110 protein-coding genes, 4 tRNA genes, 1 pseudogene and 2 riboswitches (1 of these 117 cut by a window edge) are annotated in these 112,711 nt (G+C 65.2%); of the genes and pseudogenes, 54 read left to right on the forward strand and 61 right to left on the reverse strand.

Going from position 1 to position 112,711, the window contains the following annotated elements:
- Positions 1 to 246: 246 nt before the first annotated feature.
- Positions 247 to 1,011, reverse strand: a complete 765-nt coding sequence (locus QM590_RS10105; RefSeq protein WP_269594778.1) for a nucleoside phosphorylase — start codon at positions 1,009 to 1,011, stop codon at positions 247 to 249.
- A gap of 113 nt (positions 1,012 to 1,124) precedes the next feature.
- Here QM590_RS10105 and purL point away from each other — a divergent pair, with 113 nt between their 5' ends.
- The 10 genes from purL to purM all read left to right on the forward strand — a co-directional run bounded on the left by purL (position 1,125) and on the right by purM (position 14,618).
- Positions 1,125 to 3,416: a phosphoribosylformylglycinamidine synthase subunit PurL gene (purL, locus tag QM590_RS10110; protein ID WP_269594779.1), complete on the forward strand. Its 2,292-nt coding sequence runs from the start codon at positions 1,125 to 1,127 to the stop codon at positions 3,414 to 3,416.
- A gap of 83 nt (positions 3,417 to 3,499) precedes the next feature.
- A complete protein-coding gene (locus tag QM590_RS10115; protein WP_269594860.1) occupies positions 3,500 to 5,227 on the forward strand; it encodes an alpha/beta hydrolase in 1,728 nt (575 codons plus the stop codon).
- Positions 5,224 to 5,844, forward strand: a complete 621-nt coding sequence (locus QM590_RS10120; RefSeq protein ID WP_411567274.1) for a CPBP family intramembrane glutamic endopeptidase — start codon at positions 5,224 to 5,226, stop codon at positions 5,842 to 5,844. The genes QM590_RS10115 and QM590_RS10120 overlap by 4 nt, the downstream gene beginning before the upstream one ends.
- Before the next feature lie 5 nt (positions 5,845 to 5,849).
- On the forward strand, positions 5,850 to 6,236 hold the full coding sequence (locus tag QM590_RS10125) for a sterol carrier family protein (protein ID WP_269594780.1): 387 nt from the start codon (positions 5,850 to 5,852) through the stop codon (positions 6,234 to 6,236).
- Between the two features lie 125 nt (positions 6,237 to 6,361).
- Entirely contained in the window at positions 6,362 to 7,924 is a 1,563-nt protein-coding gene (purF, locus tag QM590_RS10130) for an amidophosphoribosyltransferase (protein ID WP_269594781.1), read from the forward strand.
- A gap of 116 nt (positions 7,925 to 8,040) precedes the next feature.
- On the forward strand, positions 8,041 to 9,726 hold the full coding sequence (locus tag QM590_RS10135; RefSeq protein ID WP_269594782.1) for an ABC transporter substrate-binding protein: 1,686 nt from the start codon (positions 8,041 to 8,043) through the stop codon (positions 9,724 to 9,726).
- A gap of 56 nt (positions 9,727 to 9,782) precedes the next feature.
- A complete protein-coding gene (locus QM590_RS10140) occupies positions 9,783 to 10,823 on the forward strand; it encodes an ABC transporter permease (RefSeq protein WP_269594862.1) in 1,041 nt (346 codons plus the stop codon).
- Positions 10,823 to 11,791, forward strand: coding sequence for an ABC transporter permease (locus tag QM590_RS10145; RefSeq protein ID WP_037194582.1), 969 nt, complete (start codon positions 10,823 to 10,825; stop codon positions 11,789 to 11,791). Before QM590_RS10140 ends, QM590_RS10145 begins: the two co-directional genes overlap by 1 nt.
- Entirely contained in the window at positions 11,788 to 13,425 is a 1,638-nt protein-coding gene (locus QM590_RS10150; RefSeq protein WP_269594783.1) for an ABC transporter ATP-binding protein, read from the forward strand. Before QM590_RS10145 ends, QM590_RS10150 begins: the two co-directional genes overlap by 4 nt.
- 92 nt (positions 13,426 to 13,517) lie before the next feature.
- Positions 13,518 to 14,618 (forward strand): phosphoribosylformylglycinamidine cyclo-ligase, encoded by a 1,101-nt coding sequence (gene purM / locus QM590_RS10155; protein WP_032376541.1) that lies wholly within the window; start codon positions 13,518 to 13,520, stop codon positions 14,616 to 14,618.
- A 71-nt stretch (positions 14,619 to 14,689) separates the two neighbouring features.
- Here the strand turns inward: purM and QM590_RS10160 are convergent, their stop codons facing one another.
- From QM590_RS10160 to ygfZ, 3 genes are all read right to left on the reverse strand, one after another.
- Positions 14,690 to 14,881: a DUF3073 domain-containing protein gene (locus QM590_RS10160; protein WP_082898823.1), complete on the reverse strand. Its 192-nt coding sequence runs from the start codon at positions 14,879 to 14,881 to the stop codon at positions 14,690 to 14,692.
- Positions 14,882 to 15,164: 283 nt separating this feature from the next.
- Entirely contained in the window at positions 15,165 to 15,800 is a 636-nt protein-coding gene (locus tag QM590_RS10165) for an MOSC domain-containing protein (RefSeq protein ID WP_269594784.1), read from the reverse strand.
- Complete coding sequence (gene ygfZ / locus QM590_RS10170; RefSeq protein ID WP_411741326.1) at positions 15,797 to 16,927, reverse strand: CAF17-like 4Fe-4S cluster assembly/insertion protein YgfZ; 1,131 nt, start codon at positions 16,925 to 16,927, stop codon at positions 15,797 to 15,799. Before ygfZ ends, QM590_RS10165 begins: the two co-directional genes overlap by 4 nt.
- A 102-nt stretch (positions 16,928 to 17,029) precedes the next feature.
- Between ygfZ and QM590_RS10175 the strand changes: the two genes are divergently transcribed.
- The 6 genes from QM590_RS10175 to QM590_RS10200 all read left to right on the forward strand — a co-directional run bounded on the left by QM590_RS10175 (position 17,030) and on the right by QM590_RS10200 (position 25,189).
- Complete coding sequence (locus tag QM590_RS10175; protein WP_269594786.1) at positions 17,030 to 18,328, forward strand: dicarboxylate/amino acid:cation symporter; 1,299 nt, start codon at positions 17,030 to 17,032, stop codon at positions 18,326 to 18,328.
- Positions 18,329 to 18,362: 34 nt separating this feature from the next.
- Positions 18,363 to 19,229 carry an aminodeoxychorismate lyase gene (locus QM590_RS10180; RefSeq protein ID WP_269594787.1) on the forward strand — a complete coding sequence of 289 codons (867 nt, stop codon included), beginning with the start codon at positions 18,363 to 18,365 and terminating at the stop codon, positions 19,227 to 19,229.
- A gap of 131 nt (positions 19,230 to 19,360) precedes the next feature.
- Positions 19,361 to 20,905, forward strand: coding sequence for a cytochrome ubiquinol oxidase subunit I (locus tag QM590_RS10185; RefSeq protein ID WP_269594788.1), 1,545 nt, complete (start codon positions 19,361 to 19,363; stop codon positions 20,903 to 20,905).
- Between the two features lie 9 nt (positions 20,906 to 20,914).
- On the forward strand, positions 20,915 to 21,952 hold the full coding sequence (cydB, locus tag QM590_RS10190) for a cytochrome d ubiquinol oxidase subunit II (protein ID WP_269594789.1): 1,038 nt from the start codon (positions 20,915 to 20,917) through the stop codon (positions 21,950 to 21,952).
- Complete coding sequence (gene cydD / locus QM590_RS10195; protein ID WP_269594790.1) at positions 21,949 to 23,637, forward strand: thiol reductant ABC exporter subunit CydD; 1,689 nt, start codon at positions 21,949 to 21,951, stop codon at positions 23,635 to 23,637. Before cydB ends, cydD begins: the two co-directional genes overlap by 4 nt.
- Positions 23,630 to 25,189, forward strand: a complete 1,560-nt coding sequence (locus QM590_RS10200; protein ID WP_269594791.1) for an amino acid ABC transporter ATP-binding/permease protein — start codon at positions 23,630 to 23,632, stop codon at positions 25,187 to 25,189. Before cydD ends, QM590_RS10200 begins: the two co-directional genes overlap by 8 nt.
- Positions 25,190 to 25,411: 222 nt before the next feature.
- Here the strand turns inward: QM590_RS10200 and QM590_RS10205 are convergent, their stop codons facing one another.
- Positions 25,412 to 26,032 (reverse strand): heme-binding beta-barrel domain-containing protein, encoded by a 621-nt coding sequence (locus QM590_RS10205; RefSeq protein ID WP_149405585.1) that lies wholly within the window; start codon positions 26,030 to 26,032, stop codon positions 25,412 to 25,414.
- Between the two features lie 405 nt (positions 26,033 to 26,437).
- On the opposite strand from QM590_RS10205, the gene QM590_RS10210 reads away from it, so the two are divergent.
- Positions 26,438 to 27,973, forward strand: coding sequence for a cutinase family protein (locus QM590_RS10210; RefSeq protein ID WP_269594792.1), 1,536 nt, complete (start codon positions 26,438 to 26,440; stop codon positions 27,971 to 27,973).
- A 79-nt stretch (positions 27,974 to 28,052) separates the two neighbouring features.
- Here the strand turns inward: QM590_RS10210 and QM590_RS10215 are convergent, their stop codons facing one another.
- From QM590_RS10215 to QM590_RS10235, 5 genes are all read right to left on the reverse strand, one after another.
- On the reverse strand, positions 28,053 to 28,358 hold the full coding sequence (locus QM590_RS10215) for a DUF1416 domain-containing protein (protein ID WP_037194601.1): 306 nt from the start codon (positions 28,356 to 28,358) through the stop codon (positions 28,053 to 28,055).
- Between the two features lies 1 nt (position 28,359).
- A complete protein-coding gene (locus tag QM590_RS10220; RefSeq protein WP_068049880.1) occupies positions 28,360 to 29,196 on the reverse strand; it encodes a sulfurtransferase in 837 nt (278 codons plus the stop codon).
- A 74-nt stretch (positions 29,197 to 29,270) separates the two neighbouring features.
- Positions 29,271 to 29,759 (reverse strand): DUF4395 domain-containing protein, encoded by a 489-nt coding sequence (locus tag QM590_RS10225; protein WP_269594793.1) that lies wholly within the window; start codon positions 29,757 to 29,759, stop codon positions 29,271 to 29,273.
- 252 nt (positions 29,760 to 30,011) lie between these two features.
- Complete coding sequence (locus tag QM590_RS10230; protein WP_269594794.1) at positions 30,012 to 30,431, reverse strand: thioredoxin family protein; 420 nt, start codon at positions 30,429 to 30,431, stop codon at positions 30,012 to 30,014.
- Positions 30,428 to 31,207 carry an LmeA family phospholipid-binding protein gene (locus QM590_RS10235; RefSeq protein ID WP_269594795.1) on the reverse strand — a complete coding sequence of 260 codons (780 nt, stop codon included), beginning with the start codon at positions 31,205 to 31,207 and terminating at the stop codon, positions 30,428 to 30,430. Before QM590_RS10235 ends, QM590_RS10230 begins: the two co-directional genes overlap by 4 nt.
- 130 nt (positions 31,208 to 31,337) lie before the next feature.
- Between QM590_RS10235 and QM590_RS10240 the strand changes: the two genes are divergently transcribed.
- The 6 genes from QM590_RS10240 to pstB all read left to right on the forward strand — a co-directional run bounded on the left by QM590_RS10240 (position 31,338) and on the right by pstB (position 37,157).
- Positions 31,338 to 32,099: a winged helix-turn-helix transcriptional regulator gene (locus QM590_RS10240; protein ID WP_068049874.1), complete on the forward strand. Its 762-nt coding sequence runs from the start codon at positions 31,338 to 31,340 to the stop codon at positions 32,097 to 32,099.
- Complete coding sequence (gene mshD / locus QM590_RS10245; RefSeq protein WP_269594796.1) at positions 32,100 to 33,005, forward strand: mycothiol synthase; 906 nt, start codon at positions 32,100 to 32,102, stop codon at positions 33,003 to 33,005.
- Positions 33,006 to 33,208: 203 nt separating this feature from the next.
- Positions 33,209 to 34,306 (forward strand): phosphate ABC transporter substrate-binding protein PstS, encoded by a 1,098-nt coding sequence (gene pstS, locus QM590_RS10250; protein ID WP_149405012.1) that lies wholly within the window; start codon positions 33,209 to 33,211, stop codon positions 34,304 to 34,306.
- 87 nt (positions 34,307 to 34,393) lie between these two features.
- Positions 34,394 to 35,431: a phosphate ABC transporter permease subunit PstC gene (gene pstC, locus QM590_RS10255; RefSeq protein WP_149405013.1), complete on the forward strand. Its 1,038-nt coding sequence runs from the start codon at positions 34,394 to 34,396 to the stop codon at positions 35,429 to 35,431.
- Between the two features lie 3 nt (positions 35,432 to 35,434).
- Positions 35,435 to 36,343, forward strand: coding sequence for a phosphate ABC transporter permease PstA (gene pstA, locus QM590_RS10260; protein WP_149405014.1), 909 nt, complete (start codon positions 35,435 to 35,437; stop codon positions 36,341 to 36,343).
- A gap of 37 nt (positions 36,344 to 36,380) precedes the next feature.
- The gene (pstB, locus tag QM590_RS10265; protein WP_269594797.1) at positions 36,381 to 37,157 is read left to right on the forward strand and encodes a phosphate ABC transporter ATP-binding protein PstB; all 777 of its coding nucleotides are present in this window, start codon (positions 36,381 to 36,383) and stop codon (positions 37,155 to 37,157) included.
- A gap of 154 nt (positions 37,158 to 37,311) precedes the next feature.
- Here the strand turns inward: pstB and phoU are convergent, their stop codons facing one another.
- The 6 genes from phoU to QM590_RS10295 form a co-directional block, all read right to left on the reverse strand.
- Positions 37,312 to 37,986, reverse strand: coding sequence for a phosphate signaling complex protein PhoU (phoU, locus tag QM590_RS10270; protein WP_094639310.1), 675 nt, complete (start codon positions 37,984 to 37,986; stop codon positions 37,312 to 37,314).
- A 66-nt stretch (positions 37,987 to 38,052) separates the two neighbouring features.
- Positions 38,053 to 39,993 (reverse strand): LCP family protein, encoded by a 1,941-nt coding sequence (locus tag QM590_RS10275; RefSeq protein ID WP_269594798.1) that lies wholly within the window; start codon positions 39,991 to 39,993, stop codon positions 38,053 to 38,055.
- A 118-nt stretch (positions 39,994 to 40,111) separates the two neighbouring features.
- A complete protein-coding gene (gene dusB / locus QM590_RS10280; protein WP_269594799.1) occupies positions 40,112 to 41,251 on the reverse strand; it encodes a tRNA dihydrouridine synthase DusB in 1,140 nt (379 codons plus the stop codon).
- A gap of 136 nt (positions 41,252 to 41,387) precedes the next feature.
- A complete protein-coding gene (locus QM590_RS10285) occupies positions 41,388 to 42,344 on the reverse strand; it encodes an acyl-ACP desaturase (RefSeq protein WP_068283329.1) in 957 nt (318 codons plus the stop codon).
- A gap of 519 nt (positions 42,345 to 42,863) precedes the next feature.
- A complete protein-coding gene (locus QM590_RS10290; RefSeq protein WP_269594800.1) occupies positions 42,864 to 43,205 on the reverse strand; it encodes a helix-turn-helix domain-containing protein in 342 nt (113 codons plus the stop codon).
- Between the two features lie 17 nt (positions 43,206 to 43,222).
- The gene (locus QM590_RS10295) at positions 43,223 to 43,558 is read right to left on the reverse strand and encodes a type II toxin-antitoxin system RelE/ParE family toxin (RefSeq protein WP_269594801.1); all 336 of its coding nucleotides are present in this window, start codon (positions 43,556 to 43,558) and stop codon (positions 43,223 to 43,225) included.
- Between the two features lie 107 nt (positions 43,559 to 43,665).
- On the opposite strand from QM590_RS10295, the gene QM590_RS10300 reads away from it, so the two are divergent.
- Positions 43,666 to 43,851, forward strand: coding sequence for a helix-turn-helix transcriptional regulator (locus QM590_RS10300; RefSeq protein ID WP_269594802.1), 186 nt, complete (start codon positions 43,666 to 43,668; stop codon positions 43,849 to 43,851).
- A 185-nt stretch (positions 43,852 to 44,036) separates the two neighbouring features.
- Here QM590_RS10300 and QM590_RS10305 read toward each other — a convergent pair.
- Positions 44,037 to 44,112, reverse strand: a tRNA-Lys gene (locus QM590_RS10305).
- A gap of 69 nt (positions 44,113 to 44,181) precedes the next feature.
- Positions 44,182 to 45,435 carry a lipase family protein gene (locus tag QM590_RS10310; RefSeq protein ID WP_269594803.1) on the reverse strand — a complete coding sequence of 418 codons (1,254 nt, stop codon included), beginning with the start codon at positions 45,433 to 45,435 and terminating at the stop codon, positions 44,182 to 44,184.
- Between the two features lie 619 nt (positions 45,436 to 46,054).
- Between QM590_RS10310 and QM590_RS10315 the strand changes: the two genes are divergently transcribed.
- The 6 genes from QM590_RS10315 (at position 46,055) to QM590_RS10340 (ending at position 48,267) form a co-directional block, all read left to right on the forward strand.
- A complete protein-coding gene (locus QM590_RS10315; protein ID WP_068047934.1) occupies positions 46,055 to 46,723 on the forward strand; it encodes a TetR family transcriptional regulator in 669 nt (222 codons plus the stop codon).
- A gap of 79 nt (positions 46,724 to 46,802) precedes the next feature.
- Positions 46,803 to 46,875: transfer RNA gene (locus tag QM590_RS10320), tRNA-Glu, on the forward strand.
- A 124-nt stretch (positions 46,876 to 46,999) separates the two neighbouring features.
- Positions 47,000 to 47,073, forward strand: a tRNA-Asp gene (locus tag QM590_RS10325).
- 56 nt (positions 47,074 to 47,129) lie between these two features.
- A tRNA-Phe gene (locus QM590_RS10330) sits at positions 47,130 to 47,206 on the forward strand.
- 99 nt (positions 47,207 to 47,305) lie between these two features.
- On the forward strand, positions 47,306 to 47,881 hold the full coding sequence (locus QM590_RS10335) for a DUF6584 family protein (protein WP_094671531.1): 576 nt from the start codon (positions 47,306 to 47,308) through the stop codon (positions 47,879 to 47,881).
- Positions 47,882 to 47,964: 83 nt separating this feature from the next.
- Positions 47,965 to 48,267 (forward strand): hypothetical protein, encoded by a 303-nt coding sequence (locus QM590_RS10340; protein ID WP_149405017.1) that lies wholly within the window; start codon positions 47,965 to 47,967, stop codon positions 48,265 to 48,267.
- A 13-nt stretch (positions 48,268 to 48,280) separates the two neighbouring features.
- Here the strand turns inward: QM590_RS10340 and QM590_RS10345 are convergent, their stop codons facing one another.
- Positions 48,281 to 48,580, reverse strand: coding sequence for an ANTAR domain-containing protein (locus tag QM590_RS10345; RefSeq protein WP_143536687.1), 300 nt, complete (start codon positions 48,578 to 48,580; stop codon positions 48,281 to 48,283).
- Between the two features lie 90 nt (positions 48,581 to 48,670).
- Positions 48,671 to 49,255, reverse strand: coding sequence for a helix-turn-helix domain-containing protein (locus tag QM590_RS10350; protein WP_149405019.1), 585 nt, complete (start codon positions 49,253 to 49,255; stop codon positions 48,671 to 48,673).
- Positions 49,256 to 49,388: 133 nt separating this feature from the next.
- On the opposite strand from QM590_RS10350, the gene QM590_RS10355 reads away from it, so the two are divergent.
- A complete protein-coding gene (locus tag QM590_RS10355) occupies positions 49,389 to 50,480 on the forward strand; it encodes a hypothetical protein (RefSeq protein WP_269594804.1) in 1,092 nt (363 codons plus the stop codon).
- Here the strand turns inward: QM590_RS10355 and QM590_RS10360 are convergent.
- From QM590_RS10360 to metE, 6 genes are all read right to left on the reverse strand, one after another.
- Positions 50,407 to 51,324 carry a pseudouridine synthase gene (locus tag QM590_RS10360; RefSeq protein ID WP_269594805.1) on the reverse strand — a complete coding sequence of 306 codons (918 nt, stop codon included), beginning with the start codon at positions 51,322 to 51,324 and terminating at the stop codon, positions 50,407 to 50,409. The two genes, QM590_RS10355 and QM590_RS10360, sit on opposite strands and share 74 nt — an antisense overlap.
- Before the next feature lie 89 nt (positions 51,325 to 51,413).
- Positions 51,414 to 52,409 carry an NADP-dependent oxidoreductase gene (locus tag QM590_RS10365; RefSeq protein ID WP_269594806.1) on the reverse strand — a complete coding sequence of 332 codons (996 nt, stop codon included), beginning with the start codon at positions 52,407 to 52,409 and terminating at the stop codon, positions 51,414 to 51,416.
- 9 nt (positions 52,410 to 52,418) lie between these two features.
- The gene (locus QM590_RS10370; RefSeq protein ID WP_027495882.1) at positions 52,419 to 52,844 is read right to left on the reverse strand and encodes an organic hydroperoxide resistance protein; all 426 of its coding nucleotides are present in this window, start codon (positions 52,842 to 52,844) and stop codon (positions 52,419 to 52,421) included.
- The gene (locus QM590_RS10375; RefSeq protein WP_269594807.1) at positions 52,841 to 53,299 is read right to left on the reverse strand and encodes a MarR family winged helix-turn-helix transcriptional regulator; all 459 of its coding nucleotides are present in this window, start codon (positions 53,297 to 53,299) and stop codon (positions 52,841 to 52,843) included. Before QM590_RS10375 ends, QM590_RS10370 begins: the two co-directional genes overlap by 4 nt.
- A 97-nt stretch (positions 53,300 to 53,396) precedes the next feature.
- A complete protein-coding gene (locus QM590_RS10380; RefSeq protein ID WP_269594808.1) occupies positions 53,397 to 54,440 on the reverse strand; it encodes an ABC transporter substrate-binding protein in 1,044 nt (347 codons plus the stop codon).
- Positions 54,441 to 54,546: 106 nt separating this feature from the next.
- Positions 54,547 to 56,802, reverse strand: coding sequence for a 5-methyltetrahydropteroyltriglutamate--homocysteine S-methyltransferase (gene metE / locus QM590_RS10385; protein ID WP_269594809.1), 2,256 nt, complete (start codon positions 56,800 to 56,802; stop codon positions 54,547 to 54,549).
- A 130-nt stretch (positions 56,803 to 56,932) separates the two neighbouring features.
- Positions 56,933 to 57,146: riboswitch (cobalamin riboswitch) on the reverse strand.
- Positions 57,147 to 57,385: 239 nt separating this feature from the next.
- Here metE and QM590_RS10390 point away from each other — a divergent pair.
- Positions 57,386 to 58,468, forward strand: coding sequence for a 3-deoxy-7-phosphoheptulonate synthase (locus QM590_RS10390; RefSeq protein WP_149405023.1), 1,083 nt, complete (start codon positions 57,386 to 57,388; stop codon positions 58,466 to 58,468).
- On the opposite strand, the gene QM590_RS10395 is transcribed toward QM590_RS10390, so the two are convergent.
- Positions 58,465 to 59,085, reverse strand: coding sequence for an alpha-ketoglutarate-dependent dioxygenase AlkB (locus QM590_RS10395; protein WP_269594810.1), 621 nt, complete (start codon positions 59,083 to 59,085; stop codon positions 58,465 to 58,467). The genes QM590_RS10390 and QM590_RS10395 overlap by 4 nt on opposite strands.
- Before the next feature lie 40 nt (positions 59,086 to 59,125).
- On the opposite strand from QM590_RS10395, the pseudogene QM590_RS10400 reads away from it, so the two are divergent.
- A pseudogene (locus QM590_RS10400) lies at positions 59,126 to 59,212 on the forward strand (VOC family protein); the annotation flags it as partial.
- On the opposite strand, the gene QM590_RS10405 reads toward QM590_RS10400, so the two are convergent.
- The gene (locus tag QM590_RS10405; protein WP_094639371.1) at positions 59,205 to 60,230 is read right to left on the reverse strand and encodes an AraC family transcriptional regulator; all 1,026 of its coding nucleotides are present in this window, start codon (positions 60,228 to 60,230) and stop codon (positions 59,205 to 59,207) included. The pseudogene QM590_RS10400 and the gene QM590_RS10405 sit on opposite strands and share 8 nt — an antisense overlap.
- The gene (locus QM590_RS10410; RefSeq protein WP_269594811.1) at positions 60,227 to 61,399 is read right to left on the reverse strand and encodes a pyridoxal phosphate-dependent aminotransferase; all 1,173 of its coding nucleotides are present in this window, start codon (positions 61,397 to 61,399) and stop codon (positions 60,227 to 60,229) included. Before QM590_RS10410 ends, QM590_RS10405 begins: the two co-directional genes overlap by 4 nt.
- 62 nt (positions 61,400 to 61,461) lie before the next feature.
- Between QM590_RS10410 and QM590_RS10415 the strand changes: the two genes are divergently transcribed.
- Positions 61,462 to 62,448, forward strand: coding sequence for an LLM class F420-dependent oxidoreductase (locus QM590_RS10415; RefSeq protein WP_269594812.1), 987 nt, complete (start codon positions 61,462 to 61,464; stop codon positions 62,446 to 62,448).
- A gap of 16 nt (positions 62,449 to 62,464) precedes the next feature.
- Here the strand turns inward: QM590_RS10415 and QM590_RS10420 are convergent, their stop codons facing one another.
- From QM590_RS10420 to QM590_RS10430, 3 genes are all read right to left on the reverse strand, one after another.
- Entirely contained in the window at positions 62,465 to 63,133 is a 669-nt protein-coding gene (locus tag QM590_RS10420; RefSeq protein WP_269594813.1) for a DUF3239 domain-containing protein, read from the reverse strand.
- A 39-nt stretch (positions 63,134 to 63,172) separates the two neighbouring features.
- On the reverse strand, positions 63,173 to 64,828 hold the full coding sequence (locus QM590_RS10425) for a DNA repair helicase XPB (protein WP_094639782.1): 1,656 nt from the start codon (positions 64,826 to 64,828) through the stop codon (positions 63,173 to 63,175).
- A gap of 88 nt (positions 64,829 to 64,916) precedes the next feature.
- Positions 64,917 to 67,208, reverse strand: a complete 2,292-nt coding sequence (locus QM590_RS10430) for a helicase-associated domain-containing protein (protein WP_269594814.1) — start codon at positions 67,206 to 67,208, stop codon at positions 64,917 to 64,919.
- Positions 67,209 to 67,269: 61 nt separating this feature from the next.
- On the opposite strand from QM590_RS10430, the gene QM590_RS10435 reads away from it, so the two are divergent.
- Positions 67,270 to 67,458: a hypothetical protein gene (locus QM590_RS10435; protein ID WP_008719333.1), complete on the forward strand. Its 189-nt coding sequence runs from the start codon at positions 67,270 to 67,272 to the stop codon at positions 67,456 to 67,458.
- Positions 67,459 to 67,537: 79 nt separating this feature from the next.
- Here the strand turns inward: QM590_RS10435 and QM590_RS10440 are convergent, their stop codons facing one another.
- From QM590_RS10440 to QM590_RS10450, 3 genes are all read right to left on the reverse strand, one after another.
- Positions 67,538 to 68,149 carry a resuscitation-promoting factor Rpf1 domain-containing protein gene (locus QM590_RS10440; protein WP_149405030.1) on the reverse strand — a complete coding sequence of 204 codons (612 nt, stop codon included), beginning with the start codon at positions 68,147 to 68,149 and terminating at the stop codon, positions 67,538 to 67,540.
- Positions 68,150 to 68,157: 8 nt separating this feature from the next.
- A riboswitch (cyclic di-AMP (ydaO/yuaA leader) is annotated at positions 68,158 to 68,358 on the reverse strand.
- A gap of 276 nt (positions 68,359 to 68,634) precedes the next feature.
- Positions 68,635 to 69,009 (reverse strand): YccF domain-containing protein, encoded by a 375-nt coding sequence (locus QM590_RS10445; RefSeq protein ID WP_037187421.1) that lies wholly within the window; start codon positions 69,007 to 69,009, stop codon positions 68,635 to 68,637.
- Positions 69,010 to 69,011: 2 nt separating this feature from the next.
- Positions 69,012 to 69,230, reverse strand: a complete 219-nt coding sequence (locus QM590_RS10450) for a hypothetical protein (protein ID WP_082898830.1) — start codon at positions 69,228 to 69,230, stop codon at positions 69,012 to 69,014.
- A gap of 197 nt (positions 69,231 to 69,427) precedes the next feature.
- Here QM590_RS10450 and QM590_RS10455 point away from each other — a divergent pair, with 197 nt between their 5' ends.
- On the forward strand, positions 69,428 to 69,844 hold the full coding sequence (locus QM590_RS10455; RefSeq protein WP_269594863.1) for a cold-shock protein: 417 nt from the start codon (positions 69,428 to 69,430) through the stop codon (positions 69,842 to 69,844).
- Positions 69,845 to 69,857: 13 nt separating this feature from the next.
- On the opposite strand, the gene QM590_RS10460 is transcribed toward QM590_RS10455, so the two are convergent.
- The 3 genes from QM590_RS10460 to QM590_RS10470 are packed head-to-tail and all read right to left on the reverse strand — an operon-like array spanning position 69,858 to position 72,992.
- Entirely contained in the window at positions 69,858 to 70,370 is a 513-nt protein-coding gene (locus QM590_RS10460) for a DUF2771 domain-containing protein (RefSeq protein WP_269594815.1), read from the reverse strand.
- A complete protein-coding gene (locus tag QM590_RS10465; protein ID WP_269594816.1) occupies positions 70,367 to 72,157 on the reverse strand; it encodes an MFS transporter in 1,791 nt (596 codons plus the stop codon). The genes QM590_RS10460 and QM590_RS10465 overlap by 4 nt, the downstream gene beginning before the upstream one ends.
- 4 nt (positions 72,158 to 72,161) lie before the next feature.
- The gene (locus tag QM590_RS10470; RefSeq protein WP_411567276.1) at positions 72,162 to 72,992 is read right to left on the reverse strand and encodes a glutaminyl-peptide cyclotransferase; all 831 of its coding nucleotides are present in this window, start codon (positions 72,990 to 72,992) and stop codon (positions 72,162 to 72,164) included.
- Positions 72,993 to 73,033: 41 nt separating this feature from the next.
- On the opposite strand from QM590_RS10470, the gene QM590_RS10475 reads away from it, so the two are divergent.
- The 3 genes from QM590_RS10475 to QM590_RS10485 are packed head-to-tail and all read left to right on the forward strand — an operon-like array spanning position 73,034 to position 77,293.
- On the forward strand, positions 73,034 to 74,026 hold the full coding sequence (locus QM590_RS10475) for a DUF3027 domain-containing protein (protein WP_269594818.1): 993 nt from the start codon (positions 73,034 to 73,036) through the stop codon (positions 74,024 to 74,026).
- Positions 74,023 to 76,752, forward strand: a complete 2,730-nt coding sequence (locus QM590_RS10480) for a sacsin N-terminal ATP-binding-like domain-containing protein (RefSeq protein ID WP_269594864.1) — start codon at positions 74,023 to 74,025, stop codon at positions 76,750 to 76,752. Before QM590_RS10475 ends, QM590_RS10480 begins: the two co-directional genes overlap by 4 nt.
- Complete coding sequence (locus tag QM590_RS10485) at positions 76,742 to 77,293, forward strand: phosphatase PAP2 family protein (RefSeq protein WP_269594819.1); 552 nt, start codon at positions 76,742 to 76,744, stop codon at positions 77,291 to 77,293. Before QM590_RS10480 ends, QM590_RS10485 begins: the two co-directional genes overlap by 11 nt.
- On the opposite strand, the gene QM590_RS10490 is transcribed toward QM590_RS10485, so the two are convergent.
- Positions 77,262 to 77,405: a hypothetical protein gene (locus QM590_RS10490; RefSeq protein WP_156516107.1), complete on the reverse strand. Its 144-nt coding sequence runs from the start codon at positions 77,403 to 77,405 to the stop codon at positions 77,262 to 77,264. The two genes, QM590_RS10485 and QM590_RS10490, sit on opposite strands and share 32 nt — an antisense overlap.
- A gap of 140 nt (positions 77,406 to 77,545) precedes the next feature.
- Positions 77,546 to 77,785 carry a DUF2530 domain-containing protein gene (locus tag QM590_RS10495; protein WP_317783866.1) on the reverse strand — a complete coding sequence of 80 codons (240 nt, stop codon included), beginning with the start codon at positions 77,783 to 77,785 and terminating at the stop codon, positions 77,546 to 77,548.
- An 84-nt stretch (positions 77,786 to 77,869) separates the two neighbouring features.
- Here QM590_RS10495 and QM590_RS10500 point away from each other — a divergent pair, with 84 nt between their 5' ends.
- The 3 genes from QM590_RS10500 to QM590_RS10510 are packed head-to-tail and all read left to right on the forward strand — an operon-like array spanning position 77,870 to position 81,131.
- Positions 77,870 to 79,321 (forward strand): NCS2 family permease, encoded by a 1,452-nt coding sequence (locus tag QM590_RS10500; protein WP_269594821.1) that lies wholly within the window; start codon positions 77,870 to 77,872, stop codon positions 79,319 to 79,321.
- A gap of 52 nt (positions 79,322 to 79,373) precedes the next feature.
- A complete protein-coding gene (locus QM590_RS10505) occupies positions 79,374 to 79,802 on the forward strand; it encodes an Rv0880 family HTH-type transcriptional regulator (protein WP_037188786.1) in 429 nt (142 codons plus the stop codon).
- Between the two features lie 57 nt (positions 79,803 to 79,859).
- Complete coding sequence (locus tag QM590_RS10510) at positions 79,860 to 81,131, forward strand: MFS transporter (RefSeq protein ID WP_149405587.1); 1,272 nt, start codon at positions 79,860 to 79,862, stop codon at positions 81,129 to 81,131.
- 7 nt (positions 81,132 to 81,138) lie between these two features.
- Here the strand turns inward: QM590_RS10510 and QM590_RS10515 are convergent, their stop codons facing one another.
- Genes QM590_RS10515 through QM590_RS10535 form a run of 5 tightly spaced genes read right to left on the reverse strand, consistent with a single transcriptional unit; the run spans position 81,139 to position 84,839 of the window.
- Positions 81,139 to 81,744: a response regulator transcription factor gene (locus QM590_RS10515; protein ID WP_269594822.1), complete on the reverse strand. Its 606-nt coding sequence runs from the start codon at positions 81,742 to 81,744 to the stop codon at positions 81,139 to 81,141.
- Positions 81,741 to 82,871, reverse strand: coding sequence for a sensor histidine kinase (locus tag QM590_RS10520; RefSeq protein WP_269594823.1), 1,131 nt, complete (start codon positions 82,869 to 82,871; stop codon positions 81,741 to 81,743). The genes QM590_RS10515 and QM590_RS10520 overlap by 4 nt, the downstream gene beginning before the upstream one ends.
- Positions 82,872 to 82,909: 38 nt before the next feature.
- Positions 82,910 to 83,683, reverse strand: coding sequence for an ABC transporter permease (locus QM590_RS10525; protein WP_269594824.1), 774 nt, complete (start codon positions 83,681 to 83,683; stop codon positions 82,910 to 82,912).
- Positions 83,680 to 84,615, reverse strand: coding sequence for an ABC transporter ATP-binding protein (locus QM590_RS10530; protein ID WP_269594825.1), 936 nt, complete (start codon positions 84,613 to 84,615; stop codon positions 83,680 to 83,682). The genes QM590_RS10525 and QM590_RS10530 overlap by 4 nt, the downstream gene beginning before the upstream one ends.
- Positions 84,612 to 84,839, reverse strand: coding sequence for a hypothetical protein (locus QM590_RS10535; RefSeq protein ID WP_176460371.1), 228 nt, complete (start codon positions 84,837 to 84,839; stop codon positions 84,612 to 84,614). The genes QM590_RS10530 and QM590_RS10535 overlap by 4 nt, the downstream gene beginning before the upstream one ends.
- Before the next feature lie 144 nt (positions 84,840 to 84,983).
- Between QM590_RS10535 and QM590_RS10540 the strand changes: the two genes are divergently transcribed.
- Positions 84,984 to 86,291, forward strand: coding sequence for an MFS transporter (locus QM590_RS10540; protein ID WP_269594826.1), 1,308 nt, complete (start codon positions 84,984 to 84,986; stop codon positions 86,289 to 86,291).
- A 2-nt stretch (positions 86,292 to 86,293) separates the two neighbouring features.
- On the opposite strand, the gene QM590_RS10545 is transcribed toward QM590_RS10540, so the two are convergent.
- Complete coding sequence (locus QM590_RS10545) at positions 86,294 to 87,493, reverse strand: GNAT family N-acetyltransferase (RefSeq protein WP_269594827.1); 1,200 nt, start codon at positions 87,491 to 87,493, stop codon at positions 86,294 to 86,296.
- 116 nt (positions 87,494 to 87,609) lie between these two features.
- Here QM590_RS10545 and QM590_RS10550 point away from each other — a divergent pair, with 116 nt between their 5' ends.
- A complete protein-coding gene (locus QM590_RS10550) occupies positions 87,610 to 88,413 on the forward strand; it encodes a TrmH family RNA methyltransferase (RefSeq protein ID WP_269594828.1) in 804 nt (267 codons plus the stop codon).
- Positions 88,410 to 88,679 (forward strand): DUF2537 domain-containing protein, encoded by a 270-nt coding sequence (locus tag QM590_RS10555; RefSeq protein WP_068047820.1) that lies wholly within the window; start codon positions 88,410 to 88,412, stop codon positions 88,677 to 88,679. Before QM590_RS10550 ends, QM590_RS10555 begins: the two co-directional genes overlap by 4 nt.
- Before the next feature lie 115 nt (positions 88,680 to 88,794).
- Here QM590_RS10555 and QM590_RS10560 read toward each other — a convergent pair whose 3' ends face one another.
- From QM590_RS10560 to QM590_RS10580, 5 genes are all read right to left on the reverse strand, one after another.
- The gene (locus QM590_RS10560) at positions 88,795 to 89,556 is read right to left on the reverse strand and encodes a DUF6928 family protein (RefSeq protein ID WP_269594865.1); all 762 of its coding nucleotides are present in this window, start codon (positions 89,554 to 89,556) and stop codon (positions 88,795 to 88,797) included.
- A gap of 92 nt (positions 89,557 to 89,648) precedes the next feature.
- Positions 89,649 to 90,548, reverse strand: coding sequence for a septation protein SepH (sepH, locus tag QM590_RS10565; protein ID WP_269594829.1), 900 nt, complete (start codon positions 90,546 to 90,548; stop codon positions 89,649 to 89,651).
- Positions 90,549 to 90,660: 112 nt separating this feature from the next.
- The gene (locus QM590_RS10570; protein WP_269594830.1) at positions 90,661 to 91,332 is read right to left on the reverse strand and encodes a rhomboid-like protein; all 672 of its coding nucleotides are present in this window, start codon (positions 91,330 to 91,332) and stop codon (positions 90,661 to 90,663) included.
- A gap of 126 nt (positions 91,333 to 91,458) precedes the next feature.
- Complete coding sequence (gene serC, locus QM590_RS10575) at positions 91,459 to 92,580, reverse strand: phosphoserine transaminase (RefSeq protein WP_269594831.1); 1,122 nt, start codon at positions 92,578 to 92,580, stop codon at positions 91,459 to 91,461.
- Positions 92,581 to 92,649: 69 nt separating this feature from the next.
- Entirely contained in the window at positions 92,650 to 93,768 is a 1,119-nt protein-coding gene (locus tag QM590_RS10580; protein ID WP_269594832.1) for a citrate synthase 2, read from the reverse strand.
- Positions 93,769 to 93,903: 135 nt separating this feature from the next.
- On the opposite strand from QM590_RS10580, the gene pdxH reads away from it, so the two are divergent.
- From pdxH to QM590_RS10605, 5 genes are all read left to right on the forward strand, one after another.
- Positions 93,904 to 94,521 carry a pyridoxamine 5'-phosphate oxidase gene (pdxH, locus tag QM590_RS10585; RefSeq protein ID WP_269594866.1) on the forward strand — a complete coding sequence of 206 codons (618 nt, stop codon included), beginning with the start codon at positions 93,904 to 93,906 and terminating at the stop codon, positions 94,519 to 94,521.
- Positions 94,518 to 95,810 (forward strand): MFS transporter, encoded by a 1,293-nt coding sequence (locus QM590_RS10590; RefSeq protein ID WP_269594833.1) that lies wholly within the window; start codon positions 94,518 to 94,520, stop codon positions 95,808 to 95,810. Before pdxH ends, QM590_RS10590 begins: the two co-directional genes overlap by 4 nt.
- The gene (locus QM590_RS10595; RefSeq protein WP_269594834.1) at positions 95,794 to 96,723 is read left to right on the forward strand and encodes an aldose 1-epimerase family protein; all 930 of its coding nucleotides are present in this window, start codon (positions 95,794 to 95,796) and stop codon (positions 96,721 to 96,723) included. The genes QM590_RS10590 and QM590_RS10595 overlap by 17 nt, the downstream gene beginning before the upstream one ends.
- The gene (locus tag QM590_RS10600; RefSeq protein WP_068047796.1) at positions 96,720 to 97,658 is read left to right on the forward strand and encodes a carbohydrate kinase family protein; all 939 of its coding nucleotides are present in this window, start codon (positions 96,720 to 96,722) and stop codon (positions 97,656 to 97,658) included. Before QM590_RS10595 ends, QM590_RS10600 begins: the two co-directional genes overlap by 4 nt.
- A gap of 70 nt (positions 97,659 to 97,728) precedes the next feature.
- On the forward strand, positions 97,729 to 99,027 hold the full coding sequence (locus QM590_RS10605; RefSeq protein ID WP_269594835.1) for a citrate synthase: 1,299 nt from the start codon (positions 97,729 to 97,731) through the stop codon (positions 99,025 to 99,027).
- A 180-nt stretch (positions 99,028 to 99,207) separates the two neighbouring features.
- Here the strand turns inward: QM590_RS10605 and QM590_RS10610 are convergent, their stop codons facing one another.
- Positions 99,208 to 100,008 carry a carbon-nitrogen hydrolase family protein gene (locus tag QM590_RS10610; RefSeq protein WP_269594836.1) on the reverse strand — a complete coding sequence of 267 codons (801 nt, stop codon included), beginning with the start codon at positions 100,006 to 100,008 and terminating at the stop codon, positions 99,208 to 99,210.
- Positions 100,009 to 100,054: 46 nt separating this feature from the next.
- Here QM590_RS10610 and QM590_RS10615 point away from each other — a divergent pair, with 46 nt between their 5' ends.
- Positions 100,055 to 100,696 carry a GntR family transcriptional regulator gene (locus QM590_RS10615; RefSeq protein WP_068047784.1) on the forward strand — a complete coding sequence of 214 codons (642 nt, stop codon included), beginning with the start codon at positions 100,055 to 100,057 and terminating at the stop codon, positions 100,694 to 100,696.
- Here the strand turns inward: QM590_RS10615 and QM590_RS10620 are convergent.
- Positions 100,668 to 102,017, reverse strand: a complete 1,350-nt coding sequence (locus tag QM590_RS10620; RefSeq protein ID WP_269594837.1) for an MFS transporter — start codon at positions 102,015 to 102,017, stop codon at positions 100,668 to 100,670. The genes QM590_RS10615 and QM590_RS10620 overlap by 29 nt on opposite strands.
- 130 nt (positions 102,018 to 102,147) lie before the next feature.
- On the opposite strand from QM590_RS10620, the gene QM590_RS10625 reads away from it, so the two are divergent.
- Both QM590_RS10625 and QM590_RS10630 read left to right on the forward strand, forming a co-directional pair.
- Positions 102,148 to 102,822: a DUF2848 domain-containing protein gene (locus QM590_RS10625; RefSeq protein WP_269594838.1), complete on the forward strand. Its 675-nt coding sequence runs from the start codon at positions 102,148 to 102,150 to the stop codon at positions 102,820 to 102,822.
- An 85-nt stretch (positions 102,823 to 102,907) separates the two neighbouring features.
- Entirely contained in the window at positions 102,908 to 103,267 is a 360-nt protein-coding gene (locus tag QM590_RS10630; protein ID WP_032377394.1) for an FKBP-type peptidyl-prolyl cis-trans isomerase, read from the forward strand.
- On the opposite strand, the gene QM590_RS10635 is transcribed toward QM590_RS10630, so the two are convergent.
- The 4 genes from QM590_RS10635 to QM590_RS10650 all read right to left on the reverse strand — a co-directional run bounded on the left by QM590_RS10635 (position 103,260) and on the right by QM590_RS10650 (position 106,603).
- Positions 103,260 to 104,297, reverse strand: a complete 1,038-nt coding sequence (locus QM590_RS10635; protein ID WP_269594839.1) for an isopenicillin N synthase family dioxygenase — start codon at positions 104,295 to 104,297, stop codon at positions 103,260 to 103,262. The two genes, QM590_RS10630 and QM590_RS10635, sit on opposite strands and share 8 nt — an antisense overlap.
- Before the next feature lie 62 nt (positions 104,298 to 104,359).
- Complete coding sequence (locus QM590_RS10640; protein ID WP_269594840.1) at positions 104,360 to 105,661, reverse strand: sensor histidine kinase; 1,302 nt, start codon at positions 105,659 to 105,661, stop codon at positions 104,360 to 104,362.
- Positions 105,658 to 106,386: a response regulator transcription factor gene (locus tag QM590_RS10645; protein WP_188078535.1), complete on the reverse strand. Its 729-nt coding sequence runs from the start codon at positions 106,384 to 106,386 to the stop codon at positions 105,658 to 105,660. The genes QM590_RS10640 and QM590_RS10645 overlap by 4 nt, the downstream gene beginning before the upstream one ends.
- Positions 106,387 to 106,396: 10 nt before the next feature.
- Positions 106,397 to 106,603, reverse strand: a complete 207-nt coding sequence (locus QM590_RS10650) for a hypothetical protein (RefSeq protein ID WP_068047758.1) — start codon at positions 106,601 to 106,603, stop codon at positions 106,397 to 106,399.
- A gap of 141 nt (positions 106,604 to 106,744) precedes the next feature.
- On the opposite strand from QM590_RS10650, the gene QM590_RS10655 reads away from it, so the two are divergent.
- The gene (locus QM590_RS10655) at positions 106,745 to 108,073 is read left to right on the forward strand and encodes a cryptochrome/photolyase family protein (protein WP_269594841.1); all 1,329 of its coding nucleotides are present in this window, start codon (positions 106,745 to 106,747) and stop codon (positions 108,071 to 108,073) included.
- 36 nt (positions 108,074 to 108,109) lie between these two features.
- On the opposite strand, the gene QM590_RS10660 is transcribed toward QM590_RS10655, so the two are convergent.
- From QM590_RS10660 to QM590_RS10675, 4 genes are all read right to left on the reverse strand, one after another.
- Complete coding sequence (locus QM590_RS10660; RefSeq protein WP_269594842.1) at positions 108,110 to 109,012, reverse strand: DMT family transporter; 903 nt, start codon at positions 109,010 to 109,012, stop codon at positions 108,110 to 108,112.
- A gap of 73 nt (positions 109,013 to 109,085) precedes the next feature.
- Entirely contained in the window at positions 109,086 to 110,942 is a 1,857-nt protein-coding gene (locus QM590_RS10665) for a propionyl-CoA synthetase (RefSeq protein ID WP_269594843.1), read from the reverse strand.
- 47 nt (positions 110,943 to 110,989) lie between these two features.
- Positions 110,990 to 111,520 carry a hypothetical protein gene (locus tag QM590_RS10670; protein WP_269594844.1) on the reverse strand — a complete coding sequence of 177 codons (531 nt, stop codon included), beginning with the start codon at positions 111,518 to 111,520 and terminating at the stop codon, positions 110,990 to 110,992.
- Positions 111,517 to 112,711 carry the 3' portion of a molybdopterin-dependent oxidoreductase gene (locus tag QM590_RS10675; RefSeq protein ID WP_269594845.1) on the reverse strand. Its footprint extends 53 nt past the window's final position, so only the last 1,195 of its 1,248 coding nucleotides appear in the window; its start codon lies off the right edge, out of view; its stop codon occupies positions 111,517 to 111,519. The genes QM590_RS10670 and QM590_RS10675 overlap by 4 nt, the downstream gene beginning before the upstream one ends.

The following is a 112,711-nucleotide window of genomic DNA, read 5'->3' on the forward strand; positions in this document are numbered from 1 at the left end:
TTACGACCGACACCCCGAACGGTTCCGCCGCCGCCCCTGCACACCACAACCGCCCACAACAGTCGGAATCAACAACAACCGACTCCAGACAGCTTGACATTGAGCGTGCTCGCGGATTCGTGACCTGAGCTGGGGCGAATTTGCGTGCGTGTGGCAAACGCGCGCGCATTCGCGGGGGTCGGGGGGCGGAGGCGAGTCAGAGACCCGGTGAACCCGAACCAGCAACCCAGTGAACCAGCGTGTCGGCTAGATCGGGCTCAGTTGCAGGCATGCATCTGCTGCGAGCCAGAACAATTGTTCGCGCACTGTCGTGGCCTTGGTCCAGCCGCGGTGGTCCCAGTCGGCGGCGAGGGAGTCACCCGCGTACAGCAGTTGCGCGAATCGCACTCCGCGGAATCGGGCAACGGCGCAGAAGGCCGAGGCTTCCATGTCGACCGTTCGGCAGCCCTCCTCGACGCGGCGGGAAACGCGCGCACGGGTCTCGCGGTAGAGCGCATCGGTGGTCCACGAGCGGCCGGTGACGAAGTCGACTCCGGCGTCGGTCAGCACGGATTGCAGCACAGCCACGCCTGCGGGATCGGCGTCGACGATCCGTCCGGGCGGTAGGTAGTGGAACGAGGTGCCCTCGTCGCGGACGGCGCTGTCGACCACCATCACGTGTCCCATGCCCAGGTCGTCGGACAGTGCCCCCGCGCCGCCGACGGCCACGAACTGGGTGCATCCCATCGCGATGGCCTCTTCGAGGAACAGTGCGGCCAGTGGCGCTCCGACGCCGGGGTGGAAGACGGCAAGCTTCTCCCCGTTCCGTTCGATCTCGTAGACGGGATGTTCGCCGTGCTCGGAGCGCATGATCGAGACGACTCTGGCGTCGCCTTTCGCACAGATGCTCTCGATCACCTCGGAGAAGAAACAGACGACGGCTTTCGGCGGTACGTCGACTCCCTTGGCCACCATCGACGGGTCGATGACGCCCGTTTCGTCCAGATCGTTCTCGGTCAGCGCGATGTCCATCAGGTGATGTTCGCACGACCGATTGCAGACCCTGCACGACCGATGCCGTACATGTCGCACGGTCCCGATAGACTCTCCCTGGCATTTCGCTCCATCGAAGGGACCTATTCCTCGTGTCCGCTAGCTCTGTACCCACAGACACTGTCTCCAACGCCGTCGCAACCCCCGACGTAGCGCAGCCGTACAAGGAACTCGGACTCAAGGACGACGAATACGTCCGCATCAAGGAAATCCTCGGCCGCCGGCCGACCGACGCCGAGTTGGCGATGTATTCCGTCATGTGGAGCGAGCACTGCTCGTACAAGTCCTCGAAGGTGCACCTGAAGTACTTCGGTGAGACCACCACCGACGAGATGCGCAAGCCCATGCTCGCCGGTATCGGTGAGAACGCGGGCGTCGTCGACGTCGGCGACGGCTGGGCCGTCACGTTCAAGGTCGAGAGCCACAATCACCCGTCGTACGTCGAGCCCTACCAGGGTGCGGCGACGGGCGTCGGCGGCATCGTCCGCGACATCATGGCCATGGGCGCTCGCCCGATCGCCGTCATGGACCAGCTGCGATTCGGTGCCGCCGATGCACCCGATACGCGCCGCGTCCTGAGCGGCATCGTCGCAGGCGTCGGTGGCTACGGAAACTCCCTCGGCCTGCCGAACATCGGCGGCGAGACGGTGTTCGACGCCTCCTACGCCGGTAACCCTCTGCTGAACGCTCTGTGTGCCGGTGTCATGCGCGTCGAGGACATGCATCTCGCGTTCGCGTCGGGGCTGGGCAACAAGATCATTCTGTTCGGTGCACGCACCGGTCTCGACGGCATCGGCGGCGTGTCCGTGCTCGCGTCGGAGACCTTCGACGGCGACGAAACCGGCGGTGGCCGCAAGAAGCTTCCGGCAGTACAGGTCGGCGATCCGTTCACCGAGAAGGTGCTCATCGAAGCCTGCCTGGAGCTGTACTCCAACAAGCTCGTCGTCGGTATCCAGGACCTCGGTGGTGCCGGGTTGTCCTGTGCTACTTCGGAACTCGCGTCAGCGGGAAGTGGCGGTATGCACATCGAGCTGGAGAAGGTGCCGATGCGCGCCACCGGCATGACGCCCGCCGAGGTGCTCTCGAGCGAATCCCAGGAGCGCATGTGCGCCGTGGTGACTCCCGACAACGTCGACGCGTTCATGGCCGTCTGCAAGAAGTGGGACGTTCTGGCCACGGTGATCGGTGAGGTCACCGACGGTGAGCATCTGCAGATCACCTGGCACGGCGAGACGGTCGTCGACGTACCGCCGAAGACCGTCGCGCACGAGGGACCGGTGTACAACCGTCCCGTGCAGCGTCCCGCCACCCAGGACGATCTGGTCGCGAACACCACGGCGTCGCTGCAGCGTCCGGAAACCGGGGACGAGCTGAAGGCGACGTTGCTGAAGATGATCGGCTCTCCGCAGCTGTGCAGCCGACGCTTCATCACCGAGCAGTACGACCGCTACGTGCGCGGCAACACCGTCCTCGCCGAGCACGCCGACGCAGGCGTCATCCGCATCGACGAGAAGACCGGTCGCGGAATCGCTTTGGCCACCGACGCGTCGGGTCGCTACACCGCACTCGATCCGTATCAGGGTGCGCAGCTGGCGTTGGCCGAGGCGTTCCGCAACGTCGCCGTCACCGGCGCGACGCCCAAGGCCGTCACCAACTGCCTGAACTTCGGCTCACCCGAGGACCCGGGCGTCATGTGGCAGTTCCAGCAGGCCGTGCGCGGATTGGCGGACGGCTGCGTCACCCTTGGCATTCCCGTGACCGGCGGCAACGTCAGTTTCTACAACCAGACCGGTGCCGAGCCGATCCTGCCGACGCCCGTCGTCGGTGTACTCGGCGTCATCGACGACGTGCATCGCCGCATCCCCACCGGCCTCGGTCTCGAGCCCGGCGAGACGCTGATCCTGCTCGGCGAGACCCACGACGAGTTCGACGGGTCCATCTGGGCTCAGGTCGAGCACGATCACCTCGGCGGCGTGCCACCCAAGGTCGATCTCGCCCGCGAGCAACTGCTGGCAGACATTCTGCTCTCGTCCTCGCGCGACGGATTGGTCTCGGCGGCACACGATCTGTCCGAGGGCGGCCTCGCTCAGGCCGTCGTCGAAGCCGCTCTGGCCGGTGAAACCGGTTGCCGCATCATCCTTCCCGAGGGTGCCGATCCGTTCGTGACGCTGTTCTCCGAGTCCTCGGGCCGCGTACTGGTCGCGGTACCGCGCACGGAAGAAACTCGCTTCACCGGCATGTGCACCGCCCGCGGTCTGCCGTGGGCGCGCATCGGCGTCGTCGACGAGGGTTCGGATTCGATCGAGGTGCAAGGGCAGTTCTCCGTCCCGATGACGGAGCTGCGCGAGACGTTCGAGCGCACTCTCCCCAGACTCTTCGGCTGACCGAGGTGGGGGGACGCACATCGGAGCAGCGCCACGACGAGGTCGACGCGACACTCGAGAAGGACCAGCATCATCGGTACCACCTGCCCTCGGTCGAGTTCGCCGTCCCCTCACCCGCCAAGCATCCGTTCGTCATGTGGGCCTGGGGCCTGCTGCGCCTGGACTTCACCGGAATTGCGTTCAGCGCGTTGTTCTTCTGCTGGTCGTTGACTCCGTCTCTGCTCCCTCGTGGATGGCTGTTCCAGGGCATCATCGGCGGTATCAACGCGGCCATCGGCTACGCCTTCGGCGTCGCGGTGGGTTGGGCCGTGACCCGTTGGTGGCTCTCGTCGCGATCGTGGTGGCCGTTGCCGCGCAAGGTCGAGCTGGCCGTCAAGGTCGCCGTTCCCGTCCTCGCGATCGCGGCATCGATGGTCATGCTGGCGATCTCGGCGGAATGGCAGCGTGAGCTGGCCGCTCTGATGGACGCGGAGGGAACCACCACGACGGGGTATTTCCGCACCGGCGCGCTCAGTATCGCCATGGCAGCGCTGCTGATCTCGGTGTGGCGGGTGTTGCGTGACTTCGTTCGTCTGCTCGCCCGTCAGATCAACCGCATCGTGAAGATGCCGCGCGAAGTGGCCAATGCGCTCGGGGTCGTCGTCCTCGTCGTGCTGTCCGTCGCCCTGGTTCAGGGTGTCCTGCTGCGCGCGGTCTCCGAGGTCACCAATTCCGTGTTCAGTCTGCAGAACGACGAAACCCGGGACGGCGCAGAACAACCCGTCGCCGACGAACGCTCCGGCAGCCCGAACTCGTTGGCGCCGTGGGACACCCTCGGCTTCGAGGGTCGCGACTTCGTCTCCAGCGGACTTCGCGCCGACGAGATGGAGCGAGCCACGGGCCGCCCCAGCCTCGAACCGATCCGGGCATATGCAGGGCTGGAAACCGCAGAGACCCAGGACGAGCGACTGAACATCGTGGTCGCCGAACTCGAACGCACCGGGGCATTCCAGCGCGCGGCTCTCGTCGTCGTCCCGACCACCGGAACCGGATGGGTCAATCCCACCGCCATCGAAGCCGAAGAGCTCATGTTCGACGGCGATGTCGCCACCGTCGCATCCCAGTACTCGTACCTGCCGAGTTGGATCTCCTTCGTCGCGGAGGGAGACAAGGCCGCGCAGGCAGGCAGAGCTCTGATCGACAAGGTGCACGACCGCTGGCTGCAGGAACCGGAGGCCACGCGCCCCAAGTTCTACGTCTACGGCGAGAGCCTCGGTACCCAGGCGGGTGAAGGCGCGTTCGACGGTCTGGCCGACATCCGGGCCACCACCGACGGCGTCCTGTGGGTGGGACCGCCGAACAACAACCGCATCTGGAGTCAGTTCGTCAGCCGACGCGACCCGGGAAGCCCGGAGGTGCGGCCGGTCTACTCCGAGGGCCTGACGGTCCGGTTCGCCGACAACTCGTCGGGCATCCCGCCGGAGGATCAGCCCTGGTACGAGCCGCGGATCCTCTACGTTCAGCACGCGTCGGATCCGGTGGTCTGGTGGTCACCCGACCTGTTGTTCGAGCGTCCCGACTGGCTGTCCGAGCCACCGGGGCCGGACCGGCTGCCGAGCATGCGATGGTTCCCGGTCGTGACCTTCTGGCAGGTGGCCGCCGATCTGACGAACGCCGCAGGCGTTCCCGACGGACACGGCCACAATTACGGAACCCTCGTGCTCGACGGCTGGGTGGCCGTTGCCGCGCCCGAGGGGTGGACCGACCGCGACACCGAACGAGTCCGCGGGGTCATGGAGCAGTTCGCCGGCCGGGACGGTCCGGAGAAGTGAGAACCGCAGTGACGGCCGGAGTGGAGCCTGCGGAACGACCCATTCTCACCGGACTCGCGACGACGGCGTGGAGTACCTACCTCCTTCCCGCTCTCGGTCTCGATGCCCGTGGACGGGCAGTGGCCAACGCGTCGTTCGCCGTCGGTGTGGCTGCACTGTCTCGAACGAGCGCAGCAGAGCTCGGCCTGCGCAATTTCGCCGCCGGGCTGAAGTGGGGCGCTGCGGCGTCGGCCATTCCCGTTCTCGGATCTGCCGTCGTCGCTGCGATTCCTGCGTTGCGTCGCCGCGTCCGGCCGTCCGAGGACGAACTGGCCGAGTGGGTTCTGTTTCGCATCCCGGTGGGAACGGTACTGACCGAGGAACTGCTCTTCCGCGGTGTGCTCGACGCCGCGTCGCCTGCTCTGTCGCCGATCTTCTTCGGGCTCTGGCACATTCACCCGGCCCGCGCGGCGGGTGACACCGTGGTCGGAACGGTGGTGGCAACGGCAGCGGCCGGTGTGGTGTTCTCGTGGCTTCGAGCCCGCAGCGGCAGTGTGCTCGCCCCGGCGCTGCTGCACTACTTTCTCAACGCCAGTGGCGCTGTGCTGGCGCATCTCGCAGCGGACGACAGGAGTTAGGCGCAGTGCCACCGCACAAGGAAGTCGGCCCCGCCGAGGTACGCGAGGCCGTGCTGGCCGTCGAGCAATGGATCAAGGGTGAGGCGGACAAGCCTGCGCGGGCGCAGATAGCCGCAGCGGTACGCACCACTGCCAGAACTCTCGGCCAGAATGCGCCGGGATCCTCGGTGGAGGTGCGGGTACCGCCGTTCGTCGCGGTGCAGTGCATCGAGGGGCCGCGTCACACCCGGGGGACACCGCCGAACGTCGTCGAAACCGACGCGCTGACGTGGCTGCAGGTGGTCACCGGAATCCGCGATTTCGCCGAGGCTCTCGCCGACGGTTCGATCGATGCGTCGGGCAGTAGAGCGGCGGAAGTGGGTCGCTGGCTGCCGCTGTTGTCCATCAGGTGATCGGTGTGAATCGGACACACGTTCACCTACTGGGAATCTCCCGTCCACACGATGCGTTGACTCCGGCCGTGTGCCCGTAGACTCAGGCACGGCCCCCCGCCCCGTCCCCCAAGGGAGCAATGCCCGTGACCAACGCCGATTTGTCGGTCGACAGTCCGAATCTTCTGGTAAGCAAACCCCTCGACGAACCGGAGAACGAGCCGCGCGAGGAGTGCGGAGTGTTCGGAGTGTGGGCACCGGGCGAGGATGTGGCCAAGCTCTCGTATTACGGCCTCTATGCACTGCAGCACCGTGGCCAGGAGGCTGCCGGCATCGCAGTGTCCGACGGTTCCCAGGTGTTGGTGTTCAAGGATCTCGGTCTCGTCAGCCAGGTGTTCGACGAGCAGACGCTCGGCGCTATGCCCGGGCACGTCGCCATCGGTCACTGCCGCTACTCCACCAGTGGTTCGGTCACGTGGGAGAACGCGCAGCCGATCTTCCGTACCACCACCGCCGGGACGGGGATTGCGCTCGGCCACAACGGGAATCTGGTGAACTTCGCCGAGCTCGCCACCAAGGCGCGCGACGCAGGCCTGATCAACGACCGGCTGCAGGGCAACGGCACGTCGGATTCCGACGTGGTGACCGCGCTGCTGGCGCACAAGGCGGCCGACTGCACCATCGAGCAGGCGGCGATGGAATTGCTGCCATTGCTCAAGGGTGCCTTCTGTCTGACGTTCATGGACGAGCACACCCTCTACGCCGCGCGTGACCCGCACGGCGTTCGACCGTTGTGCCTCGGGCGCCTCGATCGCGGCTGGGTGGTTGCCAGCGAGACGGCGGCTCTCGACATCGTCGGTGCCGCATTCGTCCGCGACATCGAGCCCGGTGAACTGCTCGCGATCGACGCCGACGGTGTTCGGTCCTCGCGCTTCGCAGCTCCCGAGCCCAAGGGTTGCGTGTTCGAGTACGTGTATCTCGCTCGTCCCGACAGCGTCATCGGTGGTCGTTCGGTGCACTCGACGCGAGTCGAGATCGGACGTCGTCTCGCGAAGGAACATCCGGCCGAGGGGGACCTGGTGATTCCCGTGCCCGAGAGCGGAACTCCTGCTGCGGTCGGTTTCGCGCAGGGCTCCGGCATCCCGTACGGCCAGGGTTTGATGAAGAACGCCTACGTGGGCCGCACGTTCATTCAGCCGTCGCAGACCATTCGTCAACTCGGTATCCGGCTCAAGCTGAATCCTCTCAAAGAGGTCATACGGGGCAAAAGGCTGGTGGTGGTGGACGATTCGATCGTTCGCGGCAACACCCAGCGCGCCCTGATCAGGATGCTCCGCGAGGCCGGTGCGCTGGAGATTCACGTGCGTATCGCGTCGCCGCCGGTGCGCTGGCCCTGCTTCTACGGCATCGACTTCGCTTCTCCCGCAGAGCTGATCGCCAACGGTGTCGATTCCGAGGACGGAATTCTCGAGGGTGTGCGGCAGGCGATCGGTGCCGATTCGTTGGGGTACATCTCCATCGACGGCATGATCGCGGCCTCCGAGCAGCCTGAATCCCGGTTGTGTGCAGCATGTTTCACCGGCAAGTATCCGATCGATCTGCCGGCCGACAACGCACTCGGCAAGCACGTTCTCGAGGGTCTGCTGGCCTCGGCCGCCGGGCAGCCGGTGGACAACGACGCGAACGTGAGTGCTCTGAGTCGTCCCTGAGCAGGGCGTTCCTGCGAGGGAACAGCAGGGTTTTCTCAATGCCACATATTGGAAACAGTCCGTCGGTACTGTCCTTTCAGTTACATAGGACACACCGATTGGATAGAGGCTTTCAGATGACCCTGTCGCCCGACGACGGACGCATGCAGCGCTACAGCGCGGCATCGAAGACCGCTGCACCCAGCTCAGCGGGACGCAAGCACGGCAAGAAAGTTGCTGCAGTGGCAGCACTGTCGGTACTCGCATTGACTGCGGCAGCCTGCGGCTCGGGCCGCACCGACGAAGCCGGTGGCTCCGGCGAGGGCAGTGGTGACACCATCACCGTCGGCACCACCGACCAGGTGACGTCACTCGACCCGGCCGGCTCGTACGACAACGGCTCGTTCATGGTCATGAACCAGACGTATCCCTTCCTGATGAATTTTGCGCCCGGTAGCTCCGAGCTCGAGCCCGATGTCGCCGAGAGCTGCGATTTCACCGAGCCGACCGTGTACACGTGCACGCTGAAGGACGATCTGACGTTCGCGAACGGCAACCCGCTGACGAGCGAGAGCGTGAAGTTCTCCTTCGATCGCATCGTCGCCATCAACGATCCCAACGGACCCGCGTCGCTGCTGACGAACCTCGACAGCGTCGCGACTCCGGACGAGAAGACCGTCGAGTTCACGCTGAAGGCCGCGAACGATCAGACGTTCCCGCAGATTCTGGCGACACCGGCGGGCCCGATCGTCGACCAGACCGTGTTCCCGGCAGATTCGATTCTCGACGACGACGCCATCGTGGCGGGCACCCCGTTCGCAGGCCCGTACTCCATCTCGAGCTACGCCAAGAACTCCCTCGTCAGCTTCACCGCGAACGGCGACTACAAGGGCATCCTCGGAACTCCGAAGACTTCGTCGATCAACGCGAAGTACTACACCAGCTCCGACAACCTCAAGCTCGACGTGCAGAACAAGGCCATCGACGTCGCGTGGCGATCGCTGACCCCGACGGACGTCGAATCGCTCGGCAGCGTCGACGGTCTGACGGTGCACGAGGGACCCGGCGGCGAATCGCGCTACATGGTCTTCAACATGAACACGATGCCCGGTGACAACCCTGATCAGAAGCTGGCCGTGCGCAAGGCAATTGCGGCCTCGGTGGATCGCCAGGCGCTGTCCGACGGCGTCTACAAGGGCACCTACACCCCGCTGTACTCGGTGGTCCCCACCGGTCTGGCCGGTGCGAACACCGCGTACGGCGACGTCTACGGCACCACCCCGAACCGCGACGAAGCAGCCGGATTCCTCTCTGCCGCAGGCGTTGCCACCCCGGTGCAGCTGAACCTGCAGTACAACCCGGACCACTACGGTTCGAGCTCGAGCGAGGAATACGCCGCGATCAAGAGCCAGCTCGACGCGACGGGCCTGTTCAACGTGAACCTGCAGTCCACCGAGTGGAGCACGTACACCAAGGAACGCGTCGCCGACGCCTACCCCGTGTACCAGCTGGGCTGGTTCCCGGACTACCCCGATGCGGACAACTACCTGACGCCGTTCTTCGGGCCGGACAACTTCCTGCAGTCGCACTTCGAGAGCCCGGCCATCACGTCACTGCTCGATCTCGAGCGCACGACCGCCGACGAGAATGCGCGGATGCAGATCATCGGTCAGATTCAGACCGAGCTCGCGACGAACTACCTGCCGACGCTTCCGTTGTTGGAGGGCAAGCAGATCGCCGTCGCCACCGACGAGATCAGCGGCGTGGACGAGACTCTCGACGCCTCGTTCAAGTTCCGATTCGTCACTCTCGCCAGGGGCTGACCGGCGTGCCCACTACCGACAGCACGACGGTAGAGGGCGAGAAGCAAGCACAGCAGGTGAGCGCGCCGTCACGGTACGGCGCGCTCGCCCGTTATCTCGGGGTCAGATTTCTGCTGATCATTCCGACTGCCTGGATTCTCGTCACCGTCGTGTTCTTTCTGATGCGGGTGATCGGTGATCCGATCACCGCGGCCCTCGGTGGTCGCCTACCTGCCGAACAGATCGCCCAGCGCAAGGCCGAGGCCGGCTACGACCGACCCATTCTGACGCAGTACTGGGAGTACCTGACCGGACTGTTGCGCGGCGATTTCGGCCGCTCCGCCACCGACAACCGCGCGATCAGCGACGTCCTGCTCGTCAACGGCGCTGCCACACTGGAATTGGCGTTCTGGGCACTGCTGGTCGCCTTCGCGGTCGGCATCCCGCTCGGGTTCTTCGCCGCCACCCATCGGGACCGCTTCGGTGACGCCTCGCTGCGGATCTTCGCGATCCTGGCGTACGCGGCTCCGGTGTTCTTCGTCGGCATGTTGCTCAAGCTGCTGTTCGCAGTCAAGCTCGGCTGGCTGCCCGTCGCCGGTCGTGCCAGCACCAATGTGGAACTGGCACTGCAGAACGTCTCGCCCAAGACCAACATTCTGATCGTCGACTCGTTCCTGTACGGCGAGCCGAGCTACATCGTGAACGTGCTCGAGCATGCCGTACTACCCGCACTCGCCCTGGGTCTGTTGACGGCCGGAGTGTTCCTGAGGCTGGTGCGCGTCAACCTGATTCAGACGTTGCAGGCACCGTTCGTCGACGCTGCGCGCGCTCGCGGTTTGAGCGAGGGCACGGTGACGCGACGACATGCGTTCCGCAACGCCATGATTCCCATCGTCACCGTCATCGGCCTGCAGATCGCCGTGCTCCTGGGCGGTGCGGTACTGACCGAGACGACCTTCGAGTGGCAGGGCCTGGGCTACGAACTCGCCCGATACCTCCAGCAACGCGATTTCGTTGCGGTGCAGGGCATCGTGACGTTCCTGGCCGTCGTGGTCGCCGTCGTCAGCTTCGTCACCGACGCGATCGTCGCACTCATCGACCCGAGAGTGAGGTTCTGATGAGCACCGAAGTCGTGCTGTCCGACGTCCCTCCCACCCGTCCGCATCGTCGAGGATTTCCCGGCGTCGCATTCGTCAAGTCCACGTCGGGGTTGCAACGCGTCACCTTGATCGTCGGGTTGGCACTGATGGTGGGGTTCGTGATCGCCGCAGTGTTCGCCCCGCTTCTCGCGCCGTACGGGTTCTCGCAGACCAGTGATGCCGGGCAGGATTTTGCTCGCCAAGCGGCTCCGTCTGCCCAGCACTGGTTCGGCACCTCGGTTCGCGGTGAGGACGTGTTCTCGCGCGTGATCTACGGTGCCCGAACGGCATTGATGGTGATCGCGTCGTCGTTGATTCTCTCGCTGATCATCGGTGTTCCGCTCGGCCTGGCCTCGGGCTACATCGGCCGTTGGTTCGACCGCGTGCTCGTGCTGTTCATGGACGCGATGTACGCGTTCCCGTCTCTGCTTCTCGCGGTGGTTATCTCGATCGTCGTCGCAGGCGGGCAGTCGTCGAGCTTCGGTGGCATCGCATCCGCAGCCATCGCCATCACGGCGATCTTCGTGCCGCAGTACTTCCGCGTCGTGCGCAACGCCACGGTGGCGGTCAAGACCGAACCGTACGTCGATGCCGCTCGGGTCACCGGTGCCGGTACTCCGCGAATCCTGTTCCGCCACATCCTCGCCAACGTGGTGCAGACGCTGCCGGTCATCATCACCCTCAACGGTGCCGAGGCCATCCTGACCCTCGCCGGACTCGGATTCCTCGGATTCGGCATCGAACCCACCTCCGCCTCGGAGTGGGGATACGACATCAACAAGGCGCTGCCCGATATCTCCAACGGCATCTGGTGGACGTCGGTGTTCCCTGGCCTGGGCATCGTGTTGGTGGTGCTCGGCCTGACCATGGTGGGCGAAAGCGCAAGCGAGACACTCAATCCGCTGCTGCGCACCCGCAAGAAGTTCAAGAAGGCGGTGAAGGTATGACATCGAGTGTTGCAACTCCACGCGAGTCCGCATTGTCGGTGAAGTCGTTGTCCGTCACGTTCCTCACCGATGCCGGCGAGGTCGATGCCGTCACCGAAGTCTCGTTCGAGGTGTTCCCCGGCGAAGTACTGGCCGTGGTGGGGGAGTCCGGATCGGGCAAGTCCGTCAGCGTCCGATCCGCCATCGGCCTGCTCCCCGACACCGCACGCGTCGAGGGACACGTGGTACTCGGTGGCCAGGACGTGACTACGCTGAGCAACAAGGCGTGGGCGCAGTTGCGCGGCAACAAGATTTCGATGGTGTTCCAGGAACCGGGCAGCGCCCTCGATCCGCTGTTCACCATCGGCTATCAAATAGTGGAGGCGCTGCGGGCGCACACGCGCGACGACGGCAAGCGAATGTCGGCGAAGGACGCCAAGATTCGGGCCGTCGAGCTGTTGACGATGGTGGGTCTGCCCAACCCCGAGCAGCGGTTCTCGTACTATCCGCACGAGCTCTCGGGTGGGCAGAAACAACGCGTCATGATCGCGATCGCCATCTCGTGCGAGGCGAAGGTCATCATCGCCGACGAGCCGACCACCGCCCTCGACGTCACGGTGCAGGCCGAAATCCTGGACCTGCTCCGTGATCTCAAGGACCGGCTCGGCTGCGCCATCGTGCTCATCACCCACAGCATGGGCGTCGTGTCCGACCTGGCCGACCGCGTCGTCGTCATGCAGAACGGCCGCGTCGTCGAGGAAGCTCCGGTGGCGCAACTGTTCGACGCACCCGCCGACGACTACACCAAGAAGCTGCTGGCCGCGGTGCCGACCCTCGCCGCCGTGGAGTCCGACAAGACGGTCGACACCTCCGGCGAGCCGGTACTCGACGTCTCGCGTTTGGTGGTGCAGTTTTCCGGCGGCGTCGGCTCACCTGCGTTCCGGGCGGTCGACGACGTCTCGCTCACCATCCACCGCGGCGAAACACTCGGGCTGGTGGGCGAATCCGGCTCGGGCAAGTCCACGATCGGCAGATGTGTTGCAGCACTGCAGAAGCCGACCAGCGGCAGCGTGACGGTGATGGGGCAGAACATCGCAGGCGTGAGCGAACGCAAGCTGAAGCCGCTACGCAAGCGATTCGGGTTCGTCTTCCAGGACCCGTCCGCATCACTGAACCCCCGACTGACCGTCGGGCAATGCATCGCCGAACCGATGATCGTGCATAAGTACGGCTCCAAGGACGCGATCGCGGCGAGGACGACCGAGCTGCTCGACGCCGTGCAACTGCCGTCGGGCACCGACAAGCGCTACCCCCACGAGCTCTCCGGTGGGCAGCGGCAACGCGTCAGCCTGGCGCGGGCACTGGTGCTGGGACCTGATCTGGTGGTCGCGGACGAGCCGACCAGCGCTCTGGACGTGTCGGTGCAGGCAGCCGTGCTCGATCTGTTCGAGGCACTGCAGCAGGAATTCGGCTTCGCCTGCCTGTTCATCAGTCACGACCTCGCGGTGGTCGACCGCGTTGCGCACCGCGTGGTGGTACTGCGCAACGGGGCAATCGTGGAGGAGGGGACACCGTGGAAGATCCTGCGATCCCCGGAGGCGGAGTACACCAAGAAGCTGTTGGCGGCGATCCCGGGTAAGCGCCTGCACACGTGAATTCTTCTCGCCACCGGGCACTCCGGTACCGTTAGGGCGCTATCTGTGCCGTCACGGGCGCTGACATGATCGAGTACACAGGCTGGAGCCGAATGACCGAGGAATCCCAACCCACGAGCGCAACTCACTCGGGCGGTGCCTCCTACGCGGCGGCCGGGGTCGACATCGCCGCAGGAGATCGAGCAGTGCAACTGTTCGCGCCGCTCGCCAAGAAGGCCAGCAGGCCCGAGGTCATGGGCGGTCTCGGCGGTTTCGCCGGCCTCTTCGCGCTCAAGGGCGACTACCGCGAGCCCGTCCTGGCCGCCTCGACCGACGGCGTCGGCACCAAGGTGGCCGTGGCGCAGGCGCTCGGCAAGCACGACACCCTCGGCCTCGACCTGGTCGCAATGGTCGTCGACGACCTCGTCGTCTGCGGTGCCGAGCCACTGTTCCTGCAGGACTACATCGCCGTGGGCCGAGTGGTTCCCGAGCAGGTCGCCGAACTGGTCAAGGGCATCGCAGAGGGCTGCATCATCGCCGGTTGCGCACTGCTCGGCGGCGAGACGGCCGAGCACCCGGGACTGATGGCCGACGGCGATTACGACCTCTCGGCCACCGGCATCGGCGTCGTCGAGGCGGATTCGATCCTCGGACCCGAGCGAGTACGTCCCGGTGACGTCGTCATCGGCATGGGATCGTCGGGTCTGCACTCCAACGGCTACTCACTCGCGCGCAAGGTGCTGCTGGAGATCAACCACATGGATCTCGGCGGACACGTCGAGGAGTTCGGCCGCACCCTCGGCGAGGAGCTGCTCGAACCGACCAAGATCTACGCCAAGGACTGCCTCGCGCTCGCGGCCGAAACCGACGTGCGCACGTTCTGCCACGTCACCGGCGGCGGATTGGCGAACAACCTCTCACGGGTGATGCCCGAGGGCCTGGTCGCCGAACTCGACCGCACCACGTGGAGCCCTGCCCCGATCTTCTCGCTGATCGCTCAGCGCGGACGCGTCGAGCGGGCCGAGATGGAGCAGACGTTCAACATGGGTGTCGGCATGGTCGCCATCGTGGCACCCGAGGACGTCGATCGAGCACTCGCCGTGCTGACCGCACGCCACATCGACTGCTGGACGTTGGGCACGGTGAAGAAGGCGACCGGTAAGGACGTCGCCGACGAGCGTGCGCTGCTGCTGGGTAACCACCCGAGGTTCTGATCGCCCGAGGACGGACAAACAAGTGAGGGGAGCCGCACCGCGGCTCCCCCTCAGTCGTTCAGTGCTCAGTACTAGCGTCGCCAGTCCTCGTACTCGTCTTCTTCGACTCGGGAAGGCGCGTCCGAGTCGACGCCGCCACGATGCGAGTTCGACGAACCACCGGAGAGCTCTTGCTGCAGTCTCTCCAAGTCCGTAATAGGCGAGCTGTACTTGAGCTCACGAGCGACCTTTGTCTGCTTTGCCTTAGCCCTGCCTCGGCCCATGGCGGTGCCCCCTCGCGGACTTTCGGGGCGGCCTGGGGAAATTTGGCGGCCCCGTTAGAGTTGGTATTTCTTCCTGGGACACACTCTAGCGCGCGAATCGCCGCGATGCGCAGACGGCACCACGTGTCGGTGCCGGGCGAACGGGCGCGACACGCCCGGGAAAAGGGTCGACGCAGCCTGTACCTGCAGAAATCCGTGCACAGGCAAACTATCTCCGTTTCGCGACACGAGAACTACGTGCTGCGCGTCATGGGGAGCGGAGCCCGGAGAAGCGACCGGAGGGTCAGTTCCGCAACGATTTCAGTGCCGCGGCCGCATCGCGGTAGACCTTCGGTGCCAAATCGGGCTGATCGAGCAAAGTGGACATCGCGGTCGCGTCGGTTCCTCGGAACAGGTCGCGAACCGTCACCCCGTGTCGGGGTACCGACTCCACGGTCACTGCGTCACCGCCGCCGAAGACCCCGGGTTCGAGAACTCGGAAGTACGCACCCACATCACCTCGGTCCGCGAAGCGACGGATCCATCTCGGCTGGTCCATCCACCGTGCGAACGTCGCGCAGGGCTTGCGGGCGATCGTCACCTCCAAGGTCACCGTGCCGATGCGAAACCGCGACCCGATCACCGCGTCGGTCACCGGGACACCCTCGGTGCGGAGGTTCTCCCCGAATCGACCCGGTGGAACCGGCACCCCCAGCTCGTCGGCCCAGTGCTGCGCCTCGACCTCGTCGTAGGCGTACACGGCCTGATCGAGTCCGCCGTGGAATTTCGTGTCCCGACAGTGATCACCGCCGATGCCGAGCTCGTGCACGTCCACCTGCCCGTCGACGGGCCGCTTGTCGATGCCACTGTCGACCACCGCTCGGCGTCCGAGCGGAACATCGGCGTGCACGACGCAGACCGCGAGGACCCTCCCGGTCACCGGCCGCGCAGGCGGTCGACCGCAGCGCGGCCGGCCTGGACGTCGTCGTACGACGGGATCGAATCCGGATCGATCGACGCGGCACACGGCCCTGCTTCGAGGGCAGTGTCGACCGGAATCGTTCGTTTGAGAAGAGCCAATGCGATCGGCCCGAGCTCGAAGTGATCGATGACGGTGCCCAGACGGCCCACCGAGCGTCCGCCTGCGGTCACCGGATCGCCCGTTCCGGGTCGACCGTCCGCGGAACCGTCGAGATGCAGCAGCACCAGGTGTCGGGGCGGGCGACCGAGATTGTGCACGCGCGAGACAGTCTCCTGCCCGCGGTAGCAGCCCTTCTCCAGATGCACCGCGCCGAACTCCGCTGCGCTGCCGATCCAGCGAACCTCGTGCGGAATTGTCTTCTCGTCGGTGTCCACGCCCACGCGCGGACGCAGCGATTCCACCCGCAACGCGTCGAACGCCCAGGTTCCGGCCGGGGCGGCCCCGGCGTCGCGCAGTCGGATGAACCACTCGCTCAGACTCGCGCGGGGGATCACCACGTCGTACGAATTCGCGCCCGGCCAGGGCATCCGCCGCACGAAACCGCCGCCGTCGATCGGCGACGCACCGTAGACCTCGCTCGGAGCCGGCAGGCCGGCCTTCTCGAGCACCGACGCCGCGTCGGATCCGAGGACGGTGAGAACGGCGAGTTCGTCGGCCTCACGGGGTTCGGCCTTGGCCCAGAACACCATCTTCTTCAGGAACGAGAGCAGATCCGGTCCGGCCGAGCGCTCGGTGTCGATGTACGTGACGCCGGCCAGGTCGGTTTGGACGAAGTGATGCTCGATGCGGCCGTTGACGTCCAGGCTCAAATTCTCCGCCGAGCTGCCGTCGGGCAGGTTCGAGACGAGTTGGCTCGAGATCGTGTTCAACCAAGTCAGACGTTCGTCTCCGCCGATGGCCAGAACGAAACGATGGGAACGGTCGATGACGGCAGCGCCGCTGACCGCGTCGCGTTGCTCGCCGAACGGATTGCCGTAGTGCCAGGCCACCCCGGCATCGACGCTGTCGTCGGGGGAGGGCACTGCGCCGGGGAGTGTCAGAAGTGGACTCGGGCTGATCGTGACTGTGTCGGACACATCCCCCATAGTAGGAGCCCGTCGGCGCAGCAACTCGGTGACCGGTCCCTTTACACCCTCGAAACGGCGACGACACGGCACCGCGACGACACGGACCTAGCGTGTCGATCCATGAAGAAACTGGCGCATCCGGCCGCGCAGATCGGCCTCGCCGCGATCGGCGGCATCGTGTTCGGGTTGGTGGTCGGCGAGTGGGCCGCGAACCTGAAGTTCATCGGTGATCTGTTCATCCGACTGATCCAGATGTCGATCGTCCCGCTGGTGATGGCTTCGGTCATCGTGGCCACCGGGTCGATGGCGGGGGCGGGAACCGGCAAGATCGCGTTTCGCACCTTCAAGTGGATGATCGGGTTCTCGGTCGTCGCCGCTGTGCTGGCCTGGGTGCTGAGCACCATCATTCGGCCGGGCGCGGGCATGGTGTTCACCCAGCAGCTCGATCCGGCGCTCGAGGAGTCGGCGAGCGAGGCGCTCGGCTGGCAGGACACGCTGCTGAACTTCGTCAGCACCAACGTGTTCGACGCCATGTCGACGGCGACGATGGTGCCGATCATCGTCTTCTCGCTGCTCTTCGGTATCGCGCTACGCAGTCACATCACCAAGACCGGCAACACCCAGGTGCTCTCGTTCATGGACCAGATCCAGCAGATCGTCCTGACGATGATCCGGCTCGTCATGGTCATCGCCCCGGTCGGTGTGTTCTGCCTGCTCGCCGCGCTCGCCGGAGACGTCGGATTCTCCGTGGTGTCCACCGCGCTGAGCTACCTCGGTACGACGCTGCTCGGGGTGTTGATTCTGTTCGCACTCTTCGTCGTGGTCGTGACGATGCGGACCCGATTCAACCCGTGGAAGCTGCCCAGCAAGCTCACCGAACAGACTGCCGTCGCGGTGACGACGACGAGCTCGGCCGTCACGTTCCCGACGGTGCTGCGCAACACCGTCGAGAAGGTCGGCGTCAGTCAGAAGGTCGCCAACTTCACGCTGTCGATCGGGTTGACGATGGGCTCCTACGGCGCCGTGCTCAACTACATGATCGTGGTGATGTTCCTCGCGCAGGCAGGCAACATCGACCTGAGCCTCGGGCAGATCGTGCTGGGCATGGGCCTGGCGGTTCTGCTGAACATGGGCACCATCACCGTGCCCGGCGGATTCCCCGTCGTCGCGATGTTCCTCGCGACCTCGCTCGACCTTCCCTTCGAGGCCGTCGGCCTGCTGATCGCCGTGGACTGGTTCGCCGGGATCTTCCGTACCTTCCTCAACGTGAACGGAGACACGTTCGTCGCGATGCTCGTCGCCAACGCCGACGACGAGATCGACCGCGAGGTCTACAACGGCACCAAGGTAGTCGTCGCCGAGGATCTCGACCTCGACGAGTACGCCGACGCGCTGGCAACGGCCGACCGAGCGGATTGATCGAACGCGTCCGCTCCCCTCTAAGGTGGCGGGCATGTCGGAGTCGGTAGTGGTGACGTTGGACGGCCGAGTGCACGACGCGAATCGGCCGTTGCTGTTCGCCGACGACCTGGCCGCGGTACGCGGCGACGGGGTCTTCGAGACGCTGCTCGTGCGCGGCGGCGCGGCCTGTGCGGTCGAGTTGCATCTGGCCCGGCTGGTGGCGTCGGCGAAGGCGCTGGACCTACCCGTTCCCGATCTCGAACAGTGGCGCGCCGTCGTCGAACAGTCCGTGGGTCTGTGGACGCAGGAGTCGGAGGACGAGGCGGTTCTTCGCGTGGTCCTCAGCCGCGGACGCGAGGGCGGTGGTGACCCCACCGCATACGTGACGGTGGGGCCGCTGCCCGAGCGAGTACGGGCGGCGCGCACCGACGGGGTGTCGGTGATCACGCTCGATCGCGGCTACTCGGTGGACTTCTCGTCGGGAGCGCCGTGGCAGCTCGCGGGGGCCAAGACGTTGTCGTATGCGACCAACATGGCCGCGCTGCGACATGCCGCAGCGCAGGGTGTCGACGACGTGATCTACCTCAGCAGCGAGGGGAGGGTGCTCGAGGGTCCGCGCTCGACGGTGGTGCTCGCGCGCGGTAAGACTCTCGTCACACCGTCCGTCGACCAGGGCATCCTGGCCGGAACCACGGTCGCCGGGTTGTTCGCGGTGGCCGAGTCCGCTGGTTGGACATGCGAACACGGGCACCTGTATCCCGCGGATCTCATTGCCGCAGATGGCGTTTGGCTTGTCTCGAGCGTCACCCTCGCGGCTCGGGTCACGGCGATGAACGGCGTTCCTCTGGGCACGCGGAGGCGTGCCGATGACGTTTCGACGATGGTCGATACGGCCGTGGAGGCGGTCGAAACTCGATAGGAGTCCAACGACCCTGCCGAAAGACTCTTCCCTACTACTAACCGTAGTAGTACATTCGAGTTTGTCGCGGGCCAACGCCCTGACCTGCGGTGTTGCCCGTCACAGCTCGGGTGTGAGAGTTCGGAGTATCGATGGACGCGTTGGATGTCTCGCGGTGGCAGTTCGGTATCACCACCGTTTACCACTTCATTCTCGTACCTCTCACGATCGGCCTCGCGCCGATGGTGGCCGCCATGCAGACCATGTGGGTGATCACCGGGAAGGACTCCTGGTATCGGCTGACCAAGTTCTTCGGCAAACTGTTCCTCATCAACTTCGCCCTCGGTGTCGCGACCGGAATCGTCCAGGAATTCCAATTCGGCATGAACTGGAGCGAATACTCACGGTTCGTCGGTGACGTGTTCGGTGCACCCCTCGCGCTCGAGGGATTGGTCGCGTTCTTCCTCGAGTCCACGTTCCTCGGCCTGTGGATATTCGGCTGGAGCCGACTCCCGAAACTCGTTCACCTGGCGACCATTTGGCTCGTCGCCATCGGCGTCAACGCCTCTGCCTTCTTCATCATCGCAGCCAACTCCTGGATGCAGCATCCCGTCGGCGCGATCTACAACGAAGAGACCGGCCGCGCCGAACTCACGGACATCTGGGCACTGCTCACCAACAACACTGCGCTGGCGGCCTTTCCGCACGCTGTCGCAGGAGCATTCCTCACCGCCGCGACCTTCGTCGCCGGCATCTCCGGCTGGTGGATGGTGCGTGAGGCTCGCAGGAAGCAGGCTGCGCTCACTCCGCTGTCCGAAAACGGACTCACGCCACAGGCTCCGCTCCCGGCCGCTGGGGTCACTCTCCAGGCTCCGCTCCCGGCTACTGACTCGCGTTCGATGTTCAGATCCGCAGCACGAATGTCCTTCATCGTCATGATCGTTGCCGGCGGTGCGCTCGCCATCACCGGAGACATTCAGGGCAAGCTCATGTTCGAGCAGCAGCCCATGAAGATGGCCTCCGCAGAATCGTTGTGCGACACCGAGACCGGGGCCAGCTTCTCGCTCCTGACCGTGGGCACCCACAACAACTGCGAATCCGTGATTCACCTCATCGCGATTCCCGGACTCACCTCGTTCCTGGCGGAGAACGACTTCGGTGCCACCGTGCAGGGCGTCAACCAACTGCAGGAGCAGTACGAGCAGCAGTTCGGCCCCGGAAACTACAAGCCGAACCTGTTCGTCACCTACTGGGCGTTCCGAATGATGATCGGACTGGCCGCCGGCTCGGCCCTGCTCGCCATCGCGGGTCTGTGGGTCACCCGGGGTGGCCGGATTCCCGACCAGAAGTGGTTCTCGTGGTTGTCGCTGCTGGCGATTCCGACGCCGTTCCTCGCCAACAGTGCGGGCTGGATCTTCACCGAAATGGGCCGTCAGCCATGGGTTGTCGCGCCGAACCTCTCGGGAGTCGATCAGATACGGCTGACCGTGGACCAGGGCGTGTCCGACCATCCCGTCGGCCTCGTTCTCGCCTCGCTGGTGACGTTCACACTGCTGTACGCCGCCCTCGGTGGTGTCTGGTTCTTCCTTCTTCGTCGCTATGTCATCGAAGGACCTCTCGACCACGACGCGCATCCGCACGTCGATCCACCGGAATCGGAAGACGAAGAGCCCAAACAGCTCTCGTTCGCGTACTAGGGGAAAACCATGTCACTACCCGAATTCTGGTTCTTCGTCATCGCCTTCTTCTTCGTCGGCTACTTCGTGCTCGAAGGTTTCGACTTCGGCGTCGGCATGCTCATGCCGATCCTGGGCAGGCATCCCGACGCCGCCACGGGGGAGAAGCGCAGGCGTGCGGTTCTGAACACGATCGGCCCGGTCTGGGACGGCAACGAGGTGTGGCTCATCACCGCAGGTGGCGCACTGTTCGCGGCCTTCCCGGAGTGGTACGCGACGTTGTTCTCGGGCTTCTACCTGCCGCTACTGCTCATCCTGGTGGCCCTGATCCTGCGTATCTGCGCCATCGAATGGCGCGGCAAGATCGACGACCCGGTGTGGCGTCGGCGCTGCGACATGGGCATCGGCATCGGCTCGTGGGTTCCGGCGGTGCTGTGGGGCGTCGCGTTCGCCAACATCGTGCGCGGCGTCGCGATCGACGAGAACAAGAAGGTCACCGCAGGCTTCTTCGACTTGCTCAACCCCTACGCTCTGCTCGGCGGTGCCACCATGGCGCTGGTGTTCGCTCTGCACGGCGCAGTGTTCATCGCGCTCAAGACTTCCGGGGACGTGCACGAGGATTCCGTGAAAATTGCGGCGCGCCTCTCGGTTCCGGCAGTTCTCGTCGGCGGCACCTTCGCCCTGTGGACCCAACTCGCGCACGGCAAGACGTGGACGTGGCTACTCGTCGCGGTGGCCGCTGTCGCACTGCTTCTCGTCGTCGCGCTGACGGCGAAAGTGCGCGAAGGCTGGGCATTCGTCTTCACCAGCGTTGCCATCGTTGCCGTCGTGGTGCTGTTGTTCGCCTCGCTGTTCCCCAATGTCATGCCGTCCAGTACGGATGCCGCGTCCGATCTCACCATCGCGAACGCGTCGTCGAGCCCGTACACGTTGAAGGTCATGACGTGGGCTGCGGCCTTCGCCGCCCCTGTCGTCCTCGGATATCAGGCCTGGACGTACTGGGTCTTCCGCCAGCGCATTTCGAGTGCCCAGATCCCGGACTCGATCGGACTGACGGTGAAATCGTGACCGCTCCCGCTCGCTCGCGAGGACCGGTCGATCCCCGCCTGTGGAAGTACTCCAGATCTGCGCGGGGCTACCTGGTCGTCACTGTCGCTCTGTCGACCGTCGTCACCCTGTGCATCATCGTCGGCGCGCTTGCGATCGGCCGCGTACTGGCAGGCGTCATCACCGACCCGACGGCACGGTCGTTGTCCGCCTGGACGACGGAACTCGCCGTGCTGGCGGGCGCAATGGCCGTCCGTGTGCTCGCCACCGGAGCCCAGTCCCGCTATGCGCACCGGTCGGCGTCGCGTGTGGTGGCCGAGCTCGAAGTCGAGGTACTCACGGCAGCAACCCGTTTCGAGCCCCGAGAGCTCGACCGTGAACGGGAAGAGTTGACCGTCGTCGTCACCCGCGCCATCGGGGGTCTGCGCGCGTACCTGACCGGATACCTGCCGGCGCTGGTGTCCGCGGTCATCGTCACTCCGCTCGTTCTGGTCGTCATCGTCACTCAGGACGTGACCTCGGCTGTGGTCATCGCGGTGACCTTGCCGCTCATCCCGATCTTCATGATTCTGATCGGGTTGCTGACCAAGGGCCGAGCCGCGGCGACGCTCACCACGATGACCCGGTTGTCTGCGCAGTTGCTCGATCTACTGGCCGGTCTGCCGACCTTGCGCGCGCTGCGCCGCGAACACGGCCCGGCCGCTCGCATCCGCGCACTGGGCGACGCCCATCGACGAACCACGATGCGCGCGTTGAAGGTTGCCTTCCTCTCGTCGATGGTGCTCGAATTGCTCGCGACCCTGTGTGTCGCGCTGGTGGCCGTCGGCATCGGCTTGCGCTTGGTCTTCGGGGAGATGACGCTCGAAGCAGGCATCATCGCGTTGATCCTCGCCCCCGAGGTGTATTTCCCGCTGCGCGCCGTGGGGACCCAGTTCCACGCAGCGGAAGACGGCGTCGAGGCCGCGGAGCGAGCCTTCCGTGTCCTGGACCGGCATACGACACAGCCGACCGGTGGCCGGACCGTGAACGCGACGACCGCGGACATCGAACTCGTCGGACTCACCGTCGCGAGCCGGGACGGTAACGCTCCGGCCGGACTGAGTGCGCTGTGCCGAACGGGCACCATCACGGTACTGACCGGCCCCAACGGCTCGGGTAAATCGACTGCGCTGCAGGCCGTTCTGGGGCTCACGACGCCCACGAGCGGTGCGGTACTCGTCGGCGGGGTGCCCGTGGTCGATCTCGACCTCGACCGGTGGTGGGCGCAGGTCGCATGGCTCCCGCAGCGGCCCGTGCTGCTTCCCGGCACGCTGTACGAGAACGTCACCCTCCACGGTGTGCCCGACGCCGATGCACTCGACGCAGCCTGCCGCGCTTCGGGATTCGACGCCGTACTGCGAGAGCACCCGAACGGCTGGAACACTCGCGTCGGGCAGGGCGGAGTGGGTCTGTCCCTCGGCGAACTGCAACGCCTGGCCCTGACCCGAACCTTCGTCTCTGACGCGACGGTGATGGTCCTGGACGAGCCGACGGCGCACCTGGACGCGGCGAGTGAACAGACTGTGCTGCACGCCATTCGAGATGCAGCCGACCGAGGCGTCACCGTGGTGATGGTCGGTCACCGGCGCGCAGTGCTGCACGCCGCCGATCGCGTCGTCGAGGTGCGAAGCAGTTCGCCGGTGGTACCGGAGTTCGATCATGTCTGACCTACGACGCGCACTGGCCCTGTTCGAGCTCTCCCCGCGCAGGGTTGCACTGGCAGTGGCGGCCGGCGTGGCAACACTCGGCAGCGCACTGGCTCTCGCCGCACTGTCGGCATGGTTGATCACCCGAGCCTGGCAGATGCCTCCGGTGATGGACCTGACCGTCGCAGTGGTATCCGTTCGGGCGCTGGGCATCTCGCGCGGTGTGTTCCGCTACCTCGAACGACTGACCACGCACGACGCGGCCCTGCGGGGTACGACGGCAGCGCGCACGAGGATCTACGAGCAGCTGGCGAACGGACACGGCGCGCTCGCTCTGCGGCGCGGTGACGTCCTGGCTCGTACCGGGGCGGACGTCGACGTGCTCGGCGACGTTGTCATACGCGCGATCGTGCCGATCTGCGTGAGCGTCGTGATGATGCTCGCAGCCGTGGGGCTGCTCGCCGGTATCGCGCCTGCTGCCGCGTCGATCCTGGCGGTGTCGTTGTTGATCGCCGGGGTGGGTGCACCGATTCTGGCGGCGCGGTCGGCACGGATCGCCGAGGAGGCCGGAGCCGACGCCGACGCGCGGTTCGCCGAGACCGCCGTCCGAGCACTCGACCACGCCGCGGAACTGCGGGTCGCCGGGCGCCTCGACGCGACCCTCGCCGAAGCCCGCGGCGCAGCGCAGGATTCGGTCACTGCCCGCGACCGGGCGGCACGACCGTCGGCGCTGGCCGATGCCGCCGTTCCGTTGTCGATCGGTGCATCGGTGATCGGGTCCTTTCTCGTCGGCATCGGGTTGTACGGACCGACCGGAGGCACCGCAGGTGGCATGACTCCGATGGCTCTGGCGATCATCGTGCTGGTTCCGCTCGCTGCCTTCGAGGCAACCGCGGCACTCCCCGGGGCGGCAATCGCCCTGATGCGTGGACGAATCGCGGCCACTCGAGTTATGGCGATGCTGAATGCGGCTCCGCCGCAGTGGCGTGGTTATGTGCCCTCTGGGGTACTCAACCGCACCACTGCGCGGAGCGCACTCATCGGGCCCAGCGGATCGGGCAAGTCCACGATGCTGCGGGAGTTCGCCGAGGAATGCGGTTCGGACGCAGCGCTGTTCGCCGAGGACGCGCATCTGTTCGACACCTCGATTCTGGAGAACCTACGTGTGGTGCGCGGCGACGTCGACGAAGCACAGGCATCGGATGCGCTGCGACGCGTGGGCCTGGGCCCATGGCTCGACGCGCAGCCCCTCGGGGTCCACACCACCCTGGTCGGCGGTGCGCAGGCCGTGTCGGGCGGAGAACGGCGCAGACTGCTGTTGGCTCGCGCTGTGCTCAGTACGGCCCCGATCGTGCTGCTGGACGAGCCGACCGAACATCTCGACCGAATTTCCGGCGAACAGCTACTTCGAGAGTTGCTCACCACCGACGACGGCTTGTTCGGAGCCGATCGAATCGTGGTGGTCGTCACTCATCAACTGCCGGAGAACACCGACGCCGACCAGGTGATCGACCTCGGCTCGAATCGTGGGAAAAACTCTTTGCCGACTCGGAAACTCGGGCGTACGTTGTGAAGTACACGAGAGAGGAGGTGGTCTGAAGTTGATGAACTCTAGGACGCGTGAGGTGGCTGTCAGCTAGCCGCAATCGCTGACGGATTCACTGCGAAGACCGCGCGAGCGGCTAGCGAATCCCAGGCAGCTACCCGGCCCCCGAGCCCCCGACCTGTCCGGTCGGGACCTGAGATCAGGTATGGCTCGGGGGCCGTTCGCTGTGGGTACCGAAGTGGTTGTGTCTCAGCCGATGTAGCGAGACAGGCGCGCGGACAACCGCGGTGCCAGTGGGCCGTCGGCGACGACGCGTTCCTCGACGTATGCGAGGTCACCGCCTTCGACGATGCCGTAGAGCCGCTTGGCCCCGCCGACCAACGCACCCGAGGTGCTACGGATGACGACGTCGGTGGCCAGTTCCCAGGACGACTTGGTCAGGGCGTGGCCGTAATACAGTTCGACGACCCCGGTGCTGTGGGTCAGCAGCAGTTCGACGAGCTCTTCGTCGTCGGAGCCTTTGAGCCCGTGGCCTCCGCTCATCCGCCAGAATCCGGTTTCGCGGAGGTCGGGATGTGCGAAGTTGCCGTCGGAGTCGAGTCGCCACGAACGTGATTCCCAGCTCAGGTAGCTACCGCCGTCGTGCGTGACGACGATCTGCTGACCGAAGGGATAGTCGGTACCCGACTCGGGGTCGTGGCCCTCGCCCTCGCCACGCCACACGCCGACGAGCGGCAGCAGAGCGAGCATCGACGGGTGCAGATCGGGGCCGAGGCGAAGATTGGCCGTGTCGTCGGGGTGCGGGATGTCCGGCAGGACCGGAACGTTCCGCGTCGACGCGTCGGCGAACTTCTGTTCGGCGGCCGCTATTGCTTCGTCGCCACTGGTGACGGGGGTGTCGAGCCCCTCGTCAGCTCTGCCGGGTTGCCCCGCAACCGGTTCTGTCACGACTCGTCGTTGACCAGTCGGTAGACGACGTAGAGCGAGAACGCGATGATGGCTACTGCCGCAAGAACGAGAAGTAGCTCGAAGAAGATGACCACGAGTGCGAGTTTAACCCGCAGCGATCGTCGTCGAGGACAGCGGCCCGAATACCGCCTGTGTCCTTGGTGACATCTAACCGAATTCGAGGCCGTGAGTGCCTTGGATCACTCATAGCGGTGGAGAAATCCTGTCGAGCAGGTACCTTCTTCGGGGGGCGTCGGGCGCTCGAGGGTGAGTTTCCGATGTTGTTCACTGTGTTCTGTCACGAAGGCTGGGGAGGTCTCCGCAACAATGCTGCGTCGTAAACGGGCTCTGACATCGTCGTTCGGTCCGTTGTTGATCAGGTCGGCGGTGGTGACCCTGGCGTTGGCGCTGGCCGCTCCCGCAGCCGCACTCGCCGCTCCGGACTCGGGATCGGCCGAATCGGGATCGGCAGAGTCGGGATCATCGGACTCCGGTTCCGCCGACGCGGGTTCCTCCGACTTCGGGTCGTCGCAGGGCCCGAACATCGACCCCAACAACTACGCGCAGGACTGCCCCGATGTGCTGGTGCTGGCGGTGTCCGGTGCCACCGACTCGGCGTCGGACCGCAATCCTCTGGCCGAGCAGGCGTCCACGGTCGCGTCGAACTGGGTCGGGAACGTGACGGTCCCGGTCGGTGAGGCGAATGCCGACAGCCCGGGTACCGTCGGCTGGCTCTACGTCCCGTACGCCTCGACGTACGGCTTCGACGTTCTGGACAACGTGCCGACCTACCACGAGTCGATCGTGGAAGGTGTCGCAACGACCAATCGTCTGATGGACGAGTACAAGGTCAAGTGTGGAGATCGAACAAAGTTCGTACTCCTCGGATACAGCGTCGGCGGCGAGGTTCTCGATCGTTTGTCCACCGAGATCGGCGCGCGTGACTCGAGTGCCCTGGTGAACGGCGACGACATCGCAGGCGTGATCATGGTCGGTTCGCCCTACCGCCCGGCCGGTGTGCCGAATTTCGGTGACGAGCCGGGTGAATCGCTCGGTGGCTTCATGGACCAGTCGCCGCGGGATTACGGAACGCTGACCGACAAGGTCACCTGGTCGTGCCGACCGTGGGATCTGGCGTGCGACGCTCCGGACGACATCGAACTTCTACAGCTCGCCCTCGAGGTCATCTCGCAGATGCGGCTGACCGTCCTCAACCCGGTACAGACCGTGTCCGACTTCGCGCGCGCAGTGACGACCATTGCTTCGCGCGCGATCGTCGATATCGCCACCGACAAATCATGGTTCACCTCCGACGAGACTCTGCTGCAGGTCTTGGTGAGGGTGGCGGACGTGGATTACACGGTCGCCGATCAGCAGGCGGTGGACGCACTGACACCGGAGCAGCTCCTCGCCGATCTCAACTGGGCGATGGGGCCCGGTGCCGAGACCGTGGAAGCCAAGCTCCGCGCCGAGGCCACCGGGTTCGAGGAGAACAACAAGGGCATCGCCGATGTCGTGCTCGGGCCCTACCTGGCGCTCGGCTTCCTGCAGCACCTGTCCTACTGGTACAACGACCCCAACGACGGGTACGAGTGGGAGAGCGAGAAGATGGTCGCGTGGATCACCGACCTTGCGCGCACCGAACGCGAGAAGAAGAACGCACCGCAGACGGCGGCACCTGAAGCCCCCGCCCCGGAGACCGCACCCGAACCCCGCCTGCTGCCGGAGCCCGGCACGGTCACGCAGGTGAGCGATCTCGGAGCTTTCCTCGAATCGCAGGGCATTCCGGTACCGGAAGGGATGTTCCCGCCGCAGTATTCGACGGTTCCCGATCCCGCCGCTTCGGTGCCCGTCCCGAACTAGAAGCCTCCGCCGAGCCGAAAGAACCCCGCACCTGCGAGCAGGTGCGGGGTTCTTTTTCGTTCGAAGCGAGCGGGTCGGATCAGACTCCGACGGTGACGTTCGCCGAGTGCACGCCTGCGCCCTCGGGAGCGATCACGGTGTCGCCGTTGCCCGATGCCGACAGGGCGCGCAGCGTCCACTGTCCGGGAGCGGCGAAGAACCGGAAGTCTCCGGTGCCCGACGCGACGACCTCTGCGGTGAATTCGCCGCTGCCGTCGAGCAGCCGCACGAATGCGCCTGCTACGGGCTCACCGTCGCCGGCGAGGACGCGGCCGGTGATGACCGTTTCCTTCTCGACGTCGACACCTGCGGGGATGGTCTGGCCTTGTACGGGTGCTCCACACATATCAGTGAACCTCCAGCTCGATGGGTGCTCCGACGAGAGAGCCGTACTCGACCCAGCTGCCGTCGTAGTTCTTGACGTCTTCCTTGCCGAGGAGCTCCTTGAGGACGAACCAGGTGTGGCTCGAACGCTCACCGATGCGGCAGTAGGCGATGGTGGCCTTGCTGTCGTCGTAGCCCTTGGTCTTGTACAGCTCTTCGAGCGCTTCGTCGGACTTGAACGTGCCGTCTTCGTTGGCGGTGGTGCTCCACGGGATGTTGATCGCGGACGGGACGTGGCCACGCTGCTGAGCCTGCTCCTGCGGAAGGTGAGCCGGGGCGAGGATCTTGCCCGAGAACTCGTCGGGCGAACGCACGTCGATCAGGTTCTTGTTGCCGATGGCGTCGATGACCTCGTCGCGGAACGCGCGGATCGACAGGTCGGGTGCCTCGGCGCGGTACTGCGTGGTCTCACGGCTGACGACGTCCTTGGACAGCGCGCGGCCGTCGAGTTCCCACTTCTTGCGTCCACCGTCGATGAGCTTGACGTCCTTGTGCCCGTACAGCTTGAAGTACCAGTAGGCGTAGGCGGCGAACCAGTTGTTGTTTCCGCCGTACAGCACGATGGTGTCGTCGTTGCTGATGCCCTTGGCCGACAGCAGGTCCGAGAACTGTTCCTGATTGAGGAAGTCGCGGCGAACCGGGTCCTGCAGGTCCTTGCGCCAGTCGAGCTTGACCGCACCTTCGATGTGTCCGCCGTCGTAGGCGCTTGCGTCTTCGTCGACCTCGACGAAGACGGTCTTCGGTGCGTTCAGGTTCTGCTCGGCCCAGTCGGCAGAGACCAGGACGTCGGAGCGAGCCATGGTGTTCCTTTCGGTCTTTCTCTATGGATCGGTGAAGGTCGAGACAGGACTGCAGCCTGCTCAAGCGACCCTGTTCAGGATGCGGTGTGCGAGGTGCTGCGCAGCCGCGAGGCGAGGGGGTAGATCATGCAGCCGAGGCAGACCGCGAACGCGGCGTTGAGGAAAGCCGCGAACAACGCGAAGCCTGCCGCCACGGTTCCGACGACGGGAGCGCCGACCGCGAAGCCGAGGACTCCGACGGCGGCGAACACGAAGCCCACCAGTTGAGCGAACTTCAACGGTGCCACCGGCTCTCGTTCGCTGGTGGGGGAGAGCCGCGGTGCGACGAATGTCGCGTAGATCGTGCCGTACGGACTGCGCTTGGGTCCGCGGACGGCTCCGATTCCGAACACGATCGCCTGTAGCCCGAGCAGGATTGCCGCCGCGGGGACCGAGAACGTGGTCAGGAGGAGAACGACGACCAGAACGGCGGTGGTGATCCACGCCGCGAAGCGTGGACCACGAACGTCCACCTGGTCGATCGTGGCAGTGGGGGTGGTGGTCCGGGTGTCGGGTGTCGACATCGAGAGGTACTCCTGTGCGAGGTCAGGGCACGCCGCATCGGCAGTGCTCGGACATGGATTTCGATCATCGGGCCGTCATCACGCATGGGCGTGGCGGCAGAAGGAAATCAGCAGCAGCGACAGCAACAACCGCCCAGTCGGCACAGATCGACTGTGCGACGACTGGTGAGCATCAGCTCGCGGCAGGAGAACACGAAGAGCATCGTACCCGCTACCAGCGGCGCGTCCTACCGCTGGTCCGAAGAAGCGAGGTCAGAGAGCGTCGAGTGCCGACCGCAGCGCCGCGGCGGACGGCACGCCCGCGATTCTGGAGCGCCGTTGCAATCGGGTGTCGAGTACGAAAGTGGTGGGCAGTGACAGCACGCCCAGTTCGCGAGCGAGGATCGGATGGGCGTCGATGTCGAGTTCGAGTTCTCGGGCATCGCTCCGGCCGTCCAGCACCTGCTGGACGACACGTCGCACGGCTGCGCACGGTCCGCACCAGTCGGCCGAGAAGTGCAGGACGGTCGCAGAGTCGGTCGTGGCACCCGCGTCGAGCAGGAGCGGGTACAGGTCGTCGGTCTCGGTGTCTGGCTCACGCACCGCCCGGACGGTGCCCGATCGGCTCCGGAGGAACAATCCGGTAGCGACGGCAAGGATCGCCACGACGACGAGAACTGTGATCCCTGTCACGGCTTTTCGATTTCGTTGAGGTCGATGGTCACGTTCTCGCCGGATCCTTCGACGACGATCTGCGAGCCCTCCGCATAGACGTCGGTCGGGACCAGCCCGAAGGGCAGGCTCTGACGCTCGATGGTCTTGGTGAACAGTCCGAGAATCGTGGGCTTGGCGAAATCGGGGATCGAGAAGTCCGCCTGACCCTCTGGGCCGAAATAGAAGTCCGACGCCACGATGGCGACGCCGTCACCTTCGAGCAACAGGTCGGCCTGCACGCTCACCGTTGTCTCGAGCGGGCCGACCGGAACCGTTCCGGTCAGCACGACGCCCCCGGTAGTGGTCATGCCCGACCCGCCGGAGCCGCCGGTGCCGTCCGACTTGTCGGCCGGCGGCGCGGAAACCTGCAGGTCGACGATGCCGAGGAACCGGCCGAGGTCCGTGGCCTCGATCCGTACGCGGCCGTCGAGCTCGTCCACGGGAATCGCCCGCACGTTGTTGTCGATCAAGTCGGACAACTCGATGTGCACGCCGCGGAGATTGGCCTCGATCGTCGTCGAGCCGACGTACTCGGTCGGCACGTCCTGCGCGCGGATCTCGATGTTCTGGTAGCGCCCGTCCGCGGCCTGGGTGAGGAACGGGAAACCGTGCACGATCACCTGAGGGTCCGAGGTGAGCTCACCGCCGGCGCGGATCGCGCGGGAGACTCGATACTCCGAGTAGGCCGCAGCGCCGAAATCCACCACGAGGGTGAGGGCCAGCAGGCTGGCGAGTCCGATGAGAAGTGTGCGCACGGGTCCATTGTGACCGACGAATCGCGCACTGCCCTCTTCGGCCGGTTGTACGGACAAGCTAGTCTGTGTCCTTGACGATCACTCAAGTCCAGCCTGGACTGGACCGGCCAGCAGTAAGAATGGAGACGCAGTGGAGCTCCTACTACTGACCTCCGATCCCAATCCGGAGGGCGTTCTGCCGTCCCTCGCTCTCCTGGCGCATCACGTACGCCCGGTACCCACCGAGGTGTCCTCGCTTCTCGAAGCCGGCTCGGCGGACATCGCGCTGGTCGACGCTCGTACGGACCTGGCCGCCGCTCGTGGTCTGTGTCGCCTGTTGGGAAGTACCGGATCGGCCATCCCCGTCGTCGCGGTGCTCACCGAGGGTGGGCTCGTCGCGGTGAATTCCGACTGGGGTCTCGACGACATCCTGCTCCCCGGTACCGGCCCCGCAGAGCTCGACGCCCGGCTGCGGTTGCTGGTCGGCCGTAGTGGAGGAGTTGCCAGCCCGGAGACCTCCGGCAAGATCACGCTCGGCGAACTGGTCATCGACGAAGGTACCTACACCGCTCGGCTGCGAGGTCGTCCGCTCGACCTCACGTACAAGGAATTCGAGCTGCTGAAGTACCTGGCTCAGCACGCGGGGCGGGTCTTCACTCGCGCCCAGCTCCTGCAGGAGGTGTGGGGCTACGACTTCTTCGGTGGCACGCGCACCGTCGACGTCCATGTTCGACGCCTGCGCGCCAAGCTGGGCACCGAGTACGAGTCGCTCATCGGAACGGTACGCAACGTGGGATACAAGGCCGTTCGACCCGCACGCAATGCCAAGGGCGGACCGGTGGTCTCGGACGCTGCCGGCGGAGATTCCGACGATGCGGATTTCGAGTTCGAGCAAGAGAGTACTCTCTCGTAGATGAATTCGGATCCTGCGTTCGACGTCCACCCCATCGACGGCGACGCACCGTCTTCGCGCGTTTCCTACGAGATTCATCAGATCCTCTCCCGTGCAACGGAAGTCGATGGCACTGCGCCCTTGTCGGAGCAGGCTGTGAAGGCTGTCGACCGAGGTGACGACGTCGTTCGTCTGGTCTCCACCGAGGGTGATCGTGTCGTCGGCTACGTCGGAATCGCCGACGGGATGGCCGAGGCCGTCGTCGATCCTCCGTTCCGCGGTCACGGAGTGGGACGCGAATTGGTTTCTCGCGCACTCGAATTCGGCTCCGGTACCCGTATCTGGGCGCACGGCAACCTGCCGGCGGCGCAGTCGGTCGCGGCGCGGCTCGGGTTGCAGGTGGTTCGCGAGCTGCTGCAGATGCGTCGCGCGTCCGCACACCCTGATCTTCCAGATGTGGTTGTGCCGGAAGGTATTTCGCTTCGAACGTATCGTGGGCATCAGGACGATGCCGAGCTGCTGCGGGTCAACAATGCGGCCTTCTCCTGGCACCCCGAACAGGGTGGCTGGACCGATCGCGACATCGCCGCACGACGAGACGAATCGTGGTTCGACCCGGCCGGACTGTTCCTGGCTTTCGAGGAGGGCAGCGACCGCCTCCTCGGCTTCCACTGGACCAAGGTTCATCCGGCCGAAGGCTCGGAACCCGCCATCGGCGAGGTGTACGTCGTCGGAATCGACCCCCAGTCGCAGGGGCGCGGCCTCGGCCGGGTGCTCACGCTGGCCGGCCTGCACTATCTGCATAGCAGAGAACTCGGCCAGATCATGCTGTACGTCGAGGCCGACAACACCGCTGCCGTGCACACCTACAGCAAGCTGGGCTTCGAGAACTACCACGTGGATGCCGCATACGCTCGCAGCGTCTGAACGGACATTTCAGGCTGCGGTGTTCATCTTCCGTTCACCCACGCGGGGGTAAACGTCTACCACCTGCCCTTACCTTTCTCCATGGGTGGCAACCTACGCCGCCTGGTGCGAGGTTCTCTTCTGGAGCCGGCACCCACACAGTCACAGCGCGGCCGATCAGGTCCGAGCGGTGGACACGGCCCAAGATTCCTCGGAGGAAACAGGTGAACCTCAAGCGCAACGGTGCTCTCATGAGCGCAGTGGCCATCAGTGCCATGTTGCTGACCGCATGCGGTAGCGACGCGAACGTCGAGACCGTCGGCGCGGGCGATTCTTCCGCCTCGTGCGAGGGCAAGTCTCCGCTCACGGGCGAAGGATCGTCTGCTCAGCAGAACGCGATGTCCAACTTCACCTCGGTCTACTCGAGCGTCTGCTCCGGCAAGTCCGTCGAGTACACCACCAGTGGCTCGGGCAACGGTCGTACGCAGTTCGTCGCCGGTCTGGTCGACTTCGCCGGCTCCGACTCCGCGATCAAGGACGAGCAGGCAGCCGAGGCGGCCACCCGCTGCGACAGCAACCCGGCATGGAACCTGCCGCTGGTCTTCGGGCCCGTCGCAGTGGCCTACAACCTCGACGGCGTCGACAGCCTGGTGCTCACGCCCGATGTCACCGCACGGATGTTCACCGGCCAGATCACCACCTGGAACGATCCCGCGATCGCCGCCCTCAACGAAGGCGTCGACCTGCCGTCCACCCCGGTCACCCCGGTCTACCGCTCCGATTCCTCGGGCACCAGCGACAACTTCCAGCGCTTCCTGTCCGACGCTGCTCCGGAGGCCTGGACCCTCGATCACAGCTCCGACTGGGCCGGCGGCGTCGGCGAAGGTGCCAACGGCTCCTCGGGCGTCGCCCAGGCCGTGTCCGGGACTCCCGGCTCGATCACGTACGTCGAGTTCGGCTTCGTCGAGCAGGAAGGCCTCAGCGCCGCGAACATCGACTTCGGCAGTGGCCCGGTCGAGCTGAGCACCGAGAGTGCTGCCGCTGCCATCGACGCCGTGACCTTCTCCGGTGAGGGCAACGACCTGGTGCTCGACCTCGACACGCTGTACGCCAGCAACGAGGCCGACACCTACCCGTTGGTGCTCGCCACCTACGAGATCGTCTGCTCGGCGGGCTACGACGCCGACACCTCGGCAGCAGTCAAGTCGTTCCTGCTCAGCGCCGCGAACGAGGGCCAGCAGGGCCTCGAGGAAGCCGGCTACGTGCCGCTGCCGGACCGCTTCAAGGAGCGTCTGATCACCGCTATTGAAGCAATCGCCTGATTAAATGAGACGTAGTCCTGCTTCGGCTCGCGGCATCGCGAGCCGAAGCAGGACCGTCCTCGACCTCCACACGAGACAGTGAGCGGTATGAGCGACACCCACTCGATGACCGGCGTCCCCTCCGCGGCTTCTGTGCCCTCCGCGGGTGCCGCGCACAAACCGGAAGAACCACAATTGTCAGACAAGAAAAAATCGGGGACCGTCACACGTCCCGGTGACAGGATCTTCTCCGGCCTCGCCACGGGCTCGGGCATCTTCATCATCGCGCTGATCGCCGCCGTGGGTATCTTCCTGGTCTGGCGTGCGATCCCCTCACTGTCGAACAACACGGTCAACTTTCTGACCTACAACGGTGCCTGGGACACGTCGAACACCTCGGCCATGGTGTTCGGTGTTCTCGATCTGTTCCTGGTCACCGTCACGGTGTCCCTGTTCGCGCTGGTCCTCGCGATGCCTGTCGCCCTCGGCATCGCCATCTATCTGACGAACTACGCGCCCAAGCGAGTGGCGGGACCGCTCGGTTACGTCATCGACCTGCTGGCCGCAGTCCCGTCGATCGTCTTCGGACTGTGGGGCCTGTACGTCCTCGCGCCGGTGATCAGCCCGTTCGCCGAGTGGCTCAACACCAACCTGGGTTGGTTCCCACTCTTCGGTACCGGGTCGGTCTCCATTGCTGGCGGCGGCACCATCTTCACCGGCGGCATCGTGCTCGCCGTCATGATCCTGCCGATCATCGCTGCCGTGACCCGCGAGGTGTTCATGCAGACGCCGAAGGGTCAGATCGAAGCCGCTCTCGCACTCGGGGCCACCCGCTGGGAGGTCGTGCGAACCACGGTCATTCCGTTCGGAAAATCCGGTTACGTCAGCGGCTCCATGCTCGGCCTCGGTCGCGCACTCGGTGAGACCATCGCGCTCTACATCATCATTCGCAGCACCCAGTCGACGTTCGGCGGAACCTTGTTCGACGGCGGTTCCACATTCGCGACCAAGATCGCGCTGGCCGCGGGCGAGTTCAACAACCCGCTCCAAGCCGGTGCCTACATCGCCGCAGGTCTGGTGCTCTTCATCCTGACGTTCGTCGTCAACGCCGGTGCTCGCGCCGCCATCGCCGGAAAGAAGGACTGACCCATGACCGCAACCATGGACAAGCCCGTCAAGGAACCCACGTTCCAGGGCGTCAGCGCTCGCCGGAAGGCGTCCAACCTCTCGGCGACGATCCTCGTCAGCCTCTCGGTGCTGGTGGCACTCGTCCCACTGATCTGGGTGCTCTACACGGTGATCTCTCGTGGACTGTCCGCGGTGGTCTCACCCACGTGGTGGCAGAACTCGCAGGCCGGCGTCACCCAGTTCATCGCAGGTGGCGGTGCGTACCACGCCATCGTCGGAACGCTCCTGCAAGGACTGTTCTGCGCCGCCATCTCCATCCCGATCGGCATCTTCGTCGCCATCTACCTCGTCGAATACGGCGTGGGCACGCGACTGGCCCGAGTCACCACCTTCATGGTCGACATCCTCACCGGTGTGCCGTCCATCGTCGCGGCCCTGTTCATCTACGCGCTGTGGATCGCCACCTTCGGGTTCCAGCGCTCCGGCCTGGCCGTGGCCTTCGCCCTCGTGCTGCTGATGATCCCTGTGATCGTGCGCTCGGCCGAGGAAATGCTGCGCATCGTCCCTCAGGATCTGCGCGAGGCGTCCTACGCGCTCGGCGTGCCGAAGTGGAAGACCATCGCCAAGATCGTCATCCCCACGGCGCTGTCCGGCATCGTCACCGGCATCATGCTCGCCCTGGCCCGCGTGATGGGTGAGACGGCACCCGTGCTGATCCTGGTGGGATCTGCCACCGCCATCAACTTCAACATTTTCGAGGGGCCGCAGACGTCTCTGCCGCTCATGATGGTCGACCTGCAGAAAGCAGGAACCGGCGTGCTCACCGCTGAGCGCATGTGGGGAGCAGCCCTGACGCTGATCCTGATCGTCGCAATACTCAACATCGGCGCGAAGTTGGTCTCGAAGTTCTTCTCGCCCAAGAACTTCTGACCCACCCGACTCCAGCGAATCCTAAGGAACGAAGAACATGGCAAAGCGTCTCGATCTCAAGGACGTCAACATCTACTACGGCAAGTTCCATGCCGTCTCCGACGTCACTCTGGCCGTACCGCCGCGCAGCGTCACCGCGTTCATCGGACCGTCCGGCTGCGGTAAGTCGACCGTCCTGCGTTCGCTCAACCGCATGCACGAGGTGACCCCCGGCGCCCGCGTCGAAGGCTCGGTGCTGATCGACGGCGAGGACATCTACGGCAGTGGCGTCGACCCGGTGGGTGTGCGCCGCACCATCGGCATGGTCTTCCAGCGCCCCAACCCCTTCCCGACGATGTCGATCCGCGACAACGTCGTCGCCGGCCTGAAGTTGCAGGGCGGCCGCGGCAAGAAGGAACTCGACGAGATCGCCGAGCGCTCGCTCAAGGGTGCCAACCTCTGGAACGAGGTCAAGGACCGCCTCGACAAGCCCGGTGGCGGCCTCTCCGGCGGACAGCAGCAGCGTCTGTGCATCGCTCGTGCTATCGCAGTCTCGCCCGACGTTCTGCTGATGGACGAGCCGTGCTCGGCTCTCGACCCCATCTCCACTCTCGCCATCGAGGACCTGATCCAGGAACTCAAGCAGGACTTCACGATCGTGATCGTCACGCACAACATGCAGCAGGCCGCACGGGTCAGCGATCAGACCGGCTTCTTCAACCTCGAGGCGACCGGCAAGCCCGGCAAGCTCATCGAGATCGACGACACCGAGAAGATCTTCTCCAATCCGACGCAGAAGGCCACCGAGGACTACATCTCCGGCCGCTTCGGATAACCACACACGAACGCGAGAACCCCCGTCGAGCGAAAGCTCGGCGGGGTTCTTTCGTTCGTGTCTGCGCTCGGTGATTCGATGCGGCTGGTGACTCCTCAACGAAAGCCGAGTAGCGCTGCAGCGCAGCGCCACTCGGTATCGGCGAGGGTGGGTACTACGAAGTGGGGATGTTGTTGTGGCTCAGGTCGACGGGTAGCTCACCGGTCACCAGGAAGATCACTCGACGGCCGACCTCGACAGCGTGATCGGCGAAGCGCTCGTAGAAGCGGCCGAGCAGAGTCACGTCCACCGCAGCAGCGACGCCGTGGCTCCACTCGCGGTCCATCAGCACCGTGAAGAGGTGACGGTGCAGATCGTCCATCGCCTCGTCCTCCTCCTGCAGCTTCGCAGCGCGCTCGGGATCGCGGGTCTCGAGGACCTCACGGGCCGAAGCCCCGATCTGAACGGCGAGGCGACCCATCTCGGCGAAGTACCCGTTGACGACCTCGGGGAGAGCATGGTTCGGGTGCCTGCGACGAGTGATCTTGGCGACGTGCAGTGCGAGTGCGCCCATGCGATCGATGTCGGCGACGATCTGGATGCCGGCCACCACCGAGCGGAGGTCGCCTGCGACCGGAGCCTGCAGGGCGAGAAGGGTGAAGGCCTTCTCCTCGCACACCGCACTGAGCTCGGTGATCCTGTCGTGTTCGGAAATGACCTGCTCGGCGAGTACCAGGTCTGCTTGAAGGAGGGACTGCGTGGCTTTTTCCATGGCCGCACCAGCCAGGCTCGCCATCTCTCCGAGGAGATCGGCAAGCTCGTTCATCTGTTCGTTGTAGGCGACGCGCATGAGCGAAGTTTAGTGGGTCACACCGACCAGTTCCCTGTCCCGAGGGTTAACGGAGCATGAATGAACTCAGGCGCACGTGTCGTCGGCGGCGTTGGTGTACGAGAGATCCTCCGGAAGGGGCGCACTCTGGGTGGTGCCCTCGACCTGAGTGGGATCGATTTGGGTGCCGAATGCCGTCGGAAACTGGGTGTATCCGGGATAGTTCGAGCCGAGCACCACCTCGACGACGTTGTTCAGGCTCGGTGCAAGCTCGATGGCCGCGCCGGGTATCGCCGACGCGACGGTCGCCGCAGCAGCCTCCTGATCCTGGGAGTAGCGCACCACGGTCTGGGCCGCGGTGCCCGAGAAGTTGCCGACCGTCAGGATCTGGAAGCCGTAGACCGCGAGTTCGTCGGATGCCGTCTGAGCCATCCCGGCTATGTCGGATGCGTTGGACACCTGCAGGGAGACAGTTGCTGGATCGACGGCCAACAGCGGCGCGTCGGGTACGGCGGCAGGTGCGGGCTCTTCGGGTGTCACCGGCTCCGCGCGTTCCTCACCGGGCAACGGAGCGTCGTCGATGATGGCCTGGAAGATCGCACCGATCGCGTCGTCGTTGGGGATCTCGTTGCCGTAGTCGTTGGTGCCGGTGGTGGGAATGGTCAGGAAGGTCACCGCACCGGCGTCCACGTTCTGCAGCGAGCGCCCCAGCGTCACCAGGTCCTGAGTCTTGACGTTCTCCACGAAGGTGTCCGAGGTGAACGCGTTGACGAATCCGTTGAGCTTGCCGGGATCGAGCAGCACGTTGTTCGAGAGCGCGGACCTCAGAAGCGACGACAGGAAACGCTGCTGTCGCTTGATGCGGCCGTAGTCGCCGTTGCCCTCGGACTCGACGTTGCGCGCTCGAACGTAGTTCAGTGCGGTGCGGCCGTCGATGCGCTGTGTTCCGACGTTGGGGAGGACGTCACCCAATTCGTAATCGATCAGCGGCTGCGCGGTGCAGACCTCGACACCACCGACCTCGTCGACCATGGACTCGAATCCGGCGAAGTCCATCCCGACGAAGTGTCCGATACGCAGGCCCGAGATCTTCTGGATGGTCTTGACCAGACATTTGGGGCCGCCGAGAGCATACGTGGCGTTGAGCTTGTCGCCGTATGCCTCGGGGAACATCTCTCCGGTGTAGGTATTGGTGTCGTTGTCGAACGCCTCGCATTCCGGCCGCGTCACATCGAGATCACGGGGAAACGAGACGGCGACGACGCGGCTGCGGTCGGCCGGGATGTTGACGAGCATGACCGTGTCCGAACGGGCTCCCTCGGCGTCGGCGACGGTGCCGGCACCCACCTCGCCGCTGGCCCCGGTGCGGGTGTCGGTGCCCACGATCAGATACGTCTCGTCGCCGTATTGGCCTTCGGCGTCGACGACGTCGGTCGAATCGGGATCGAGGGCGGCGACCTGGAGAAATCCCTGATCGGTGTTGCGGAGGTATCCCCACACCACTCCGGTCAAGGCCACCGCCAGAATCGCGACGAGGGAGACCAGGCTTCGGCCGATCATCCGGACTCGACGGCGTCGGCGCACCCGGCTCATGGCCAACCGTGTCAGGGCCGGGCGATCCGTTGCGGGCGCACCCACCGGTTCCGGTGCCGCGTGCGGCGGCGGAGTCGGCGGCACTGCTCGGGCAGGTGGGGGAGTGGAATCGGTGATGGGGGCGATGACCTCGGTCGGCTCTTCGACCTCGGGACGGTCGTCCGGCGCCCGCCGAGTCGATCCCGAGCGCGACATCTTGTCCACCAACTCGGCGACCGAGACGGTGTCGGCGTTACGCGGCGATCGTTTGCCGAGTCTGCCGCTGTCCTCGGGCTGAGGCGGTTGCTCCTCGTCCGGTGTTGCGGGGCCTTCGGAGTGAGGTGGGCGCTGCCCCGACCGTCCGATTGCGCCGGTTTGTCTGATTGAGGACAGCGGGCGCTCCCATGGGGCGCGACCCTCGGGCACCGACGGGCCCGACTCTCGATCGTCTCCCACGAATTCGAACCTGGCCTTCCATCACACGCACGCGCCGCCTGCTCGGCAATCCCAGCCATAGTACTGACTCGAGCGGCAGGGTCCACTCGAGCGAGGTGGGCGGCTGGTCAGGTGCGAATCAGCCGCCGGAATGCATCAGGTCGGCACCGGCGGGGACGCAGACGTCCTCGGGATCGTCGAGCCAACCGTCGGGCAGCGACACCGCGCCCGGTGAGCCCTGTCGACCACGGGGGCCTTCGGCGTCCTTGGGAAACGGAACGGTCGGATCGAGTTGCGCCAGAAGGTCGTCCAGCTCGGTCAGGGTCGAGACCAATGCCATCGAGACCCGGAGGTCGGATCCGGCCGGGAATCCGCGCAGGTACCAGGAGACGTGCTTGCGTAGTTCTCGCAGGCCCTTCTTCTCGCCGTGATGCTGGGCAAGCAACTCGGCATGCCGAGCGATGATGGTGGCCACCTCGCCGAGGGTGGGTGGAGTGGGTTCGGGCCGACCGTTGAGGCGGGCGCTGAGTTCGGCGAACAGCCAGGGCCGACCGAGGCAACCCCGCCCGACGACGACGCCGTCGCACCCGGTCTCCGCCATCATGCGGACCGCGTCGGACGCGGAGAAGATGTCGCCGTTGCCCAGGACCGGGATGCCGGAGACATGTTCCTTGAGTCGAGCGATCTCGTTCCAGTCGGCGGTTCCGGAGTAACGCTGCGAGGCGGTTCGGGCGTGCAGAGCCACCGCCGCTGCGCCCTCGCCTGCGGCGATCCGTCCTGCATCGAGATGAGTGTGGTGGTTCTCGTCGATGCCGACGCGGAACTTGACGGTGACGGGAATGTGGGTGCCCTCGGTTGCCTTGACGGCAGCAGCGACTATGCGGCCGAACAGGTTTCGCTTGTAGGGCAGTGCGGCACCACCGCCTTTTCGGGTGACCTTCGGAACCGGGCAGCCGAAGTTCATGTCTATGTGGTCGGCCAGATCGTCGTCGACGATCATCTTCGCGGCGGCGTACGTGGTGTCCGGATCGACGGTGTAGAGCTGCAGCGACCGTGGAGTTTCGGTGGGGCCGAACGTCGTCATGTGCATCGTGGCCGGCTGCCGTTCGACGAGCGCTCGCGCTGTGACCATCTCGCAGACGTACAGACCCGAGGTGCTACCGGCCCGCTTCAACTCCTGCTCCCGGCACAGGGTGCGGAACGCCACGTTGGTGACGCCGGCCATCGGTGCGAGGACAACGGGGCTGCGCAACTCCAGCGAGCCGATCTGCAGTGTCATGAGGGAAGCCTTTGGAACGGAGGGAACGTGATCATGGTGACATCGGTGGGCCGGGGACAGCGGTCGGAAGACAGAAGCCGGAAAACAGTGGTGCCCGGCACCGAAGTCGGTACCGGGCACACCAGCCGATCTGAGCTTACGACGCGCGTGCTTCGGCCTTCGCGCGTTCGCGGGCGAGGGAGCGATCGCGCATTTCCTCGAACTTGGTGGCCTGCCGCTCGAGGTCTTCGAGGAACGCGGCGAGTTCTTCGCGCTTGTTCTCCCCGCGTGCGGTGAAGTCGTTGCGCTCGAAGACGCTCCACTTGCGCAGGACCGGCCAGACGACGTCCTCGAGGTGCTGACGCAGGTCGTAGATGCCGTGCTTGGCCATCAGCACACCGTTGCGGCGGAAGTTCGGCATCCCGGCACCGGGCATGACGAAGTTCGTCACGATGTCGGAGACCGCGTCGAGGGTCTGGTCGGGAGCGATGTCCATCGCTGCGCCGGTGATGTTTCGGTAGAAGATCATGTGCAGGTTCTCGTCGGCGGCGATGCGCTGGAGCATCCGGTCGGCGATCGGATCGTCGCAGACCTTGCCGGTGTTGCGGTGTGAGACGCGGGTGGCGAGTTCCTGGAAGGTCACGTAGGCGACCGAGTGCAGCAGACCCGTCTGTGATCCTGCCGGTGAGGCGAACCCGTTGGTCATGTGGATCATGCGGGCTTCTTCGAGGGCGACGGGATCGACGCCGCGGGTGACGACGAGGTAGTCGCGCATGACGATGCCGTGGCGGTTCTCCTCGGCGGTCCAGCGGCCGACCCAGGTTCCCCAGGCACCGTCCTGGGAGAAGTTCTCGGCGATCTCACGGTGGTAGGACGGCAGGTTGTCCTCGGTGAGCAGGTTGGTGATCATCGCGGCCTGTGCGACGTCGGAGAGTTTGGACTGCTCCGGGTCGTAGTCCTGGCCGCCGAGTGCGGCGAAGTTGCGACCTTCGTCCCACGGGACGTAGTCGTGAGGGTGCCACTCCCGCGCCATCGAGATGTGACGGTTCACATTGTCCTCGGCAGTGGGCACCAGCTCTTGCAGAAGCTCGAGCTGTGTCAGATCCCTCGCCATTAGATCGCCTCCATAGATTGCGTACGACCGGTCCAGCTTACGGCACCGTAGGTTCGGTGTGAACCGTGTCGAGCCTGTTCACTTGCTGTTCCGGCGGTCGTGATGTTCGGTGTCGATCGACGCGATGTGCCCCCGGAGCGTCGATCCTCCGACCGGCTTCCGCGAGTTCACGACCGCTGCAGTTCCCCCTGCACGTCGCTCGGCCTCGGCCGATCGTTACGTCCGAGTGTACGTTCCGGACAGGTGTGATCACTGTTACCAGGACGGTGTGTGGTGTCCCCAGTAGGACTCGAACCTACGACCTGCGGATTAAAAGTCAGAACGAGTCCGTGACACCTGATGACGGTGAAACCCAGTGAGTGACAGTCAGTCCTGTTCGACGGACCTCCGTGCCATCGGTTGGTGACGGCTGGTTGCGTGGTCACACGGTTCCTCTGTGACCACTTCGAAGCCACCGAACGATGGCACGAAAATGCCCCCCTCCACTGGTGGGAGGGGGGCATGCAATTGAAGGGTGCGTCAGACGAGTTGGCAGTCCGTTTTCGACACACCCTCTGTCGAGGTGGCGTCTGTCGAGGCCTGTACAGCGTCGATATTCACCGAGACCGTCAGGCCGACCGTTCCCGCCATGTTGATCAGGTTGTCGACCGAGAATCGATCGATTTTGCCTGTCTTCAGATCTGATATCCGGGGCTGGGTTACTCCCAGGTTTCTTGCTGCGACCGTCTGCGACCAGCCGAACTCGTCGATGCGCTCTTTGATCTTGATCATCAGAGCGGAGCGCACCTTGAGGTTCTCGGCTTCGGCCGGCGTATCGGACAACGCGTCCCACACACTTGCGAACCTCTGTGATTCCGACATCGTTTGTACTCTCCTCATCACTGTCCCGAACCCAAGGTCTCCAGCGCGATCTTGTATCGCGCCTGACCGATCTTGATGTCCTTCTGGGATGTCTGGTTCGTCTTCTTCTGAAACGCATGAAGAACAACGATTGTGTCGCCAATCTTGGTGACATAGAACACTCGGAACCAACCATCGTTGGCGTCGATGACCAACTCTTGGCAACCTTGACCTACTGTGCCCATGGGCTTGGCCCCGACGGGTCTACCGCCTCGTTGCAGTAGATCGATTTGATAGCCCGCTTGCTGGCGTGCTTCGTCCGGGAAGTCCCTCAGGTCATCGAGGGCCTTGCCGATGAAGTCGACCTCTTTCACGTATCCCGTCGCTTGCTCACCCTGTCACTATACAAACTTTTATATGGTCTGGGTACCGAGTTGCGTTACAGCTTGCTCACGAACATCGGGGCTGATCTGCTCTCAAAATGAGCGCGAATCCGCGTCTGATGAACGTTCACGAACTTGCCGCTGAGCTGGGTGTTGCGGTGGGGACTATTCACAATAACCGGCATACGCACCCGCTGTATTCCAAGGCGATCAAGCTCGGCCCCGCAAACTTGCCGCTGAAGTGGCGACGGACCGACGTCGACGCCTACCTCGACAGCCTCTGAAAACGATGAATCCCTACCGCAGGAGTGCCCGGTAGGGGATTCGTCGCGGAAGCGGCCGCTGGGTTGGTGCCTCGCGCGGGCCGTGACCAGGGGTTACGTCAGGGTCTTCATGACCATTCGGTGACCACTTCGGGTGATTCTGAGGCTCCCGATACTGCGTCTGACCAGGAATTACCTGGTCAAGATGGTGCCCCCAGTAGGACTCGAACCTACGACCTGCGGATTAAAAGTCCGTAGCTCTACCAACTGAGCTATAGGGGCGCGGCTCGAAAGTGTAATGGGCCGCGCGGTGCCGACGGGCAGTACCCCCGGCACTGGTGTCGACCGGGGTCAGCGTCCGAAGCTGCTGCATCCGCTCGGCACCGGAATGCCGGCCAGTCGGTCGTCGATCCAGGCGTACGCGCCCGGGATGCCGCTGAACGCGACGATCAGGTGCTCGCCGAGATACTCCTCCAGTCTGACGTTCGCACCCTGCGCGCACCACTCGTCGTAGAGGGTCTCGGCTCCCTGTCGTGGAATCCAGAACTCCTGTTGTCCCTGGTAGATCATCGTGGGGATGGTGGGGGCGAGGTCGCCGCCGAGGCGGGTCGCGGCGATGACGCTCTCGGCGATCTCGGTGCGATCGACGTCGGGGATGTCCGAGAGCGCCTGCGCGGGGATCGGGGCCACCAGTCCACCGGGGGCGAGCAGGCTGACGCACATATCCTTGGCGACGGTGGCCAGGCGCAGTCCGTTGGCGTTCATCAGCGAGAACAGTTCGGGGTACTCGCGGGCCACTCCGAGTGCTGCGGACAGGAAAAGCGTCGATGCCGCAGTTCCGTTTATCGACGTCAGCAGAATCCGGTAATCGGTCGGCGGACCACCGAACGCCGCGCCGACCAGATTGACGTCGGGCGCGTACGAGGGGGCCACTTGCGCCGCCCATCCTGTGGCGATCGCCCCACCCGAATACCCCGTGACAGCGATGGGAGACGACGCGGGCAAACCGAGCTCGGGTAGCCGGACCATCGCTCGGAGGGCATCGAGTACCGCGTGCGCGGCCATGCGTCCGGCGGCGTACGCCTGCCGTGGCCCCTCGTGATCGGTGACGACGACGGCGTAGTTCTTGGCCAGGAAGGCCTGCACTGCCGGGATCTCCCGGGCCAACCCGCGCGGGAGCAGCCAGGACGGTGCGCACGTGTTGCCGAGTGAGTTGATGGCCATGTTGTACGCCACGACGGGCCGGCTTCCGGACCCTGTCCACGGTGCGGTCGGCACGATCACGGTGGTGGCCGCAGCAACGGGCCGGTCCTTGGAGTCGTTGGTACGAAACAGGATCTGAGTCGACGTGACCGGCGTGAACAGCGGCCCGACGGTCACCTGTCGGGTTGCCAGCACCGACCCGGGAGGTCGTTGTTCGTAGCCTGCGGGCGGATCGAACCAGGGCTCGCCGAGTGGTGTGGGTAGGTAGAGAGCTGGATCGGCGACGGGTGCCACGAAGTTGCCCAGAGGGTCGGCGGTCGCCGTTCCGGTCGTCGAGAGCGTGAGCACGGCCACCGCGATCACCGTCGTGATGGAACGAAATGCGCAGATCGATACCTTCATGGCATTCACTCGTCTCGAATCGGCCGATCTCCCCCTGTGGTGTATTTCACAGTAAGTCAGCGCAGGCGCCAGCTCGGTCGAAGACCGTGAACGTGTCGGAAACGTTACCGAGCGGTCTTTCTCATATCGATTACCGTGCAATCGATTTGACCGAATGTGCTCGGCACCTACGACGTATTCGTTTGTTGGGCAGTAGATTTGAAATGCTAACGAGCAAGGCGAAGCAGTTGGCGCTCGAGATCCGTTACCGTGAAATGTAATTCGGTTTTTAACCGAAAGTTGTCCGTGCTCCCGGAGCGGCGTGGGCGACGCGTCGACCGTTCGGTTCGTGGGGAACGGACGGTGTCTCGGGCACCGCCGAAAGCGACTGGGTCGGCGTGTGGTTCGGCGCGGGGAGGGGCGCAGAAGTGCGGCTCGAGTGCGCACCCCCTGCAGCGCACTCGAGCCGCGCAGATCATTCCATTCGGCTTGTTTCGGTTGCCTAACCGATTTTTCTGTCGGGTGTATGTGTCGAAGCGAACCGTAGGTGAGTCGACTCGCATGTCGTTCGGGTGAAGTACTCTCTATCTGTACTACCTGCGGATACGCAGGGCGCTTGGGGCTCGGAGGCACGGAATACATGGCACAACAAGAGCGCGCACGGCGGACCCGGGCGGCCATCGTGGAGGCGGCGGCGGCGGAATTCGCCAAACGCGGATACGCAGCTGCATCCGTCAACACCATTTTGGAGGGCTCCAATGCCACCAAGGGCGCGATGTATTTCCATTTCCAGTCCAAGGAAGATCTGGCCCGGGCTGTGCTCGCTGCCGGACTGGATCGGTACGTCGCCATCACGGAGAAGTGGGCCGACACCACTGCGCATCCGTTCTACGTCATCCGCGGGATCGTGGACGACATCGCACAGAACTTCCAGAACGACGTGATCGTGCGCGCGGAGTTCCGGCTGATAGTCGAGCCGGAGTTCTACGCGGAGGTCCATTCGGGCGGCGGTCGAGTCTGGGGCGCTCAGGGGCTCGCGCAGGCCGAGCGTGCTCTGGCGATGGGTGACCTGAAGCCGGAGTTCGACGCGACCAAGTTCGTGCGAGTGCTCGCAGCGTCGATGGCGGGTCAGCGCTACATGTCGGATCTGGTGGCCGACAACGCAGATCTGCGCGAGCGGTTCGAAGAATCCGTCGAGGTCGTGCTGCTAGCGATGGCGTCGGAGCGTTGGCTCGCCGAGTTCAAACTGCACGGGTGGGATCACTACAGTGAAAACTGCGCAAAAACCGCCTCTGACCTGCCGGTTTGAGATTTACAGCGAAAGTGTCCTAAGCTATCCCAGCTCCCAACGGAACGCCGTTGAGGGTAACGTCGAAGCAGTTCGGCGGGCCCCCTTCGTCTAGCGGCCTAGGACGCCGCCCTTTCAAGGCGGTAGCGCGGGTTCGAATCCCGTAGGGGGTACGTAGGAAGAGATCGGTTTGACAACCCGGTCGGCAGTACAGCATTCTTCGTCTCGCTCTCCGCGAGGTGCGGATTTGCAGTTCGGAGAGTTTCTACGCTAGAAATAGCGCGGCAACAACAGCAAGGCCCTGTGGCGCAGTTGGTTAGCGCGCCGCCCTGTCACGGCGGAGGTCGCGGGTTCGAGTCCCGTCAGGGTCGCAACATCGATACGAGAGTATCGGCATTGCGATGGCATTGTAGTACCGGTGCCGCCCGGCCAGGTAGCTCAGTTGGTACGAGCGTCCGCCTGAAAAGCGGAAGGTCGCCGGTTCGATCCCGGCCCTGGCCACCACGGTGTGGATCGACGAGCACATGTATCGACAAGCACGATGAATGCCCCTTCCGGTACTCCGGCAGGGGCTTTTTCGCGTCCACGAGTTATTGTCGACGCGTGGACGTGATCGATCGAGCGCAGGAGGATCTGGCGCGCGGAGACAGCATCGCTGCCAGGGATCGACTGGTCGGCGCATTGGTCCGAAACCCGACATCGCCCGGCATTCTCGAATTGCTCGCGTACACGTATCTGGTACTCGGCGATCGTGCGGCGGCCGGAGCGGCATGGTTTCTCACCGACAAGTCCGACGACGATCCGACGGCGTCCGCTGCGTTCGCCGCACTGGAGAAGCAGTACAGATCGCCTCTGATGATGGCGCGGGCCCTGCCCATCCACGCGCCGTCCGATTGGTACCCCACCCGTGCTCGGATTCGGCTCGAACGGCTCGGGGCCGCGATCGAAGCCAACGGACAACAGTGGGTGCCGCCGCGAGACGTCGTCTATTTCGACGAGGACGGGCTGAACTCGGACGACTTCTACGACTCCGATCTCGATGCCGACGATGACGACTTCGCCGGTGCTCGTGCGGGGGCGAGCTACCGCACGGTGCGACAGCGAGCCATAGCGGCGACCATCGTGATCGCTATCGCCGCCACCTCGGCGTCCGTGGTCCTGGCACTCGTCTTCGGCTGACACCGGTTCACGAACGAAGCGTTCGACGCCGAGCGTAGAGTCGCGAAAGAATTTCCGGCCGACGATCGAGGGTGACGAGTTCCATGGGCACAGCGAACGGCGCGGCGTCACCGGCTCCGCGAGACGACAACTATGCCGTCAACCTCGAGCAGGCAAAGGTGTTCGCGAGAGGACTGGCCGAACACATCGAGACGTGTTCGGCCTCCATCGAACTGGCGCAGTCCAAGGCATTTCGAGCTCGCGCGGATCGCGCCGAATCCAAGGCCCGAGCATTCGAGTCCGAGGCGTCGGCGCTCAGGACCGAGCTGTACGAAATGTACCGACACATCGATGCGATGACGGCGCGCTTTCCCGAGCTGCGCAGCGATCCATCCGTTCGCGGCTGACTCCCGGGTTCGATCAGACAGCTGCGGAATCGGTGACCATACCGAAGGTCGTCTCCGCGCCTCGACGGCCGAGTGCCGAGCCCCACACCTCGTACACCGCATCGGTTGCGGAGGATCGCTCGATGTCGCGGCCCTCCGCGACGGTGATGAGTGTGCGAGAGAGCTCGAACAGACTGACCCGGTGATTTCTCGCGGTCGTGAACAGCTCGTCGATGGCGTCGGCGACGGAGCCGCCGTGGATCCCGATGAGCACGCCGGTTGCGATGTCCACGTGAGTACGAGATGCAGGCGATTCGGGCAGTCTGTCGGTCATCTTTTTCCTCGAGATGGTGTGGTCGGTGCGGATGACCGAAGCGGTTCCTGGGGTCGAACGGGCTTCACTGTCTCACACGGACATGACATTTCATACCGTCGGTTTCGCCCGCACGTGCATCCGCTCGCCCTGGGGTCCGAACAAGCTCAGAAGCTCGACCGGCCGGTCTCCGACGGCACCGAACCAGTGCGGCACACGAGTGTCGAATTCGGCTGCCTCACCGGCCTTCATCGTCAGATCGTGCTCGCCGAGAATCAGACGCAGGGTGCCGTCGAGGACGTAGAACCACTCGTACCCCTCGTGGGTTCGGGGACGCGGCTCCGAGCTCTCCGGGCGGATCAGAAGCTTGTACGCCTGCAGGCCGCCGGGACGCAGCGTCAGAGGAAGGATCGTCACATGTTCGCGAACGGTGGCCGTGGTGCGCACCCGAGGGTCCGCCACGGGAGGTGCAGTCACCAGATCGTCGAGTTTCATCTGATGGGCCCGAGCGATGGGCCACAGCAACTCGAGGCTGGGCTTGCGGTCACCGGACTCGAGCCGTGACAGTGTGCTGATCGAAATTCCCGTGGTGTCCGACAGCGACGCCAGGGTGGTGTTCTTCTCCATCCTGATGCGCTTGAGGCGGGGGCCGAGGCCTGCGATGACCTCGTCCAGACCCTTGTTCGTGTCGTCCATGACTCCATTGCAGTTTCGGCAACCCAGTTTGTCAACCCGGGAAACAGAGGCGACCGAAAACCGCCCGTGGGCGCGGCGGGCGGCACATAATCGATCGATGACGGGTCGTTCGGGGACCACATACCGCAGTGGCATGATTCGCGATGCTTACGGCAGCCCCGCATCCGAGGCATTCATGGTCGTGGCCATCGCGACCATTCTGATCACCAGGGCATACCTGGAGTTGACCCACTATCCCCAGGTAGGCGGAAAGTCGCTGCACATCGCTCATGCCCTGTACGGCGGAGCGGCGATGATGCTCGCGCTGCTGATCGGGTGGATGTTCATCGGGTTCGGCGTTCGGGTGTTCACCGTGCTGCTCGGTGGGATCGGATTCGGGTTGTTCCTCGACGAAGTCGGCAAATTCGTCACCAAGGACAACGACTATTTCTACGGACCCTCGTCGGAGATCATGTACGTCCTGGTGGTCCTGCTGTTGGTGTTCAGCAGGATCGTCCGGGAGTTCCGCCGGCCCTCGGTCGACGAATCGCTGGCCAATGCGGCTGCGATCGCCGCCGACGGCGTCGCGCACGGACTGCCCAAGCATCGGCGCGACTGGGCGCTACGAATGCTCGCGCGCGCCGAGGCCGAGGGGGCCGACGCGGACACCGTGGCCGGGATCAGACTGTTGCTCGGTCGCTGTCGTTCGTCGACGTCGCGGACCCACTCGCTGTGGAACTTCGTTCCTCGGCTGATCCCCGCCTTCTTCACCAGCCCCCGGTGGATTCCCGTCGTCGGCTGGGGACTGGTTCTGCTCTCCGGGGCCGGAGTGGTGTTCGGAATCGTCGAACTCGTGATCGGCGACCTGGACATCGATCGGCGCGACCTGACGATCGACATCGACGGCATGGGAATTGCCAGCGGGATCCTGTTCGTCAGTGCCTGTCTCACCTTCGCCACGGCGCTGCCGGCGATGCTGCGGTTACGCCCGGAAGGCCCGCTCTGGCCTCTGCGCATCCTCCGCGTGTCCGCGTTGATATTCACTCTTCTCAACGCCCTCGTGGACTTCGCTCAGGAAGGATTTGCCGCGCTGTTCAACGTTGCGATCGGATTGTTCGCGCTTGCAGTCATTTCGCATCGCATCACGGTCCGTACCGCCGAGATCGCCGACGTCACGGCCGAATCTGCTGCATCGCAGGTGGTTCGAGACTCCGATCGCTCTCGAATCGTCGAACCAGGCCGCTGAGCGGATCGACGAACTCGATCGAACGGGCCAACAGGCGGAGGGGGTCGGAGTAATCGTCGTCGGCGACATCGCGGAACGCCGGGTAGAAATTGTCGCCGACGATCGGAATTCCCAACGAGCACATGTGAACTCGAAGTTGGTGGGTCTTTCCGGTTCGCGGATGCAATCGGTACAGGCCGTGGGTTCCGCGCGTGTCGACGAGTTCCACGAAAGTGTCCGCGTTGGGCTCGCCGGGTACCTCACGAGCCTGAAGGACGCCGCGTTCCTTGATGATTCGGCTGCGTACGGTCAGCGGAAAGTCCAGGTCCTGGGCGAGTGGGGCGATGGCGTCGTACTGCTTGGTGATCGCGCGTTGAGCGAACAACTCCTGGTACGGCCGCCGAGCCTGCTGCCTGACGGTGAACACCAGAACACCGGCGGTGAGTCGGTCCAGGCGATGCGCCGGACTCAGTTCGGGCAGGTCGAATCGGCGTCGGAGCAGGACGAGGGCAGATCGCGCGACGTAGGCGCCGCGTGGGGTGGTGGCCAGGAAGTGCGGCTTGTCGACGACGAGCAGGTTCTCGTCCTGATGGACAACGTCGAGGGAGAACGGCACCGTCGGCTCCACGGGTGGATCGCGGTAGAGATAGATGTCCGATCGCGGTCTCGCGACCGTCGTCGAGTCGATGGGTACGCCTGCCGCGTCGACGATCTCGCCGCCGGCGACCTTCTCGGTCAGCCTCGCTGCGTCCTGGGGGAACCGGGCGCGCAGATGCTCGAGCACGGTCACCCCGGTTGCACTGTCCGGCATTCGCACCCGGGTGGGGTCGAGACCGTCGCGCAACGGCAGGGGAGCGGCGGGCATGCATCGACTCTAACCGCTCGAGCATGGAAACACCCCGGTCGGAAATTCCGACCGGGGTGTGGACTGCGGTAGAACCTTTCGGGTCCGACTCAGATGGTGACGACCATCTTGCCGGTGTTCTCACCCTTCATCAGTCCGATGAACGCAGAGGGAGCGTTCTCCAGACCGTCGACGACTGTCTCGTCGAATTCGATTGCGCCACTGTCCAACCACTGGGTCATCTTCGTGCGGAATTCCTCCGTGAGGTGCGCGTAGGAGCCGACGATGAAACCCTTGAGCGTCAGTTCCTTGCCGATGGCCAGCGCGAGATTGCGCGGCGCGGGCGTCGGCTCGGTGGAGTTGTACTGAGCGATGGCTCCGCACATGGCAATTCGGCCGTACTTGTTCATCGAACCGATGGCAGCTTCGAGATGCTCGCCGCCGACGTTGTCGAAGTACACATCGATGCCGTCCGGTGCCGCCTTGCGGAGCTGCTCGGCGACCGGGCCGTCGTGGTAGTCGAATGCCGCGTCGAAACCGAGCTCGAGCAAGCGAGCCACCTTGGCGGGGGAGCCCGCACTGCCGATGACCCGAGATGCGCCGAGCGCCTTGGCGATCTGGCCGACGAGCGATCCGACGGCACCGGCTGCGCCGGACACGAACACGACGTCGCCTTCCTTGAACGACGCGACCTCGGTCAGGCCTGCGTACGCCGTCGTGCCGGTCATTCCGAGTGCGCTGAGGTATGCCGAGGCCTTCGCGGCGCCGAGGTCGACCTTGCTTGCGCCCTTCGCCGGGACGACGGCGAGATCGCGCCAGCCCTTGCCGTGCAGAACGGCGTCGCCGACAGCGAAGCCCTCGGCCTTGGACTCGACGACCTCGCCGACAGCGCCGCCGTCGAGCGGAGCGTCGAGCTGGAACGGCGGGACGTAGGACTTGACGTCGTTCATCCGGCCGCGCATGTACGGATCGACCGACATCACGATGTTGCGGACGAGGATCTGCCCGTCGGCGAGTTCGGGAAGGTCTACGGCCTCCGCGCGAAAGTTGTCCTCCGTCGGCCAGCCTTGTGGGCGGGACGCGAGGTGAATTTCGTGTGCTTTCATGGTGTCTCCCTACTCGTCTTCGGTGACCGTGACGGTGACGTCGATGTTGCCGCGGGTGGCGTTGGAGTACGGGCACACCTGGTGGGCCTTGTCGGCCAATGCCTGTGCGTTCTCGCGGCTCAGGTTCGGCAGCGTCACTTCGAGGGTGACGGCGAGCTGGAAGCCGCCTGCGTCGTTGGGGCCGATGTCGACACGAGCGCCGACGGCCGAATCGGTGACGTCGGCCTTGTCCTGACGTGCCACCATCTGCAGTGCGGAGTGGAAGCATGCGGCGTAGCCGGCGGCGAAGAGCTGCTCGGGGTTGGTGCCGTTGCCGCTGCCGCCCATGGCCTCGGGGATGGCGAGATCGAGATCGAGCCGTCCGTCGGACGTGCGGGCGTGGCCGTTTCGGCCTTCACCGGTGGCCAGTGCCTCGGCGGTGTAGATCGTCTTCATGATGCTCCTTCTGTCTTGCCGGAATCGGTGTGATGCAGAGCGCTCGTCAATGCGTCGAGCGACTCCTTGAGTTTGACGAGATCGTCGACGTTCATGCCGGTCTTCTCGGCGAGCTTGCGTGGAATGTCGAGTGCCTTCGTGCGCATGGCACTTCCGGTCTCGGTCAGGTGGATCTCGACGCGACGTTCGTCGGTGCTCAGGCGTCGGCGCTCGATGAAACCGAGGCCTTCGAGCCGCTTGAGCATGGGCGACAGAGTGCCGGTGTCGAGATCGAGCTCGGCGCAGATGTCCTTGACGCCGCGCCCGTCCTGTTCCCACAGCACCAGCAGCACGAGGTACTGCGGGTACGTGACGCCGAGCTCGTCGAGCATCGGGCGATACACCGCGGTGGTAGCCCGCGAAGCGGAATACAACGCGAAGCACACCTGACGGTCGAGTGCGAGTTCGTTGGTCACTTTAAGAACAGTAGTGCACGGTTTAGTTGTGCGCAACCTACTTGTCCGATGTGAGCGGAACCTCGTAGCCTGCTACGAGATGCCGTGCACATGGGGGTCAGCTCTGCAGGGCGTTCTTCAGGCCGTCGAGCACGATGGTTGCCGCCGTCGGACCTGCGTTGAGGTACCACGGGTCGTCGTCGACTCGGACGATGTGGTTCTCGGTGGCCGCGCTCATGCCGGTCCACAGCGGGTTGGTGGTGTACGACGCGGCGCTCGAATCGGCATCGGCGTCCTGGCTGGAGACGAACACCCAGTCCGCGTTCGCCAGTTGGATTTCTTCCTCGCTGAAGTCCTGCGAGGTCTTGTCGAACTGCTGGCTTTCCGGTCGGGCCAGTCCGGCGTCCCAGGCGATGTAGCCCGCGAACGACGGGATGCCGAACACGCGTGCCCGGTCGGCGGTGAAGCGGACGAACGAGACCGTGGGCGCGCCACCGCTCGCGAACGAATCTCCCAGTGCCGCAGCATCGGAGGTGAAGGTGTCGACGAAGCTCTGTGCCTGCTCGGTACGGCCCAACGCGTCGGCGAGAAGCAGGAAGTCCTGTTTCCAGTTCACTCCGGTGCCCTCGGTGAGTACGGTCGGCGCGATGGTCGACAGCGTCGAGTAGATGTCCTCGGAGCCGGCCTCGTTCGCCAGGATGAGATCCGGTTCGATGGCGGCGATGGCCTCGATGTCGACCTCCTGCCGGTTGCCGACGTCGACGAACCGGTCCATCCGGTCCGCGTACTGCGGGAACGAGAAGCTGATGTAGTCCGGGACCAGAGCGGCACCGTCTCCGTAGGCGACTCCGGTGGGTACGACGCCCAGAGTGAGGGCCGCGTCGAGCTGACCGGTGGCGATGACGACGATCTTCTTCGGTTCGGCGGGGATCTCGGTGGAGCCGCCGAAGTGGCCGACCGTGCGGGGGAACACTCCGTCCGCGGCACCCGAACCCATGCCGTCGGGGATGCCGGTGGGGCCGGGAGCGTCCGAGGTGGCGTTGTCGGTTCCGGACGCAGCGCTGGTGGAGGGAGTGGCCGTCTGCTCGGCGGTGCCGCCGCAGGCAACGGTGGTCAGTGCGGTGACCGCGACGATCGTGGTGGCCAGGAGTAGACGTTTCACTTCGTTCTCTTTCACAGTCGGACGTAGGCAGGTAAGCCTAGCCTGTATCCGGCGACGCAGGTGAGCGGAACTTCGTAGCAGGGGTCGAGGTTCCGCTCACCCGGTGTCAGCGCAGCGCCACCGCCGCCTGCACCATGTTCGTCAGTGACCGTTCCACCTCGGCCGGCCCGCGGGTCTTGAGCCCGCAGTCGGGATTGACCCAGAGTCGTTCGGCTGGAACCGCTTTCAGTGCCGCCTGCAGTGACTCGGTGATCTCGTCGACACTCGGCACCCGCGGTGAGTGGATGTCGTACACGCCGGGGCCGACGCCGAGGTCGAAGCCGACGGAGTTCAGATCGTCGAGTACCTCCATGTGTGAGCGGGCCGCCTCGATCGACGTCACGTCCGCGTCCAGGGCGACGATCGCGTCGATGATCTCACCGAACTCCGAGTAGCACAGATGTGTGTGAATCTGTGTGTCGTCGGCGACACCGGAGGTCGAGATCTTGAACGACCGCACTGCCCATTCCAGGTACGCCGCTGTATCTTTCGCACGCAGCGGTAGCAGTTCGCGAAGGGCAGGTTCGTCCACCTGGACGATGCGTATGCCCGCTGCCTCCAGATCGATCGTCTCGTCCCGAATCGCCAGTGCGATCTGGGCTGCGGACTCTTCCAACGGTCGGTCGTCTCGGACGAACGACCACGCCAGAATCGTCACCGGGCCGGTCAGCATGCCTTTGACCGGCTTGTCGGTGAGGGACTGGGCATACTCCGACCACTGCACGGTCATGGGCTCGGGACGCGAGACGTCGCCGTACAGAATCGGCGGCCGAACGCATCGAGTTCCGTACGACTGGACCCAGCCGTTCGACGTCGCTGCGAAGCCGCTGAGTCGTTCGGCGAAATACTGCACCATGTCGTTTCGCTCGGGCTCGCCGTGCACCAGCACGTCGAGTCCGATCTTCTCCTGCAGTGCAACGACATCGGCGATCTCGGACCGCATCCGGGATGCGTATTCGGCATCGTCGATCGCGCCCGTTCGCAGCTCTGCCCGAGCACGTCGTATCTGCGTCGTCTGCGGATACGAGCCGATGGTGGTCGTCGGCAACGACGGCAGGTCCAGCCGCTCGGCCTGTGCTCGACGACGTTCCTCGGCCGGAGTGCGGTCGACGGAGACACCCGCCTCCATGCGTGCTCGGATTGCCGAGTCGTGCAGGCGCGGGTCGGTGCGACGGGTCTGGAGCGCATTGCGGGCCTGCTCGAGCTCGGACGACACCGATTCGGTCCCGTCTCGCAGCGCTCGGGCGAGGAGTGTCACCTCGGCGACTTTCTCGGCACCGAACGCCAACCAGGATCGGAGCGGATCGACGATGTCGGTCTCTGCGTCGAGGGTGTACGGAACATGCAGCAGCGAGCACGAACTCGACACCGCAAGCGTGCCGGCACTGCCCAACAGGCTCGCCAACGTTGCCAGTGCCTTGTCGAGATCCGTCCGCCAGATGTTGCGACCGTCGACGATGCCCGCGACTATGTGCTTGCCCGCCAGCGCAGGTACCACGGCAATCTGCTCGACGGTGCCCGGCACCGTCAGATCGATCGAGAATCCCTCGACTCCGGTCGATGCGAGCACGGGCAGCGCAGCGCCGAGGTCGCCGAAGTACGACGCCAGCACTATGGCCGGCCTGGTCGATACTGCGCTCAGAAAGTCGTAGGCCTTCTTCGCGGATTCGATCTCGCTCTGGGTGCGATCGGCCACGAGCGCAGGTTCGTCGATCTGGACCCACTCCGCTCCGGCATCGGCGAGTGTCGTCAGCAGCTCCGCATACAGCGGCAGGATCTCGTCGAGGCGGTCCAGCAGAGGGGCGCTGCCGCCGACTGCCTTGGACAGGAGCAGGAACGTGATCGGTCCGATGATCACCGGTCGGGCCGAAATGCCGAGTGCCACAGCCCCCTTCAGATCGTCCACCACCTTCTCCGAGTGCAGGGAGAAGGTGGTGTCGGGGGAGATCTCCGGGACGAGATAGTGGTAGTTGGTGTCGAACCACTTGGTCATCTCGAGCGGTGCGACGGTGTCGGTGCCGCGGGCTGCCGCGAAGTACCGGTCCAGGTCGGTGCCCAGTCCCATCACTCGCGGTGGCAGCGCTCCGAGAAGCACGGCTGTGTCGAGCATGTGGTCGTAGTACGAAAAGGTGTTCACCGGAACGGAATCGACCCCGGCGGCAGCGAGTTCTCGCCAGGTGTTCTCGCGCAATGTCCGCGCGACGGCTTCGAGTCCGACGGCGTCGAGCCCTCCGGCCCAGTAGTTTTCGACGGCTTTCTTCAGTTCTCGGTTCGGTCCGATACGGGCCGAGCCGAGCACGGTGGCAGTGAATTCGATACTCACGGTTGGTCTCCAGGTGACTGCTGCATCGACGGTGCACCGCCTTCTCGGACGCGCACATCCCGGAGAGCCCCACGAGCAGCCGAACCAGGGTTACGCGCCCATTCCACGAGGCGGTGAACCGCTGCGCACGGCGTGCGCAGCACAGACGGCAGGTATTCGGACTCGCGGGCGCGTGGACGAGAAGCCCACTCCTACTGGCCGTCGCTTCCCGAAGAGGCTTCTTCAGTGCTTGTGGTGACGGCGGTCGTTCCTGCATACCGCTGCGGGACAGTCCCGGATTCTCACCGGGTTCCCTCTCACGATGCGCGGGAACTGCCGCGCATCGCTTCGACGCCGTGGTGAACTTCGGGGCTCCTCATGGACACCTGGCGAACCGACTGCAGGGACGAGCATAGATGCATCGACGGCGAATCTGCTACGGTGCTTTTCATGCAGCGCACGTATTTCTGGTTTAGCAGGCCGGCCCCGGGTGGGTCAGCCAGCGACGCCATGCGCTGACCCTCCACCCCACGAGCCGGATACAGACCGGCTCGAAGTGCGTGTGGAGCATGAGGAGCCGGCCTGGGAACAGGAACGACCCGTCATGACTCTCTCTCTCGACACCCCACCTCTCGATGATCAGCGGACCATCAGCATCAGTCCGCTGGTTGCTCCGTCGGTGCTGCGCCGCGACCATGCAGTGGACGACGCCATCTCTGCCACCGTCAGAAGCGGCCGCGCCGGCGTGGTCGACGTGCTGGACGGCCGTGACGATCGACTGATCGTCGTCGTCGGCCCGTGCTCGGTGCACGACACCGATGCTGCCCTCGACTACGCACGACGCCTCGCGGCCAAGGCGGCCGAACTGGGCGATCGCCTGCACATCGTCATGCGGGTCTACTTCGAGAAGCCGAGGACGACGCTCGGGTGGAAGGGATTGATCAACGATCCGCACCTCGACGGCAGCTTCGACATCAATGCCGGCCTGCGCGTGGGACGTCAACTGCTGCTCGACATTTCCGCGCTCGGTCTGCCGGTCGGGTGCGAGTTCCTCGACCCGATCACCCCTCAGTACATCGCAGACCTGGTCAGCTACGGCGCAATCGGTGCGCGGACTGCGGCCAGTCAGGTGCATCGCCAGCTGTGCAGTGCGTTGTCGATGCCGGTGGGGATCAAGAACTCCACCGAGGGCGACATCCAGGTCGCGGTCGACGGCACCCGTGCTGCCGCCGCGAGCCACGTCTTCCCCGGCACCGACCTCGACGGCCAGGCGGCTCTGATCCGCACCGTCGGAAACCCGGACTGTCACGTCATTCTCCGCGGCGGCGACGACGGGCCGAACTACGATGCCGAATCGGTCGCCGATACCGTTGCACGCCTGCGCAAGTCGGGTCTACCGGAGCGAGTCGTCATCGACGCCAGCCACGGCAACAGCCGCAAGGACCACAACAAGCAGGTCGACGTGGTCACCGACGTGGCAGCGCGGGTCGCGGCAGGCGAACACGGCATCGTAGGTCTGATGCTCGAGAGCTTCCTGGTCGCGGGGCGTCAGGATCTCGAGCTGGGCCACCGTGACGATCTGGTGTACGGGCAGTCGATCACCGACGCCTGCCTCGACTGGGCCACCACGGCAACGCAACTGGACACACTTGCGGCCGCGGTGGAGAAGCGCCGGGCCTCGCGCTAGCGGACCCCGCGCGGTCGGAACTGCACGCTGATGCGTGGGCCGGTCGCGCGGGTGGACTTGGGTACGGCATGTTCCCAGGTTCGTTGACACGAGCCACCCATCACCACCAGGTCGCCGTGACCGAGCGTGAACTTCAACGACGTTCCACCGCCGCGCGGTCGGAGCATGAGTTGCCGTGAGGCACCGAGGGATACGATCGCAACCATGGTGTCCTCGGTGGCGCTGCGGCCGATGTTGTCACCGTGCCAGGCGACGCTGTCGGATCCGTCGCGGTAATAGCACAGTCCGGCGGTGGCGAACGATTCTCCGAGTTCGGCGCGGTAGTGCTCGTCGAGGGCATCGCGTGCGTCGTAGAGTGCGGCGTCGGGCCACCGCTCGCGCTCGGCGTAGAACCGAACCAGGCGCGGGACATCGACCACGCGGTCGTACATCTGCCTGCGCTCGGCCCGCCAATCGACGGAGTCCACCAGTGAATCGAACAGGTGTGTATCGGACAACCAACCCGGCCGAACGTCCACCCACGCCCCGCGTGTGAGTTCGCGACGGGTGACGGACTCGAGCGACCCGACGCCACCGTCGGCGTCACCGAACAACGAGCCCTGCATGGCGAGCGACATGACCGTCACTGTATCGAACGTGTGTTCCCATTTCCAGTGCGCGTCGGTACTGCATCGAGGGCATCAGGGACCCAGTGTCTGGATCACCATGATCGATCCCGAGGGCAACGAGTTCTGCGTCAGCTGAGACGGTACGAGCCGGGGGTCTGGCCGGTCCATCGCTTGAAGGCTCGGCGGAAGGCGCTGGGCTCGGAGAACCCCAACCTGGTCGAGATGTCGTCGACGCTGTCTCCGCGGCTCAAACCGGAAATCGCTGCATCGCGCAGCACTTCTTCTCGCAGTTGGTTGATGGAGGTGCCCTCCTGCCGAAGGATTCGTCGCAGGTGTGGCGGGCTGATGTTCAACATCGCCGCGATTTCGTCGGTTCCCGGTGCGCCACCTTTGAATCCGGTTTCCAGGGCGCGGCGAACCTGGCTCGACGCAGTGCTGTCGTAATCTCGGGACGAGAACAGCAGATTGGGCGACTCCGCGAGGTACTCCGCCAAAGTCGCCTCGGTCTGCACGATCGGTGCCCGCATCACCGCGCTGTCGAATTCCAGTGTGGCGAGCTCGGTTCCGAACTCCACGTGGGTTCCGAAGATGGCGTCGTACATCTTTCCCGCCTCGGGGCCCGGTAGCGCGTAGGGCAGTTGCACCGACAGAAGCTTGACCCGGTTGCCGATGAGCCACGCCGCGAATCGGTGCAGCAGAATCAGCAGGAAGTCGGTCAGCAGTCGCTCGGCGAGTTCGTTGCCTTCCGGGCTCAGGTGGGTGGTGGGAGTGACGTGCACCGTCAGGACCGTGGATTCTTCGGTTCGATCGATCGTCATGGGGCGTACCGGTATCAGTACCCGCATGGTCTCGGACATCCGAATCAGTGCAGCCTGCAGGTTCTCGGTGTGTATGAGGGTCTGGCACACCACGCGAAAGCTCCCGCGCCGCACCGGTACTGCAGCGAGACCGAACAGTTCGTCGCCGGTCATCGTCCAGACCGCCTGGGTGAATGCGGTGACCTGCCGGGTGGTCAGACGCTCGGCAGGATTGTCGAGGATGGTGGATCCGATACCGGCCATCGACAGCGGGTAGGTCAGGTCGACCCCGCTCCTCGTCGCGAGGTCGACGGCCTGCCTGACGAAGTAGGCCGGGATCGTCGGTTGCGCAGTCACAACTTCCGTAGCCTTTCGGCCGCGTCGGCGAGAACCTCGTCCTGCTTGCAGAAAGCGAAGCGCACCAACGACTTCCATGGAGCCGGCTCGTCGACGAACGCCGTGACCGGAACCGCCGCGACGCCCACCAGATCCGGCAGGGAACGGCAGAACTCGTAGGCGTCACCGCGTCCGATCGGTGCGATGTCGGCACAGACGAAATACGTTCCCGCGCTGTACTTCACATCGGCACCTGTCGCTGCGAGAGCGGCCGAGAGCGTGTCTCGTTTGCGTTGCAGGCCGTCGCGCATCTGCGCTATCCACGCCTGTTCGTGCTCGAGCGCGTAGGCGACGGCCGGTTGGAAGGGAGTGCCGCCGACGAAGGTCATGAACTGTTTGGCCGCGCGGACGGCGTCGATCAATTCGGCAGGCCCCAGCGCCCAGCCGGTCTTCCATCCGGTGGCGTTGAAGGTTTTGGCGGCACTCGACACCGTGACGGTGCGCTCGAACATCCCGGGCAGTGTCGCGATCGGTGTGTGCACCGTGCCGTCGAAGGTGAGGTGCTCGTAGACCTCGTCGGTGAGGACCAGCAGATCGTGGGTGACCGCGATGTCGGCGATGCGGATCATGGTGTCCCGGTCGAAGACCGTGCCGGTGGGGTTGTGCGGGGAATTGACGATCAGCATGCGCGTGCGGGGCCCGATGGCGCGTTCGAGGGCGTCGGTGTCGACGGTCCATCCGTTGCCGTCGGACACCAGTGGCACGGCGGTTCGAGTAGCACCGGCGAGTGCGATGGCGGCCGCGTAGGAGTCGTAGAACGGTTCGATCAGCAGGACGTCGTCACCTGACTCGATCAGGCCGAGAAGTGTCGCCGAGATCGCCTCGGTGGCACCGACGGTGACGAGTATCTGCGAATCGGGGTCGTAGCGCAGACCGAATCGGGCCGCCCTGTCGTCGGCGATGGCCGCCCGCAGCACCGGCATGCCAGGGCCGGGGGAGTACTGGTTGAGGCCGCTCGCGATGGCCTCACGCGCGGTCTCGAGCATGGCTGGTGGGCCGTCGGTGTCGGGGAAGCCCTGCCCGAGGTTGACGGCCTTCTTCTCGACGGCGAGTGCGGTCATCTCGGCGAAGATCGTCGACGCGAACGGGCGCAACCGTGCCACTGTGCGCGAGGGGAACAACTCGGACATTCCTGCAGCGTAGTTCACAGACGGGAACCGGTCTTTCGCCCTGCGTCTGTACTGTGCCTGTCATGCGATTCGGATTGTTCGTGCCACAGGGGTGGCGTCTCGATCTCGTCGGCATCGACCCTGCCCAGCACTGGAGTGCGATGCGCGATCACGCGCTCGCTGCCGAGGCCGGTCCGTGGGAATCCCTGTGGGTCTACGACCACTTCCACACCGTTCCCACCGCGACCGACGAGGCGACGCACGAGGCCTGGTCGCTGATGTCCGCTCTGGCCGCGACCACCTCTCGAATCCGGCTCGGCCAGATGTGCACCGCGATGTCGTACCGCAACCCGGCATACCTCGCCAAAGTTGCTGCCACAGTCGACATCATCTCCGGAGGTCGCGTCGAGATGGGCATCGGAGGCGGCTGGCACGAGCACGAGTTCCGCGCCTACGGCTATGGGTTCCCCTCTGCCGGAGAGCGATTGGGCAGGCTCGACGAGGGTGTGCAGATCTTCAGACAAGCATGGACGGCCGGAGAAGTATTCCTGGACGGTAAGTACTACGAGATCGACGGTGCCGTGGTGCGGCCCCTGCCGTTGCAGGAGGGAGGCATCCCGCTGTGGATCGCGGGCGGCGGGGAGAAGGTGACTCTGAAGATCGCCGCGAAGTACGCGAACTACACCAACTTCGACGGAACCCCCACTGGTTTCGCCGCCAAATCCGCTCTGCTGCGCGAGCATTGCGCAGCGGTGGGTACCGACTTCGATGCCATCGTCCGCTCGGCGAACTACAACGTCGTCGTCGCGGAGACCGAGGCCGAGGTGGAAGACAAGCTGCGCGCCCTCGAGGCTCGTCTGACCGAGTACGTGGGTGCGGACAAGGCCCACAGCGCACTCGACGCGTACCGCGGCATGCCCGCAGTGGGAACCCCTGAGCAGATCGTGGAGAACCTGACGGCGCTGCAGGAACAAGGGATGACGTACGGCATCTTCTACTTCCCCGAAGCGGCCTACGAACGCTCCGGTATCGAACTCTTCGAGCGGGAAGTGATCGCTGCACTGGCCTAGTGGGTCGCTGCAGGCTCTAGCGCAGGTCGTCGGGAAGATCCGTCGGGTCGATGAGCAACTGCTGGTTCTTGGCCGTGCGGACCTTCTCCGACAGGCCGATGTTGGCGTGCAGCAACGCCCACTCGCCCTCGGTGATCTCCCGGGCGGCGCGTGCGATGACCGCCGGATCGGTGGTTCCCCAGGCGATGGGCATCACCGAGGCCAACTGCCACGCTCGACCTCCGGTGTTTCGGCCACGGTCCGCGAGAACCGACACGGCAGGAACTTGTGCGCCCCGCTCGACGGCGTGTCCGGGCAGGGCCCGGACGACGCGGGTGATCAGCACGTAGTGCGGCTCGTCCACCTCCGGTTTCGCGATGTCGACCAGGGCCAGCAGTATCGCTCCACCCGGTAACTTCTCGGCCACCACCGCCGGCACCAGATCGCCTGCTGCATATTGCGATTCGATGGAACCCATCTTTCGGGGTGCCCACAGCATCACCCAGACCGAGGTGGCCGCGCCGATCAGGAACACCGCGCCGAGGATGTACGACCACGGGGCGGCGATCCAGATGAACCACGCTCCCAGTGCGATGAGGAACACGGCGGTGAGCGCTGCGGAGGCCCGCAACCGGCGAAGCTCGGTGAACGTCTCGTTGACCGACTTCGCGTGGGCTACGTCTACAGGGAACTCGAACTTGCGCACACAGGTATTCCTAGCACGGCACCGAGCCGACCCGAAGTCTCAGATCGCCGGACCGAGCAGATCGTCCGCGTCGGTGATGCGGTACGCGTAGCCCTGTTCGGCGAGGAAGCGCTGACGGTGGGCTGCGTACTCGGCGTCGAGGGTGTCGCGGGAGACCACCGAGTAGAAGTGGGCCTGACCACCGTCGTGCTTCGGCCGGAGCAGTCGGCCCAGGCGCTGAGCCTCTTCCTGCCTGGAGCCGAACGTTCCCGAAACCTGGACTGCCACAGAGGCTTCCGGAAGGTCGATCGAGAAGTTCGCCACCTTGCTCACCACGAGCGTCTGGATCTCGCCCTTGCGGAACGCGTCGAACAGCACTTCACGTTCCTTGTTCTTGGTCGAGCCCTGAATGACCGGCGCGTTCAGCGCTTCACCGAGCTCGTTCAACTGGTCGAGGTAGGCACCGATGACCAGCGTCGGAGCATCCTGGTGTTTGGCGAGGATCGATTTCACGACGGCGATCTTCGTGTGCGCCGTCGAGCACAGCTTGTAGCGCTCCTCGGGCTCGGCCACGGCGTACGACATGCGCTCGGCATCGGTGAGGGTGACGCGAACCTCGATGCACTCGGCCGGCGCGATCCAGCCCTGTGCCTCGATGTCCTTCCACGGTGCGTCGTAGCGCTTGGGCCCGATCAGCGAGAAGACGTCGCCCTCGCGGCCGTCCTCGCGGACGAGCGTCGCGGTGAGGCCGAGGCGTCGACGCGACTGCAGATCGGCTGTCATGCGGAACACCGGCGCGGGGAGCAGATGCACCTCGTCGTAGATCACCAATCCCCAGTCGCGGGAATCGAAGAGCTCGAGGTGCTTGTACTCACCCTTGGTACGACGCGTGATCACCTGGTACGTGGCGATTGTCACAGGGCGAATCTCTTTGCGCTCGCCCGAATACTCGCCGATCTCCTCCTCGGTGAGCGAGGTGCGTGCAATGAGTTCGCGCTTCCACTGGCGACCGGCGACGGTGTTGGTGACCAGAATCAGCGTGGTGGCCTTGGCTCTGGCCATAGCGGCCGCGCCTACCATCGTCTTGCCTGCGCCACAGGGCAGTACGACGACTCCCGAGCCGCCGGCCCAGAACGAATCGGCCGCCATCTCCTGGTAGTCGCGCAGTGTCCAGTTGCCGCCCTCGGTGTCGAGCTCGATGGGGTGAGCTTCGCCGTCGACGTAGCCGGCGAGGTCCTCGGCAGGCCAGCCGATCTTGAGCAACATCTGCTTCACGTGGCCGCGCTCGCTCGGATGCACGATCACCGTGTCCTCGTCGACCATCGCGCCCAGCATGGGCGCAATCTTCTTGTGGCGCATCACCTCTGTGAGCACCGCGCGGTCCAGGCTGATCAGCACCAGGCCGTGCACCGGGCTCTTGACCAACTGCAACCGGCCGTAGCGCGCCATCGTGTCGACGATGTCGACCAGCAACGGCTGCGGCACCGCGTAACGCGAGAAATTCACCAGCGCGTCGACCACCTGTTCGGCGTCGTGGCCCGCGGCACGGGCGTTCCACAGTGCCAGCGGGGTGATGCGATAGGTGTGCACGTGCTCGGGGGCACGTTCGAGCTCCGCGAACGGTGCGATGGCCGCCCGCGCTGCACCCGCGAGTTCGTGATCGACCTCGAGCAACAGCGTTTTGTCGGACTGGACGATCAGCGGGCCGTCGGTCACGGTTCCTCCTAGAGACATCTGCTGCGCCCGAAAGAGCGCAACTTCTCCATTGTCCACAGGTAGGGGCGTGCGTGCACGTGAGCCCGGTCTACTCGACCAATGCGACCGAGGTGATCCGATGCAGGGTGAAGCGCCGAACCCCACCGGTGGCGGGGTCGAACGCGTCGAGTTGGCCACCGCCGATGCTGATCGGATCGACGATGCGATGGGTTGCCACGCCCTGGGCGTCGACGTAGCCGATGCTCACGCTCCGTTTGACCTTCGCCGCGGTCTGCAGCAGCGTCATCGTCGCGGTGCTGCTGGCCCGAGACCCGTCGGCGCGCACCACGGCGCCGCCGTTGCCTGCCGCTCTGTCGGCAGCGCGCATCCCGCGTACCAACGAACCCAGCTGTTCCTCGGTGGGGACGGCCGGAGTGCGGAACGCCTGGCGTGGCCGCCGCGCCGACACCCTCGACCCGCGGGCACGCAGATCGACGATGGTGCCGGACGAGTCCTCGCCCGCAGGCGCGAATCCTGCTCCGCTCAGCACCGTCAGTACTTCGGCGAGCGGGGCCTGTGAGATCGCGACGGTCGGAGCCAGCGCTCGCAGGGCCAGCGATTCGGCTGCCGGGGACGCCATCACCTCGGCCAGCAGTGCCGGGTCCTCGCACCTGACGAACGACGCCGCGACGCCTGCGCGTAGGCGGCCGTGCCGTCGAGCCACGTCGTCGATCAGGTAGGTCAGGGCCTGCGGAACCGGCGTTCTCGAGTGGGTGGCGAACAACGTGTGCAGCTCGGAGGCGGTCAGTCCCACATCGAGAGCGCGGCGCAGGCTGGTGTCGCTGATCCGGTACATCGTGGCCGCGCCCGCGGATTCCACGTCGGCGACCAGTTCGATTCGATCCTGCAGTTCCGGCTCGAGCGGGCCGGGTGCCACCAACGTGAGGTCGGCTTGCACCAGGACGTAGTCGATGGGCTCGGGCAGGGCAGCGCGCATGTCTGCCTCGGCATTGCCGTCGTGCAGCAGGGAGCGGCCCGGGGTCGAGATCGCCCCGCGGGCGACGATGCCGAGAGCGGTGGCTTCGGCGAGAACATGTCCGACGGGTGTGACGCCGAAGCGTCCGGACCACCGGGGTCGACGCCAGGCCAGGGTGCGGGCGAGGTCGGCGGGCTGCGCTGCGTGTCCGCTGCCGAGTTCTGCGAGCAACTCCAGGATCATGCGTCGATCCCGCGGTGCGGCCGGAGAGCGGACTTCCTCGGACAGGGCGGCGATGGGTTTGTCGTTGGGGTCACGCATTCCGATGACCCAGGGTGCCCGCGGCACTTCGAGCCAGGCCGAGGCCAGGGTGTGCCAGCGCGCTGCCGGGGCGGCGGTGAGCCAGGCCTCGACCGCCGGTGTCGGGGCCCAGTAGTCGTCGCCGTTGTCGGACGCAGGAACCGGGTCCGGTGTTCCGCTCGAGATGAGGTGAGCGGCGGCCAGCAACTCGACGAGAACGCTCACTCGATCGTCGTCGAGGCCGGTGGCCTTGGTGATCTTGCGGAGCTCGCGTACTCCCAGTCCGCCGGCCTTCAGAGCGGGTGCAGGCGAAGCGGACAGTGCCTCGATCACCGCGACGCAGTGCCGACCCAGCTCCAGCGCCTCTCCTGCGGCAGCGGCGTCGACGTCGGCGAGCGAATACGTGTTGGTATCGAGTTTGGGTTCGGCGAGCGAGCGCGGGTCCGACATCGGTTCGCCGCGCAGGATCTGGCCCACTTGGACGGGCAGCTCGACGGTTTGTTCGTCCAACCAGATCAGCAGACCGGCGGCGAGCAGCTTCTGGACGGGTCGGTCCGGCGGCGTGCCCGGTGCGGCGTCGCGGGTGCGGCCGGTGGGGGACGATCTGGCGAGGGTGTCGAGAAGGCCGCGTTCGCCGTCGCCGAGTTCTGCCAGCGCCGCGGTGATGTGGGCCTCGGTGAGGTTGTCCACCGGGTCGAGTGCGCGACCGATGCGCCACGGCACCGCGTCCGCCGCTGCGGCGCTGATGCGGAAGCCTGCTGCGTCGCCCCACACCAGCAGGCGTTCGCGCAGCTGGGACAGTGCCTTGTCCACGCTCTTGGCCGGTGCGCGTTTGGCGACCACGGCCAGCAGCGCGGCGCGGGTGACGGGTCGCTCGTATGCCTCTTCGATGGCGAGGATCTCGAGGACCGTCAGAGCGAGGGTGTCGAGGGTGTCCGCGGTGTGCAGGATCGATCGGCGCTGCTCGGCCCGTCCGGCCAGTACGGCAAGGGATGCGGGCGGCGGCGCGGTCAGATCCGGACGCAGCGACATGGCCCTGATCAGCTCGGCGTCGCTGCGAGCTGCGATCCATCGAGGCAGATCCGGGGGCGTATCGGTGTGTCGGTGCGCAGTCGTGTCGGTCATCGTCTATCAGATTAGAGACCTGGGCTGGTGCTTGCCGCAGGGCAGGTGTCAAAATAGGCGCATGGTGAACAAGTCGAAGAAGCCCTATGTCGATCCAGGCTGGCCGGAAACCGCTCGCGGTGACCACGCGGTGACCGAACTCTCGTCCGCTCGCTCGGGTGGCTTGTCGCCCTTCGGCGAGGACACCGAGTTCCCGCTGCCCGTCGAAGACCTTCCCTACGCCCATCCGGTGACCGTGGTCAATCGCTAGCCGCGGCCCTCGAGCACGAAGAAGCCCCCGACAATCCGTCGGGGGCTTCTTTCGTACGAGCTGAACCGTCTCCGGGCGCTTACTGGGGCAGGAATGCCTTGTTGGCCTGGTAGAAGTTCACGATCTGAGGATCGAGCTGGATGCCCTGAGCCGCGTTCTGCACGAACGAGGCGATCTGCGGATCGTTGGTGAGGTTCTGGACGGCGGTGACGATGCCCTCGACGACCTCGGCCGAGTTGTCGACTGCCGGGATGGACGTCAGGTCGGGCAACGCGGGAACTTCCGGTGCCTTGGGGGTGACCGGAACACTGCGCTCGGTGGGCGCGCTGTTCAGGCCGAGGCTCGAGGAGCAGGACGGCCATGCGCCCCAGCCCTGCGAGTCGAGGACCTTCTCTGCGACTGCGATCTGCTCTTCACGGCTGGCCTGGTTGGCCGTGGCCGCGTACTGCTGGCCGCCGTGCGCGTTCCAGGTGCTGGGGGAGAACTGCAACCCACCCTGGTAGCCGTTGCCGGTGTTGATGCCCCAGTTGCCGCCGGCTTCACACTGTGCCAGGCGGTCCCAGTCGGAATCCGGTGCCGCGTTCGCGGTGCCGGTGAAGGCGATGCTCGCGGTGCCCATGATGGCTCCGGTGACTGCGACCTTTGCGACGGTCTTGCCAGTGGTGCTCGGCTTGCGATGACGTCCGCTCATACGAGTTGAAATCCTCTCCACACGCGCCTGCGAGGTCAGCTGTCGGGTTCGGGCTGAGAGGTAGCCCGGCCGTCTCACACACTCCTGCGAGTGGGCAATTGGGCTTCACCCCAAGGGAAGTCGGTGCGGCTTCGTGAGTCGCTACAACTTCCCGGTTGTCCGTGGAGGACGTGGGTCCCCCGTCCTCGTCCCCTGGGTGATCGTCAAGGGTGTTCCGGTTCCCGCGGGACGAGGTTTGGCGCTGCGGGCCGGAATTCGGCCGAACTTCCCGGCCGCTGCTGACCGTACTGAAATTCCCGCCTTACGTCACTATTTGGTAACTGTCGATTTCGGGGCGTCGCCGAGAGCACATTTTGTACCTCTTTCGGGTCGCTCGAGTCGGCCCAGCTAGTGGACGTGCCGGGCATTGAACCCCTGTCCGTTGCCTGTCCGTTACCGCAGCGTGATGTGATGGAAGTCACATCGACGGGAACCGGTTCCGGAGGTCACCGAACGGCAACGATGTCCTTGCCGAGGGGCATCAGGGATACGGGGATCATCTTCAGGTTCGCGATCGCCAACGGGATGCCGATGATGGTGATCGCCATCGCGACGGCGGTGACCACGTGGGTCAGGGCCAGCCACCAACCGGCCAGAATCAGCCACAGCACGTTTCCGACGAGCGCACCGGATCCGGACCCCGGCTTGTCGACGATCGTCGATCCGAACGGCCACAGCGCGTAGACGCCGATGCGGAACGACGCGATGCCGAACGGAATGGTCACGATCAGGATGCACAGCAGCAGCCCGGCGAGGAAGTAGCCCAGTGCCAACCACAGGCCGCCGAAGACCAGCCAGATGACGTTCAGTATCAACCGCATGGTCAACGCGCCCGTCGTCCGGATGCCAGCGCGTACCCCAGCGCCAGCACGAAGCCGGTCGGCGCGGAGAACATGGCCGTCAGGTAGAGCCCGAGTGGGGGCTTCGCGTCGGAGAAGATCGGAAACATCAGGATCGCGACGATGGCGACGAGGCCGATCGCGAACAAAGCCAGCGCGATGCGCAGCAGAGCGGTGCTGCTCTTACGGGTCGTTGTGTCCACATCGACCACGGTAGTGCGAATCGCGACGCTGTGAAGAGCGCAGTGCGGTGAACAACTCGAATGCTCTATCCGGGCTCACCGCGCTAGACTGGTGTATTCGCGTCCTACGTCCTCGTGGGGCGCGAAACTTGTGCGGGCCGAACATCGGTCCCACGGACAACGCAACTGTCACAGCAACAGATGAACGGGTGAGCTCAGTGCCGACCGGCAAGGTGAAGTGGTACGACGTCGACAAGGGATTCGGATTCCTCTCGCAGGAGGAAGGCGAGGACGTTTACGTGCGTTCCTCGGCGCTGCCCGAGGGCGTCGAGGGCCTCAAAGCCGGTCAGCGAGTCGAGTTCGGGATGGCTGCAGGCCGTCGCGGACCGCAGGCCCTGAGCCTGAAGGTGCTCGAGCCGGCGCCGTCGGTGCGTCAGAACTCCGGCAGCACCCGCCGCGAACCCGTCGAGCGCAAGCACACTCCCGACGAGCTGCACGGCATGGTCGAGGACATGATCACGCTGCTCGAAGCGACGGTGCAGCCCGAGCTCCGCAAGGGCAAGTACCCGGACCGCAAGATCGCGCAGCGCATCTCCGAGGTGGTCCGGGCCGTCGCCCGCGAGCTCGACAGCTGATCTCGGGAACGACCTACGGCAGCGTGCCGATCGACCAGATGGCGTGGCTGACGAAGCCCTCCTGATTGGTGTCGGTGTCGATGATGCCGGTGGGCAGACGCACTTCGATCCCGAGCAGGGTTCGGCCGCTGTCGTCCGTGGTGGGCACCGTGACGCTGAGCCTGGTTCCCGGTTCGTTGAACGCGCTGTCCTCCACGACGTTTCCGCTGTCGTCGCCGTAGACCAGGGCGAGCACCCACGGTGCCGAGTAGACGGCCTCGGGAAGCGAGAGCTGCACCGTCGGGGCCTTGCCGACCTGGATCTCGGTGGTTTCTCCGACGTTGGTGCACAGCGGGTCGCTGACGGCGCAGTACAGGTACGGCTCCACGTCGACGGCTCGGCCGTTGGCGTAGGCGGAGACGGTCGGTTCCTTGTCCGGCGCGTTCCCGATCAGCAGCGCGAGTACCGCGACGAACGCAACGGCGACGACGAGCAGACCTGCGGCGATCAGGGCCGCGATCTTCTTGGTGCGGGGAGCGAGATTCACTTGGTCACGTTTTCGCCGAAGGAACCGTCGGACACTTCTTGTTCGACGTGGTCGGGGCGGTTGCCGCCGAAGCCGGGCAGAAGTGATCTGCCGCGGTAGGTGAGGAATGTCTGCACGAGCCCGATCGTAAGCAACACCGAGACCACGGTGAAACCGAGCCAGTACTCGGTGGGGAGCAGCACGCCGAGCGTGCCGCCGAGGACCCAGCACAGTTGCATGACGGTTTCCGATCGGCCGAATCCCGACGCGATCGATTCCGGCGGCAGATCGGCCTGCAGGGACGCGTCGAGGGAGACCTTGGCGAGTGCACTGGCGCTCGACGCGACGAGCGCTGCCACCGCTGCGGTGAGCAGGCTGTCGGTGACCGCGGCGACGACGGCCACGACCGTGACTGCGAGGGTGCAGCGAAGAACCACAAGGGACGGCCGGCCGAGCTTGATCCTGGCTCCGAGCGCGTTGCCGGAGAAGTTGCCGAGACCGGCGGCGGCTCCGACGAGTCCGAGCATCGCGGCCTGCTGAAGCGGCTCGTGTTCGGTACGGGATTTGGCGACGAACGCGATGTAGAGCGTCAGGAAGCCGGTGAGAATTCGGATGGTGCCGTTGCCCCAGAGCCCGACGATGACCGCCCGGCCCAAGGGCTGTCTGCGGTTCTTGGTGGTGCTCGACGCCGGGGGCGACGGGGGCGTGCGGCGGAGGTTCTCTGTGGGAGCCCCGCTTCCGGCGTAATCGCGATCACCGTGCTGATCGGCGTGGTAACTCAAGGTTGCGGGCACTTCACCCTCGGTGATCTCCACCCAGGACGGAATCCTCATGCTGAGATATGCGCCGAGCACGGTGATCGCGGCGACGAACCACAGAGCGCCGGGGGAGTCGGCGACGAACGCGATACCGCCTGCGATGGCCCCGGCCGCGATGGTGCCGCCGAGCAGACCGAACACCGTCAGACGTGAGTTGACGCGGACCAGGTCGATCTCCGGCGGCAGTACCCGCGGCGTCACCGCGCTCTTGAGCACCGCAAAAGACTTGCTCAGAACGAGCATGCCGAGCGCGGCCGGATACAACACCCAGCTGTCGAAGTTGAACACCAGCACCACCGCCAACACGGTGCGCAACCCGAAGGACGTGGCGAGCGCGATGCGTCGGCCCTGCTGCAATCGGTCCAGCAGCGGACCGATGAGCGGCGCGATCAACGCGAACGGCGCGATGGTGATGACGAGATACAGCGCGACCTTGGTCTTGTCCTCACCGGTGGCGGCGGAGAAGAAGAGCGTGTTGGCCAACGCGATCGCCAGCGCGGCATCCGATGCGAAGTTCGCCATGGTCGCGTACGTGAGTGCTGTCAGGCCGGACTTGTCGGCACCGTCGGCCTTCGCGGCTCGCTGAAACGATGCTATTCCCTTGCCGGTCAGCTCGCGTCCACGCATGGCGGCGACGCGGGTGACGGTCAGCTTCTTGGGCATCGGCGGCGGCTTGCGTGCGCCTGCCTTGCCGCGTGCCGCGGTGATCTGCTCGGTACGCGGCGGGTGCAACGGGGGCAACGGCTCGCGGCGGCTCGGAACATGGGCGGTCACAGGAGTTGCGGCCGGGTAGTTGGCCAGACCGGGGTGCTCGAGAGGGTCAGGAGCGGAGCCTGCGGAGTGACCGTTCGGCTCAGGAGTGGGGCCTGCGGAGTGACCGGGTCGGTCAGGAGCATCGTTCTGCTCGGGGTCGTGAGCGGAGCCCGCGGAGTGATCCTGGTGTGGGTCGTCCGCACCCGGTGGGGTGTGGGGGAGACGTGGATCGGTCACGGTGTCAATTCTGTCCTACCGGCGCGGTATCGGTGAATTGCACCTCGAAGATCGTGGGCCAGTATTTGCCGGTCACGAGAAACCGGTCGGTGCCGGGGATCTGTGCGATGCCGTTGAACACGTCGGCACCCCCTCGTTGGGAGGCCGACATCGAATCCCACAGTGGGGTGCCGTCGATGACGGCCGTCACCGCGCCGGTCTCGGGGTCGATGCGCATGATGTCGAACGTCTGCCACACGTTGGCGTACACCGATCCGTCGTCGGCGCATTCGAGTTCGTTGAGGCGCTCCACCGGATTGCCGTCGAGTGTGACGTTCACGGTGCCCTCGGCCTCGAACGACGTGGGGTCGCGGAAGGTGAGGGTCGACGAGCCGTCGCTCATGACGAGGCGGTTGTCCGGCGTCTGCGTACACAGCCCCCAGCCTTCGCCCTCGTAGTTCACTCGGCGTCGTTCTGTCAGAGTGTCCCGGTCTCGGGCGATCGCGACACCGTCCTGCCAGGTGATCTGCCACAGCGTGTCGCCGTCGACGGTGATGCCTTCGCCGAACAGGTCGGACGGCAGATCCACGCGATCGAGTTCGGTCATGGTCTCGAGCGACGTCCGCCTGACGAACGAGGAACCTTCCAATCCGGTGCCCTCGTAGAGCACGTCGCCGTCGATCTCGAAGCCCTGAGTGAAGGCGTCGTTGCCACGGTCGTATTCGCGCAGGATCTCGGTGGTCAGTGTCGGAACCGAGTCGGACGTCACCGGGGTCGGCTGCGTCGTCGACGAACAGGCGGACACGGCCAGCAGCGAGGCCACGAGGGCAGCGTAGGTGCGAGCACGGACGGTCATTGCACCCATGATGGCAGCCCGAACTGGGCGTCACCGAGTCGATGCGGCAAACTGAATGTGTGAGTTTCGTATCTTCTCCAGAGCTCGATTCCATCCGCCCCGTCTTGGCCGATGCCGTGGACCTCGCGCGGCAGGCTCTGCTCGACCTGGGAGAGGGCGGTATCGGCGAGTACCTCGGGGTCACCGCCGAAGACGCCAGTGCGGCCACGCACCGGTTCGCCAGCGATCTCGAGGGGTACCGCGGATGGCAGTGGGCCGTGGTGGTCGCCGCCCCGGCGGACGCGGATCACGCCACGGTCAGTGAGCTGGTTCTGCTCCCGGGCCCCGACGCTCTCGTGGCACCGACCTGGGTGCCCTGGGACGAGCGCATCCGTCCCGGCGACCTGGGACCCGGCGATCTGCTGTCTCCGCGCCAGGACGATCCCCGGCTGGTTCCCGGGTACGTCGAATCCGGTGACCCCGCCATCGACGAGGTGGCGGGCGAGATCGGCCTCGGCCGAAGCAAGGTCATCAGCCTCGAAGGACGCCTCGACGCCGCCCAGCGTTGGCACGACGGCGACTTCGGCCCCGATACCGAGATGGCCAAGGCTGCGCCGTCGACCTGCGGGCTGTGTGGCTTCTACCTCCCCATCGCCGGGTCCATGTCCGCCGCATTCGGGGTGTGCGGCAACGAATTCGCGGCCGACGGACACGTGGTGCACGCCGAGTACGGCTGCGGAGCGCATTCGGACACCGAACTTCCCACCGGAGCCGGATCGCCGCAATTCGAGCCGTACGACGACGCGGCACTCGACGTCATCGCCTCGCCGGTCGCCCCGGTCGAGCCTGCTGCTGTTGCCGAGACGACCGACGGCGTCGAGAAGGCCGACACGGACAAGGCTGCCCCGGAAGTGTCGTTGACTCCACAGGAGGCTGCATCCGAAGAGTCGGCTGACGAGGTCGTTGCGGTCGATGAGGCCGAACCCGTCGCCGACGATGCGTCGAGTACCACCGATCTGGCTGCGCAGGAAGAAGCTTCGGCATCTCCGAGCTGATCGATCCGTTCGACACCGAGTCGCTGCGGGAGTCGATTCTCGCGGCGTGGGGCTCTTCTCCCACTCGGCTTCGGGAGGATTCGGCGTCCGAGTCCGATCTGGTGCGCGGGGGTTATCGCGATCGTCTGTTGACCGAGCTCGCGCAGAACGCGGCGGACGCCGCGCAGCGCGCCGGCGTCCCGGGTCGGCTGGCCGTATGGACCGATGAGTTCGGTGCTCTGCATGTCGCCAATACCGGTGCAGCGCTCGATGTCTCGGGTGTCCATGCCCTCACGGCGCTGCGGGCCTCGGCCAAGGGCTCGACGGACCCGGGCGTCGGACAGTTCGGGGTCGGGTTCACCGCAGTGCGTTCGGTGTCCGACGAGATCGAGCTGCGCTCCCGTGGCGGCGGCGTGGCGTTCAGCGCGCGGCGCACATTCGAGGCGCTGCGCGAGCGAGGCATGCTCACACCCGACACCGGCGTGCCGGTGCTGCGGCTCGCATGGCCTGTCGCAGATTCGCCGGCCGACGGCTTCGACACCGAGATCGTGTTGACGTTGCGAGCCGATGTGGCGGCGGATTCGTTCGCGTCAGGATTAGCAGACGAGGCCGTCGACCTGCTGCTCGAACTGGAGGCGTTGGACTCCATCGAGATCGACGGCGTCGTGATCGACTGCAGCAGAATCGAATTGGACGACCATTCGTCCGAGATCACGATCGGTCCGCGAACCTGGCGGCAGTTCGCCACCCCGGCCGCCCGCTGGCTCGCTCCGGTTGTCGACGGTCTGCCCGTTCCCGCTCCGCCCGATGTGTTGCGCGCTCCGACTCGTTCGGACGAGCTACTGTCGTTGCCCGCGTTGGTCATTGCCGATGTACCGATGCAACCCGATCGGCGACGCGTGCTGCCGGGTGTCTCGTTCGACGCGGTAGCGCACGGGTACGTGGACTTCGTGGCCTCGCTGCCTGCCGCATCCAGGGTGTCGTTCGTGCCCGAGGTCGGATTCGCCCGCAGTGAGGTCGACGGCGCACTACGTGAACTCGTCTTCCGTCGATTGTCCTGCGCACCATGGCTTCCCGGTGTGGACGGACGCGATCTGGTGCCCGAGCGGGCGAACGTCGTCGCGGACGCCACCGAGGAACTCACCGAGGTGCTGACAGGTGTCGTACCCGATCTGGTCGACGCATCACTGTCGGGTGCACGACATGCGTCGGCGCTCGCGGCAGTGGGTGTGCACCGGATCGGGTTGGCGAGGCTGGCGGAGATGGTCGGTGGGCTCGATCGCGAGCCGAGTTGGTGGCGGCGACTGTTCGACGCGTTGACCCCACTCGTGGTCGACGGTGTGGCTGCGGAAGAGCTTGCGGCGCTGCCTGTTCCGCTCGCGGACGGTCGCACGGTGACCGGCCCGCGGACGACGGTGATCGGCTCCGACGCCTCGGCTGCGGTCACCTGGGTCAGGTTGGTGCATCCGGAAGCGGTGAGTCCGCTGCTGTCGCGTCTGGGTGCCCGCGAGGCGACTGCGACCGAGCTGCTCACCGACCCGGCGCTCGAGGCTGCGCTGGACGATCTCGACTGGGACGAGAGCGAGGAGGTCGACGGTCTGGTCTCCGCTGTGCTCGCGCTGGCGGGAGAGGCGGGCGAACTACCCGGTTGGCTCGGCGGTCTGCCCCTCGAAGACGACGAGGGTGAATTGCGCAGCGCCGACGAATTGTTGCTTCCCGGAGCGCCGTTGGCGGATCTGCTGATACAGGATTCGCCGTTCGGTGTGCTCGCGCCTGCGGTGGTGGCCAGGTTCGGTGAGCGGGCGCTGCGAGCAGTGGGCGTCGGGTGGGGGTTCTCGGTGGTGCGTGACGAGCTACCGACCGGGCCGGATCACGATCTCGACGACGAGTCCGCATGGTGGTCGGGGCTGTCCGAGGAGCCGGAATCACTCCTCGCGGTTCGCGATCTCGACCTCGTTCGATCGGACGGCTGGTCCGAGGCGCTGACCGTACTGTTGGACGACCCGAGCACCCGTGCGGCACTGGCCGATCGGGACGGTTACACCGCGTGGTGGATCGGACGCCATGCGCGAGTGCATGGTTCGCGTCCGGTCAACTTTCGGGCACCGTCGGACGAGACGTTCGCCGGGTTGCTCGATCCGCTGAATCATCCGCGTGCCGACGAACTGCAGGCGGTGCTCAGTGCGTCGATCTGCGAGAGCGCCGATACTGCTCGCGTGCTGCTGGCAGCGCTGTCGGATCCACAGCGGAGTCCGACCCCTGCGGTGATCGCGCGAACCCACACGCTCATCGCCACCGCTGTGGTGGAGCGGCGCTTCGAGGTCTCGGACATCGATCCCCCGGATCGTGTGCGCACGCTCGGCGGCGCAGTCGTGGACGCGTCGGATGCGCTGGTGATCGACGCCCCGTGGCTGGTGAGCGTGGTACCACCGGAGGTCGCCGTGCTCTCGGACATGGCTACCGCTGCGGCACTGGCCGACGTTCTCGACATCAGGTCGGCGTCGGAGGCGATCAGCGGAGAAGTGCTGGGAGTGGGACGGGTCAGCTCTTGGGATCGTGAACCCGGAGCCGTGTTGGCCTGTGCGGTCATGGGATTGCCGCTGCCGTCCGGCGGGGTGGTGGTGCATCGCGAACTCGTGGTGCGGCTGTCCGGTGACGTGAGCGGCGAGCGGACACTCCCGTGGTGGGTGACCGCCGACGGAACGGTGCACTGCACGGAGAGTTGGGAGCGACCTCGTGGGGTTTGACGGTGTGATCCTGGACTGGATGGTCGAGCATCGGGTCGGGTGGGTCACGACGATGTTCTGGATCATCACCACGCTCGGCAACACGGTGTCGATGTTTCTGCTGTCCGCGGTGGGCGTCGTTGCGTTGCTTCGCGTCGGACGCAGATCGGATGCCGTCGTGATCGCAGGCGCGATGCTGACCGGATGGGGTCTGATGAATGCGCTGAAGTTCGCGTTCGCGCGGGAGCGTCCACCGCTTCCGGAGCGGCTGGTGGACATTGCGAGCCATTCGTTTCCGTCGGGCCACGCGATGATGTCGATGGTGCTTGCCACGGTGGCGATCGCGCTGATGCTGCGATCGTCCACGCCGTGGCTGCATCGGCCGGTACTGCTCGTGTTACCCGTGGTCGCGTCCCTGCTGATCGGATTCTCTCGGATCTACCTGGGTGCGCACTGGACCACGGACGTGCTGGCCGGCTGGGTGTTCGGTGCCCTGTGGGGGCTGGGTTGGATCTATGCCGTCAGGCTGATCAGCGCGAGAAATCCGAGCGCTGTGCGATGACGAGCAGCTCGTCGCGCATGGCCGGGCTGGAGACAGCGTTGGCGCGTGCGTAGAGGGCGCGGAGCGAGCGGACGTGGTTGCGGCGAGTGCGGTACTGAGAGACGAGCTTCATGGCCTGGCTTTCGTGGATCAAGAGGTTGTTTTATCTGACATAACCCATGGTCCACGTTAACTTTGTGTTACTCAACCGGTTCAGGGGTTAGTTTGCCCACGTCAGAGGCCTGTGGTGACCGGGCTAACGTGATTCTGATCTCAATCGAGGCCGCGTTGGGCGGTTTTGCTCCCGCGACGTGACGCCGCTCTCTGCATCAGGAAGATTCCGAACCCTACGGCACCGACAGCGATGCCGGACCAACACGTGGCAAGTGCGTCGCCGCCCCCACCTCCGGTGGCGGTGAACACCACCAGCGCGAGGATCCAGCCGAGGATGCCGATCGCCAACACAGGCACCGGATCGGTGAGGCTGCGCGGAATCTGGGGGAGGTCGGCCACGAAACTCAAGTTACGCCACTGCTGCGTGTCTCGGCTGCGCCGTTGCGGTTACCCAAGTGCTTCGGTGTGCTTTATCGTTCGCTCATGCAATTGTCGTCGCGGCTACTCGACAACTACTTCAAGATCACCGAACGAGGCTCGACGGTTGGATCCGAGGTCCGAGGAGGCGTGGTCACCTTCGTGGCCATGGCCTACATCGTCGTCCTCAATCCGCTGATTCTGGGCAGCTTCTCCGCCGACGACGCGGCCGCCAAGACCGACGTACTCGGCAACATCCTGCCGGTCGCCCAGGTCGCCGCCGTGACAGCGCTGGTGGCCGGATTCATGAGTATCGCCTTCGGCATCGTCGCCAACTATCCGTTCGGCATCGCGGCGGGACTGGGCATCAACACCCTGCTCGCCGTGACGATCGCACCCCAGGTGACGTGGCCCGAGGCGATGGGGCTCGTCGTGATCGACGGCATCATCATCGTGCTGCTGGCGGTGACCGGATTCCGCACCGCGGTGTTCAACGCGATCCCGGCCGAGCTCAAGGCTGCGATCGCCGCCGGCATCGGCGCGTTCATCGCCTTCATCGGACTGGTCGACTCCGGGTTCGTTCGCCGCATCCCCGACGCCGCGGGCACGACGGTTCCCGTCGGGCTCGGCATCGACGGGTCCATCGCGTCGTGGCCGACGGTGATCTTCGTGTTCGGGTTGTTGCTGATGGGTGTGCTGGTGGTGCGCAAGGTGCGCGGCGGTCTGCTGATCGGCATCGTGGTGACGACGGTGCTGGCGGCGATCGTCGAGGCCGTCACCGACGTGGGTCCGTCGAACGGCGTCGACCCCAAGGGCTGGAACCTGTCGGTTCCGCAGCTGCCCACCGAGTTGATTCAGTCTCCCGATCTGTCGTTGGTGGGCAACGTCGATCTGTTCGGAGCGTTCACGCGCATCGGCGTGCTCGCCGCCAGCCTGCTGGTGTTCACGCTCGTGCTCGCGAACTTCTTCGACGCGATGGGCACGATGACCGGTCTGGGCAAGGAAGCGAAACTGGACAAGGACGGGAAACTGCCGAACATCGGCAAGGCCCTGGTCGTCGAAGGGGCCGGAGCCATCGTGGGTGGTGGTGCGTCGGCGTCGTCGAACACCGTGTTCGTCGAATCGGCTTCCGGAATCGCCGAGGGTGCGCGTACCGGACTGGCCAACGTCGTCACCGGATTGCTCTTTCTGTTGGCCATGTTCTTCACCCCTCTCACGGCCGTCGTTCCGATCGAAGCGGCCGCTCCGGCGCTGGTCGTGGTGGGTGCGCTGATGATCGGGCAGGTTCTCGACATCGACTTCCGGCGCTTCGATTACGCGTTGCCTGCCTTCCTGACCATCGTGGTGATGCCCTTCACCTACTCCATCGCCAACGGGATCGGCGTCGGTTTCATCACCTGGGTGATACTCGCGGTCGGCTCCGGTCGGGCGAAGTCGGTCCATCCCCTGTTGTGGATCGTGGCGTTGCTGTTCGTCGCATATTTTGCCGTCGGACCCATCACCGAGGCGGTTACATGATGCGGGGTCGGTTCCAGGGCGTATTCTCTGCGCTGTGACGTCGGGAAATGTAGTGAAGGACAATCGGGAATTGGCAAGCGACCTGTCGCTTGCGGTGGTGAGGCTGACTCGCCACCTTCGGGGTAGGCGAGTGGACTCGCAAGTCTCGCTCACTCAGCTGTCGGCTCTGGCCACGCTGAGTCGGGAGGGCGACATGACGCCGGGTGCATTGGCCGCGCGAGAGAAGGTACAGCCGCCGTCGATGACGCGGGTGATCGCATCGTTGGCCGAACTCGGCCTGGTGGCGCGCACCCCGCATCCCACCGACGGGCGGCAGGTGATCGTCTCGCTGTCACCGGCCGGTCGAGAGCTGATCGCCGACGAGGCCAGCGCCCGCGAAGCGTGGATGACCGCGCAGTTGGCAGGCCTCGGACCCGAGCAGCTCGACACGCTCCGTGACGCGGTGACGATCATCGGGGCCCTCGTGAGCGACTCCGAGTAGTTACCTAGGTTTATTATCTGAACGGTGGCCCCTGTTTCCCGTACCTCCGGCTCGACGATGTTCGCCGCCCTGAAGACTCACAACTACCGATTGTGGGCGTCGGGGCAGATCGTCTCGCTGGTCGGCACGTGGATGCAGCGGGTTGCCCAGGACTGGCTCGTTCTGACGCTGTCCGGCGGCAACGGCTTCGCCGTCGGTATCGTCATGGCCCTGCAGTTCGGGCCGACACTGTTCCTCTCGGTCTGGGGTGGGGTTCTGGCAGACCGATACGACAAGCGCAAGCTGCTCATGATCACCCAGGTCTTCGCTGCGGTCTGTGGTCTGGTGCTCGGTGTGCTCGACGTCGGAGGGATGGTCGAGCTGTGGCACGTGTACGTCATCGCGTTCATCCTCGGCTGCTCGTCCGCGATCGACGCTCCGGTGCGGCAGTCGTTCACCATCGAGATGGTCGGCAAAGAGACCCTCGCCAATGCGATCGCGTTGAACTCGATGACCTTCAACATGGCGCGCATCGTCGGGCCTGCCGTGTCCGGAGTGCTCATCACCCTCGTCGGCACCGGCTGGGTGTTCCTCATCAATGCCGTGTCGTTCGCGGCGGTGTTCGGTGCCCTCGTGGCGATGAACGTCGGTCAGCTCTTCCGCGTCGAACCGACCCCACGCGCCAAAGGGCAGGTGCGCGAGGGGTTTCGGTACGTCTGGGGGCGCGGTGATCTACGAGTACTGCTGGCCACGGTCTTCATGGTCTCGACGTTCGGCCTCAACTTTCCGCTGAGCCTGTCGGTGTTGGCGCGCAACACGTTCGGTAGCGGAGCGGACGCCTACGGACTGCTCTCGACAACGCTGGCGGTCGGTACCTTGGCCGGAGCGACTCTGGCTGCCCGGCGGGCGAGCGCGCCGCGACTGCGGCTCTTCATCGGTGCCGTCATCGCATTCGGTGCCTTCGAGTTGATCGTCGGGTTGATGCCCAACTACCTGCTCGTCGCGCTTCTGCTGATACCCACCGGTGCCCTGACCTTGACGTTCACGACGTCGGCGATGAACATTCTGCAGATGTCGGTGCCATCCGACATGCGCGGACGCGTGATGGGCATCTACATGCTGTGCTTCCTCGGCGGCACTCCGCTGGGCAGTCCGGTTCTCGGTTGGCTCGCCGACGCCTTGGATCCGCGGGCACCGTTGCTGTTCGGCGGGGCCATCTCTCTGGCGACCGGCCTCTTCGCGGCCGTGTATCTACTGCGGCACAACAATTTGCGGATCACCGTGGTGCCACCCGCAGACGGTCATCGGCTCCCCACCCTCGATACTGTCGCCGTGAGCACGAAGGTATGAGGGTGAGTCAGATCCAGCCGTGGCGTCGAGCGAGAGCGCAGGCCTCGTGCCGGTTCGCTGCCCCCAGTTTCGCCGCGGCAGCTGACAGGTAGTTGCGGGTGGTGCCGGGCGAAAGATGGGCCCGCCGTGCGATCTCCGCGATCGACGCGCCGTCCGCGGCGAACTCGAGCACATCGGCCTCGCGCGGTGTGAGTGGCGAGTCTCCGGCTCCGATGGCTTCCGCGGCCAGCGTGGGGTCGACGTAGCGACCGCCGCCGTGCACGGTGCGCACCACCTCGGCCAGGGTGGCAGCCGAGGTGGTCTTTGGGAGGAACCCGCGCACGCCCGCTTCGAGCGCCTTCTTGAGGTAGCCCGGCCGACCGTGGCTGGTGACGATGATCGACGCGCACGCGGGCAGCGTCTCGGCGATCTTCTGGGCTGTCTCGATGCCGTCGATTCCGCCCATCTGCAGGTCCAGCACGGCCACATCGGGGGCGAGAGAGGCCGCGACGGTCAACGCCTTCTCGCCGGAGTCGGCCTGCCCGACGATCTCGATGTCGTCCTCCAGGTCGAGCATGGTCGCAAGCGCCGAACGAATGAGATTCTCGTCGTCGGCCAGCAGAACTCGAATCATGATGTCGTCCTTGGGTTCTCGATCGGTAGCGCCGCGGTGAGGGTGAATCCCTCGGAGGTCTTCTCCGTGTTCAGCGCTCCTCCGACTGCGACCAATCGTTCGCGCAACCCGCTCAGGCCGGTGCCGTCGTCGCGGCCGGATGATGGACTGGGGTGGTCATTGGTCAGCCGAATGCTGTTGTCGATCAGCTCGATTCGGCAATAAGTGGCGGTGGAGTGGCGCAGGATGTTCGTCACTCCCTCACGGACCACCCAGGCGGCCGCCTCGGCCGCGCGCTCGGACAGAACCGAGGTCTCACCGACCAGTTCGGTGGAAATACCCGCGGCCGACAGCAGGGACCGAGCCCCGTCGAGTTCCGACGCCACATCGACCGATCGGTAGCCGCGAACCAGCTTTCGCGCGTCGGCCATGGATTCCTGGGCCAGGATGCGAACCTCGTCCATCTGGCCCGCCGCTCGATCGTCACCCCGGCGAGCCAGCGTTGCGGCGAGTTCGCTCTTGACCGCTATTGCGGAGAGTGCGCGTCCGACGACGTCGTGCAGATCTCGCGAGAATCGCAGACGCTCCTCGGCAACCGAGAGTGCGGCAGCGGCGGCGCGGGTGGCGTCGAGTTCGGTGACGATGCGCAGCAGCCATGCCGACAGTTGCACCGTGAAGGCCATGAAGGCGATGAAGATGCCGAGGATCACGGTGTCCACCGCCGGGGTTCCCAGAGCCGCCGCGAGCAGAGCAGCGGCCACAGCCGCCGCCAGGGACCAACGCAACGGAATCAGGGTCGCGACCGCTGTGGTGACGAGTACGGCGGCCCAGATCGCGTTGCTCGTGGTCCCTCCCGCTACCAGCACCACGGCGGCGACCGCCACGATTGCCAACGGGATTCGTGGGTCGGCCGTCGACTCGCCGCCGAGTGCGGGGGTGCGCTGCACAACCACGAAAGTGGCGGCGGCACACACTGCTGCTGCCGCCATCGACCGATAGTCGTCGTACTGCAGAGATGTCAGCATCGCACCGACGGCGACACCGACGGAGATGAGCAGGAACGACTGGCGGGTGTAGACGCGCACCTTGTCCACTGCACTGCTGTCGTTCCAGCCGTGCAGTGGATTGAGGTACTGGTGCAACTTCATGATCTCCAGCCTTGCAGACGGTCGACGAATGATGCGATCTAGGACCGCGGTTCCCAACGGAAGTGAGTGCGGGCGATCAGGAGGCTGCCGACGATCCAGGCAAGCATCACCAGCAGCGGCATTCCGGCTTCGGTGAAGGTGGCAGCGAAGCCGATGGACTCGTCGCCGGGCGTGGTGGTACCGAACCAGCCCAGGTTCAACAGGTCCGAGACCGCGGCCATCGGGGTCAGCTCTATCACCCTGCCGAACGAGTCCGGGAGGGCGTCACGAAGCAGTGAGGAGCCGGCCATGGCGACCAGGATCACCGGCAAGCTGGTGATCTGAGCCGCCTCCGCATTGCGGGTGAACGCCGAGGTGATCAGGGCCAGGGCGGCGAACAGCGCAGCACCGCCGAACAGAGCGACCACGACCAGTAGCGCGTTGGTGGGAACGGGTCCGCCGAAGGCCAGCACCACTGCTCCGACGATCAGTCCGAGGACGACGGTCAGTATCAGCGAGGGGATGGCCGGTCCGAGCAGGATCTGCACATCCGAACTCTCTCCGGTGCGAAGTCGTTTGAGTACCAACTCGTCTCGGCGCGTGGCGTAGACCGAGAGCATGTTGTAGTAGACCATGAACACCAGCAGGAACAGCGCGAAGATCTCCAGTGCGGCTCCGACGCCTGCGTCGGTCAATCCGTCGTCGCTGCGGCTTCCCACGATCAGCAGGGCGATGGGGAAGATCAACGGCATGACGATCGCGTTGAACAGCAGTACTCGGTTGCGTCCGAGCAGGGTGAACTCTGCTCGTGACAGTGCGGTCATCGTGCTCATGCGCTCATCACCTTCTGGTCTGTGAAGTCTGGATTGTCGAATTCGTCTGCGATGGAGAGGAATACGGTCTCGAGTGATGCCGCTCGGGCGTCGAGTCCGTGCAGGGTCACCCCGTTGGTGCGGGCCCACACCAGCAAGTCGGTGAGCGTGTCCTGTACCGAGGACGTCCGGATCGAGACGGTGTCTCCCGAGACGTCCATGTCGGTACCCGGCAGTGACGGCAACGCCGTGCCCGGGGCCTTCAGTTCGATCCTCGCCGGATGGTCGGCGACCACCTCGTCGACCGTTCCGCTGCGAACGACTGCGCCGCGGTGCATGATCGCCAGCCGGTCACACAGCGACTCGGCCTCGTCCAGGTAGTGCGTCGTCAGCATGATCGTCACGCCGGAGTTCTTCAGCTCCTGGATCAGATGCCATGTGTTGCGGCGACTTTCGGGATCGAGTCCGGTGGTCGGTTCGTCCAGGAACAGCACTCGTGGGCGGCTGATGATGGCGCACGCCAGATCCAGCCTGCGCTGCTCTCCGCCGGAGAGAAACTTGACCCGGGTATCGGCGCGGTCGGCCAGGTCGACGCGCCCCAGCACCTCGTCCGTCGGCAGCGGATTGCTGCAGGTGCCCGCCCACATGCGCAGGCTCTCCGCGGTGGTCAGATCCTGGGGCAGTCCGCCCTTCTGCAGCATGATGCCCAGCGACGGTCGGACCTTGCGGCGGTCGGACACCGGATCCATTCCCAGAATCCGCACCGTGCCCTCGCTCGGTCGTGAAAGTCCCTGAATCACTTCGAGAGTGGACGTCTTGCCGGCACCGTTGGTACCCAGTAGGCCGAACAGTTCGCCCTCTGCGACCTTCAGATCGAGCGCCTTCACGGCCTCGAAAGCGTTCTTGCCCGAACCGTAGCGGCGAGTCATGCCATTGACTTCGATGATGGTCATGATTGCTTCTCCCAGTGGCGGAGTCCGATGACGAACCGCACGCCCATGAAGGCGACGATGACGCCGAGTGCGACGAACGCCGGAAGCGACGTACCGACGATTGCGAACAGCACCGCGACGATCGCGATGCTGATGACGATGACGACGATCTCACGTGCCATCGTCGGAGCCGGCCCGAGCTCCATCAGATCGGTGAACAGGTTTCCTTCGTCTGGTTGCTTCATGACTACGAGTCTGCTGGGCCGGGATCACCGAAAACAGTGCAGCGCATCATCATCTGCAGTGACACCGTCACGGTCCGGCCATGACAAAAGTCATGTGCTTCTCGACAGCGCCCGGTATGCCGGGAGTTCGGGTATTTTCAGCACGTGAATCGCACCGAGCCGGTGAGCCCCGACCGTCGTACGCAGGTACGCGTCATTCTGGCGGGTTCGGTACCGAACCTGGTGCAGTGGTTCAACCTGTATCTCTACGCGACGTTCGCGCCGTACTTTCGGACCGAGTTCTTCGATCCGGCTTCGACCAATTCACTCGTGTACGTCTACGGACTCTTCGCATTGACCTTCGTCGTGCGCCCGCTCGGTTCGTGGCTGTTCGGCAGGCTCGCGGACGTGCGAGGCCGACAGTTCGCGCTCGTCGCTGCGGTCACGCTGATGTCGGCCGGGTCGGTCGCTCTGGCACTGACTCCCACCGTCCACGTGATCGGGGCCTGGGCTGCGGTGATCCTCGCGGTCGTGAGCATCGTGCAGGGCATCGCAACCGGCGGCGAGTACGCGGCGGCGACGGTGCTGCTCTCCGAATCGGGCACACGAGGGCATCGCGGGTTCTTCGCCTCCTTCCAGGCCGCGACGATCGTCGGCGGCCTCGTGCTCGCGCAGGCATGTCTGCTCGTACTCCTCGCGAGCACGGACCGCGCGGCGATCTCCGAATGGGGCTTTCGCCTCGCCTTCGCCGCGGGAGGCGCGGCGGGCCTCGCCTCGTTGTGGTGGGCTCGTGGACTCGATCGTGCGCCTCGTGAACCGGGAGCACCGCGCGCGGACCGAGACGCCACGATGAGGGCGCTGTTCCGCGATCGCTGGCGTCCGCTCGTCTGGGTGCTCTTGTTGACCGCAGGCGGGAGTGCCGCGTTCTACACCTACACCGTCACAGTGCCCTCTGTCGTTCGCGAGACGTTCTTCGCTGCGGACGGTGCCAGAGGAGAGCTCGTTGCGACCGGTCTCGTGTTCGCCGCTTTCGTGGTGTTGATGGTGCTGCAGCCGGTCGGCGGCGCACTGAGCGACCGCATCGGAAGAAAGCCGCTCCTCGTCGTATTCGGGGCACTGGGGATACCGGCGACCGGAGTGCTGGTGCTGGCCACCACGAAAGTGACATCACCGCCGGCGATCTTCGTCATCCTGGTGTGCGCGTTTTTCGTCCTCACGTGCTACCTGTCGGTGAACGGCATCGCCAAGGCCGAAGTGTTCCCCGCGCACATTCGTGCGCTGGGCGTCGGCTTCGGTTACGCCGTGGCGAACTCCCTCTTCGGAGGTACGGCACCGCTGATCTATCACGCCACCAGCGGTGGCGGCAGTGTCGAGTTCATCGCCTACGTGACGGTGCTGCTTTCGGTGACCCTGGGCGCGGCGCTCTGGATGCGCGGCGGCTCGGCCACCGCACTCGATGCGCCGAACAGGTAGGTCTAGAAACCCCAACCCATGACGGCCGGGCGCGCGGTTCCGAACGTCAGGTCCAATGCGTGCAGTGACGCGTCGTTGCGTGCGGTGAGGCGGTTGGCCGCGGCGAACAAGCGGGCTCGATGGGTGCCGAAGTAGATGCTCGCGAGCACGTCGATGTCGAGTTCGATGTCCGGTTCGGATTCCACCCGGGTGCAGGTGGCCCGGCCGTCGGTCACGGTGAGCGAATAGGTACCGCCCGCATCGAGGAAGGGATCTCGCACAGCGATGATCAACGAGGTGTCGAGAGCGTAGGTGCGTGCCTCGAGCGCTGCCTCGACGTGCATGATGCGGCCCCACAGTGCGTCGTGGTGTCCGGTGACCTTCGGCAGTCGGTTGTTGGTCAGCAGAAACGGCAGGGCTTCGTCTCGTGACTGTTGCACCTCGATGGTGTCGACCAGGTCGACACCGACGAGGATCTGCCACAGCGCGGCGTAGGCGGCATCGGTCACCGCGATGAATTCCTGTACCACCACCCGGCTCGGGTTGCGTCCGCGTCGGTAGGCGACGTAACCGTCGGGATGGACGATGAAGAACAGGGCCGTCAGTCCGCCGCGTCGGTTCTCTCGGTCGGCGAAGAACCGCTCCCAGCGGATCGGCGGCTTGGGCTGCGCGCCTGCGGTCTGCTGCTGCCAGCGGTGGTAGATGTCGGGGAGCAGTTCGGCGGCCTCGGCCGATTCGATCAGCCGCACACCGGTCGCCAGGGGAGCATCCTTGCGGAACTGCGCGAATCGACGGTCGATCGAGACGCTGATCTCCTCGGTTATCGGCCCGTAGCCGAAGCGTCCGTAGATCGTCGCCTCGCTGGCCGTGAGCAGGGACAGCGGTGCGCCTGCGTCGTTCAGAGCGCGGTGCTGCTGGGTGAACATCGATCGCAGGATGCCGCGTCGACGATGCGTCGGCGCAACCGACACCCAGGAGACTCCGGACGCCTCGACCTGCGCACCACCGGGAACGGTGACCGACATCGGGAAATGCATGGCCACACCCACCGGGGTCTCGCCGTCCCACGCCAGGTACACGTGCTCGGACTGGGTCAGGATCTGCGTCTCGGCCAGGTCCTCGGCGTTCTGGTGCTCGCCGAATGCGTGGGCGTCGAGCAGCGCGACGGCATCCCAGTCGTCGTCGGTGGCGGTGCGGATGGTGATCGATTCGTCGGTAGTCATCGCTCTTTACTTTTCCATACAGGAGTGGAGCCCGCGGAACGACCCGAAAAAACTGCCATACAGAGGGAAGCCTTCGCCGACGGACTGCGAGAAATGCCGGGTGACAAGATGAGCGGGTGGTTCATGTAATCGATGTCGACGACCCCTCCGACCCCCGGCTGGACGATTTTCGCGATCTCAACTCGTCGGATCGGCGGCCCGACCTGCCCGAGGGCAAGGGATTGGTGATCGCCGAGGGTGTGTTGGTTGCGCAGCGACTGCTGACCTCGCGCTTCCCGATGATCAGCCTGCTGGGCGTGGATCGACGGCTCGACGCGTTGCGCGACGATCTGGCGGATTCGGACGTCCCGTTCTATCGGACGTCCGCGGAGGTGATGGCCGAGGTCGTCGGGTTCCATCTCAATCGTGGTGTGCTGGCGGCGGCGAACAGGCCGCCTGCCCTCGATCTCGACGAGGTGTTGGCCGACGCGAAGACGGTGGCGATTCTCGAGGGCGTCAACGATCACGAGAATCTCGGGTCGATGTTCCGTAACGCGGCCGGCCTCGGCGTGGATGCCGTGCTGTTCGGGGCCGCGTGCGCGGATCCGCTCTATCGACGGTCGGTGCGGGTATCGATGGGGCATGTGCTGCGGGTGCCGTTCGCCAAGGTGCCCGAGTGGCCGCGCGGCCTCGATCGCGTTCGCGCGCATGGCTTTCAGCTGATCTCGCTCACGCCCAATCCCACGGCGGTGTCGCTGGGCACGGCGATGACGGGGGAGAAGGTCGCGTTGCTGCTCGGTGCCGAGGGCCCGGGTCTGACCGAACATGCCATGCGCGCCACGGACATTCGCGCGCGCATTCCGATGGCTCCCGGCACCGACTCACTCAATGTTGCGACGGCCGCTGCGATGGGGTTCTACGAACGTGTGCGCCTGACGTGACCGACCACGACCCGGACGTCCGATGGACCGGAATCCCGATCGCCGTGATCTCGGCGGCGCTCGTCGGGGTGGCACTGACGACCTTCGGTCTGGAGCTCGCCAGAATTCACCCGCTCCTCGCGATCGGTCTGAACATCATCGTCGTCGCGGGTGCAGCACCGACGGTCATGCGATGGCTCGCGATACCGGTGTGGCGCTGGGCCGTGTACGGAGCCGGTATCGGTTCCATGTTGAGTTTCGTGGCACTGGCGGCGCTGGCGTTCTGACCGTCGGTCTTCACAGTCGGTCTCCGACAGCGGGCACAGTTGCGCACTACCGGCGACATTCGGCGGAATCCCGTCGATCAGCGGTGGTTGCGTGCAACGGTGCCCACCCGAGCCACTATTTGCGCGAGAACCAACGCTTCTTCGGTCGCGGTGCCTGCTCGTCGGGGGCGTCGGGCATCGGTTCCTGTGCGCCACGGCCGTTGAAGCTTCGGTTCTGCTGGTTCGGTGGCGGTGGTTCTTGACCCGGGACGTACATCGTGAAGCCGCAGACCGGCAGCGTATTCGGATCGAACTCGTCCGCGTGTGGTGCGCCGGTGTAGCGGAATCCGAGCCACTCGGCGTTGGCTGCCTCGGCGAATTCCTGAGGGTGGAACGGCAGCGACTGCGGATCCGGCATCACTCCGGGCGGATAGATCAGCGGATGTTCACCGGCCCAGAACGATCGCTCCCACACCAGTGGCAGGCCTGCGTCCTCGTAGATGTACACCGGAGTGGCACTGAAGGATCGGCGGAATTCACCGCGTTCCCAGTACGCGAACGCACCCCAGGCGTGTTGGGGATCCGAGGCGACGAGGTAGGTGTGCTCGGACGCCAGCGGGCGAGTGAAGGATTCGGGAAGCGTCGACGGTGTGGGCACCGCGAGATTGGATCCGCAGACCACGGTGACGCCGGGGTAGCAACCGATGAAGACGTGATCGTCGTCCACGCCTGCCGAGGTCGATATCGGGCCCTGTCCGAGGGGCACTGCCGTCAGGTGGGGGTACAGACGTCCGACGAGTGCGGTCGCAGCGTTCCGGTCCGAGGTGGTGGCCTCTCGGAGTACAGAAATGGGATCCGGTGCGTCCACGTACCAGATGGTTGATGCTTTGGCCCCCACTGCCGGCACCTCTCTCTCCGTTACTTCCTGGGAAGCCTACGGTGTGAGCGTCGGCGGTTCGTCACCGCGCGGCACATCGGTCACAGCAGAACTCAGTTGTGACCGCTGCTGCGAACGCCGAGCAGGACGTCCTCCCACGACGGCATGGCCGGCTTGCCGCGCTTGTCCTTGCCGCTGGTGTGACCGGCTGCAGGCTTGGGTGCGGGCCTGGGCTCCCTGGTCACCGTCTCGCGTGGCTGTTCGGGCTCGGGAGTGGGCGCATCGTCCACCTCGACCTCGATGGTCTCGGCGTCGATCTCGCTGTCGGCGGTGGTGCCGTAGTACTCGTCGAAGCTCTGCTGCGAGGTCTCGTCGTCGGAGTCCTCGGCGGACGTCAGTGCGCGCACCGGTGCCAGACCGCGCAGTTGGCGTCCGAAGTCCGGATCGATCAGCTCGTGAGCAGTGTCGTCGAGCGGGCTGATGGTGCCGCCGTGGCCGTCGGGCAGGAACTGCCAGTGCGCCTTGTTGGTGGTGCGGCCCGCCTGCCACTTCAGCTGCGCGACCCACTTGTTGTCCTCGTCGCGCCAGGCGTCCCACGCCGCGTCGTCGAGATTGTGGCCGCGAGCGCGGAAAGCGAGGGTGACGATCTCGAGCAGGGTCTGCACGGCCGGGCCGTCGTGGCGCAGCGGATGACCGGCCTGAGCCATCGACGCGGCCTGCGAGCGTTCGAGCAACACCGGGTGAGCGAACACCTCGACGCGACTGATGGCCATTCCGGAGTCGGCGGCAACCTGTTCGATGGTCGCTCCGCTGCGGATACGGGCCTGAATTTCCTTGGGCCGAAGCAAGCTGTCCATTTCGATCTCAATCTGTCCTAGTCGAGCGATGTCGCCGCGTGAGGCCGCGCGGAGCTTGTCGTCGGCTGGAAGCCGGAATCTGTCGCCGGTCTTGGGATCTGCGCACACGACGAACTTTCCGTCGGCCTCGAGACCCACCACACGTAAGTCCCGCACCTTGACCTCCTCATCGCGCCGGCTCGCGATACCGTCGAATTCGAGCCTAGTTCACCTGCCGTATTCGGCGGGTGTCCGACACGCATCGCTTCTGCCGACGATCGTTTCCCTATCAGAGGGTAGACAGCTGCGGGCTCGGCTGCACCCATTCGGTCGATGTTCCGTCAATTGTCCTGTGGGACAACGTCGATGCATCGACGCGACGGTACAGTGCGCCCAGGCCGAAGCCGATGCTCAGGGCAATCGCGTGCCCGACGGCAGTGAAGGTCGGGTCCGATACCCCACTGATCGTGACGACGCCGATCCACAGTGCGGCCCAGCCCGCACACCACGGCATCGGCAGGTACCTGATCCACGATCCGGCCACCGCTGCTGCTGCGTAGCTGACACCGACGTCGACGGCCATCGCCAGTGAGTCCGCGAGCCAGTCGTTGTGAATGCCGATGAGCAGGCCGACGGCCACCAGTGCCGTCGCACCGATGTGTCCCGCGCTGAAGGTGACGAGAAAGCGTCGCCAACCGGAGATCCATTCGGCGACGGCGAACAGCAGTGCAACCGCGGCCAACCACAACCAGTTCACCCGTCCTTCGGTGAGAAAGACGCTCGTGACGAGGGTTGCGAGGTGGCCGTCGCCCAGATTGTGCAGATTGGTGCTCGCCGCGTGCAGCACGTGCCAGCGATCGTGCGGTCCGATCCGACCCAGTGCGACGGTGCCCGCCACCGCAAGAGCGATGTACAGCAGGGTCACGCGAATGCGCAGCGCGAATGTCAGGAGCCTGTACACACGAGCGCTCCCTCCGAGGTCGTTACGCTTGCTTACTTGATAGCAAGTGTAGGCCGCGAAGGGAGCGCCGTAGTTGTGAGCTTGCTGGGAATGGTCGTTCCGCAGGCTCCACTCCTGCCCTGCTGATCAGCTCAGAGTCGACACGACCCAGTCGATGCTCTTGGTCAGTGCGATGATGTCGTCCGGCTCGATGGCCGGGAACATGCCGACGCGCAGCTGGTTGCGGCCGAGCTTGCGGTACGGCTCGGTGTCGACGACGCCGTTGGCGCGCAGGATCTTCGCAACCTGGGCTGCGTCGACCTTCTCGTCGAAGTCGATGGTGCCGACGACCTGGCTGCGGTGATCCGGGTTCGTCACGAACGGCGTTGCGAATTCGCTCTTCTCGGCCCAGTCGTACAGACGTGAGGACGAATCGGCGGTGCGCTTGGTGGCCCAATCGAGGCCGCCCTGCGCGTTGAGCCACTCGATCTGGTCCGCGAACATCAGCAGGGTCGCCACGGCCGGGGTGTTGTACGTCTGGTTCTTGCTGCTGTTGTCGACGGCGATCGGCAGCGACAGGAAGTCCGGGACCCATCGATCCGTGGCAGCGATCTCGCTGACGCGCTCGAGTGCGGCCGGGCTCATCAGCGCCACCCACAGGCCACCGTCGGCGGCGAAGCACTTCTGCGGCGCGAAGTAGTAGACGTCCGAGTCGGCGACGTTCACCGGCAGACCGCCGGCACCGGAGGTGGCGTCGATCGCGATGAGGGCGTTCTCGGAGCCGGCCGGACGGCTGACCGGGATGGCCACGCCCGTCGAGGTCTCGTTGTGCGCCCAACCGATGAGGTCGACGGACGGGTCGGAGGTGGGCTCGGGCGCGCTGCCCGGCTCGGCCTTGACGACGATGGGATCACCGATGAACGGATTGTTCTTGGCCACCGACGCGAACTTCGAGCTGAACTCGCCGTTGGTCAGGTGCAGCGACTTCTCGCGAATGAGGCCGAAGGCAGCAGCGTCCCAGAACGCGGTGGTGCCACCGTTGCCGAGGACGACCTCGTAGCCCTCGGGCAGTGAGAACAGATCCTTCAGGCCACTGCGCACGCGTCCGACGACGTCCTTGACGGGCTTCTGACGGTGGCTGGTGCCGAACACGGAAGCGCCGACGTCGACCAGGGACTGCAGCTGCTCGGGGCGAACCTTGGACGGGCCACACCCGAAGCGTCCGTCGGCGGGCAGGAGATCGGCGGGAATGATCGGCAAATCGGCCATGGAGTAGCGCGTCCTAGCGTCGATGGAATATGGCACTCACAGGCTAGTCGGGTGCCATGACACCGTCGACTACCGGATCAGGTCCCAGCCGTCGACGGACTCGGGGCTGCGGGGTTCGGGGCCGGTGTAGAGGGCAGCCGGCCGGACGAGCTTGCCCAGGCGCTTCTGCTCCAGGATGTGCGCGCACCAGCCCGCGGTACGTCCACAGGTGAACATGGCGGGCATCATGTGCGCGGGTACCTCGGCGAAGTCGAGGATCACCGCGGCCCAGAACTCGACGTTGGTCTCGATGGCGCGGTCGGGGCGGCGCTCGCGCAGTTCGGTCAACGCTGCCTGCTCGAGCGCGGCGGCAACCTCGTAGCGCGGTGCGTTCAGCCTCTTGGCGGTGGCGCGCAGAACACGGGCTCGGGGGTCCTCGGCGCGGTAGACGCGGTGTCCGAAGCCCATGAGCTTCTCTTTGCGGTCCAGGATGCCGGTGATGAGAGCGCGTGCGTCACCGGTTCTCTCGACCTCCTCGATCATCGGCAGGACGCGAGCGGGCGCGCCGCCGTGCAGGGGCCCGGACATCGCACCGATGGCACCCGAGAGGCAGGCGGCGACGTCGGCTCCGGTGGAGGCGATGACGCGGGCAGTGAACGTCGAGGCGTTCATGCCGTGTTCGGCGGCCGAGACCCAGTATGCGTCGATGGCGGCGACGTGGGCGGGATCCGGTTCGCCCTTCCAGCGGACCATGAAGCGTTCGGTCACGGTGGCGGCCTGATCGATGCGGCTCTGCGGTACAGCGGGCTGGTAGATGCCGCGAGCGGACTGAGCGACGTAGGACAGAGCCATCACCGAGGCGCGAGCGAGATTGTCGCGGGCGGTGGAGTCGTCGATGTCGAGCAGCGGCTGATAGCCCCAGATGGGCGCCAGCATCGCCAGTCCGGCTTGGACGTCGACGCGCACGTCGCCGGTGTGGATCGGCAGAGGGAACGGTTCGGCCGGTGGAAGTCCTCGACCGAACTCGCCGTCGACGAGCAGTGCCCAGGCATCACCGAAGGTGACGTTCTGAGCGACGAGTTCTTCGATGTCGACGCCGCGATACCGCAGTGCGCCACCGTCCTTGTCGGGCTCGGCGATGTCGGAGGTGAACGCGACGACACCTTCGAGGCCGGAGACGAAATCCTCGGGAACTCGTTGAACAGCCATGGCCTGTGGACTCCCTCGTCGCAACTGCACCCGGCTCTGCGCCGCATCCGGGCGTACTTCGTCAGAACCATAGCCGGGATCTACGCGGGAGTAGCGTCTGGGCTTGTGTCTGCAGATGAACAGCGCCTGGCGAACATGCGGGTGGACTATGGAGAGCCCGAGGACCTCGACGTCGATGCTCTGGCGGACGGGTGGTGTTCGCTGGCGCAGCAGTGGTTGTCCGACGCGATAGCCGCGAATCTGCCCGAGCCCAACGCCATCGTGTTGGGGACGGTCGACGGTGCGGGTAGACCCGCCACCCGCACCGTGTTGTGCAAGGACTTCGACGCGGACGGAATGGTGTTCTACACCAACTACGACTCCGACAAGGGCCGTGCGCTCACCGCGACGCCGTATGCGTCGATCACGTTCCCGTGGATCGGAATTGCCCGTCAGCTCACCGTTCGCGGCCCGGTGGTCAGGGTCGACGCCGAGACGACCGAAACCTATTGGCGCACTCGGCCCCGCGGCTCCCAGCTGGGGGCATGGGCGTCCGAGCAGTCGCGGCCCATCGGCTCGCGGGAGGATCTGGCTGCGCGACTGGCCGAGGTCACCGCGACGTTCGACGGCATCGAGGTGCCGGTTCCGCCGAACTGGGGCGGTTTTCGCGTCGAACCGGAGACGGTCGAATTCTGGCAGGGCCGAACGAGCCGCATGCACAACCGAATTCGCCTGACGGTGGCAAGCGGTGTGATCGAGCGTCTGCAGCCGTGAGCGGATTGCGCGGCATTCTTGCCGATACGACTCCGCTGAGGACCCCCGCTTACAAGCGGCTGTGGGTGGCGAACATCGTCACCGTCATCGGGGCGCAGCTGTCCATCGTCGCTGTGCCGCAACAGGTTTTCCAGATCACGCTGAGTTCGGCCTATGTGGGTCTGACCGGTGTCTTCGCGTTGGTGCCGCTGATCGTGTTCGGTCTGTGGGGCGGAGCGCTGGCCGATGTGATGGACCGCCGCACGCTGTTGATGATCACCACCTGCGGTCTGATCGGTACCTCCGCGCTGTTCTGGTTGCAGGCGTTCCTCGACCTGAACAACGTGTGGATCATCCTGGTGCTGTTGGCCGTTCAGCAAGCCTTCTTCGCGGTGAATCAACCGACGCGCAGCGCGATCCTGCCCAGAATTCTGCCCGGCGATCAGCTGCCCGCGGCGAACTCGCTGAACATGACGGTGATGAACTTCGGTGCCATCGCGGGTCCGCTCAGTGCCGGCATCCTGATCTATTACATCGGGCTCGAGACGCTCTATCTGATCGACACCATCGCGTTGTTCGCGACACTGTGGGCGGTGATCCGGCTACCGGGAATTCCGCCGGCCACGTCAGGTCAGCGCGCCGGATTGCGTTCGGTATTCGAAGGTTTCGCGTACCTCGCCACGCAGAAGGTGCTGCTGGCATCGTTCGTCGTCGACATCATTGCCATGGTGTTCGGCATGCCCCGCGCGCTGTTCCCACAGATCGCACACGAGAGCTTCGGCGATCCGGCGTCGGGCGGGCCGGTGCTGGGCATGCTGTTCGCGGCGATGTCCGCGGGCGCGGTACTCGGCGGAGTGTTCTCCGGTTGGCTTCCTCGAGTGCGCAGGCAAGGCCTGGCGGTGCTGATCTGCATCGTCGTGTGGGGCGTGGCGATGATCGGCTTCGGTCTCGCCGTCGGCGCGGCCACCGACGGGGCCACCACCGTCGCCCTGTGGTTCGCGTTGGCGTTCCTGGCCCTCGGCGGCGGAGCCGACATGATCTCGGCGGCCTTCCGCAGCACGATGCTGCAGCAGGTCGCCACCGACGAGATGCGTGGCCGGCTACAGGGTGTCTTCATCGTCGTGGTTGCCGGAGGCCCGCGCGTCGGCGACGTCCTGCACGGCGCCGCAGCGGCGTCGGTGGGGACGGCGGCCGCCGCGGCGGGCGGCGGCGTGCTGGTCGTCATCGGTGTCTCGATCGCCGCGTTGGCTCTTCCGGCATTCATCCGATACCGAGTGGGTGCGGTGGTAAAGAATGGCACTCATGGCTGACGCACAGACCTACTCGTTGACGAGCGGTAAGTATCGGGCAGACATCGCTGCCCACGGGGCGGGCCTACGGGTTCTCGAGTACGACGGCGCACCGCTCACCGAGACCTGGGAGGCAGGCTCCAAGCCGCCGCTGTCGGCGGGGCTGGTGTTGGCCCCGTGGCCCAATCGGACGGCCGACGGAACGTTCACGTTCGAAGGCGTCGAGCATCGGATGGAGATCAGCGAGCCTTCGCGCAACAACGCCAGTCACGGTTTCGTCCGGCGGGTGGAGTGGACCCTGAACGAGCACACCGACTCTCGCGTCGAACAGAGCGTGGACGTCGGGACGCATCAGGGCTGGCCGTTCTCGGTGACGGTGACCGTGGCGCACGAGCTGTCGGCGGACGGTCTCACCGTCACCGCGTCGGCGAAGAACACCGGTGATTCACCCGCGCCGTACGGGATGGGTTTTCACACGTTCGTCAGGGTGGGAGACGTGCCGCTCGACGAGTGCACGCTCGAGCTCTCGGCCGGTACGCGGCTGCCGCTCGACTCGGTGCGCAATCTGCCCGTGGGCAATTCGGTGCCGACTGCCGATACCGAGTACGACTTCCGGCAGCCGCGGACGCTGCAGGGCGTGCAGCTCGACACCCCGTTCAGCGCGTCGCTACCCGAGGCCGACGGCCGAGCGAGCCATGTTCTTCGCGGTCCCGACGGCACCGCGACGGTGCTGTGGACCGACAGCAGCTTCGGTTGGGTGCAGGTGTTCACCGCCGATCCCGCCAACGATCAGGCCTATCCCGATCGAGGGCGGGCGCTGGCGATCGAGCCGATGACCTGCCCACCCGATGCGTTGAATTCCGAGATCGATCTGATCGTGCTGGATCCGGGGCAATCCTGGTCGGGCACCTGGGGAATGAGGTACGAGAAGTGACCATTCTGGTGTGCGGCGAGGCGTTGGTCGACCTGGTTCCGGTGCACGAGGGCCCGCTGCTCTCGCCCAAACTCGGCGGCGGACCGTTCAATGTCGCCGTCGCGATCGGTCGACTTGGTTCGCCCGTCGCGTATCTCTCGCGGATCTCCCGCGACCCGTTCGGTGAGCAGATCCTGGCGAGCCTGCGCGATGCGGGAGTGGACACCACGTGGGTGCAGCGCGGCGACGAGCCGACGACGTTGGCGATGACCACGCTCGCCGAGGACGGCAGCGCCGAGTACTCGTTCTACGCCGACGGCACAGCCGACCGCCTCGTCGCCGATCCCGGCGATCTGCCCGACGAGATCAGCGTGCTCTCGTTCGGCACACTGTCGCTGCTGTACGAGCCCGGCGCGTCGATGTACGCGGGCCTGCTGCACCGGGCCCGGGCGGCGGGCAAGCTCACGATGCTCGACCCGAACATTCGGCCCGCTGCGATCGACAGCACCAGCGGAGACATCACGGCCGACGGGTTTCGCGACCGATTCCGTTCGTGGCTGCCCAGCATCGACATTCTCAAGGTGTCCGAGGACGACTCGTTCTGGTTGGGCCTCGGAACGCAGGGGACCACCGTCGACGACTGGCTCGCGGCAGGGGTCACCGCGGTGGTCATGACCCGCGGCGGCGACGGCATCTCGGTCTTCACCGCATCCGAGGAAATCACGGTCCCCGGTGTCGCGGTCGACGTCGTGGACACGATCGGCGCTGGTGACACCGTGCACGGAGCTCTGCTCAGCTTTCTGCAGAAGGAGACCATTATCACATCGAACGCGGTGAAAGAGATGAGCAAGGAAGATTGGCGAGAAGCGCTCGAGTTCGCCGCGAAAGCAGCGGCGATCACGGTTTCTCGACCCGGTGCCGACCCTCCCTGGGCGTCCGAGGCGTCGAGAGACTAGTTTCACTATCGACGTTAGAACTGTCCGCTTCAAGTACGTGTCCGTTACACGAGTTCGAGAGGGACCATTCGTGCCCGCTGAGAATGATGCCAAAGCCACCCTCACCTATCCCGGTGGCGAATACTCCATGTCGATTGCCGAGGCCTCCGAGGGCAACAACGGCATCGAGCTGGGGAAGTTGCTGGCCACCACCGGCTACACGACGTTGGACGGCGGGTTCGTCAACACCGCGTCGACCAAGTCGGCCATCACCTACATCGACGGTGACGCAGGCATCCTGCGCTACCGCGGTTACCCGATCGAACAGCTCGCGGGCAAGTCTTCGTTCATCGAGGTCAGCTACCTGCTGATCTACGGTGAGCTGCCGTCCGAGGATCAGCTCGAGAAGTTCACCGACAAGATCCGTCGGCACACTCTGCTGCACGAGGACCTCAAGCGGTTCTTCGACGGCTTCCCGCGTAACGCGCACCCGATGCCGGTGCTGTCGAGTGCCGTCAACGCGCTGTCGGCGTACTACCAGGATTCGCTCGACCCCAACGACCCGGAGCAGGTCGAGCTCTCGACCATCCGCTTGCTGGCCAAGCTGCCGACCATCGCGGCGTACGCCTACAAGAAGTCCGTCGGTCAGCCGTTCCTGTACCCGGACAACTCCAAGAGCCTGGTCGAGAACTTCCTGCGCCTGACGTTCGGCTTCCCGGCCGAGCCGTACGAGGTCGATCCCGAGATCGTCAAGGCTCTCGACATGCTGCTCATCCTGCATGCCGATCACGAGCAGAACTGCTCGACGTCGACGGTGCGTCTCGTCGGATCCTCGCAGGCAAACCTGTTCACCTCGATCTCCGGCGGCATCAACGCGCTGTGGGGCCCGCTGCACGGCGGAGCCAACCAAGCCGTGCTCGAGATGCTGGACAAGATCAAGGCCGAGGGCGGCGACGCAACGGACTTCCTGCGTCGCGTCAAGAACAAGGAAGACGGCGTCAAGCTCATGGGCTTCGGACACCGTGTGTACAAGAACTTCGACCCGCGCGCGACGCTGGTCAAGGAGACCGCGCACACGATCCTCGGCAAGCTCGGCAACGGCGACGAACTGCTCGAAATTGCCCTCAAGCTCGAGGAGACCGCGCTGACCGACGATTACTTCGTCGAGCGCAAGCTGTACCCCAACGTGGACTTCTACACCGGCTTGATCTACCGCGCGATGGGCTTCCCGCCGCGCATGTTCACGGTGCTGTTCGCGATGGGCCGTCTCCCGGGCTGGATCGCGCACTGGCGCGAGCAGAACGAGGACACGACCGGCAAGATCGGCCGTCCGCGCCAGATCTACACCGGCTACACCGAGCGCGCCTACCAGGACGTCAGTTCCCGCTAGATCTCGCTGCACGACAACGCCGCCGACTCCCTTGGGGAGCCGGCGGCGTTGTTGTGTCCGGCTGCGCCGAGTTCGCAGTTACGTAGGTCAAATGGCCGTTTTCGGCTGCACAACTGCGAACTCGAAGTTGTGGACGAATTTCGGCCGAAAGGCATCCATAACTTCGAGTTCGCGCAACCGTCAGGCGTCGAAATACTTGCGGTTCTTCAACACCGGCAGAGTTTTGCGTACGGCGTCGACGAGTTCAGTGTGGATGTCGATCGTCAGCATGCCGGGCGTCGCGTCGAGTTGCCCGAGGATCTCGCCGGTGGGGGAGCAGACGATGCTGTGTCCCACGCCCAACGGTGCATTGCCCTCGGCGGCAGCGGGTTCGGCTTGGTCGCAGGCCGCGACGAACGTCGTCGAGTCCAGGGCACGTGCCCGCGCGAGCAGGGTCCACTGCTCCACTTTGCCGTCGCCCGATCCCCACGACGCCGGGACGACGACGACTTCCGCGCCGAGATCACCGAGTTTCTGGAACAGTGCCGGGAATCGAATGTCGTAACAGGTGGCGAAGCCGACCCGAACGCCGGCGATGTCCACCACGAGAGGGTCCGAACCCGGTGCAACTGTGTCGGATTCGGCGAATCCGAACGCATCGAACAGGTGGATCTTGTCGTAGCTCGCGTCGATACCGGGCCCGGTGACGAGCAATGTGTTCGTGACCCTTTCGTCGGCGGCGGGGGTGAACATTCCGGCGACGACGGTGATGCCCACGTCGGACGCTATGGTGCGCACCGCGTTCGCCCATTCACCGTCCAGGGGCTGCGCGAACTTTCGGATGGGTCCGCCGAAGCATCGCATCGTCGCCTCCGGAAACACGACGAGATCCGATCCCGCATGCGCTGCGGCACGGGTGTGGGTGGCGATGAGTTCGAGGTTCTCGGCGGGCTGTTGGCCGCTGGTGATCTGGGCGAGGCTGATGCGGATGGACGAGCTCACGGTGTGACTCCTGGTTTCGTCGGAGGAAGACAGGTATACATATCGTATGCAGCCGCTGTCGGGGAGGGAGAAGGCGTACCAGTACGTGCGCGATCAGGTGTTGTCCTCACCGGCCGCCACCGGCACTTTTCTGAACGAGCAGGAACTTGCGACGCAGATCGGAGTATCCCGTACCCCGGTTCGTGAAGCGTTGCTGATGTTGCAGTCCGAGGGTCTGGTCGAGATGGTGCCCAAGCGGGGCGCGCACGTGCCGGCGATGTCCGGACGCCAGATCGCCGAACTGATGGATCTGCGCGGAGTTCTCGAGCGGCACGCGGCCACCCGTGCGCTGCGAGCCGGTGACGCGCCGATCACGCAGATGCGGCACGCGTTGACGCAGCAGGAACTGCTGATGAACTCCGACGACGCAGATGCACCCAAGCAGTTCATCGACTGGGACGGCACGTTCCATCAGAGTTTGATCGATTCGGCGGGAAGCGATCTGCTCTCGCGCACGTACGCCGGACTGCGGGCTCGCCAGCTTCGGGTCGGGTTGAGCGCGTTGTTCACCGCGGCGAACCGTCAGCACCGGGTGTGCGCCGAGCACCAGGCCATCATCGACGCACTCGGTGCGGGCGACGAGGACCTGGTGCACGCGAAGATCGACGCTCACCTCGAGGTCACACTTCAGACTCTGCTGCGCGCGTAGCCTTTTCGCGCTCCTGGCCCAGCAGCACGTAGTGCTCGTCCTCGGTGGGGTCGGGGTTGCGACCGAGTGCGAGACCGACGAGTGTCACGGCACCGACGATCACGATGTATCCCGCGATCGGCACCCAGCTGTCCGTTCTGTCCAGCAGGTAGACGAAGATCAGCGGTGCCATTGCGCCACCGAACACACCGGCGATCGTGTACGCCAACGAGCTGCCGGTGGACCGCAGTGGCACGCTGAACTGTTCGGTGACGAACGCAGCCTGCGGTCCGTACATGAACGAGTGGAACGCCAGTCCCACAACGACACCCAGGATCAGCAGCGGCAGAGATCCGCCGCCGATGACGAGGAAGAAGATGGCGCTCCAGGCCACACCGCCCACAGCGGCGACGCCGTAGACGAGGCGTCGGTTGATGCGATCGGACACGGCTCCGGCGAGCGGAATCAGGCCGAGCTGGCAGGCGGAGCCGACCAGAATGGCGGTGAGTACCTCGCTGCGCTCGAAGCCCAGTTTCTGCGTGCCGTAGGTGATCGAGAAGACCGTGAACAGTGCGTAGATGACGTCGGGTGCGACGCGGGACATGATGCCTGCCACCAGTGGTCGCAGTTCGGTCTTGAACACTTCGCTGATCGGGGCTTCCGATCGATCGCCGCTTTCCTGAAGTGCCTTGAACACCGGGGTGTCCTCGAGCTTCAAGCGGATCCACAGACCGAATCCGACGAGTACGGCCGAGAAGAGGAACGCCACTCGCCATCCCCAGGACTCGAACTGCTGGTCGGTCAGTGACAGAGTCAGTATCGCGAGTGCGCCGTTGGCGAGCAGGTTGCCTGCCGGTGGTCCGATCTGCGCGGCGGACGACCAGAAGCCGCGCTTGCGTGGATCGCCGTATTCGCTGGAGAGCAGAACCGCGCCGCCCCACTCTCCGCCGACGGCAACACCCTGGCAGAACCTCATGGTGACGAGGATGATCGGGGCTGCGATGCCGATCGTGTCGTATCCGGGGATCAGGCCGATGGCGAACGTGGTGACGCCGATCAGCATCAGCGTGATGACGAGTAGTTGCTTGCGGCCGATGACATCGCCGAGGCGCCCGAAGACGAATCCACCGACCGGTCGGGCGACGTACCCGACGGCGTAGGTGGAAAAGGCCAGCAGTGTCCCGGTCAGCGGATCGCTGTCCGGGAAGAAGACCAGAGGGAACACCAGCGCCGCGGCGGCCGAGTAGACGGCGAAGTCGTACCACTCCAATGCCGTTCCGGTCAGGCTGGCCGCGAAGGCCTTGGCCAGGCCCTTTCTATCCACCGAAACAGGTTCGGTCATGACGACTCCTTCGTGTGCCTGGGATCACTCTATCCGTTGTACGTGCTCCATACTTGCTGTATACAAGACGTATGCGCAAGGCTTTCGGCGTATCGGAAACAGAAAATTTACGAGGAGAGGGTCCTTACTGATGCTCACGTTCACGCTGCCCGACGGCTCGACCGAATCGCTCGAGGTGACCGCCCTGCTCAATGCGGGATATGCCGGACGCAACCAGGACGAGGTGGCGTCGCACATCGCGGAGCTGGCCGAACTGGGTGTCCCGGCTCCGACGGTGACCCCGGCGCTGTACCCCATCTCGCCGTATCTGGCGCAGCAGACCGATTCCGTCTCTGTCCAACACGGTCGCACGTCGGGCGAGGCGGAGTGGGCTCTGGTGATCCTCGGTGACACGATCGACGACGTGCTGCTCACCGTGGCGTGCGATCACACCGACCGTGACCTGGAAGTTCACAGCGTCGCGTGGAGCAAGAACGCCGCTCCCGACGTGCTGGGCACCGGCGCGTGGCGGTTGTCCGAGGTGGCCGATCGACTCGACGAGATCACGTTGACCGCGTGGGCCGACGGCACACTCATCCAGACCGGAACGCTCGGTGATCTTCTCGCGCCGCAGTACTGGCTCGACGTGCTCACCGAACGTGGCTTGTTCTCGCGTGGAACGGTTTTGATCTCGGGCACCATCTCGATGCACCACGGGGTGAATCAGTTCTCCGACGCCTGGAAGGTCGAGATGACCGACCCCGCCACCGGCAATACTCTGACCTGCGAATACAAGACGATGTTGATGCCAGCTCCGATCGGCTGAGCGTCACGACGTATGGTCGAAGCGGTATATGCCCAGAGATAGACAGCCGGCGTCGGCGGGCCGGCATCAACCGCAGGAGACTTCAGTGACGAAGCCAGTGATCGAATTTCAGGCCGGACCGGCGCCCTTGGACCTGGTGACGGTCGACCTCGTCGAGGGTGACGGCGCAGAGGCAGTGGCCGGTGGCACCGTCGAGGTGCACTACGTCGGCGTCGAGTTCGATTCGGGAGAAGAGTTCGACTCCTCCTGGAACCGCGGCGAGTCCATCCAGTTCCCGCTGCGCGGACTGATCCAGGGCTGGCAGGACGGCATTCCCGGAATGAAGGTCGGCGGACGTCGTCAGCTCACCATTCCGCCGGAGCTCGCCTACGGTCCCGCCGGTGCAGGACACCGTCTTTCCGGCAAGACCCTCGTGTTCGTCATCGATCTGCTCGACGTCAAATAACTGCAGGGCCGCCAACGGCGTTGCGTACCCGCTCGGCTTCGCGGGTTGCCGCGGGATTGGCAGTTCCCTCTCGGGAACCCGCGAGCTTGGCGTGAATGTGCCCGGCTACCGTCACCGGTTCGTACCGGGCCAGGTCACCGGGCTCGATGCACGACGGCAGTGGCGCGATCACCGCGTCGAGGTTGCCGTCGTGGAAGAACGCGGCAGATCGCCTGCGCTGGATCGTCCCGTCGGTGATCGGCGGACGGACCCGATGCAGCGTCGACATCCAGCGATCGTTGGTCAGTCGGGCCGTCAGATCTCCCAGGTTCACCAACATGGCTCCGTCGGCGGGTTGCACGTCGTGCCACCGTCGGTCGGTTCCGAGAACCTGCAGGCCGGGCACTCGATCGGCCCACAGCACCGTCACCAATCCGTAGTCGGTGTGTTCGCTCATCCCGGTGAGCTCGGCGTCCGGCACATGCATGCCGGGTTCGAGCGCGTAGTTGTTCATCCGCAGGGTGTCGAGCGATCGACCGGTGATGTCGGAGAACGTATTCGGTGACACGCCGAGTGCGTCGGCGAACACTGTGGTCAGCGTCCGGGCCACGCGTGCTGCCTCGGCGAAATACTCGTCGACGGCGCGCTGGAACTCCGAGGAGTCGGGCCAGGTGTTCGGTTCTCCGGTGCCGACGTTGAAGGCCTCGAAGTAATCGTTCATGCCCGACGCCGATTCGACTCCCAGGCTCAGGCTCAGCGATTCGCTCTTCGGAGCGGTGTATCCCCGATTCACTTCGGGTGGGCAGATGTAGGTTCGCTTCTTCGCCAGGTCGAGTCCGAAGAACGAATCCATCGCCGACGCGAGTCCGGCCACGGTGTCCTCGGGAATGCCGTGCCCGAGAATCTGCATGAAACCGACTGTGCTGCAGGCATAGTCGACGTCCGCCGCGACGCTGCGTCGGGCAGTCCCGTCGCCTGCCGCGGTGGCGTCACCCAGAACGTACGGCGAGATGTCGATGGTGGGGACGAAGAAATCCGACAACGTGTGCATGGGTACATGATCCACGGCTCGGGTGGGCCCGCAGGTTTCTCCCGCGTAAAGACTGCCGAACTTCAGCTGTCCTGCAGCTCGAGCACCAATCGGGCACCGCCGAGCGGGCTGTCGGTGAACCAGGCCCGCCCACCGTGCAATTGGGCTTGCTGCGCCACCAATGCCAGGCCGAGCCCGGAGCCGCCCTTGGCGGCTCGGGTGCCGCGCTCGAACCGGCCGAACACCGTCTCGCGTTCCTCGACGGGAACGCCGGATCCGTTGTCGTCGAGCAGGACACGTACCGTCTCGCCCTCGCGCTCGGCGGTGATGACGATCGACGTCGCGTTGCCGTGTCGAACGGCGTTGCCGATCACGTTGTCGACTGCCAGCCGAAGACCGGTCGGCAGTGCGCGCATCGTGATCTCGGAGTCGGCGGCGTACTCCACGCGTATGTCGAGTCCCGGATGCAGTCGTTGCGCATCCTGGGCTGCGACGTCGCAGACGTCGATGATGTCGGTCTCGACTCTGTCGCCCTCACTGGACAATTCGCCCGACGCGAGTCGTTCCAGGGCGGTCAGCGTCGTCTCCACTCGACCCTGCGTCCGCTCGAGATCTCCCAGAATCTCCTGCTGCTGCGACGGCTCGAGGTCGAGAGTTCTGAGCACCTCGATGTCGGTGCGCATCGCAGTCAGTGGGGTCCGCAGCTCGTGTGCGGAGACGGCCGCGAAGTCGCGTGCGGTGTCGAGCGCGGCATTGGTGCGGTCCTGTGCTTCGTTCAGTCTGGTCAACATGCCGCCGATGGCGACCGCGAGAGCATCGGCTTCGGTGACACCGGTGCGGGTTTCGGGCGCGGTCGGTGGTTGCGCGCTGACCTGCCGGGTCAACGTCACCAACGGTTTGACGGCTCTGCCACCGAAGAGCCAGCCCAGGCCGGTGGACACTGCGATCGCGGCGAGTCCGAGCAGAATCACTTGCCGCTGCTGTTCGTCGGTGACCTGTTGCGCCTCGATGGCAGGCACGCCGATGGAAATCGAGATGGACGACACGGCGGTCGAAACGGCGGTGTAGACCCGGAAGCGTTGCCCGTCGACGTCGACGGTCTGCGACCCGGTCTCGAGCGCGGGCAGCCGTGTCGGAGTGGATGCGACGACGATGTCGCCACTGCGAATGGTGACGGCGAACGCGCCGGAGAGCTGATCGAGGAACGCCTCCAGCGTCGTCGAGGTCGGGATCAGCACCTGAGATGCCGTCGTCAGCCGCTCGTCGAGCTGGTTGACGTTGTTGCGCGAAATAGCGACCGAGGTGACCACCGAGAGTGCGGCGACAACGAGGGTGGCACCGAGGGTCGTAGCGGCGGCCACGCGGGCGCGCAGAGAGAAGCTCATGCGGCGTCCCGGACGACGAAGCCGACTCCGCGAACCGTGTGGAGGATGCGCGGCGACCCGTCGGCCTCGAGTTTGCGTCGCAGATATCCGACGAACACGTCCACGACGTTGGTGTCGGCGACGAAGTCGTAGCCCCACACCAGCTCGAGCAGTCGTTCACGCGTGAGGACGACGCCCTTGTTGCGGGCCAGAATCGCGAGCAACTCGAACTCGCGTTTGGTCAGATCGATGTCGGCTCCGCCGCGGTGGACGCGGTAGCCCGGGATGTCCACCACCAGGGTTCCGATGGCGACAGCCGTGTTCGGTGTACCCGAATCTGCAACCGGCACAACCGGACCGGTGCCGCGGCGACGCAGCATGGCACGAATCCGTGCGACCAGCTCGGCCAGCACGAACGGTTTGGTGAGGTAGTCGTCGGCACCGGATTCGAGCCCGGCGATGCGATCGTCCACCGAGCTGCGGGCACTGAGCACGCAGATCGGGATGTCGTTTCCCATGGCGCGCAATGCGGTCACCACGCTCGCGCCGTCGAGCACCGGCATGTTGATGTCGAGCACGATGGCGTCGGGCATCGATCGTGACACCACGCCGAGCGCCTCCGCGCCGTCGGATGCGGTGATGACGGTGAACCCGGACAGGCGCAGTCCGCGTTGCAGCGACGACAGCACGTCGACATCGTCGTCGACGACGAGGACGGTGGCGGGGGCACTCGACGATTCGGTCACCGTTCCAATGCTATGCAACCCAGCTGTCGACGGTGCTTCGGCGTTCTGCAGGCGTCTTGGCGAAGAACTCCTCGAGAGCACTGCGGCGGCCGGTGTCGGCATCGAGTGACCAGGCGAGTGCAGGTGCCTTGGCGTAGAGCTGCTCGTAGTACTTCTCGAAGGTGCAGGTGCTGTCCACCAGGGAAAGAGCGCCGGGGAAGGGGCGTGTGTTCGTCATGGTGTTCTCCTTTTCTCTTCTGTGTTTCCCAAGGTAGAGCCCCATGTTGCGGCCATGGTGAGCCATCGTTGGCGGTTCTCTGAGAGTTCGGCTGAGAGCGGGCTGTGATTGCCGACCGCGTCGGTGGGTAAGACTGGAACCATGTCGCTCGTATGGTTTCGCCGTGATCTCCGTCTGGGGGATCTGCCCACACTCACCGCCGCTGCCGAGTCCGGAGATCCGGTGCTCGGGCTCTTCGTACTGGACGATCGTCTACTGAAGCCCTCGGGCGGGCCGCGCAAGGATTTCCTGTTCCGTTCGCTCGAAGCATTGAACGAGCAGCTCGACGGCCGGTTGATGGTGGTGCACGGCGACCCCGAGACCGTGGTCCCCAAGGTGGCGAAGGCGATCGGCACCGAGGATGTACACATCAGCGCCGATTACGGCCCGTACGGACGCGACCGAGACAAGCGCGTCGGCGAGAAGGTGACCCTGGTCGAGACCGGGTCCCCGTACGCGATCGCACCCGGGCGGATCGCCAAGAGTGACGGCGAACCGTACAAGGTGTTCACGCCGTACTCCCGGCAATGGCTGGAGCACGGGTGGCGCGGACCGGCCGACACGTCCGCGAAGACCGTGGAATGGATCGACCCGGACGAGGTGAAAGGCGTTCGGCGGGCGAAGATTCCCACCGAGAAAGAGGCGTCCGACGCGGCAGCCGGTGAAAAGGCTGCGTCGAAGCAGTGGAAGGAATTCCTCGAGGAGGTCTCGGCGTACGACGACGAGCGCAATCGTCCCGACCTCGACTCGACGAGCCGGATGTCGGTGCATCTGAAGTACGGAACCATTCATCCACGAACGATGCTGGCCGACCTCGGCAAGCTGCGCAGCGAAGGGGCAGCGTCGTATCGCAGGCAGATTTGTTGGCGAGACTTCTACGCCGACATCCTGTTCCAGCGCCCTGACAGCGCCCGAGAGAACTACGTCAAGAAGTTCGACAAGATCGAGATCGACTCGGGCAAGCACGCCGACGAGTTGTTCGAGGCCTGGTGCAAGGGCGAGACCGGCTTCCCGATCGTCGATGCCGGTATGCGGCAGTTGAACTCGGAGAAGTGGATGCACAACCGGGTCCGCATGATCGTCGCATCGTTCCTCGTCAAGGATCTGCACCTGCCGTGGTGGCGAGGTGCGCGCTACTTCATGCAGCATCTCGTGGACGGCGATCTGGCCAACAACCAGCACGGCTGGCAGTGGACCGCCGGAACGGGCACCGACGCCTCGCCGTACTTCCGCGTGTTCAACCCCATCACCCAGGGCGAGAAATTCGACCCCACCGGCGATTACGTGCGGCGCTGGGTGCCGGAGCTGCGAGGCGAAGAAGGAAAAGCCGTGCACACGTTGAAGTTCGGGCGACCCAAGGACTACGTGGAGCCCATCGTCGACCACAAACACGAGCGGGAAGTGGCGATCGCCCGCTTCAAGGCGCTGTGAGAGCTCAGCGCTCGAGCGGAGCCTGCGGAGTGACCCCTATCTTCTGCGGGACAACCCGACTCCCACGAGACAGATCACTCCGCCCACCACAGCGAGGTAATGCGGAACCTCGCCCAGTAGCAACCAGGCCAGTGTGATGGTGATCGGCGGAACGGCATATGTGGTGATGCCGAGCTTGCCTGCGTTCATTCGCGTCAACGCGTAGGCCCAGGTGCTGAACGCCAGGGCTGTCGGTACCAGGCCGAGGTAGATCAATCCGCCTGTGGCACCGGCAGAAGCGGACCCGAGGTCGTCGAGCAGCGCCGGTGCGAACGGCAGCGTGCACACTGCGCCGATGGTGCAGGCCATCCACGTCACCTGAAGTCCGGGGATGGTGCGCAGCACCGGTTTCTGGCTGAGCACTCCGACGGCGTAGGTCACCGCGGACACCAGACACAGTGCGATGCCCAGGAAGTCAGCGTCTGTCTTGGTCGTGGACGTGGTGGTGACGGCAGTGACGACACCGACCATCACTGCCCCGGCGAACGCGATGCCCGCTCCGATCACCAACCACTTCGGAAAGCCCTCGCCCAGAAGCAGACCCGCGAACAGGGCGACCAGAATCGGACCGATCTGAATGATCATCGACGTCGTGCCGGCGTCGACGCGTTGCTCGGCGGCATTGAGGGCGACGTTGTAGATACCGAACCAGAAGACGCCGATGCTGATGATCTGCAGCCACTGCGTGCGGTTCGGCTTGACCCACTGCCTTCTGACCAGAACGATCGCACCGAGCGCGACGGATCCGATGAGCAACCGGCCCAATGCGAGCGGACCGGCTCCGAAGGATTCGCCGACGCCGCGAATCGCCACGAAGGCCGAGGCCCACGAGATCACCGTGACGGTGACGGCTCCGAACGCAAGCCAATCCACCGCGGGACGGGTGTCGAGATCTGTCATGTCGACGACGCTATCGCGCGGGAGACTCCTGTGGCGCGCGGGTTTCGGCCATGGTTGCTCGTATTGCCGCCGCCTATCTGCCGAGCAGCTTCTCCAGTGCGTCGAGGACTGCCGGATCCTCGATGGTCGACGGCACGCCGTATTCCTCACCGGCGACGATCTGCCGCATCGTTTTCCGCAGGATCTTGCCCGAGCGGGTCTTGGGCAGGGCTCCGACGATCGTCACGTCGCGGAACGTGGCGAGGGCACCGATCTGATCGCGGACCATGGCCACCAGTTCGGTGCGCAGTTGTTCCTCGGTGATCTGCTCGCCGGCCTTGAGTACCACGTACCCGCTGGGGCGTTGGCCTTTGAGGTCGTCGTGGATGCCGATCACCGCGCATTCGGCCACGGCGGGGTGACCGGCGAGCACGGCTTCCATCGACCCGGTCGACAGACGGTGGCCGGCGACGTTGATGACGTCGTCGCTACGGCCGAGGACGTAGACGTAGCCGTCGGCGTCGATGTAGCCCGAATCGCCGGTGAGGTAGTACCCGGGGAACGTATCCAGATACGAACGCTGGAAACGTGATTCGTCGTTCCACAGCCCCACCAACGCGCCCGGTGGCAGCGGCAGCTTCACGACGATGTTGCCCTCGGTGCCTGCGTCCACCGGATTGCCCGAGGCGTCGAGGATACCGACCTGGAACCCCGGCACCGGCACCGTCGGCGAGCCCGACTTGATCGGAAGTGGTTCCAGACCGCGAAGATTGGCGCAGATGGCCCACCCGGTTTCGGTCTGCCACCAGTGGTCGACCACGGGCCGGTCCAGGGTTCGCGAAATCCATTCGTACGTATCGGGATCGAGACGCTCACCTGCGACGAAGAGTGTCTCGAGCGACGAGACGTCGTACTTCTCGAGCTCGGCCGCATGGGGATCGACCTTGCGGATGGCGCGCAGTGCAGTCGGCGCCGTGAACAGGGCACGGACGCCATGATCCTGGATCACCCGCCAGAACGCGCCGGCATCGGGAGTCCCGACGGGTTTGCCCTCGTACAGAACCGTTGTGGCACCGGCGAACAGCGGCGCATAGACGATGTACGAGTGCCCGACCACCCAGCCGACGTCGGACGCGGTCCACATCACCTGACCGGCACCCACGTCGTAGATGTTGCGCATCGACCACGTCAGCGCGACGGCATGACCGCCGTTGTCGCGCACCACACCCTTGGGCTTACCGGTCGTACCCGAGGTGTAGAGGATGTAGAGCGGATCGGTTGCCAGCACCGAAACCGGTTGTGCGGCGGTGGCGTCGGCGATGAGGGAGTCCCAGTCCAGCCAGTCGTGACTGCCGGGGATTCCCTCACGGGTCTTGACGATCACCGCCGGTACCTTTGCGGTCGTCAGGGTCAGGGCGCGCTGCACCAGCGGCAGATATTCGATGACGCGACCCGGCTCGAACCCGCCGCTGGCGGTGATCAGCAGGACCGGCTCGGCGTCGTCGATTCGCGCTGCCAGCTCCTTGGCTGCGAAGCCGCCGAACACCACCGAATGCACTGCGCCGAGTCGAGCGCACGCGAGCATCGCGACGACCGCCTCGGGGATCATCGGGAGGTAGATCACCACGCGGTCGCCCGGTCCGACGCCCTGCTCACGCAGCACACCGGCGAATCGAGCGACGTGGTCGAGAAGTTCGGCGTAGGTGTAGCTGCGGGTGAGTCCGAGCATCGCCGAGTCGTAGATCAACGCGGTCCGGTCGCCGTGTCCGGCGTCGACGTGCCGGTCCAAGGCGTTGTAGCACGTGTTCAGGCGGGCCCCGGGAAACCAGTGAGTGCCGTCGAACGCGCTGGTGGGAGGGGTGTCCCAGTCGACTCCCGCTGCGGCGTCGAGCCAGAATTGCTCACGGTTGTCGATACTATCGTCGAAGGCCTGTCGATACTCGCCACTCATGTTGTGGAGCGTAGTTCGGGGCTGCGTGGTGCGGGCCGGGTTGCGCACTACCGGCGACGACCGGCGGGATCCCGTCGACCGGCGGTCGTTGCGTGCAACCGTGCCCGGTGCACGTCAAGATCGCGTCGACGCCTCTGCCGAAGTATTTCGCGGCCGCCGTAGAACGCTGCGCTGGCCGCGAACATCCCCGCTACCAACAGCAGCCATCGCATTGCGTACGGCTCCTGTGTCTGACCCGTGGCGGCCTCGTACGTTTCGCTCCCGTGGGCGAAGATCCCCGGTGCGAAGAGCAGCAGGCTCAGACCCGCCCCGAGCGCGGGGATGCGGACTGCGTTGACGAACCTGCCCAGACGAGCGACCAGCGTCCGGTCCAGCACGGCGTACAGCGGAAACAGGATCGCATCGTGCACCACCGCTGCCCCGACGAACCAGAGTCCGATGGACTGCCACCACGTTTCGGTGTTCCACAGGGCCGGGAAGCCGATCGTCAGGACGACCGCGCCGGCCAGGGCGAGGCAGCAGGCCGTGACCGCGAGATGCAGCGGTCCTGCGCCGTACCTGGCTCGAAACGTCGTCATGCTCGCTCCTCGAAGAATTCGACGGACTCGATCCACTTGGTGGCGTGCACTCCGGGTATCGCCGGCATCATGATGCGAGCGGGATAGCCGTGATCGAGGGACAGGTCGGCCCCGTTCACTTTCAGTGCGAGAAGTGAATCCGGATGCATCATCTGGTGTCCTCCCAAGGTGACGCGGTTGAACGACCCGACGGGTTCGAGCGACCGCACCTCACCGGTATCGACGGCATCGACACCCACGAGTGCCGCCAGATCTCGCAGCGGAACTCCGGTCCACGTCTGAACCGTCGACCAGCCCTCGACGCAGGAAATCGGGAGTTCGACGGTGTGCAGATCCATCTGCTCGAGTTGAGCTCGGGTGAGTACTACCTCGGTACCGCCGGCCAGTACGGTCAGCCGCCACGCATCGCCTGTCTGCGCATCGGTGACGCCTGCGGACTGCGCGGTACGGTTTATCTGGAAGTCGTTGGGGCCGTCGCCGTACGAGCGTCCGCGAGGCAGCAGTATCGCCGCTGAGCGCAGTGGTCCGCCCGTCGTCTGCCCAACGCTGAGGACCGCGACGAACAGTGCGCTACCGCCCACGAGTGTGAGAGCTCCGCGTCTGCTGATCGTCGCCGGAGCGGGATCGGTTGCAGCAAGCCCTGATTCGTCGTCGGCATCGGGCACCGTGTCAGCGACTCGAATGCGCATCAATTCCAGGAACGGCCGCGTTCTCAACGCGGTCACCATGGTCGGCAGCTTGAGCGCCACGTGGGCGACGAAGCCGGCGACGAACACCCAGGCGCCCCAGTAGTGGGCGGTGTAGAAGCTGAAGCCGAAGATGTAGTCGTACTGAATGTTCAGCACACCGGTGATGATCTCGAAGAGGATGCCACCGACCAACGCCAGCAACGAGATTCGCTCGAGAAGGTGCGCGACACTGCGAACCGGGGGCATCTCGATCAGTTTCGGGATCACCGACCACAGCTTGGCGAGCACGATCGGCACCATGACCAGTCCCAGTCCCACATGCAGGCCCTGGGTGAGCCGATAGAGCCAGGCAGGCTCGGTCGGCCAGTCGAACGACGGAATTCGTAGCCACCCGACGTCGCCCGGCATGGCCTGGCCGAACTGGGGGCCGTATGCGGCCCAGGAGATGAAGCCGGTGATCGTCACGATCGGCAGGGCGACGAGCAGGACGGACGCCAGGACC

Origin of the sequence: Rhodococcus sp. IEGM 1372, assembly GCF_030056835.1 — a bacterium.
In the GTDB taxonomy this organism is placed as follows: Bacteria; Actinomycetota; Actinomycetes; order Mycobacteriales; family Mycobacteriaceae; genus Rhodococcoides.

What these genes read in the sequence shown, in the direction of transcription:
- QM590_RS10105 (WP_269594778.1), bottom strand. Translation starts at nt 1,011, where the DNA reads ATGGACATCGCGCTGACCGAGAACGATCTGGACGAAACGGGCGTCATC.
- QM590_RS10135 (WP_269594782.1), top strand. Translation starts at nt 8,041, where the DNA reads ATGACCCTGTCGCCCGACGACGGACGCATGCAGCGCTACAGCGCGGCA.
- QM590_RS10145 (WP_037194582.1), top strand. Translation starts at nt 10,823, where the DNA reads ATGAGCACCGAAGTCGTGCTGTCCGACGTCCCTCCCACCCGTCCGCAT.
- QM590_RS10150 (WP_269594783.1), top strand. Translation starts at nt 11,788, where the DNA reads ATGACATCGAGTGTTGCAACTCCACGCGAGTCCGCATTGTCGGTGAAG.
- purM (WP_032376541.1), top strand. Translation starts at nt 13,518, where the DNA reads ATGACCGAGGAATCCCAACCCACGAGCGCAACTCACTCGGGCGGTGCC.
- QM590_RS10160 (WP_082898823.1), bottom strand. Translation starts at nt 14,881, where the DNA reads ATGGGCCGAGGCAGGGCTAAGGCAAAGCAGACAAAGGTCGCTCGTGAG.
- ygfZ (WP_411741326.1), bottom strand. Translation starts at nt 16,927, where the DNA reads ATGGGGGATGTGTCCGACACAGTCACGATCAGCCCGAGTCCACTTCTG.
- QM590_RS10175 (WP_269594786.1), top strand. Translation starts at nt 17,030, where the DNA reads ATGAAGAAACTGGCGCATCCGGCCGCGCAGATCGGCCTCGCCGCGATC.
- QM590_RS10180 (WP_269594787.1), top strand. Translation starts at nt 18,363, where the DNA reads ATGTCGGAGTCGGTAGTGGTGACGTTGGACGGCCGAGTGCACGACGCG.
- QM590_RS10185 (WP_269594788.1), top strand. Translation starts at nt 19,361, where the DNA reads ATGGACGCGTTGGATGTCTCGCGGTGGCAGTTCGGTATCACCACCGTT.
- cydB (WP_269594789.1), top strand. Translation starts at nt 20,915, where the DNA reads ATGTCACTACCCGAATTCTGGTTCTTCGTCATCGCCTTCTTCTTCGTC.
- QM590_RS10200 (WP_269594791.1), top strand. Translation starts at nt 23,630, where the DNA reads ATGTCTGACCTACGACGCGCACTGGCCCTGTTCGAGCTCTCCCCGCGC.
- QM590_RS10210 (WP_269594792.1), top strand. Translation starts at nt 26,438, where the DNA reads ATGCTGCGTCGTAAACGGGCTCTGACATCGTCGTTCGGTCCGTTGTTG.
- QM590_RS10215 (WP_037194601.1), bottom strand. Translation starts at nt 28,358, where the DNA reads ATGTGTGGAGCACCCGTACAAGGCCAGACCATCCCCGCAGGTGTCGAC.
- QM590_RS10220 (WP_068049880.1), bottom strand. Translation starts at nt 29,196, where the DNA reads ATGGCTCGCTCCGACGTCCTGGTCTCTGCCGACTGGGCCGAGCAGAAC.
- QM590_RS10225 (WP_269594793.1), bottom strand. Translation starts at nt 29,759, where the DNA reads ATGTCGACACCCGACACCCGGACCACCACCCCCACTGCCACGATCGAC.
- mshD (WP_269594796.1), top strand. Translation starts at nt 32,100, where the DNA reads ATGAATTCGGATCCTGCGTTCGACGTCCACCCCATCGACGGCGACGCA.
- pstC (WP_149405013.1), top strand. Translation starts at nt 34,394, where the DNA reads ATGAGCGACACCCACTCGATGACCGGCGTCCCCTCCGCGGCTTCTGTG.
- pstA (WP_149405014.1), top strand. Translation starts at nt 35,435, where the DNA reads ATGACCGCAACCATGGACAAGCCCGTCAAGGAACCCACGTTCCAGGGC.
- pstB (WP_269594797.1), top strand. Translation starts at nt 36,381, where the DNA reads ATGGCAAAGCGTCTCGATCTCAAGGACGTCAACATCTACTACGGCAAG.
- phoU (WP_094639310.1), bottom strand. Translation starts at nt 37,986, where the DNA reads ATGCGCGTCGCCTACAACGAACAGATGAACGAGCTTGCCGATCTCCTC.
- dusB (WP_269594799.1), bottom strand. Translation starts at nt 41,251, where the DNA reads ATGACACTGCAGATCGGCTCGCTGGAGTTGCGCAGCCCCGTTGTCCTC.
- QM590_RS10285 (WP_068283329.1), bottom strand. Translation starts at nt 42,344, where the DNA reads ATGGCGAGGGATCTGACACAGCTCGAGCTTCTGCAAGAGCTGGTGCCC.
- QM590_RS10290 (WP_269594800.1), bottom strand. Translation starts at nt 43,205, where the DNA reads ATGTCGGAATCACAGAGGTTCGCAAGTGTGTGGGACGCGTTGTCCGAT.
- QM590_RS10300 (WP_269594802.1), top strand. Translation starts at nt 43,666, where the DNA reads ATGAGCGCGAATCCGCGTCTGATGAACGTTCACGAACTTGCCGCTGAG.
- QM590_RS10310 (WP_269594803.1), bottom strand. Translation starts at nt 45,435, where the DNA reads ATGAAGGTATCGATCTGCGCATTTCGTTCCATCACGACGGTGATCGCG.
- QM590_RS10315 (WP_068047934.1), top strand. Translation starts at nt 46,055, where the DNA reads ATGGCACAACAAGAGCGCGCACGGCGGACCCGGGCGGCCATCGTGGAG.
- QM590_RS10340 (WP_149405017.1), top strand. Translation starts at nt 47,965, where the DNA reads ATGGGCACAGCGAACGGCGCGGCGTCACCGGCTCCGCGAGACGACAAC.
- QM590_RS10345 (WP_143536687.1), bottom strand. Translation starts at nt 48,580, where the DNA reads ATGACCGACAGACTGCCCGAATCGCCTGCATCTCGTACTCACGTGGAC.
- QM590_RS10350 (WP_149405019.1), bottom strand. Translation starts at nt 49,255, where the DNA reads ATGGACGACACGAACAAGGGTCTGGACGAGGTCATCGCAGGCCTCGGC.
- QM590_RS10355 (WP_269594804.1), top strand. Translation starts at nt 49,389, where the DNA reads ATGATTCGCGATGCTTACGGCAGCCCCGCATCCGAGGCATTCATGGTC.
- QM590_RS10360 (WP_269594805.1), bottom strand. Translation starts at nt 51,324, where the DNA reads ATGCCCGCCGCTCCCCTGCCGTTGCGCGACGGTCTCGACCCCACCCGG.
- QM590_RS10365 (WP_269594806.1), bottom strand. Translation starts at nt 52,409, where the DNA reads ATGAAAGCACACGAAATTCACCTCGCGTCCCGCCCACAAGGCTGGCCG.
- QM590_RS10370 (WP_027495882.1), bottom strand. Translation starts at nt 52,844, where the DNA reads ATGAAGACGATCTACACCGCCGAGGCACTGGCCACCGGTGAAGGCCGA.
- QM590_RS10390 (WP_149405023.1), top strand. Translation starts at nt 57,386, where the DNA reads ATGACTCTCTCTCTCGACACCCCACCTCTCGATGATCAGCGGACCATC.
- QM590_RS10395 (WP_269594810.1), bottom strand. Translation starts at nt 59,085, where the DNA reads ATGTCGCTCGCCATGCAGGGCTCGTTGTTCGGTGACGCCGACGGTGGC.
- QM590_RS10410 (WP_269594811.1), bottom strand. Translation starts at nt 61,399, where the DNA reads ATGTCCGAGTTGTTCCCCTCGCGCACAGTGGCACGGTTGCGCCCGTTC.
- QM590_RS10415 (WP_269594812.1), top strand. Translation starts at nt 61,462, where the DNA reads ATGCGATTCGGATTGTTCGTGCCACAGGGGTGGCGTCTCGATCTCGTC.
- QM590_RS10430 (WP_269594814.1), bottom strand. Translation starts at nt 67,208, where the DNA reads ATGACCGACACGACTGCGCACCGACACACCGATACGCCCCCGGATCTG.
- QM590_RS10435 (WP_008719333.1), top strand. Translation starts at nt 67,270, where the DNA reads ATGGTGAACAAGTCGAAGAAGCCCTATGTCGATCCAGGCTGGCCGGAA.
- QM590_RS10440 (WP_149405030.1), bottom strand. Translation starts at nt 68,149, where the DNA reads ATGAGCGGACGTCATCGCAAGCCGAGCACCACTGGCAAGACCGTCGCA.
- QM590_RS10445 (WP_037187421.1), bottom strand. Translation starts at nt 69,009, where the DNA reads ATGCGGTTGATACTGAACGTCATCTGGCTGGTCTTCGGCGGCCTGTGG.
- QM590_RS10470 (WP_411567276.1), bottom strand. Translation starts at nt 72,992, where the DNA reads ATGACCGTCCGTGCTCGCACCTACGCTGCCCTCGTGGCCTCGCTGCTG.
- QM590_RS10475 (WP_269594818.1), top strand. Translation starts at nt 73,034, where the DNA reads ATGCGGCAAACTGAATGTGTGAGTTTCGTATCTTCTCCAGAGCTCGAT.
- QM590_RS10490 (WP_156516107.1), bottom strand. Translation starts at nt 77,405, where the DNA reads ATGAAGCTCGTCTCTCAGTACCGCACTCGCCGCAACCACGTCCGCTCG.
- QM590_RS10500 (WP_269594821.1), top strand. Translation starts at nt 77,870, where the DNA reads ATGCAATTGTCGTCGCGGCTACTCGACAACTACTTCAAGATCACCGAA.
- QM590_RS10510 (WP_149405587.1), top strand. Translation starts at nt 79,860, where the DNA reads ATGTTCGCCGCCCTGAAGACTCACAACTACCGATTGTGGGCGTCGGGG.
- QM590_RS10515 (WP_269594822.1), bottom strand. Translation starts at nt 81,744, where the DNA reads ATGATTCGAGTTCTGCTGGCCGACGACGAGAATCTCATTCGTTCGGCG.
- QM590_RS10520 (WP_269594823.1), bottom strand. Translation starts at nt 82,871, where the DNA reads ATGAAGTTGCACCAGTACCTCAATCCACTGCACGGCTGGAACGACAGC.
- QM590_RS10525 (WP_269594824.1), bottom strand. Translation starts at nt 83,683, where the DNA reads ATGAGCACGATGACCGCACTGTCACGAGCAGAGTTCACCCTGCTCGGA.
- QM590_RS10530 (WP_269594825.1), bottom strand. Translation starts at nt 84,615, where the DNA reads ATGACCATCATCGAAGTCAATGGCATGACTCGCCGCTACGGTTCGGGC.
- QM590_RS10535 (WP_176460371.1), bottom strand. Translation starts at nt 84,839, where the DNA reads ATGAAGCAACCAGACGAAGGAAACCTGTTCACCGATCTGATGGAGCTC.
- QM590_RS10545 (WP_269594827.1), bottom strand. Translation starts at nt 87,493, where the DNA reads ATGACTACCGACGAATCGATCACCATCCGCACCGCCACCGACGACGAC.
- serC (WP_269594831.1), bottom strand. Translation starts at nt 92,580, where the DNA reads ATGGCCGATTTGCCGATCATTCCCGCCGATCTCCTGCCCGCCGACGGA.
- QM590_RS10580 (WP_269594832.1), bottom strand. Translation starts at nt 93,768, where the DNA reads ATGGCTGTTCAACGAGTTCCCGAGGATTTCGTCTCCGGCCTCGAAGGT.
- pdxH (WP_269594866.1), top strand. Translation starts at nt 93,904, where the DNA reads ATGCGGGTGGACTATGGAGAGCCCGAGGACCTCGACGTCGATGCTCTG.
- QM590_RS10595 (WP_269594834.1), top strand. Translation starts at nt 95,794, where the DNA reads ATGGCACTCATGGCTGACGCACAGACCTACTCGTTGACGAGCGGTAAG.
- QM590_RS10615 (WP_068047784.1), top strand. Translation starts at nt 100,055, where the DNA reads ATGCAGCCGCTGTCGGGGAGGGAGAAGGCGTACCAGTACGTGCGCGAT.
- QM590_RS10620 (WP_269594837.1), bottom strand. Translation starts at nt 102,017, where the DNA reads ATGACCGAACCTGTTTCGGTGGATAGAAAGGGCCTGGCCAAGGCCTTC.
- QM590_RS10625 (WP_269594838.1), top strand. Translation starts at nt 102,148, where the DNA reads ATGCTCACGTTCACGCTGCCCGACGGCTCGACCGAATCGCTCGAGGTG.
- QM590_RS10635 (WP_269594839.1), bottom strand. Translation starts at nt 104,297, where the DNA reads ATGCACACGTTGTCGGATTTCTTCGTCCCCACCATCGACATCTCGCCG.
- QM590_RS10640 (WP_269594840.1), bottom strand. Translation starts at nt 105,661, where the DNA reads ATGAGCTTCTCTCTGCGCGCCCGCGTGGCCGCCGCTACGACCCTCGGT.
- QM590_RS10650 (WP_068047758.1), bottom strand. Translation starts at nt 106,603, where the DNA reads ATGACGAACACACGCCCCTTCCCCGGCGCTCTTTCCCTGGTGGACAGC.
- QM590_RS10655 (WP_269594841.1), top strand. Translation starts at nt 106,745, where the DNA reads ATGTCGCTCGTATGGTTTCGCCGTGATCTCCGTCTGGGGGATCTGCCC.
- QM590_RS10660 (WP_269594842.1), bottom strand. Translation starts at nt 109,012, where the DNA reads ATGACAGATCTCGACACCCGTCCCGCGGTGGATTGGCTTGCGTTCGGA.
- QM590_RS10665 (WP_269594843.1), bottom strand. Translation starts at nt 110,942, where the DNA reads ATGAGTGGCGAGTATCGACAGGCCTTCGACGATAGTATCGACAACCGT.
- QM590_RS10670 (WP_269594844.1), bottom strand. Translation starts at nt 111,520, where the DNA reads ATGACGACGTTTCGAGCCAGGTACGGCGCAGGACCGCTGCATCTCGCG.